This window comes from Pseudoxanthomonas sp. USHLN014 (assembly GCF_037153335.1).
GTDB lineage: Bacteria > Pseudomonadota > Gammaproteobacteria > Xanthomonadales > Xanthomonadaceae > Pseudoxanthomonas_A > Pseudoxanthomonas_A winnipegensis.
Window position 1 is genome coordinate 1 of record NZ_JBBCKO010000006.1, and the last position, 108,103, is coordinate 108,103.

At 65.5% G+C, this 108,103-nt stretch carries 133 protein-coding genes and 1 tRNA gene (1 of these 134 cut by a window edge); 44 read left to right on the plus strand and 90 right to left on the minus strand.

The genetic code is table 11. From position 1 onward, the window contains the following. Positions 1-360: 360 nt before the first annotated feature. Positions 361-756 (minus strand): carboxymuconolactone decarboxylase family protein, encoded by a 396-nt coding sequence (locus tag WFQ05_RS11785; RefSeq protein WP_130523499.1) that lies wholly within the window; start codon positions 754-756, stop codon positions 361-363. Further along, on the minus strand, positions 753-1,022 hold the full coding sequence (gene grxC, locus WFQ05_RS11790; protein WP_130519979.1) for a glutaredoxin 3: 270 nt from the start codon (positions 1,020-1,022) through the stop codon (positions 753-755). Before grxC ends, WFQ05_RS11785 begins: the two co-directional genes overlap by 4 nt. A gap of 147 nt (positions 1,023-1,169) precedes the next feature. Between grxC and WFQ05_RS11795 the strand changes: the two genes are divergently transcribed. From WFQ05_RS11795 to WFQ05_RS11830, 8 genes are all read left to right on the plus strand, one after another. Continuing rightward, positions 1,170-2,834, plus strand: a complete 1,665-nt coding sequence (locus WFQ05_RS11795; protein WP_337053961.1) for a M48 family metalloprotease — start codon at positions 1,170-1,172, stop codon at positions 2,832-2,834. 95 nt (positions 2,835-2,929) lie between these two features. Beyond that, entirely contained in the window at positions 2,930-3,619 is a 690-nt protein-coding gene (gene phoB / locus WFQ05_RS11800; RefSeq protein WP_130519977.1) for a phosphate regulon transcriptional regulator PhoB, read from the plus strand. A 139-nt stretch (positions 3,620-3,758) separates the two neighbouring features. Further along, a complete protein-coding gene (gene phoR, locus WFQ05_RS11805; RefSeq protein WP_130519974.1) occupies positions 3,759-5,093 on the plus strand; it encodes a phosphate regulon sensor histidine kinase PhoR in 1,335 nt (444 codons plus the stop codon). Further along, entirely contained in the window at positions 5,090-7,171 is a 2,082-nt protein-coding gene (gene ppk1 / locus WFQ05_RS11810) for a polyphosphate kinase 1 (RefSeq protein WP_337053962.1), read from the plus strand. The genes phoR and ppk1 overlap by 4 nt, the downstream gene beginning before the upstream one ends. Before the next feature lie 58 nt (positions 7,172-7,229). Then, positions 7,230-8,762, plus strand: a complete 1,533-nt coding sequence (gene ppx, locus WFQ05_RS11815) for an exopolyphosphatase (RefSeq protein WP_130523497.1) — start codon at positions 7,230-7,232, stop codon at positions 8,760-8,762. 182 nt (positions 8,763-8,944) lie between these two features. Continuing rightward, on the plus strand, positions 8,945-10,195 hold the full coding sequence (locus tag WFQ05_RS11820) for an EAL domain-containing protein (protein WP_337053963.1): 1,251 nt from the start codon (positions 8,945-8,947) through the stop codon (positions 10,193-10,195). Between the two features lie 634 nt (positions 10,196-10,829). Then, positions 10,830-11,975 carry a glycosyltransferase family 1 protein gene (locus tag WFQ05_RS11825; RefSeq protein ID WP_306992971.1) on the plus strand — a complete coding sequence of 382 codons (1,146 nt, stop codon included), beginning with the start codon at positions 10,830-10,832 and terminating at the stop codon, positions 11,973-11,975. Beyond that, on the plus strand, positions 11,959-12,504 hold the full coding sequence (locus WFQ05_RS11830; protein ID WP_306992973.1) for a phosphatase PAP2 family protein: 546 nt from the start codon (positions 11,959-11,961) through the stop codon (positions 12,502-12,504). The genes WFQ05_RS11825 and WFQ05_RS11830 overlap by 17 nt, the downstream gene beginning before the upstream one ends. A gap of 16 nt (positions 12,505-12,520) precedes the next feature. On the opposite strand, the gene hflX is transcribed toward WFQ05_RS11830, so the two are convergent. From hflX to acnD, 6 genes are all read right to left on the minus strand, one after another. Beyond that, complete coding sequence (gene hflX, locus WFQ05_RS11835) at positions 12,521-13,879, minus strand: ribosome rescue GTPase HflX (protein ID WP_130529128.1); 1,359 nt, start codon at positions 13,877-13,879, stop codon at positions 12,521-12,523. Positions 13,880-14,019: 140 nt separating this feature from the next. Further along, positions 14,020-14,304 (minus strand): RNA chaperone Hfq, encoded by a 285-nt coding sequence (hfq, locus tag WFQ05_RS11840; protein WP_130533796.1) that lies wholly within the window; start codon positions 14,302-14,304, stop codon positions 14,020-14,022. Positions 14,305-14,453: 149 nt separating this feature from the next. After that, positions 14,454-15,410: a tRNA (adenosine(37)-N6)-dimethylallyltransferase MiaA gene (gene miaA / locus WFQ05_RS11845; protein ID WP_306992978.1), complete on the minus strand. Its 957-nt coding sequence runs from the start codon at positions 15,408-15,410 to the stop codon at positions 14,454-14,456. A gap of 306 nt (positions 15,411-15,716) precedes the next feature. Beyond that, the gene (gene prpF / locus WFQ05_RS11850) at positions 15,717-16,904 is read right to left on the minus strand and encodes a 2-methylaconitate cis-trans isomerase PrpF (protein ID WP_337053964.1); all 1,188 of its coding nucleotides are present in this window, start codon (positions 16,902-16,904) and stop codon (positions 15,717-15,719) included. A 38-nt stretch (positions 16,905-16,942) separates the two neighbouring features. Beyond that, the gene (locus tag WFQ05_RS11855) at positions 16,943-17,584 is read right to left on the minus strand and encodes a 2'-5' RNA ligase family protein (RefSeq protein WP_337053966.1); all 642 of its coding nucleotides are present in this window, start codon (positions 17,582-17,584) and stop codon (positions 16,943-16,945) included. Between the two features lie 16 nt (positions 17,585-17,600). Further along, positions 17,601-20,210: a Fe/S-dependent 2-methylisocitrate dehydratase AcnD gene (acnD, locus tag WFQ05_RS11860; protein WP_337053967.1), complete on the minus strand. Its 2,610-nt coding sequence runs from the start codon at positions 20,208-20,210 to the stop codon at positions 17,601-17,603. A 207-nt stretch (positions 20,211-20,417) separates the two neighbouring features. Between acnD and WFQ05_RS11865 the strand changes: the two genes are divergently transcribed. From WFQ05_RS11865 to WFQ05_RS11875, 3 genes are all read left to right on the plus strand, one after another. Next, a complete protein-coding gene (locus WFQ05_RS11865) occupies positions 20,418-22,103 on the plus strand; it encodes an electron transfer flavoprotein-ubiquinone oxidoreductase (protein WP_337053968.1) in 1,686 nt (561 codons plus the stop codon). Positions 22,104-22,264: 161 nt separating this feature from the next. Next, entirely contained in the window at positions 22,265-22,987 is a 723-nt protein-coding gene (locus tag WFQ05_RS11870; protein ID WP_130523487.1) for a glycosyltransferase family 2 protein, read from the plus strand. Between the two features lie 3 nt (positions 22,988-22,990). Next, positions 22,991-23,332: a lipid-A-disaccharide synthase N-terminal domain-containing protein gene (locus WFQ05_RS11875; RefSeq protein WP_130519944.1), complete on the plus strand. Its 342-nt coding sequence runs from the start codon at positions 22,991-22,993 to the stop codon at positions 23,330-23,332. Between the two features lie 13 nt (positions 23,333-23,345). Here the strand turns inward: WFQ05_RS11875 and WFQ05_RS11880 are convergent, their stop codons facing one another. The 39 genes from WFQ05_RS11880 to WFQ05_RS12070 form a co-directional block, all read right to left on the minus strand. Further along, a complete protein-coding gene (locus WFQ05_RS11880; protein WP_165402905.1) occupies positions 23,346-23,696 on the minus strand; it encodes a DUF4189 domain-containing protein in 351 nt (116 codons plus the stop codon). Between the two features lie 160 nt (positions 23,697-23,856). Beyond that, positions 23,857-24,369 carry a DUF4189 domain-containing protein gene (locus tag WFQ05_RS11885; protein ID WP_286577058.1) on the minus strand — a complete coding sequence of 171 codons (513 nt, stop codon included), beginning with the start codon at positions 24,367-24,369 and terminating at the stop codon, positions 23,857-23,859. A 104-nt stretch (positions 24,370-24,473) separates the two neighbouring features. Then, the gene (locus tag WFQ05_RS11890) at positions 24,474-25,580 is read right to left on the minus strand and encodes a type IV secretion system protein (RefSeq protein WP_286577057.1); all 1,107 of its coding nucleotides are present in this window, start codon (positions 25,578-25,580) and stop codon (positions 24,474-24,476) included. A gap of 57 nt (positions 25,581-25,637) precedes the next feature. Further along, positions 25,638-26,384, minus strand: coding sequence for a hypothetical protein (locus WFQ05_RS11895; protein WP_286577056.1), 747 nt, complete (start codon positions 26,382-26,384; stop codon positions 25,638-25,640). A 40-nt stretch (positions 26,385-26,424) separates the two neighbouring features. Beyond that, on the minus strand, positions 26,425-28,884 hold the full coding sequence (locus WFQ05_RS11900; protein ID WP_337053971.1) for a VirB4 family type IV secretion/conjugal transfer ATPase: 2,460 nt from the start codon (positions 28,882-28,884) through the stop codon (positions 26,425-26,427). A gap of 64 nt (positions 28,885-28,948) precedes the next feature. Further along, positions 28,949-29,260 carry a VirB3 family type IV secretion system protein gene (locus WFQ05_RS11905; RefSeq protein ID WP_130519931.1) on the minus strand — a complete coding sequence of 104 codons (312 nt, stop codon included), beginning with the start codon at positions 29,258-29,260 and terminating at the stop codon, positions 28,949-28,951. A 3-nt stretch (positions 29,261-29,263) separates the two neighbouring features. After that, entirely contained in the window at positions 29,264-29,674 is a 411-nt protein-coding gene (locus WFQ05_RS11910) for a TrbC/VirB2 family protein (protein WP_337053972.1), read from the minus strand. A gap of 80 nt (positions 29,675-29,754) precedes the next feature. Beyond that, the gene (locus WFQ05_RS11915; protein WP_337054183.1) at positions 29,755-30,588 is read right to left on the minus strand and encodes a lytic transglycosylase domain-containing protein; all 834 of its coding nucleotides are present in this window, start codon (positions 30,586-30,588) and stop codon (positions 29,755-29,757) included. 202 nt (positions 30,589-30,790) lie between these two features. Beyond that, positions 30,791-31,852 carry a P-type DNA transfer ATPase VirB11 gene (gene virB11, locus WFQ05_RS11920; protein ID WP_337053973.1) on the minus strand — a complete coding sequence of 354 codons (1,062 nt, stop codon included), beginning with the start codon at positions 31,850-31,852 and terminating at the stop codon, positions 30,791-30,793. Next, positions 31,852-33,075 carry a TrbI/VirB10 family protein gene (locus WFQ05_RS11925; protein ID WP_337053975.1) on the minus strand — a complete coding sequence of 408 codons (1,224 nt, stop codon included), beginning with the start codon at positions 33,073-33,075 and terminating at the stop codon, positions 31,852-31,854. Before WFQ05_RS11925 ends, virB11 begins: the two co-directional genes overlap by 1 nt. After that, positions 33,072-33,857, minus strand: coding sequence for a TrbG/VirB9 family P-type conjugative transfer protein (locus WFQ05_RS11930; RefSeq protein ID WP_337053976.1), 786 nt, complete (start codon positions 33,855-33,857; stop codon positions 33,072-33,074). Before WFQ05_RS11930 ends, WFQ05_RS11925 begins: the two co-directional genes overlap by 4 nt. Further along, a complete protein-coding gene (locus tag WFQ05_RS11935) occupies positions 33,854-34,741 on the minus strand; it encodes a type IV secretion system protein (RefSeq protein ID WP_337053978.1) in 888 nt (295 codons plus the stop codon). The genes WFQ05_RS11930 and WFQ05_RS11935 overlap by 4 nt, the downstream gene beginning before the upstream one ends. A gap of 67 nt (positions 34,742-34,808) precedes the next feature. Then, positions 34,809-35,231: a hypothetical protein gene (locus WFQ05_RS11940; RefSeq protein WP_337054184.1), complete on the minus strand. Its 423-nt coding sequence runs from the start codon at positions 35,229-35,231 to the stop codon at positions 34,809-34,811. A 433-nt stretch (positions 35,232-35,664) separates the two neighbouring features. Then, positions 35,665-37,335, minus strand: coding sequence for a type IV secretory system conjugative DNA transfer family protein (locus tag WFQ05_RS11945; RefSeq protein WP_337053980.1), 1,671 nt, complete (start codon positions 37,333-37,335; stop codon positions 35,665-35,667). Between the two features lie 43 nt (positions 37,336-37,378). After that, a complete protein-coding gene (locus tag WFQ05_RS11950) occupies positions 37,379-37,648 on the minus strand; it encodes a hypothetical protein (RefSeq protein ID WP_234852596.1) in 270 nt (89 codons plus the stop codon). A gap of 763 nt (positions 37,649-38,411) precedes the next feature. Then, positions 38,412-38,834, minus strand: coding sequence for a hypothetical protein (locus tag WFQ05_RS11955; protein WP_337053981.1), 423 nt, complete (start codon positions 38,832-38,834; stop codon positions 38,412-38,414). After that, positions 38,831-39,946 (minus strand): hypothetical protein, encoded by a 1,116-nt coding sequence (locus WFQ05_RS11960; protein ID WP_337053982.1) that lies wholly within the window; start codon positions 39,944-39,946, stop codon positions 38,831-38,833. Before WFQ05_RS11960 ends, WFQ05_RS11955 begins: the two co-directional genes overlap by 4 nt. A 3-nt stretch (positions 39,947-39,949) precedes the next feature. Further along, complete coding sequence (locus WFQ05_RS11965) at positions 39,950-40,879, minus strand: hypothetical protein (RefSeq protein WP_337053984.1); 930 nt, start codon at positions 40,877-40,879, stop codon at positions 39,950-39,952. Positions 40,880-40,881: 2 nt separating this feature from the next. After that, on the minus strand, positions 40,882-41,658 hold the full coding sequence (locus WFQ05_RS11970) for a hypothetical protein (RefSeq protein WP_337053985.1): 777 nt from the start codon (positions 41,656-41,658) through the stop codon (positions 40,882-40,884). Positions 41,659-41,861: 203 nt separating this feature from the next. After that, complete coding sequence (locus WFQ05_RS11975) at positions 41,862-43,673, minus strand: hypothetical protein (protein ID WP_337053987.1); 1,812 nt, start codon at positions 43,671-43,673, stop codon at positions 41,862-41,864. 146 nt (positions 43,674-43,819) lie between these two features. Further along, positions 43,820-45,310: a hypothetical protein gene (locus WFQ05_RS11980; RefSeq protein ID WP_337053988.1), complete on the minus strand. Its 1,491-nt coding sequence runs from the start codon at positions 45,308-45,310 to the stop codon at positions 43,820-43,822. After that, the gene (locus WFQ05_RS11985) at positions 45,310-45,924 is read right to left on the minus strand and encodes a hypothetical protein (protein WP_337053991.1); all 615 of its coding nucleotides are present in this window, start codon (positions 45,922-45,924) and stop codon (positions 45,310-45,312) included. Before WFQ05_RS11985 ends, WFQ05_RS11980 begins: the two co-directional genes overlap by 1 nt. 32 nt (positions 45,925-45,956) lie before the next feature. Beyond that, positions 45,957-46,436 (minus strand): hypothetical protein, encoded by a 480-nt coding sequence (locus WFQ05_RS11990; protein ID WP_337053992.1) that lies wholly within the window; start codon positions 46,434-46,436, stop codon positions 45,957-45,959. A gap of 236 nt (positions 46,437-46,672) precedes the next feature. Beyond that, positions 46,673-48,421, minus strand: a complete 1,749-nt coding sequence (locus WFQ05_RS11995; protein ID WP_337053993.1) for a packaged DNA stabilization protein — start codon at positions 48,419-48,421, stop codon at positions 46,673-46,675. Next, positions 48,421-48,828 carry a hypothetical protein gene (locus tag WFQ05_RS12000; protein WP_337053994.1) on the minus strand — a complete coding sequence of 136 codons (408 nt, stop codon included), beginning with the start codon at positions 48,826-48,828 and terminating at the stop codon, positions 48,421-48,423. Before WFQ05_RS12000 ends, WFQ05_RS11995 begins: the two co-directional genes overlap by 1 nt. A gap of 63 nt (positions 48,829-48,891) precedes the next feature. Next, entirely contained in the window at positions 48,892-49,176 is a 285-nt protein-coding gene (locus tag WFQ05_RS12005; RefSeq protein ID WP_337053995.1) for a hypothetical protein, read from the minus strand. Positions 49,177-49,186: 10 nt separating this feature from the next. After that, a complete protein-coding gene (locus tag WFQ05_RS12010; RefSeq protein ID WP_337053996.1) occupies positions 49,187-49,390 on the minus strand; it encodes a hypothetical protein in 204 nt (67 codons plus the stop codon). A gap of 12 nt (positions 49,391-49,402) precedes the next feature. Continuing rightward, positions 49,403-50,593: a P22 phage major capsid protein family protein gene (locus tag WFQ05_RS12015; protein WP_337053997.1), complete on the minus strand. Its 1,191-nt coding sequence runs from the start codon at positions 50,591-50,593 to the stop codon at positions 49,403-49,405. A 12-nt stretch (positions 50,594-50,605) separates the two neighbouring features. Further along, positions 50,606-51,493, minus strand: coding sequence for a hypothetical protein (locus WFQ05_RS12020; RefSeq protein ID WP_337053998.1), 888 nt, complete (start codon positions 51,491-51,493; stop codon positions 50,606-50,608). 18 nt (positions 51,494-51,511) lie between these two features. Beyond that, positions 51,512-53,569: a portal protein gene (locus WFQ05_RS12025; protein WP_337053999.1), complete on the minus strand. Its 2,058-nt coding sequence runs from the start codon at positions 53,567-53,569 to the stop codon at positions 51,512-51,514. Further along, positions 53,569-54,876, minus strand: a complete 1,308-nt coding sequence (locus WFQ05_RS12030; protein WP_337054000.1) for a phage terminase large subunit — start codon at positions 54,874-54,876, stop codon at positions 53,569-53,571. The genes WFQ05_RS12025 and WFQ05_RS12030 overlap by 1 nt, the downstream gene beginning before the upstream one ends. Next, positions 54,873-55,310, minus strand: a complete 438-nt coding sequence (locus WFQ05_RS12035; RefSeq protein ID WP_337054002.1) for a terminase small subunit protein — start codon at positions 55,308-55,310, stop codon at positions 54,873-54,875. The genes WFQ05_RS12030 and WFQ05_RS12035 overlap by 4 nt, the downstream gene beginning before the upstream one ends. Before the next feature lie 35 nt (positions 55,311-55,345). Continuing rightward, positions 55,346-55,699, minus strand: coding sequence for a hypothetical protein (locus WFQ05_RS12040; RefSeq protein WP_337054003.1), 354 nt, complete (start codon positions 55,697-55,699; stop codon positions 55,346-55,348). Between the two features lie 280 nt (positions 55,700-55,979). Continuing rightward, a complete protein-coding gene (locus WFQ05_RS12045) occupies positions 55,980-56,495 on the minus strand; it encodes an endopeptidase (RefSeq protein ID WP_337054004.1) in 516 nt (171 codons plus the stop codon). After that, complete coding sequence (locus tag WFQ05_RS12050) at positions 56,492-56,818, minus strand: holin (protein ID WP_337054005.1); 327 nt, start codon at positions 56,816-56,818, stop codon at positions 56,492-56,494. The genes WFQ05_RS12045 and WFQ05_RS12050 overlap by 4 nt, the downstream gene beginning before the upstream one ends. After that, positions 56,815-57,255: a hypothetical protein gene (locus tag WFQ05_RS12055; protein ID WP_337054006.1), complete on the minus strand. Its 441-nt coding sequence runs from the start codon at positions 57,253-57,255 to the stop codon at positions 56,815-56,817. Before WFQ05_RS12055 ends, WFQ05_RS12050 begins: the two co-directional genes overlap by 4 nt. Beyond that, complete coding sequence (locus tag WFQ05_RS12060; RefSeq protein WP_337054007.1) at positions 57,252-57,875, minus strand: glycoside hydrolase family 19 protein; 624 nt, start codon at positions 57,873-57,875, stop codon at positions 57,252-57,254. The genes WFQ05_RS12055 and WFQ05_RS12060 overlap by 4 nt, the downstream gene beginning before the upstream one ends. Before the next feature lie 151 nt (positions 57,876-58,026). Further along, positions 58,027-58,422, minus strand: a complete 396-nt coding sequence (locus tag WFQ05_RS12065) for a hypothetical protein (protein WP_337054008.1) — start codon at positions 58,420-58,422, stop codon at positions 58,027-58,029. A 639-nt stretch (positions 58,423-59,061) separates the two neighbouring features. Next, positions 59,062-59,433: a hypothetical protein gene (locus tag WFQ05_RS12070; RefSeq protein WP_337054009.1), complete on the minus strand. Its 372-nt coding sequence runs from the start codon at positions 59,431-59,433 to the stop codon at positions 59,062-59,064. Between the two features lie 107 nt (positions 59,434-59,540). Between WFQ05_RS12070 and WFQ05_RS12075 the strand changes: the two genes are divergently transcribed. Further along, positions 59,541-59,954, plus strand: a complete 414-nt coding sequence (locus tag WFQ05_RS12075) for a hypothetical protein (protein ID WP_337054010.1) — start codon at positions 59,541-59,543, stop codon at positions 59,952-59,954. Continuing rightward, positions 59,951-60,157, plus strand: coding sequence for a hypothetical protein (locus WFQ05_RS12080; RefSeq protein ID WP_337054011.1), 207 nt, complete (start codon positions 59,951-59,953; stop codon positions 60,155-60,157). The genes WFQ05_RS12075 and WFQ05_RS12080 overlap by 4 nt, the downstream gene beginning before the upstream one ends. Here WFQ05_RS12080 and WFQ05_RS12085 read toward each other — a convergent pair whose 3' ends face one another. From WFQ05_RS12085 to WFQ05_RS12130, 10 genes are all read right to left on the minus strand, one after another. Further along, entirely contained in the window at positions 60,158-60,400 is a 243-nt protein-coding gene (locus WFQ05_RS12085; RefSeq protein WP_337054012.1) for a hypothetical protein, read from the minus strand. A 468-nt stretch (positions 60,401-60,868) separates the two neighbouring features. Next, entirely contained in the window at positions 60,869-61,303 is a 435-nt protein-coding gene (locus WFQ05_RS12090) for a hypothetical protein (RefSeq protein ID WP_337054013.1), read from the minus strand. A 163-nt stretch (positions 61,304-61,466) separates the two neighbouring features. Next, positions 61,467-62,243, minus strand: coding sequence for a hypothetical protein (locus WFQ05_RS12095; RefSeq protein WP_337054014.1), 777 nt, complete (start codon positions 62,241-62,243; stop codon positions 61,467-61,469). Then, positions 62,240-63,529: a DnaB-like helicase C-terminal domain-containing protein gene (locus WFQ05_RS12100; protein WP_337054015.1), complete on the minus strand. Its 1,290-nt coding sequence runs from the start codon at positions 63,527-63,529 to the stop codon at positions 62,240-62,242. The genes WFQ05_RS12095 and WFQ05_RS12100 overlap by 4 nt, the downstream gene beginning before the upstream one ends. After that, positions 63,526-64,233: a hypothetical protein gene (locus tag WFQ05_RS12105; RefSeq protein WP_337054016.1), complete on the minus strand. Its 708-nt coding sequence runs from the start codon at positions 64,231-64,233 to the stop codon at positions 63,526-63,528. Before WFQ05_RS12105 ends, WFQ05_RS12100 begins: the two co-directional genes overlap by 4 nt. A gap of 1 nt (position 64,234) precedes the next feature. Then, a complete protein-coding gene (locus WFQ05_RS12110) occupies positions 64,235-64,399 on the minus strand; it encodes a hypothetical protein (RefSeq protein ID WP_337054017.1) in 165 nt (54 codons plus the stop codon). Then, positions 64,396-64,536, minus strand: coding sequence for a hypothetical protein (locus tag WFQ05_RS12115; protein ID WP_337054018.1), 141 nt, complete (start codon positions 64,534-64,536; stop codon positions 64,396-64,398). The genes WFQ05_RS12110 and WFQ05_RS12115 overlap by 4 nt, the downstream gene beginning before the upstream one ends. Positions 64,537-64,559: 23 nt before the next feature. After that, positions 64,560-64,916 (minus strand): helix-turn-helix transcriptional regulator, encoded by a 357-nt coding sequence (locus WFQ05_RS12120; protein ID WP_337054019.1) that lies wholly within the window; start codon positions 64,914-64,916, stop codon positions 64,560-64,562. Positions 64,917-65,003: 87 nt separating this feature from the next. After that, positions 65,004-65,678: a hypothetical protein gene (locus WFQ05_RS12125; RefSeq protein ID WP_337054020.1), complete on the minus strand. Its 675-nt coding sequence runs from the start codon at positions 65,676-65,678 to the stop codon at positions 65,004-65,006. After that, the gene (locus WFQ05_RS12130; RefSeq protein ID WP_337054021.1) at positions 65,679-65,879 is read right to left on the minus strand and encodes a hypothetical protein; all 201 of its coding nucleotides are present in this window, start codon (positions 65,877-65,879) and stop codon (positions 65,679-65,681) included. It abuts the gene before it with no gap. Positions 65,880-65,961: 82 nt separating this feature from the next. Here WFQ05_RS12130 and WFQ05_RS12135 point away from each other — a divergent pair, with 82 nt between their 5' ends. The 18 genes from WFQ05_RS12135 to WFQ05_RS12220 all read left to right on the plus strand — a co-directional run bounded on the left by WFQ05_RS12135 (position 65,962) and on the right by WFQ05_RS12220 (position 76,693). Then, on the plus strand, positions 65,962-66,414 hold the full coding sequence (locus WFQ05_RS12135) for a hypothetical protein (protein WP_337054022.1): 453 nt from the start codon (positions 65,962-65,964) through the stop codon (positions 66,412-66,414). Positions 66,415-66,419: 5 nt separating this feature from the next. Continuing rightward, positions 66,420-66,728: a hypothetical protein gene (locus tag WFQ05_RS12140; protein WP_337054023.1), complete on the plus strand. Its 309-nt coding sequence runs from the start codon at positions 66,420-66,422 to the stop codon at positions 66,726-66,728. Positions 66,729-66,763: 35 nt separating this feature from the next. Next, positions 66,764-67,255, plus strand: coding sequence for an SHOCT domain-containing protein (locus tag WFQ05_RS12145; RefSeq protein WP_337054024.1), 492 nt, complete (start codon positions 66,764-66,766; stop codon positions 67,253-67,255). 142 nt (positions 67,256-67,397) lie between these two features. Then, positions 67,398-68,300, plus strand: coding sequence for a hypothetical protein (locus tag WFQ05_RS12150; protein WP_337054025.1), 903 nt, complete (start codon positions 67,398-67,400; stop codon positions 68,298-68,300). A gap of 111 nt (positions 68,301-68,411) precedes the next feature. After that, positions 68,412-68,735, plus strand: a complete 324-nt coding sequence (locus WFQ05_RS12155; RefSeq protein WP_337054026.1) for a hypothetical protein — start codon at positions 68,412-68,414, stop codon at positions 68,733-68,735. Then, positions 68,732-69,073 carry a hypothetical protein gene (locus WFQ05_RS12160; protein ID WP_337054027.1) on the plus strand — a complete coding sequence of 114 codons (342 nt, stop codon included), beginning with the start codon at positions 68,732-68,734 and terminating at the stop codon, positions 69,071-69,073. Before WFQ05_RS12155 ends, WFQ05_RS12160 begins: the two co-directional genes overlap by 4 nt. Beyond that, positions 69,070-69,294: a hypothetical protein gene (locus WFQ05_RS12165; RefSeq protein ID WP_337054028.1), complete on the plus strand. Its 225-nt coding sequence runs from the start codon at positions 69,070-69,072 to the stop codon at positions 69,292-69,294. Before WFQ05_RS12160 ends, WFQ05_RS12165 begins: the two co-directional genes overlap by 4 nt. A gap of 245 nt (positions 69,295-69,539) precedes the next feature. Continuing rightward, positions 69,540-69,767 (plus strand): hypothetical protein, encoded by a 228-nt coding sequence (locus WFQ05_RS12170; RefSeq protein WP_337054030.1) that lies wholly within the window; start codon positions 69,540-69,542, stop codon positions 69,765-69,767. A 429-nt stretch (positions 69,768-70,196) separates the two neighbouring features. Next, complete coding sequence (locus WFQ05_RS12175) at positions 70,197-71,039, plus strand: hypothetical protein (protein ID WP_337054031.1); 843 nt, start codon at positions 70,197-70,199, stop codon at positions 71,037-71,039. Then, positions 71,036-71,683, plus strand: a complete 648-nt coding sequence (locus WFQ05_RS12180) for a lambda exonuclease family protein (protein WP_337054032.1) — start codon at positions 71,036-71,038, stop codon at positions 71,681-71,683. The genes WFQ05_RS12175 and WFQ05_RS12180 overlap by 4 nt, the downstream gene beginning before the upstream one ends. 1 nt (position 71,684) lies before the next feature. After that, a complete protein-coding gene (locus tag WFQ05_RS12185; RefSeq protein WP_337054033.1) occupies positions 71,685-71,849 on the plus strand; it encodes a hypothetical protein in 165 nt (54 codons plus the stop codon). Continuing rightward, a complete protein-coding gene (ssb, locus tag WFQ05_RS12190; RefSeq protein WP_337054034.1) occupies positions 71,846-72,286 on the plus strand; it encodes a single-stranded DNA-binding protein in 441 nt (146 codons plus the stop codon). Before WFQ05_RS12185 ends, ssb begins: the two co-directional genes overlap by 4 nt. A gap of 1 nt (position 72,287) precedes the next feature. Continuing rightward, complete coding sequence (locus WFQ05_RS12195) at positions 72,288-72,860, plus strand: hypothetical protein (RefSeq protein WP_337054036.1); 573 nt, start codon at positions 72,288-72,290, stop codon at positions 72,858-72,860. Continuing rightward, complete coding sequence (locus WFQ05_RS12200) at positions 72,857-73,162, plus strand: hypothetical protein (RefSeq protein ID WP_337054037.1); 306 nt, start codon at positions 72,857-72,859, stop codon at positions 73,160-73,162. Before WFQ05_RS12195 ends, WFQ05_RS12200 begins: the two co-directional genes overlap by 4 nt. Position 73,163: 1 nt before the next feature. Further along, positions 73,164-74,312: a hypothetical protein gene (locus tag WFQ05_RS12205; RefSeq protein WP_337054038.1), complete on the plus strand. Its 1,149-nt coding sequence runs from the start codon at positions 73,164-73,166 to the stop codon at positions 74,310-74,312. 213 nt (positions 74,313-74,525) lie between these two features. Beyond that, a complete protein-coding gene (locus WFQ05_RS12210; RefSeq protein ID WP_337054039.1) occupies positions 74,526-74,801 on the plus strand; it encodes a hypothetical protein in 276 nt (91 codons plus the stop codon). A gap of 519 nt (positions 74,802-75,320) precedes the next feature. Next, positions 75,321-75,647 carry a helix-turn-helix domain-containing protein gene (locus WFQ05_RS12215; protein ID WP_337054040.1) on the plus strand — a complete coding sequence of 109 codons (327 nt, stop codon included), beginning with the start codon at positions 75,321-75,323 and terminating at the stop codon, positions 75,645-75,647. An 80-nt stretch (positions 75,648-75,727) separates the two neighbouring features. After that, positions 75,728-76,693, plus strand: a complete 966-nt coding sequence (locus tag WFQ05_RS12220) for a tyrosine-type recombinase/integrase (protein ID WP_337054185.1) — start codon at positions 75,728-75,730, stop codon at positions 76,691-76,693. Here WFQ05_RS12220 and WFQ05_RS12225 read toward each other — a convergent pair. Next, positions 76,644-76,718: transfer RNA gene (locus WFQ05_RS12225), tRNA-Val, on the minus strand. The genes WFQ05_RS12220 and WFQ05_RS12225 overlap by 50 nt on opposite strands. Positions 76,719-76,844: 126 nt before the next feature. After that, on the minus strand, positions 76,845-78,866 hold the full coding sequence (gene uvrB / locus WFQ05_RS12230; protein WP_286577039.1) for an excinuclease ABC subunit UvrB: 2,022 nt from the start codon (positions 78,864-78,866) through the stop codon (positions 76,845-76,847). Between the two features lie 157 nt (positions 78,867-79,023). On the opposite strand from uvrB, the gene WFQ05_RS12235 reads away from it, so the two are divergent. Continuing rightward, positions 79,024-79,575 (plus strand): GspH/FimT family pseudopilin, encoded by a 552-nt coding sequence (locus WFQ05_RS12235; protein ID WP_337054041.1) that lies wholly within the window; start codon positions 79,024-79,026, stop codon positions 79,573-79,575. Positions 79,576-79,895: 320 nt separating this feature from the next. On the opposite strand, the gene WFQ05_RS12240 is transcribed toward WFQ05_RS12235, so the two are convergent. From WFQ05_RS12240 to WFQ05_RS12370, 27 genes are all read right to left on the minus strand, one after another. Continuing rightward, complete coding sequence (locus WFQ05_RS12240) at positions 79,896-81,125, minus strand: integrase (protein ID WP_337054042.1); 1,230 nt, start codon at positions 81,123-81,125, stop codon at positions 79,896-79,898. Further along, positions 81,122-81,346, minus strand: a complete 225-nt coding sequence (locus WFQ05_RS12245; protein ID WP_337054043.1) for a hypothetical protein — start codon at positions 81,344-81,346, stop codon at positions 81,122-81,124. Before WFQ05_RS12245 ends, WFQ05_RS12240 begins: the two co-directional genes overlap by 4 nt. Next, complete coding sequence (locus WFQ05_RS12250) at positions 81,346-81,585, minus strand: hypothetical protein (protein ID WP_337054187.1); 240 nt, start codon at positions 81,583-81,585, stop codon at positions 81,346-81,348. Before WFQ05_RS12250 ends, WFQ05_RS12245 begins: the two co-directional genes overlap by 1 nt. After that, positions 81,585-83,471: an excisionase family DNA-binding protein gene (locus tag WFQ05_RS12255; RefSeq protein WP_337054044.1), complete on the minus strand. Its 1,887-nt coding sequence runs from the start codon at positions 83,469-83,471 to the stop codon at positions 81,585-81,587. The genes WFQ05_RS12250 and WFQ05_RS12255 overlap by 1 nt, the downstream gene beginning before the upstream one ends. Then, positions 83,462-84,430 carry an ATP-binding protein gene (locus WFQ05_RS12260; RefSeq protein WP_337054045.1) on the minus strand — a complete coding sequence of 323 codons (969 nt, stop codon included), beginning with the start codon at positions 84,428-84,430 and terminating at the stop codon, positions 83,462-83,464. The genes WFQ05_RS12255 and WFQ05_RS12260 overlap by 10 nt, the downstream gene beginning before the upstream one ends. After that, positions 84,420-84,941, minus strand: coding sequence for a hypothetical protein (locus tag WFQ05_RS12265; protein WP_337054046.1), 522 nt, complete (start codon positions 84,939-84,941; stop codon positions 84,420-84,422). Before WFQ05_RS12265 ends, WFQ05_RS12260 begins: the two co-directional genes overlap by 11 nt. Further along, entirely contained in the window at positions 84,934-85,095 is a 162-nt protein-coding gene (locus WFQ05_RS12270) for a hypothetical protein (protein ID WP_337054047.1), read from the minus strand. Before WFQ05_RS12270 ends, WFQ05_RS12265 begins: the two co-directional genes overlap by 8 nt. Next, positions 85,092-85,337 (minus strand): hypothetical protein, encoded by a 246-nt coding sequence (locus WFQ05_RS12275; RefSeq protein ID WP_337054048.1) that lies wholly within the window; start codon positions 85,335-85,337, stop codon positions 85,092-85,094. The genes WFQ05_RS12270 and WFQ05_RS12275 overlap by 4 nt, the downstream gene beginning before the upstream one ends. Before the next feature lie 4 nt (positions 85,338-85,341). Then, the gene (locus WFQ05_RS12280; protein WP_337054049.1) at positions 85,342-85,698 is read right to left on the minus strand and encodes a hypothetical protein; all 357 of its coding nucleotides are present in this window, start codon (positions 85,696-85,698) and stop codon (positions 85,342-85,344) included. Further along, positions 85,698-86,432 carry a hypothetical protein gene (locus WFQ05_RS12285; RefSeq protein WP_337054050.1) on the minus strand — a complete coding sequence of 245 codons (735 nt, stop codon included), beginning with the start codon at positions 86,430-86,432 and terminating at the stop codon, positions 85,698-85,700. Before WFQ05_RS12285 ends, WFQ05_RS12280 begins: the two co-directional genes overlap by 1 nt. Positions 86,433-86,448: 16 nt before the next feature. Next, a complete protein-coding gene (locus WFQ05_RS12290) occupies positions 86,449-87,735 on the minus strand; it encodes an RNA-directed DNA polymerase (RefSeq protein ID WP_337054051.1) in 1,287 nt (428 codons plus the stop codon). Continuing rightward, positions 87,732-88,145 carry a four helix bundle protein gene (locus tag WFQ05_RS12295; RefSeq protein ID WP_337054052.1) on the minus strand — a complete coding sequence of 138 codons (414 nt, stop codon included), beginning with the start codon at positions 88,143-88,145 and terminating at the stop codon, positions 87,732-87,734. The genes WFQ05_RS12290 and WFQ05_RS12295 overlap by 4 nt, the downstream gene beginning before the upstream one ends. Positions 88,146-88,198: 53 nt before the next feature. Continuing rightward, a complete protein-coding gene (locus tag WFQ05_RS12300) occupies positions 88,199-88,624 on the minus strand; it encodes a DUF1566 domain-containing protein (RefSeq protein WP_337054053.1) in 426 nt (141 codons plus the stop codon). A gap of 33 nt (positions 88,625-88,657) precedes the next feature. Further along, entirely contained in the window at positions 88,658-89,206 is a 549-nt protein-coding gene (locus WFQ05_RS12305) for a DUF1566 domain-containing protein (protein WP_337054054.1), read from the minus strand. After that, positions 89,203-91,245 (minus strand): ParB/RepB/Spo0J family partition protein, encoded by a 2,043-nt coding sequence (locus WFQ05_RS12310; RefSeq protein ID WP_337054055.1) that lies wholly within the window; start codon positions 91,243-91,245, stop codon positions 89,203-89,205. Before WFQ05_RS12310 ends, WFQ05_RS12305 begins: the two co-directional genes overlap by 4 nt. Positions 91,246-91,253: 8 nt before the next feature. Continuing rightward, positions 91,254-91,508 carry a hypothetical protein gene (locus WFQ05_RS12315; protein ID WP_337054056.1) on the minus strand — a complete coding sequence of 85 codons (255 nt, stop codon included), beginning with the start codon at positions 91,506-91,508 and terminating at the stop codon, positions 91,254-91,256. Beyond that, entirely contained in the window at positions 91,505-91,696 is a 192-nt protein-coding gene (locus WFQ05_RS12320) for a hypothetical protein (RefSeq protein ID WP_337054057.1), read from the minus strand. Before WFQ05_RS12320 ends, WFQ05_RS12315 begins: the two co-directional genes overlap by 4 nt. Positions 91,697-91,764: 68 nt before the next feature. Then, positions 91,765-91,956 carry a hypothetical protein gene (locus WFQ05_RS12325; RefSeq protein WP_337054058.1) on the minus strand — a complete coding sequence of 64 codons (192 nt, stop codon included), beginning with the start codon at positions 91,954-91,956 and terminating at the stop codon, positions 91,765-91,767. Next, entirely contained in the window at positions 91,953-92,264 is a 312-nt protein-coding gene (locus tag WFQ05_RS12330; RefSeq protein WP_337054059.1) for a hypothetical protein, read from the minus strand. The genes WFQ05_RS12325 and WFQ05_RS12330 overlap by 4 nt, the downstream gene beginning before the upstream one ends. Continuing rightward, entirely contained in the window at positions 92,261-92,890 is a 630-nt protein-coding gene (locus tag WFQ05_RS12335) for a DUF6378 domain-containing protein (protein WP_337054060.1), read from the minus strand. The genes WFQ05_RS12330 and WFQ05_RS12335 overlap by 4 nt, the downstream gene beginning before the upstream one ends. After that, positions 92,887-93,159 carry a hypothetical protein gene (locus WFQ05_RS12340; RefSeq protein ID WP_337054061.1) on the minus strand — a complete coding sequence of 91 codons (273 nt, stop codon included), beginning with the start codon at positions 93,157-93,159 and terminating at the stop codon, positions 92,887-92,889. The genes WFQ05_RS12335 and WFQ05_RS12340 overlap by 4 nt, the downstream gene beginning before the upstream one ends. Continuing rightward, positions 93,159-93,443: a hypothetical protein gene (locus WFQ05_RS12345; RefSeq protein WP_337054062.1), complete on the minus strand. Its 285-nt coding sequence runs from the start codon at positions 93,441-93,443 to the stop codon at positions 93,159-93,161. Before WFQ05_RS12345 ends, WFQ05_RS12340 begins: the two co-directional genes overlap by 1 nt. Positions 93,444-93,478: 35 nt before the next feature. Further along, positions 93,479-93,751, minus strand: a complete 273-nt coding sequence (locus tag WFQ05_RS12350; protein ID WP_337054063.1) for a hypothetical protein — start codon at positions 93,749-93,751, stop codon at positions 93,479-93,481. After that, on the minus strand, positions 93,748-94,095 hold the full coding sequence (locus WFQ05_RS12355; RefSeq protein ID WP_337054064.1) for a hypothetical protein: 348 nt from the start codon (positions 94,093-94,095) through the stop codon (positions 93,748-93,750). The genes WFQ05_RS12350 and WFQ05_RS12355 overlap by 4 nt, the downstream gene beginning before the upstream one ends. Continuing rightward, the gene (locus WFQ05_RS12360; RefSeq protein WP_337054065.1) at positions 94,092-94,289 is read right to left on the minus strand and encodes a hypothetical protein; all 198 of its coding nucleotides are present in this window, start codon (positions 94,287-94,289) and stop codon (positions 94,092-94,094) included. Before WFQ05_RS12360 ends, WFQ05_RS12355 begins: the two co-directional genes overlap by 4 nt. A gap of 248 nt (positions 94,290-94,537) precedes the next feature. Beyond that, positions 94,538-94,900, minus strand: coding sequence for a hypothetical protein (locus tag WFQ05_RS12365; protein ID WP_337054066.1), 363 nt, complete (start codon positions 94,898-94,900; stop codon positions 94,538-94,540). Positions 94,901-94,919: 19 nt separating this feature from the next. Beyond that, positions 94,920-95,366, minus strand: a complete 447-nt coding sequence (locus WFQ05_RS12370; RefSeq protein ID WP_337054067.1) for a helix-turn-helix transcriptional regulator — start codon at positions 95,364-95,366, stop codon at positions 94,920-94,922. A 72-nt stretch (positions 95,367-95,438) separates the two neighbouring features. Between WFQ05_RS12370 and WFQ05_RS12375 the strand changes: the two genes are divergently transcribed. Beyond that, complete coding sequence (locus WFQ05_RS12375; RefSeq protein ID WP_337054068.1) at positions 95,439-95,642, plus strand: Cro/CI family transcriptional regulator; 204 nt, start codon at positions 95,439-95,441, stop codon at positions 95,640-95,642. A 22-nt stretch (positions 95,643-95,664) separates the two neighbouring features. Here the strand turns inward: WFQ05_RS12375 and WFQ05_RS12380 are convergent, their stop codons facing one another. After that, positions 95,665-95,961 (minus strand): hypothetical protein, encoded by a 297-nt coding sequence (locus WFQ05_RS12380; RefSeq protein WP_337054069.1) that lies wholly within the window; start codon positions 95,959-95,961, stop codon positions 95,665-95,667. Between the two features lie 68 nt (positions 95,962-96,029). Here WFQ05_RS12380 and WFQ05_RS12385 point away from each other — a divergent pair, with 68 nt between their 5' ends. The 11 genes from WFQ05_RS12385 (at position 96,030) to WFQ05_RS12435 (ending at position 106,362) form a co-directional block, all read left to right on the plus strand. Next, a complete protein-coding gene (locus WFQ05_RS12385) occupies positions 96,030-96,557 on the plus strand; it encodes a hypothetical protein (RefSeq protein ID WP_337054070.1) in 528 nt (175 codons plus the stop codon). Between the two features lie 213 nt (positions 96,558-96,770). Continuing rightward, positions 96,771-97,115, plus strand: a complete 345-nt coding sequence (locus tag WFQ05_RS12390) for a hypothetical protein (protein ID WP_337054071.1) — start codon at positions 96,771-96,773, stop codon at positions 97,113-97,115. A 221-nt stretch (positions 97,116-97,336) separates the two neighbouring features. After that, the gene (locus WFQ05_RS12395) at positions 97,337-99,721 is read left to right on the plus strand and encodes a DUF5906 domain-containing protein (protein WP_337054072.1); all 2,385 of its coding nucleotides are present in this window, start codon (positions 97,337-97,339) and stop codon (positions 99,719-99,721) included. 357 nt (positions 99,722-100,078) lie between these two features. Continuing rightward, on the plus strand, positions 100,079-100,705 hold the full coding sequence (locus WFQ05_RS12400; protein WP_337054073.1) for a hypothetical protein: 627 nt from the start codon (positions 100,079-100,081) through the stop codon (positions 100,703-100,705). After that, the gene (locus WFQ05_RS12405; protein ID WP_337054074.1) at positions 100,702-100,941 is read left to right on the plus strand and encodes a hypothetical protein; all 240 of its coding nucleotides are present in this window, start codon (positions 100,702-100,704) and stop codon (positions 100,939-100,941) included. The genes WFQ05_RS12400 and WFQ05_RS12405 overlap by 4 nt, the downstream gene beginning before the upstream one ends. Beyond that, a complete protein-coding gene (locus tag WFQ05_RS12410) occupies positions 100,938-103,181 on the plus strand; it encodes a phage terminase large subunit family protein (protein ID WP_337054075.1) in 2,244 nt (747 codons plus the stop codon). The genes WFQ05_RS12405 and WFQ05_RS12410 overlap by 4 nt, the downstream gene beginning before the upstream one ends. Before the next feature lie 11 nt (positions 103,182-103,192). After that, positions 103,193-103,546 (plus strand): hypothetical protein, encoded by a 354-nt coding sequence (locus WFQ05_RS12415; protein WP_337054076.1) that lies wholly within the window; start codon positions 103,193-103,195, stop codon positions 103,544-103,546. Further along, complete coding sequence (locus WFQ05_RS12420; protein WP_337054077.1) at positions 103,543-103,701, plus strand: hypothetical protein; 159 nt, start codon at positions 103,543-103,545, stop codon at positions 103,699-103,701. The genes WFQ05_RS12415 and WFQ05_RS12420 overlap by 4 nt, the downstream gene beginning before the upstream one ends. A 94-nt stretch (positions 103,702-103,795) precedes the next feature. After that, entirely contained in the window at positions 103,796-104,122 is a 327-nt protein-coding gene (locus WFQ05_RS12425) for a hypothetical protein (RefSeq protein ID WP_337054078.1), read from the plus strand. Between the two features lie 119 nt (positions 104,123-104,241). Next, on the plus strand, positions 104,242-105,849 hold the full coding sequence (locus tag WFQ05_RS12430) for a DEAD/DEAH box helicase (protein WP_337054079.1): 1,608 nt from the start codon (positions 104,242-104,244) through the stop codon (positions 105,847-105,849). 252 nt (positions 105,850-106,101) lie between these two features. Then, positions 106,102-106,362 carry a hypothetical protein gene (locus WFQ05_RS12435; RefSeq protein ID WP_337054080.1) on the plus strand — a complete coding sequence of 87 codons (261 nt, stop codon included), beginning with the start codon at positions 106,102-106,104 and terminating at the stop codon, positions 106,360-106,362. 98 nt (positions 106,363-106,460) lie between these two features. Here the strand turns inward: WFQ05_RS12435 and WFQ05_RS12440 are convergent, their stop codons facing one another. The 3 genes from WFQ05_RS12440 to WFQ05_RS12450 form a co-directional block, all read right to left on the minus strand. After that, a complete protein-coding gene (locus tag WFQ05_RS12440) occupies positions 106,461-107,057 on the minus strand; it encodes a hypothetical protein (RefSeq protein ID WP_337054081.1) in 597 nt (198 codons plus the stop codon). A gap of 126 nt (positions 107,058-107,183) precedes the next feature. Then, entirely contained in the window at positions 107,184-107,915 is a 732-nt protein-coding gene (locus tag WFQ05_RS12445) for a hypothetical protein (protein ID WP_337054082.1), read from the minus strand. Positions 107,916-107,930: 15 nt separating this feature from the next. Beyond that, positions 107,931-108,103, minus strand: partial view of a superinfection immunity protein gene (locus tag WFQ05_RS12450; RefSeq protein WP_337054083.1) — the 3' portion only. 262 nt of this gene lie beyond the right edge of the window; 173 of the gene's 435 nt are visible here — the last part of the coding sequence; the start codon falls outside the window, past its right edge; the stop codon is at positions 107,931-107,933.

Below are 108,103 nucleotides of genomic sequence, written 5' to 3' on the forward strand. Positions count from 1 at the left end.
CGGGCGGGGGCCGCGCCTAGCGAGGCAGGACGCCGAGCGCCCGAATCAGGGCAGGATGCCCTGATTGAGGGATAAGCGGCCCCCGCCCGCCGGACCGCTGCCCCTCCGAAGCCAGACGCTCAACGGAAACGCGATCCCACTACTGCGAGAAGAACTCTGATCTTGATACTCCGAGCGAAAGCCCCGGGTTCCCGCGCTCGCTGGAACGACGATAGGGGGATGTAACGCGGGGCAGATGACCCGACCGAGAGAAAGGCGGACACCGCCCGACCGGCCGTTGCCTCGTCGAAGCCGAACCGCAGCCCTTGCAAGCGGCAAGGCGCTCGCGCCGAGCGCCCCGACCAGCAAAAGAACCGCCCGTCAGCCGTGATCGTGCGCGGCAGGCGCCGGTGCGCCGCCTTCGAGCTGGTCGAGGAAATCCACGGCGCGGCGCAGGTGCGGGATCACGATCGAACCGCCCACCACCAGCCCGACCGAAAAGGTCTCGAAGAACTCCTCGCGGGTCACGCCGACCTCCTTGCACTGGGCCACGTGATAGCTGATGCAGTCGTCGCAGCGCAGCACCATCGAGGCCACCAGACCGAGCAGCTCCTTGGTCTTAACGTCCAGCGCGCCGGCCTGGTAGGTCTGCGTATCGAGCGCGAAGAACCGGCGCACGACCTGGTTGGGCTCGGCCAGGATGCGCTGATTCATGCGCTGGCGGAACTCGGTGAAGGCCTGGACGCGGTCGGCCTCGGTCTCCCCGCCCTGGCTCATGCCGCGTCTCCGGCCAGCAGCGGCTCGAGCTTGCCGGCGCGGTGCAGCGCCATCATGTCGTCGTAGCCGCCGACGTGGGTCTCGCCGATGAAGATCTGCGGCACGCTGGTGCGCCGGGTGCGCGCCATCATCTTCTCGCGCTCGGCCGGATCGGTGTCGATGCGCACCTCCGTCCAGGTCTGGCCCTTGGACTTGAGGAAATTCTTGGCGGCCACGCAGTACGGGCACACGGCGGTGGAATACAAAGTGATCTGGGGTGCGCTCATGGGGAATTCTCGGCACGTGGGAAGGTCTGAAGACGCATCATGGTGGCATGTCACCGGCGGATCAGAGGGCGCAATGCAACGCTGCGGATTAACGACGGATTCACCCCGGGGCACAGGCGCACCGCCATGCTGCGCGGATTTCCGCCGATGCATCGAGGGATCGACCGCGTGCGCCTGACCCTGCTGGCCACTGCCCTGACCACGCTGATCGCCGCACCACTGGCGTTCGCCCAGGCCGACAGGCTGCCCGATATCGGCTCATCGGCCGGTGAACTGCTCACCCCCGCCCGCCAGCAGCAGTACGGCGCCATGACCCTGCGCGAACTGCGCAACTACGGCTATCTGCTGGACGACCCGCTGATCGACGACTGGCTGGACCGCGTGGGCGGCAAGCTGGCGGCCAACAGCGACCGCCCCTCGCAGCCCTTCACCTTCTTCATGCTGCGCGACCGGCAGATCAACGCGTTCGCCACGCTGGGCGGCTACATCGCGGTCAATTCCGGCCTGGTGCTGACCGCCGAGCGCGAGGACGAAGTGGCGGCGGTCCTGTCGCACGAGATCGCCCACGTCACCCAGCAGCACGTGCTGCGCAGCGTCGAGCGCGCCCAGCGCGACCAGATCCCGATCCTGCTGGGCATGCTGGGCGCGATCATCGCCGCGCAGGCGGCCGGCGGCCATTCCAGCGGCGATGCGACCCAGGCCGCGGTGATCAGCGGCATGGGGCTGATGCAGCAGCGCCAGATCGACTACACCCGCTCCAACGAGTCCGAGGCCGACCGCATCGGCATCCAGACCCTGGCCCGCGCCGGCTACGACCCCGATGCCATGGCCGGCTTCTTCAGCCGCATGGACCAGGCCATGCGCGCCAACAAGGGCGGCGAACGCGAGCGCACGCCCGACTATCTGCAGACCCACCCGGTCACCAGTTCGCGCATCAGCGAGGCGCACGACCGCGCCGAGCGGATCAAGCGCGAGAAGAACGTCATCACCACCGTCAGCACCCCGGGCGGCAAGATCGTCGAATCCAGTCCGCGTGAGGGCGACTACGCCGCCGGCGCGCGCAGCAACAACCCGCTGCTGCCCTTCCAGGTGACCCTGCCGCCGGCCAGCTTCGACAACGGCGCGACCGGGCTGTTCCAGTGGGCCAAGGAGCGCCTGCGCGTGCTCAGCGCCAACACGCCCGACCAGGCCATCCGCGAGTACGAGAGCATCCGCCGCAGCACCGGCGAACTGAGCGAGGCCCAGCAGTACGGCCTGGCCCTGGCGCAACTGCGCAACAACCAGCCCGGCGCCGCCGTGGCCGCCCTGACCCAGCTGCTGCAGCGCGCGCCCGGCAACCAGTGGCTGGGCATCGGCCTGGCCGAGGCCCAGGCCCGGGCCGGCGACGTGCCCGGGGCCAAGGCGCGCTTTAAGGACCTGATGGCGCGCACGCCCAACAGCCGCGCCGTGGCCCTGGGCTACGCCCAGGTGCTCAACGGCCAGGGCGACCGCGCCGGCGGCCAGCAGGCCCAGGCCGTGCTGCAGCCGCTGCTGGACGCCAGCGCGCAGGACCCGATCTTCCAGCAGGCCTACGCCCGCGCCTGCGAGCTGGCCGGCGACAGCGTCCGGGCCGGCGAGGCCTACGCCCAGGTCGCCTACCTCAACGGCCGCCCCGAGCAGGCCCTGACACAGCTCAGCAATCTGAAGAAGCGCGAGGCGCTGGACTATTACGCCCGCGCCCGCATCGACGCCCGCATCGCGGCCATCACCCCGGAGGTGCTGGCCCTGCGCGATGCCGGGGTCAAGGATCCGGACCTGGACCGCAACCGCTGAGGCCTCGGGCGCACCGGTCCGCGGCGGGTGTCACAATCGAGTCACAAAATTGTCGTCTACTGCCGCACGTCCCCAATCCGTCCGGCTCCCGTCCCGTGCAGAAGCGCATCCTGATCGTCGATGATGAACCCGCCATCCGTGACATGGTGGCCTTCGCCCTGCGCAAGGGCGAATTCGAGCCGGTGCATGCCGGCGACGCCCGCGAGGCGCAGGGCGCCATCGCCGACAAGGTGCCCGACCTGATCCTGCTGGACTGGATGCTGCCCGGCACCAGCGGCCTGGAGCTGGCCCGTCGCTGGCGCAAGGACGCCCTGACCCGCGAGGTGCCGATCATCATGCTCACCGCGCGCGGCGAGGAGAACGACCGCGTCGGCGGCCTGGAGGCCGGCGTGGACGACTACGTGGTCAAGCCCTTCTCGGCGCGCGAACTGCTGGCCCGCATCCGCGCGGTCATGCGCCGCTCGCGCGAGGACGAGGAGGACGGCAGCATCGCCCTGGGCGCGCTGCGCATCGACGGCGCCGCCCACCGCGTGTTCGCCGAGGACACGCCGGTGCCGATCGGCCCGACCGAGTACCGTCTGCTGCACTTCTTCATGACCCACCCCGAGCGCGTCTATACCCGCACCCAGCTGCTCGACCACGTCTGGGGCGGCAGCGTCTATGTGGAGGAGCGCACCGTGGACGTGCATATCCGCCGCCTGCGCAAGACCCTCGAACCGCACGGCGTGGACAACATGGTGCAGACCGTGCGCGGCTCGGGCTACCGCTTCTCGGTGTCCACTTAAGGCCCGTAACGAGGGAAATAGGTAACGAGTGGGCCGCCCCGCGACTGGGGCGTCCGCCCCGCTCGTGCCACGTTCCCCCACACGCGTGCCTCGCCTTGCGCTGCTCGCCCTGTCACATGTTCTGACTCACAATCCCCACATGCCTCAGCACCTGCGCTCGGCCTGGAACCGCACCCTGTTCCGCCTCGCCACCCTGCTCCTGATCGTTGCGGTCGCCGGCTGGCTGGCGGGCGCGTTCTGGCCGGTGCTGGCGGTGGGCGCGCTGTGCGTGGTGGCCTGGCAGTTCCTGCGCCTGCGGGCGGTGCTGCGCCGGCTGACGGCGCGCGCGCGGATCAAGCCGGCCGAAGGCGACGGAGTGTGGAACGAGCTGGACCGCCTGCTGCACCGGGGCCAGGTCGAGATGCGCACCCGCAAGCGACGCCTGCTGGCGATGCTGCGCGCCTATCGCGCCGCCGCGGCGGCCCTGCCGGACGCAGTGGTCGTCATCGACCGCAACAGCCAGCGCGTGCAGTGGTTCAACAAGGCCGGCACCACGCTGCTGGGCCTGCGCCATCCCGCCGACCTGCATGCGCCGGTGGTCGATCGCCTGCAGCCGCTGCCGATGGCGCACTGGCTCAGCGCCGGGCGCAACGCCGAGCCGATGCTCGACGCGGCCTCGCCGATCAACCCAGACCTGCGCCTGAACCTGCGCCTGATCCCCTACTCGGACCAGTACTGGCTGCTGGTGGCCCGCGATGTCAGCAAGCTCAACCGGCTGGAGGAAATGCGCCGCGACTTCGTGGCCAACGTCAGCCACGAGCTGCGTACGCCGCTGACCGTGGTGCACGGCTACCTGGACATGCTCGACGCCGACGAGATGCCCGAGTGGAAGCCGATCCTGGACGAGATGCAGAAGCAGTCCGCGCGCATGACCCAGCTGGTCGAGGACCTGCTGACGCTCTCGCGCCTGGAAGTGCAGGACAGCCTGGCCGACGAGGCCATCGCCATGGCGCCGATGCTGGCCACGCTGCGCCGCGAGGCCGAGGCGCTCAGCCGCGGCCGCCAGACCATCGTGGTGGAAGACAGCGGCGACATCGACCTGCGCGGCTCCAACAAGGAGCTGCACAGCGCCTTCTCCAACCTGGTCAGCAACGCGGTGCGCTACACCCCGGCCGGCGGCACGATCACCATCGGCCTGGCCCACGAGGGCGCCGGCGCGGTGCTGAGCGTGCGCGACACCGGCTACGGCATCCCGGCCGCGCACCTGCCGCGCATCACCGAGCGCTTCTACCGCGTCTCGACCAGCCGCTCGCGCGAGAGCGGCGGCACCGGCCTGGGCCTGTCCATCGTCAAGCATGTGCTGAACCTGCACCAGGCGCGGCTGGAGATCGAGAGCGCCGTCGGCCAGGGCAGCACCTTCTCGGTCCACTTCGGCCCGGCGCGCGTGCAGCCCCGTGAGTCCGCCTTCCCCTTCCCCCAGAGCCTTCCCGCATGATCGCCGCCGTCGAGCCGACCCTTGAAGCTGCAGATCCGCTGCGCGATCCTTCGCTGTACTTCAACCGCGAGCTGTCGCAGCTGGATTTCAACTTCCGCGTGCTGGCCCAGGCGCTGGATGGCAGCGTGCCGCTGCTGGAGCGGCTGCGCTTCCTGTGCATCAGCTGCACCAACCTGGACGAGTTCTTCGAGATCCGCGCCGCGACCGTGCGCCACGCGCAGGACTTCGGCCTGCCGCCGGGCCCGGACGGGCTGACGCCGGCCACGGTGCTGACGCGCATCCACGACCGCGCCGCCGAGCTGGTCGATGCGCAGTACAAGTGCTGGAACCAGGTGCTGCGCCCGGCGCTGAACGAGGCCGGCGTGCGCGTGCTCAGCCAGTCGGTGTGGAACGCGCGCCAGAAGCGCTGGCTGCGCGCCTACTTCCGCAACGAGATCATGCCGGTGCTCTCGCCGCTGGGCCTGGACCCCTCGCACCCGTTCCCGCGCATCCTCAACAAGTCGCTCAACATCGTGGTGGTGCTCAAGGGCAAGGACGCGTTCGGCCGCGCCGGCCACATGGCGATCGTGCGTGCGCCGCGCTCGCTGTCGCGCATCATCCACCTGCCCCAGCGCGTGTCCGGCGGCGAGCACGACTTCGTGCTGCTCTCCAGCGTGCTGTCGGCGTTCGTGGACGACCTGTTCCCGGGCATGGAGGTCAAGGGCGCCTACCAGTTCCGCGTCACCCGCAACTCCGAGCTGGTGGTGGACGAGGAGGACGTGGAGAACCTGGCCCTGGCCCTGCGCGATGAGCTGGCCGGCCGCGGCTACCGCCCGGCGGTGCGCCTGGAGATCGCCCACGACTGCCCCAAGGCCATCGTCAACACGCTGCTGGAGAACTTCAGCCTGACCGAGAACGCGGTCTACCGCATCGACGGCGCGGTCAACCTCAACCGCGTGATCCAGGTCTACGACCTGGTGCAGCGCCCGGAGCTGAAGTACCCGCCCTTCACCCCGCGCCAGCTGCGCGATGGCGATGCGATGTTCGAGACGGTGGCCGACGGCGACGTGCTGCTGAGCCATCCCTTCGATGCCTTCACCCCGGTGCTGGAGCTGCTCAAGCAGGCCGCCACCGACCCCAACGTGCTGGCGATCAAGCAGACGCTGTACCGCACCGGCAAGGACTCGGCCATCGTCGATGCGCTGGTGCTGGCCGCGCGCAACGGCAAGGACGTCACCGTGGTGGTCGAACTGCGCGCGCGCTTCGACGAGGAGGCCAACCTGGGCCAGGCCGACCGCCTGCAGGCCGCCGGCGTGCAGGTGGTGTACGGCGTGGTCGGCTTCAAGACCCACGCCAAGATGCTGCTGATCGTGCGCCGCGAGGGCCGCAAGCTGCGCCGCTACGTGCACCTGGGCACCGGCAACTACCACGCCGGCACCGCGCGCGCCTACACCGACCTGGGGCTGATCACCGCCAACCAAGACATAGGCAACGACGTGCACCTGCTGTTCCAGCAGCTCTCCGGGCTGGCGCCGACCACCAAGCTCAAGCTGATGCTGCAGTCGCCCTTCACCCTGCACCCGGGGATGATCAAGAAGATCGAGCGCGAGGCGCGCTTCGCCCGCGCCGGGCGGCCGGCGCGGATCATCATCAAGGTCAACGCGATCAACGAGCCGCGCGTGATCCGCGCGCTGTACGCCGCCTCGCAGGCCGGCGTGCAGATCGACCTGATCGTGCGCGGCGCCTGCACCGTGCGCCCGGGCGTGCCGGGCGTGTCGGAGAACATCCGGGTGCGCTCGATCGTCGGACGCTTCCTGGAGCACAGCCGCGTGTACTGGTTCGGCAACGACGGCGATCCGGAGCTGTACTGCGCCAGTGCCGACTGGCTGGAGCGCAACCTGCTCAACCGGGTCGAGGCCTGCTTCCCGATCCTGGACGAGAAGCTGTCCGCGCGCGTGTTCCGCGACCATCTGCAGAACTACCTGGACGACAACACCAACGCTTGGGAGCTGGATACCAACGGGGTCTACCACAAGCTCTCGCCCGGCCCGGACCAGGCGCCGCATTCGGCCCAGGGCACGCTGCTGGCCAAGCTCTGAGGCCGTGCCTGCCGGTCGAGGCACGGACGAGGGAGCGGCTTCGGCTACCATGCGCGCCATGCCTTTCACGCTCCTCGAGACCCTTTCCAGCCCGCTGCAGGACAACGACCAGCTGGCCGCTGTGGACTTAGGGTCCAACAGCTTCCACATGGTCGTGGCCCGCTATACCCAGGGTCAGCTGCGCGTGATCGATCGGCTGCGCGAGACCGTGCGCATGGCCGACGGCCTGGACGCCCGCGGCGGCCTGTCGCAGGAAGCCCACCAGCGCGCGATCGATTGCCTGTCGCGCTTCGGCCAGCGCATCCGCGAGCTGCCCGCCTCGCGCGTGCGCGCGCTGGCCACCAACACGGTGCGCCGGCTGGCGCTGCCGCAGAGCTTCCTGGTGCCGGCCGAGGCCGCGCTCGGCCATGCCATCGAGGTGGTGTCCGGCCGCGAGGAGGCGCGTCTGATCTACCTGGGCGTGGCCCAGGCGCAGCCGCCCAAGCCGGGCACGCGCCGGCTGGTGATCGACATCGGCGGCGGCTCGACCGAGTTCATCATCGGCAGCGGCCTGCAGACCCTGGAGCGCGAGAGCATCCAGGTCGGCTGCATCGCCAGCACGCGGCGCTTCTTTCCCGGCGGCAAGCTCTCGCGCAAGCGCTGGATGTCGGCGCTGACCGAGATCACCGCCGAGCTGCAGCAGTTCGCCCAGCAGTACCGGGCGCTGGGCTGGCAGGAGGCGATCGGCTCATCGGGCACGGCCAAGGCCATCGGCGACATCTGCGCGGCGATGAAGCTCACCAAGGGCGCGATCACCGCCGAGGCGCTGCCGCAGGTGCGCGAGCGCCTGCTGCAGGCCGAGCGCGTGGACGCGATCGACCTGCCGAGCCTGAGCAAGGACCGCCAGCCGATCATTGCCGGCGGCGTGCTGGTGATGGAGGCCGCGTTCCAGGCGCTGGGCATCGACCGGATGATGGTCAGCAAGGCCGCCATGCGCGAAGGCATCCTGTACGACATGCTCGGCCGCCGCGGCAGCGACGATCCGCGCGAACTGTCGGTGGCCACTATGATGCAGCGCTATGGCGTGGACATCGATCAGGCCGATCGCGTGGACGCCACCGCGCAGCGGCTGTTCGAACAGGTCGCCAAGGCCTGGGACCTGGGCGAGGACGATGCCCGCCTGCTGCACTGGGCCGCGCGCCTGCACGAGATCGGCCAGGCCGTTGCGCACAGCCAGTACCACGTGCACGGCGCCTATCTGCTCGAGCATTCGGACATCGCCGGCTTCTCGCGCCAGGAGCAGCTGATGCTGGCGGCCCTGGTGCGCACGCATCGCCGCGGCATCCCCAAGGCGGCGTTCGACGCCCTGCCGGACCGCCGCATCCCGGCGATCCGGCGCCTGGCCGCGCTGCTGCGCCTGGCCGTGCTGCTGCACCGCGCGCACGACGCCGCGCCGATCCCGACCCTGGAGCTGACGGCCGAAGGCGACACGCTGCGTCTGCTGCTGGACAAGCAGTGGATCGACGCGCGCCCGCTGCTGCGTGCGGACCTAATCGGCGAATCGGACGACATGCCCGGCCTCGGCGTGGCATTCAAGCCCTTCGTCACCTGAATTCAGCGACCGGCGTCACGCCGGTTTGCGCACGTGCACGCATTCTTGCCGTGTCCAACACGCCGCGTTCATCTTCAATCGAATACGGATGCTACTTTCGAGGAACCTGAACAGGCGAAGTGCGGCAGTGCCGTAATCCCGCTCGCACCTTGCCTTGGGCAACGTCCAAGAGGGCATGCATCGTGCACAACAACTCGGAAGACCTTATCCAGCGTGTGCTGACGCAGATCGCGTCGGCGTCGGTTTCGATCGACCGCAACATCGAGCAGATCCTGGGCGTCATGCGCGAACACCTGCAGATGGACGTGGCGTTCGTGTCCGAGTTCGGGTCGCGCGACCGCGTGTTCCGCCACGTCATCAACCCCACTGGGCGTGTGGTGCTCAGCCGCGGCGATTCCATGCCGATGGAGGCTGGCTACTGTCCGCGGGTGGTCGATGGTCGCCTGCCATCGCTGATCCCCGACACCTCCCGCCTGCCCGAGGCCATGGGGCTGCCGGAAACCATGAGCGTGCCGATCGGCTCGCACATCAGCGTGCCGATCCGGCTTTCCGACGGCAGCGTGTACGGCACGTTCTGCTGCTTCAGTTTCGAGGCAAAGCCGGGGCTGGACGAGCGCGACCTGCACGTGATGCGCGCCCTGGCCCAACTGGTCTCCCTGCAGGTCCAGGGCGACATCGATGCGGTGCGGCTGCACAACGAGAAGCTGCGACGCATCAGCAGCGTGCTGGAGATGGGCCAGCCGCGCACGGTGTACCAGCCCATCTACCGTCTGCACGACCGCGCCCTGATCGGCGTGGAATGCCTGTCGCGCTTCGACATGGAGCCCAAGCGCCCGCCCGACGTCTGGTTCAACGAGGCCAACGAGATCGGCCTGGGCATGCGCCTGGAGATCAACGCCATGCTGACCGCGCTGCAGGGCCTGCGCGGCATGCCGGGCGACTTCTATGTCTCGGTCAACATCTCGCCGCAGACCCTGGTCACGCAGAACATCCTGGGCCATCTGGATGTGATCGATGCCGGCCGGCTGGTGCTGGAGCTGACCGAGCATGCGCTGGTGGAGGACTATCCGGCGCTGCAGACGACCATCAAGCATCTGCGCGCGGCCGGCGTGCGCTTCGCGGTGGACGATGCGGGCGCCGGTTACTCCAGTATGCGCCACATCCTCACACTGCACCCCGAGATCATCAAGATGGACATCAGCCTGACGCGCGATATCGACCACGATCGCGCGCGCCAGGCGATGGCCGCGGCGCTGGTCGGCTTCGGCCGCCAGACCGGCAGTCACGTCACCGCCGAAGGCATCGAGACGCGCGAGGAGCTCGAGGCGCTGCAATCGCTCGGCGTCGGCCAGGGCCAGGGCTACTACCTGTCCCATCCGCTCAAGCACGACGATCTGCGCGCACTGCTGCAGGCCGACGCCGTGTTCGGCTAAAGGCCACCGACGCTCGCCAGGCGGCTGCGCGCCTGCACCCGCGACGGGGCGATTTCGGGTTCCGCTTCGCTGCGCGAAAGGGAAGAGGTCGGGGGGCAACTGTCTCCTCAAATCTCGCGGCGGTCTGCCTGTAGAGCGGAGCTTGCTCCGCTGGGGCCTTTCCCACGAACTGAACGAGGAGCAGCGGAGCAAGCTCCGCTCTACAGGTGGGGGCCGCCCGTGGCGGCGACGGGCTTTCCCCGCTTTCTCGGCCCTCCCAGCTGCACCCAGGAGTCAAACTTTCCTTCCTGAGGAAACCCACACCCGTCGTTCCCGCGAACGTGGGAACCCAGCACCTCGATCCAACGCGCGAAAGTCCCTGGATTCCCGCCTTCGCGGGAATGAGGGTAGGAAGTGGCTGGCGTCTGTCAGTCACCGCCCTTGTGGGAGCCGCCCTTGTGGCCTTTTCGGCCAATGGCGGCGAAGGCTTTACTGGTAAAGCCCCGTCGCCGCCATGGCGGCTCCCACGGATCCCACAGATCCCATAGGCCCCACAGGGTCACGGCGACCGTGGCGGCTTTCATGCAACTGACATCGCGCTGACATCGACGCTGCATCCGCGCCTCCCACCCTATGTCAAACCCGGGAGGCGCCCATGCGCTATGTCATCGTCACCGAGACCTATCCGCCGGAAGTCAACGGCGTCGCCTTGACCGTGCAGGGCCTGGAGGAAGGCCTGCGCCAGCGGGGCCACCACGTCAGCGTGGTGCGCCCGCGCCAGGACGGCGCGGCGCAGACCGCGCAGGACACCGTGCTGGTACGCGGAGCGGGCCTGCCGCGCTATCCCGGCCTGCGCTTCGGCCTGCCGGCCCCCCTGCAGCTGAAGGAACACTTCCGCGCCTTCGCGCCCGACGCGATCTACGTGGCCACCGAGGGCCCGCTGGGCTGGTCGGCGCTGCGCGCGGCCCAGCGCCTGGGCATTCCGGTGGCGACCGGCTTCCACACGCGCTTCGACCACTACATGGGCGATTACGGCCTGCCCTGGCTGCAGCCGGTCGCGCTGGGCTGGATGCGCCGTTTCCACAACCGCGGCAACGCCACGCTGGTGCCGACCCACGAGCTGGCGCAGTGGCTGCAAGGCCAGGGCTTCGGCAAGGTCAAGCGGCTGGCGCGCGCGGTGGATACCGGCCAGTTCCACCCGGGCTTCCGCAGCGACGCGCTGCGCGCGCTATGGGGCGCCGGCGAGGCCACGCCGGTGCTGCTGTCGGTGGGTCGCATCGCGGCCGAAAAAAACCTTGGCCTGGCGGTCCAGGCCTTCCGTGCGCTGCAGGCCCGCGTGCCGCGAGCCCGCATGGTCTGGGTCGGCGATGGCCCGGAGCGGGCGGCGCTGCAGCAGGCCAATCCGGACTTCGTATTCTGCGGCGTACAGCGCGGCGCCGAGCTGGCGCGGCACTACGCCAGCGCCGACCTGTTCGTGTTCCCCAGCCGCAGCGAGACCTTCGGCAACGTGACCCTGGAGGCGATGGCCAGCGGCCTGGCCACGGTGGCCTTCGACTCGGGCGCCGCGCACGAGCATCTGCGCAATGGCCTGCACGGGGCGGCGGTCGGCGACGACGCGCAGTTCGTCGCGGCGGTGCTGGAACTGGGCGGCGACGCGCAGCGCCTGCGCGCGATGGGCGCCGCGGCGCACCAGGCGGTCCAGGCGCTGCAGCCGGCCCAGGTGGCCGCGGATTTCGATGCCCTGCTCGCCGGGCTCGCCCATTCCCGCAAGGAGGAGTCCGCCGATGCGCTCGCCGTCTGAACTCTCGCTGCCGCGCGAAGCGCGCGTGTGCCTGCTGGCCAATCGCCTGGGTCGCCGCAGCGATGTGCGGCGCTTCTTCTCCATCGTCAGCCGCCTGGGCGATGGCGTGTTCTGGTACGCGCTGATGGGCGCGCTGATCGTGTTCGACGGCTGGCATGGCCTGGCCGCGGCGGCGCACCTGGCGGCGACCGGCGCGATTGCGCTGGTGCTGTACAAGGGCCTCAAGCGCTGGACCCGGCGGCCGCGGCCGTTCGCCTCGGACGTGCGCATCCAGGCCTGGGTGGCGCCGCTGGACGAGTTCTCCTTCCCCTCGGGTCACACGCTGCATGCGGTGGCCTTCACCGTGGTGGCGCTGGCGCACTACCCGGCGCTGGCGCCGCTGCTGCTGCCTTTCACCGCCTGCGTGGCGACCTCACGCGTGGTGCTGGGCCTGCACTATCCCAGCGACGTGCTGGCCGCCACGGTGATCGGCATCGGCCTGGCCGCGCTGGCGCTGTGGGTGGTGCCGGGCGTCAGCCTGTTCGTCTGAGCGCGTCTAGCGTCGCTCAGGCTTCCCACTGCTCCACTTCCACCGCCGGCAGCAGCGGGCGCAGGGCCTCGCCGCCGGGCTGGGAGAGCAGCTTCTGCGCGTCGCTGCGCGCCATGTCCAGGGTCAGGCGCCAGCCGGCTTCTTCGTGGGCTTCGCCGCGCACGGCTTCCAGGTCGAACAGGCGCGCGCGCAGCCGACCGGCGCTGGACGGCAGCAGCACCTCGCCACGGATGCGCTCCAGGCCCAGGCGCTGGGCCAGCGCGTCCTGCAGCAGTTCCAGACCCACGCCATCGCGCGCCGAGATCCACACCCGCTCGCGCGCCAGACCCAGCGTGCCCGGTTCGGTGGTCTCGTCCAGCGCGCCCTCGGGCGCGTCGTGGCGCGGCTGTGCGCCCTCGATGCGGTCGATCTTGTTGAACACCAGCAGCTGCGGGATGTCGCCAGCGCCGATCTCGTTCAACACCAGGTCGACCTGGGCCATGCGCTCCTCGCGCAGCGGATCGGCCGCGTCGACCACGTGCAGCAGCAGGTCGGCCTCGCGCGCCTCGGACAGGGTGGAGCGGAACGCGGCGACCAACTCGTGCGGCAGATCGCGCACGAAGCCGACCGTGTCGGCCAGCACCACCGCGCCGCCGGCCAGATTCACCCGGCGCACGGTCGGATCCAGCGTGGCGAACAGCTGGTCGGCGGCATACGCCTCCGCGCCGGTCAGCGCGTTGAACAGGGTCGACTTGCCGGCGTTGGTGTAGCCGACCAGCGCCACGCGCGGCAGCTCGCTGCGCACGCGCGCACGGCGCATCTGGGTGTGCTGCACCTCGACCTTTTCCAGCCGCTTCTGCAGCTGGTCCACGCGCTTCTGCAGCAGGCGGCGGTCGGTTTCCAGCTGGGTCTCACCCGGGCCGCGCAGGCCGATGGAGCCGCCGCGCTGGCGCTCAAGGTGGGTCCAGCCACGCACCAGACGCGTGGCGATGTGCTTGAGCTGGGCCAGTTCGACCTGCAGCTTGCCCTCGTGGCTGCGCGCGCGCTGGGCGAAGATGTCCAGGATCAGTCCGGTGCGGTCCAGCACGCGGCGCTCCAGGGCCTTTTCCAGGTTGCGCTCCTGACCCGGCGTCAGGGCATGGTTGACCAGGATCAGGTCGGCGCCGGTGGCATCGGCCGCGGCCTTGACCTCGTCCAGCTTGCCGCTGCCGATGAAGGTGGACGGGCTGGGCCGGTCGGCACGGGCGGTGACCAGGGCGGCGATGGTGGCGCCGGCCGAGCGCGCCAGCTCGGTGAACTCCTCGGCGGCATCCTCGTCGCTGGAGGCGGCGGCGGTTCCGCCGCGCACCGGCTGGATCAGCAGGGCATGCTCGCCCCGGCGGGAACGTTCGAACAACTCAGTCGGCATCGGTCACGGCAATCACGGGCTAAGGCCACAGGATGGTGGCGACTATCCTCCGCTTCAACCGCGGGCGGACGCGATGCGGTGCGCATCCGACCAATGGACGCCCGGCCTGAACCGGGCGACTCTGGCGACTACTCGTCCTCGGCCTCGTCAGACGAGGGCTCGGCGCCGTCGGCACCTGGCTGCACATAGCCGCCGCCAGGCCCCACGCGCACGTTGCGCGCCGGCACCACGGTGGAGATGGCGTGCTTGTAGACCATCTGGCTCACGGTATTGCGCAGCAGCACCACGAACTGATCGAAGGACTCGATCGTCCCCTGCAGCTTGATGCCGTTGACCAGATAGACCGACACCGGAACCCGCTCGCGGCGCAGCGCGTTGAGGAAAGGATCCTGCAGGGATTGCCCCTTGGACATGCGAATGCTCCCGCCCATTCTTTCGATGGGACTGTTCTTGTAATGGGCCGGCGCGGTGACTGCTCCCCGAACCGCGGCCGGTCACGGGATATTACACAAGGCCGGCGGATTGACCAGACGCCATGTCGCGGTTTTCGCGGCAAGGCGGCTCAGCGGCCCAGGAACAGCGCCAGCGCGTCCTCCAGCCCGGCGCGCTGGGTCGCCGGGTCGAACCAGCGCAGGTCGTGGCGCGCCCGCAGCCAGGTGGACTGGCGCTTGGCCAGCTGGCGGGTGGCGGCGATGGCGCGTTCGCGGAAGTCCTCCGCGCTGCCCTGCCCGTCCAGGAACTCCCAGGCCTGGCGATAGCCGACCGCGCGCACCGCCGGCAGGTCCAGCGGCGCCGGGGCAGCCTGCATCTGCGGCAGGGCCCGCAGCGCACGCACTTCATCGAGGAATCCGGCCGCGAGCATGGTGTCGAAGCGCTGCGCGATGCGCGCGTGCAGCAGCGCGCGGTCGGCCGGCGCCAGGGCCAGCTTGAGCAGGCGCACGGGCAGCCGCGCGTCGCCGCGACCCTTGGCCTGCCAGGCGCTGATCGGCTTGCCGCTGAGGCGGTAGACCTCCAGCGCGCGCTGGATGCGCTGCGGATCGGTGGGCTTGATCCGGGCCGCCGCCAAGGGGTCGACCTGCGCCAGTTGCGCATGCAGCGCGGGCCAGCCCTGCGCGGCGGCCTCGGCGGCAAGCGTGGCGCGCAGCCCGGGATCGGCCTGCGGCATGGCCGCCAGGCCTTCGGTCAGCGCCTGGAAGTACAGGCCGGTGCCGCCGGCCAGGATCGGGATGCGGCCGCGCGCGAGGATGGCCTCGAGCGCGGCGCGCGCCTCGAGCGCGAAGTCCGCCGCCGAGTACGTCTGCCAGGGATCGCGCATGTCGACCAGGTGATGCGGCACCTGCGCCCGCTCCTCGGCGCTGGGCTTGGCCGCGCCGATGTCCAGGCCGCGATAGACCAGCGCCGAATCGACGCTGACGATCTCCCCACCCAGCCGCTGCGCCCAGTCCAGGGCCAGCGCGGACTTGCCCGAGGCGGTGGGCCCGAGCAGGGCGATGGCAGGCGGCAGCAGCAGGTTCGACATGCGCGACAGTCTGCGGGGTGTCGAGCGAGGGGTCCATTGCGCCGGCGATGACTCGCTTCCTGAAGCCGATGGTTGCGAGACTGAAGTTTTCCGGGGAAAGCCCTTCGCCGCCATTGGCCAAAGAGCCATAAGGGCGCCTTCCACCTGTAGGGCGGAGCTTGTGGCAACCCCGTCTTGGGGACTCCGCTGGGGCTTCCCGATGATCCGGCCGAAATGCAGCGGAGCAAGCTCCGCTCTACAGGAAGGCCGCGACATGATTCGAAGGGGCGGTTGCGCCGGCAAAAAGGAAGCGCCGGTGCCCAGGCCTCAGAAGCTGTCACCGGGGACGCGTATCCAGCCTTCCATCAGCACGCGTGCGCTGCGGCTCATGAGGGCCTTGGTGACCTGCCACTGGCCCTCGACCTGTTGCGCCTGGGCGCCCACGCGCAGGGTGCCGGAAGGGTGGCCGAAGCGCACCGCGCTGCGTGCCCCGCCGCCGGCGGCGAGGTTGACCAGCGTGCCGGGAATCGCCGCCGCCGTGCCGATAGCCACCGCGGCGGTGCCCATCATCGCGTGGTGCAGCTTGCCCATCGACATCGCGCGCACGCGCAGGTCGATCTCGCCGGCCTCGACGGTCCTGCCGCTGGAGGCGACGTAGCTGTCGGCCGGCGCGACGAAGGCCAGCTTGGGCGTGTGCTGGCGCCGGGCCGCCTCGTCCAGCGTCCGGATCAGGCCCATGCGCAGCGCGCCGTGGGCGCGGATGATCTCCAGCCGCGCCAGGGCCGCGGCGTCCTCGTTGATCGCGCCCTGCAGCTCACTGCCGGTGTAGCCCAGCGCCGCGGCGTCGAGGAAGATCGTCGGGATGCCGGCATTGATCAGCGTGGCCTGGAAGCTGCCCACGCCGGGCACCTTCAGGGTGTCGACCACATGCCCGGTGGGGAACATCGCGCCGCCGTCCTCGCCGTCGTCGGCCGGGTCGAGGAACTCCAACTGCACCTCGGCCGCCGGGAAAGTCACGCCGTCGAGTTCGAAGTCGCCGGTCTCCTGCACCTGCCCGTCGGTGATGGGCACGTGGGCGACGATGGTCTTGCCGATGTTGGCCTGCCAGATGCGCACCGTGCACAGGCCATCGCGCGGCACCTTCGCCGGATCGATCAGGCCGGAGGCGATGGCGAACGGCCCCACCGCCGCCGACAGGTTGCCGCAGTTGCCCGACCAGTCCACGAAGGCGCTGTCGATGGACACCTGGCCGAACAGATAGTCCACGTCGTGGTCGGCGCGCGCGCTGCGCGAGACGATCACCGCCTTGCTGGTGCTGGACGTCGCGCCGCCCATGCCGTCGATCTGCTTGCCGTACGGATCGGGGCTGCCGATCACCCGCAGCAGCAGCGCATCGCGCGCCGCGCCGGGCATCTGCGCGCGCTCGGGCAGGTCCTGCAGGCGGAAGAACACGCCCTTGGAGGTGCCACCGCGCAGGTAGGTGGCGGGGATCCTGATCTGCGGCACATGCGACATGAGGACATCCTTTCAGCGTGCGCGCGGCACGCGTTGCATCAGAGGGAAAAGGCCGCCTGCACGGGCTGCGTCGCGGCGGGCGCCAGCGTCCAGCGCGACAGGGTCCGGTAGCGGTAGGGATCGCCGCTGCCGATGGCCAGCTCGAAACTCTCGATCGGCCAGTCGATCGCGCGGATCGGCTTGATGCGCTGGCGCCGGGCCTCGACGTCGTAGCGATAGCTCAGCGTCACGTGCGGGCGGTGGCCCTTGCGACTGGTCAACAGGCCCTGGTCGGCGATGGCCAGCTTCAGCGCGAGCAGCAGTTCCTTCAGCGCGTCGACCGGCTGCGAACAGCACAGCTCGATATTGGCGCTGGCGCGCGCGTTGGGGCTCACCCGCAGCTGGTCCAGCGACAGCAGGAAGCCGCGCGCCTGCACGGCCTGACCGGCCTGCAGCAGCAGCGCGCGTGTCTGCGGTGAATCGATGAAGCGGTCCGACAGCGTCTGGTGCCAGTTGACCAGCGGGAACATCGCCAGCCCCGTGGCCGCCTGGATGCCCTGCTCGCGCGTGGCGACATCGAAGACCTCGCGCATCGCCGCCTCGGGGCGGGCGATGAATAGCAGGCGGTCGCCGCCCATTTCCTTGCTCCACAGCCGATCGAGCAGCTGACCTGGCGGCGGCGTGGGAGGCTGCGGTCGCATGGTGGTCAGCACGCGCTCAGGCCGCCTTGGACGACTCGAGGAAGTCCTGGGCGAAGCGCTGCAGCACGCCACCGGCTTCGTAGATGGACACCTCTTCGTCCGAGTCCAGCCGGCAGCGCACCGGCACCTGTTCCATACTGCCGTCCTTGCGGTGGACCACCAGCGTCAGCGTGGCGCGCGGCGCGCGCTGGCCCAGGACATCGTAGGTCTCGGTGCCGTCCAGGCGCAGCGTGCGCCGGTCGGTGCCGGGCAGGAACTCCAGCGGCAATACGCCCATGCCGATCAGGTTGGTGCGGTGGATGCGCTCGAAGCCCTCGGCCACGATCGCCTCCACCCCCGCCAGACGCACGCCCTTGGCGGCCCAGTCGCGCGAACTGCCCTGGCCGTAGTCGGCGCCGGCGATGATGATCAGCGGCTGGCCGCGCTGCATGTAGGTCTCGATGGCCTCCCACATGCGCACGACCTGGCCATCGGGTTCGATCCGCGCCAGCGAGCCCTGCGTCTCCACCCCGTCGATCACCGCCATCTCGTTGAGCAGCTTGGGGTTGGCGAAAGTCGCGCGCTGCGCGGTGAGATGGTCGCCGCGATGGGTGGCGTAGGAGTTGAAGTCCTCCTCCGGCACGCCCATGCGCGCCAGGTATTCCCCGGCCGCGCTGCTGGCCAGGATGGCGTTGGACGGCGAGAGATGGTCGGTGGTGATGTTGTCGCCCAGCAGCGCCAGCGGACGCATGCCGCGCAGCGTGCGCGCGCCGGCCAGCGCGCCCTCCCAATACGGCGGGCGACGGATATAGGTGCTCATCGGCCGCCAGTCGTAGAGCGGGCTGATCTTCTGCCCGTGTTCGACGCGCACGTCGAACATCGGCCCATAGACCTTGCGGAACTGCTCGGGCTTGACGCTGGCCTTGACCACCGCGTCCACCTCCGCGTCCGAAGGCCACAGGTCCTTGAGCGTGATCGGCTGGCCGTCGGCGTCGACGCCCAGCGCGTCCTTCTCGATGTCGAAGCGCACCGTACCGGCGATGGCATAGGCGATCACCAGTGCCGGCGAGGCCAGGAAGGCCTGCTTGGCATAAGGATGGATGCGGCCGTCGAAGTTGCGGTTACCGCTGAGCACCGCGGTGGCGTAGAGGTCGCGCTCGATGATCTCCTGCTGGATCTTCGGGTCCAGCGCGCCGCTCATGCCGTTGCAGGTGGTGCAGGCGAAGGCGACGATGCCGAAGCCCAGCCGCTCCAGCTCGGGCAGCAGTCCCGATTCCTCCAGATACAGCTGCACCGCCTTGGAACCGGGCGCCAGCGAGGTCTTGACCCACGGCTTGCGCGTGAGCCCGCGCGCGTTGGCGTTGCGCGCCAGCAGCGCGGCGGCGATGACGTTGCGCGGATTGGAGGTGTTGGTGCAGCTGGTGATCGCCGCGATGACCACCGCGCCGTCGGGCATCAGGCCGTTGGCCTCCTCCTCGCGCGCCTTGTCCAGGTCCACCGCGATGCCGCGCTCGGCCAGCGCGCGGGTGGGCAGGCGCCGGTGCGGGTTGGACGGGCCGGCCAGGGTGCGATCGACCGTGGACAGATCGAACTGCAGCACGCGCTCGTACTGCGCGCCGGCCAGGTCGTCGACCCAGATGCCGGCGGTGCGCGCGTAGGTCTCCACCAGCTGCACCTGCGCCTCTTCGCGGCCGGTCAGGCGCAGGTAGTCCAGGGTCTGGTCGTCGATGTGGAACAGCGCAGCGGTGGCGCCGTACTCGGGGCACATGTTGGAGATGGTCGCGCGGTCGCCGATGCTCAGCGTCGCCGCGCCCGCGCCGTAGAACTCCAGGTAGGCGCCGACCACCTTCTGCTTGCGCAGGAACTCGGTCAGGGCCAGCACGATGTCGGTGCAAGTGATGCCCTCGCCCGGGCGGCCGGTCAGCTCGACCCCGACGATATCGGGCAGGCGCATCCACGAGGCGCGGCCCAGCATCACGTTCTCCGCCTCCAGCCCGCCCACGCCGACGGCGATCACGCCCAGCGCGTCCACGTGCGGGGTATGGCTATCGGTGCCCACGCAGGTATCGGGGAAGGCCACGCCGTCGCGGGTGTAGATCACCGGCGACATCTTCTCCAGGTTGATCTGATGCATGATCCCGTTGCCTGGGCCAATCACCTCGATGTTGCGGAACGCCTTGGCCGTCCAGTCGATGAAGTCGAAGCGGTCGGCATTGCGGCGGTCCTCGATGGCGCGGTTCTTGTCGAACGCCTGCGGATCGGTCCCGCCGCATTCCACCGCCAGCGAGTGGTCCACGATCAGCTGCACCGGCACCACCGGATTGACCTGGGCCGGGTCGCCGCCCTGCTCGGCGATGGCATCGCGCAGGCCGGCCAGATCCACCAGCGCCGTCTGGCCCAGGATGTCGTGGCAGACCACGCGCACCGGGAACCACGGGAAGTCCAGGTCGCGCCGGCGCTCGATCAGCTGGCCCAGGTAGGCCGGCAGCTGCGCCGGATCGGCGCAGCGCACCAGGTTCTCCGCATGGACCCGCGCGGTGTAAGGCAGCCCTGCCCAGGCGCCCGGCGCGAGCGCTTCCACCGCGGCGCGGGCGTCGAGGTAGTCCAGCGCGGTGCCGGGGAGCGATGTGCGGTAAGCGGTGTTCATGGCGGGATCCTGCGATCAGATCTGGCGGACGACGTCGGATACGGACGTGGCCCGTACCGGGGCGCAATCTGGCACCGCACGATGCATTGATCAATCTTGAGCGGCAGAATCAACCTGTCTACGGCGCCCGGGCGTGAATTCAAACGCGCGTTTGGCTTCGCTATGATGACGCCCCTTTCGCCATGCCCCGCCGATGGAGCACAGCCGATGACCCCCGACGCGCTACTCGCCCAGTACGGGCCCCGCGAATCGATGGAATACGACGTGGTGGTGGTCGGCGCCGGCCCGGGCGGCCTGGCCACCGCGATCCGGCTCAAGCAACTGGCCACGGAGGCCGGTCGCGACGTGTCGGTGTGCGTGCTGGAGAAGGGCTCCGAGCCCGGCGCCCACATCCTGTCCGGCGCGATCATGGACCCGCGCGCGCTGACCGAGCTGTTCCCCGACTGGAAGGAAAAGGGCGCCCCGCTTAAGCAGCCGGTGACCGAGGACCAGTTCCTGTTCCTCAGCGACACCGGCGCCAAGGCGACCCCGCATGCGCTGCTGCCCGAGTGCTTCCACAACCAGGGCAACTACATCATCAGCCTCGGCGCCCTGACGCGCTGGCTCAGCACCCAGGCCGAGGGGTTGGGCGTGGAGATCTTCCCGGGCTTCGCCGCCACCGAGATCCTCTACACCGACGCCGGCGCGGTGAAGGGCGTGGCCACCGGCAACATGGGCCTGGGCAAGGACGGCGAGCCGACGGCCGAGTTCCAGCTGGGCATGGAGCTGCACGCCAAGTACACGATCTTCGCCGAGGGCTCGCGCGGCCAGCTCGGCCGCCAGCTGCTGGCCAAGTTCTCGCTGGACGCCGGCAAGGATCCGCAGGCCTATGGGCTGGGCATCAAGGAGCTCTGGCAGATCGACCCGGCCAAGCACACGCCAGGCCTGGTGGTCCACACCGCCGGCTGGCCGCTGGATGCGGACACCTATGGCGGCTCGTTCCTGTACCACGCCGAGGACGGCAAGGTCGCCATCGGCCTGGTGGTGGGCCTGGACTACAGGAACCCGTGGCTGAGCCCGTTCGAGGAGTTCCAGCGCTTCAAGACCCATCCGGCGATCCGCAAGCACCTGGAAGGCGGCAAGCGCATCGGCTACGGCGCCCGTTCGATCACCGCCGGCGGCCTGATGTCGCTGCCCAAGCTGGTCTTCCCCGGCGGCGCGCTGGTCGGCTGCGAGGCCGGCACGCTCAACGCCAGCCGCATCAAGGGCAGCCACGCGGCGATCAAGACCGGCATGCTGGCCGCCGAGGCCGCGTTTGCGGCGCTGGGCGAAGGCCGCAGCGGCGATGAACTGAGCGCCTACCCGGCGGCCTTCGAGGCCAGCTGGCTGTACGCCGAGCTGCAGCAGTCCAAGAACTTCAAGCAGTGGTTCAAGAAGGGCCGCACGCTGGCCACGCTGATGACAGGCATCGAGCAGTGGCTGCTGCCCAAGCTGGGCATCCGCAACCCGCCGTGGACGCTGCGCCACAGCACGCCGGACCATGCGTGCCTGGAGCCGGCCAACCAGCACCAGAAGATCGCCTACCCCAAGCCCGACGGCCAGCTGACCTTCGACCGGCTGTCCTCGGTGTTCCTGTCCAGCACCAACCACGACGAGGACCAGCCGGCGCATCTGACGCTGAAGGACCCGGCCGTGCCGGTGGAGATCAACCTGGCGACCTATGCGGGCCCCGAGGCGCGCTATTGCCCGGCCGGCGTCTACGAGTTCGTCGCCGCCGACGGCGGCGGCCAGCGCCTGCAGATCAACGCCCAGAACTGCGTGCACTGCAAGACCTGCGACATCAAGGATCCGACCCAGAACATCGTCTGGGTCGCCCCGCAGGGCGGCGGTGGCCCCAACTATGCGGGCATGTAGACCGGAAGGTTAGCGCCGCGACCTCGCGCCGCCGCCGGCGGCGCCTTCGACCGAATTCCGACAGGGCTACACGGCCTACTGCGCCCGGCCCGGCCTGCGGGTGACACGCGCAGGCGGCGTTCCAGTCGTCCCCCGCCGGCAAAAACCGGATAATGCGCCCCATGCAGAACCCCGCCCTGTCCGTCGTCGTGCCCGTCTTCAACGAGCGGGACAACACCGCTCCCCTGGTCCACGAGATCGTCGCCGCCCTGCGCGGCGTGGTGCCGTTCGAGATCCTCTACGTCGACGACCATTCGCGCGACGACACGCTTGCCACGCTGCAGGCGCTCAAGGCGCAGGTGCCCGAACTGCGCGTGCTGCAGCACCAGACGCAGAGCGGCCAGAGCACGGCCATCCGCACCGGCGTCAAGGCCGCGCGCGCGCCGTGGATCGCCACGCTCGATGGCGATGGCCAGAACGACCCGGCCGATCTGCCCAAGCTGCTGCGCGCGCGTGACGCCGGCGATTCGCAGGTGAAGCTTTATGCCGGCTGGCGCGTGGATCGCAAGGACAGCGGCAGCAAGCGATGGGCCTCGCGCTATGCCAACGCCATCCGCGCGCGCATGCTGCATGACGACACGCCGGACACCGGCTGCGGCACCAAGCTGTTCGAGCGCGACGCCTTCCTCGACCTGCCCTACTTCGACCACATGCACCGCTACCTGCCGGCGCTGATGCAGCGCGCCGGCTGGAAGACCATCAGCGTGCCGGTCAACCATCGTCCGCGCGGCGCCGGCGTGTCCAAATACAACAACCTGCAGCGCGCCCTGGTCGGCATCCGCGACCTGCGCGGCGTCGCGTGGCTGATCGCCCGCAGCAAGCGCACCGCGGTGAAGGAACTCTAAGGAATGGAAATCCACTGGCTGGACCAGCCGATCCAGGCCCTGTTCTGGACCGGCATCCACATCACCGGCTGGAAGCTCATCGGCTACACCGGCGCCCTGATGTTCGGCGGCCGCTGGCTGGTGCAGTTCATCGCCTCCAAGCGCGCCGGCAAACCGGTGATCCCGCGCCTGTTCTGGTACATGAGCGTCGTCGGCAGCCTGATGACCCTGGCCTACTTCATCTTCTCGGCCAAACAGGACTCGGTCGGCGTCCTGCAGAACCTCTTCCCCGCCTTCACCGCGCTCTACAGCCTGCACCTGGACATCAAGCATCGCGGCTGGAAGCGCGATCGCGCGACGCATTAGGCGCGGGAGATGCCTATTCCCTGTACTTGGGCATGGTGCAGTCGGAGTACACCACCTTGCACGACGCACCTGGGCCGGCTTTCTCTCTGCAATATTTGAGGCCGAGTTCACTGGCGAGCTCGATCGAGCCAGCAGTCTGAGCAAAATTGCTAGTGCCTAGAATCTGAGGATCAATCAATGCCATGCATTGGTTGAAATAAGTGAAAGACACCACGCATGAACGCCCACCGCGCTCCTCGCATGCTTCAAGTGCACGTTTTTCAGCGGCCCGCTTTGAAAGTTCGCCTGTCGATACGCCACCAATCAAATTGGGGCTGTCGGCAATCGCGCCCCACGTCTTGTCCCAGTGACCGACGATCTTCACGATGGTCCTTCCCGAACCAGAGCCGGCTTGGGGGAGATCGGGCTGGCACAACACTGAGCCGGCCGCGACTCCGCCAGGACAGCGCGTCTGTGCATCTGCGCCTGCCGCAATGAGCGTTGGTGCCGCAATCAGGCCCAATCGCGCCATAAATCTTGCACCTTTAGTAGCGCTGGAAGATCGGATCGGTGCAGTCCGTATAAAGTATCTTGCAATCAGAGCTCTTCTCGGCACAACCTTTTAGGGCCTCGCTGCTAGCAATCTCAATGTTCTTAGCACTCGACTGCACTTCCCACGCCCTGCCGCTGGCCTGCAAACCCGTCGCGTAGGCGACGCACTGGTTTTGATACGCAAATAGCGCCTTACAACTGCTGCCGCCGCCCTGTGCGCACGCGGTGAGCGCTGCCTGCTCCGCTTCGCCCCTACTTAACTTGCCTACAGATGCTCCAACCTCAGTTCCAACAGTATCCTTGGCAATCGCACCCCAAGTCTTGATCCATTTACCTGCAGGCCGTGGCGGCAACGCAATCTCGTTGCCTTGCTGGTTGTAGTACCCGAGTCGATTCTGTTCGGCCTGGAACTGCTGTTGCTGCTGCTGTTGCACAGCATCCTGGCCAAAAGCATGCGAACAATAGAAAAGTCCGCAATTTATTATCAAGACTCCAAAGATCTTCACTACGCCCTCCTCCGATCAAATCACCTCGAATGACCGAGAGAAATACACTTATGCCATCCCACCTGAATCCCCACTGGCCGTAATGTACCGCTTGACACATAAATCTATGTGGGACCAGAACCCTGCGGATCCGGGTGCGCACCTTTCGAACCAGAGGACGCCGTTAACGTTGAGTTTCCTGACCCAAGAACATTAACGTTACGCCCTTGTTGCATTTGTTCATTCTTGATGGTATCGAGCTGAGAACTCCTTCCCATCTGCGCCGGCATGTAACTCCCCGCCGGCTGCCCGTTCGGGCCCGGCTGCCCACTCTGCGGGGCATTGGCATTGATCGCCGAGTACGGGCTGAAGCTGGCCAGCATGCCCTGGAAGAACGAGGCCGCCATTGGCGGACAGGTGATCAGCATTGTCGTGAGGATCAATCCCAGTCCAGCTGTCTGCATCGCTGCTTCTCGAAGCCCAGCCGGATTGGCTAGCTGGAACTGCGTCGTCGCCCACTGCACGCCCGCCACCGTGATCATCAGCTTCATCGCGATGTTCGACAACACGTACAGCGTCGCCAGCGAGAACATCATCCCCGCACCGTACATGAGCCAACGAGAGAACAACTGTTTGGTCGCATCGAACATCAGGCAAATAATGAACAGCGGCCCCAACCCGACGAACAGCGCCATTCCCACTTCGTACATCAGCACCATCGCGCCACCCGTGATCGCAGGCCCCCCGATACCCAACATCACCATGACCCGCAGCATCCCCGACTCGCCTTCCAGCGCACCATCGCCGCCGGTCTGGGCTGAACTGACCGCCGTCAGCGCATTCATCGCAAGCGAGGTCGCATCCAGGCTCGCGTTGATGCTCTCGAACATGTCCTTATTACTCTGATCGGCGTTGTTGGTCACCATGCCGTAGATGGCCTCGCCCAACCCCGAGGTCAGGCTCTTGTACAAGGCCGACGAATTGCCCGCGAAGCCCGTCGCGATGCCGATCACGAGCATGGCCTTCAGCGTGTCCCCCACCAGAGCCATCATCGGCTCACGAGAACGCCCGGTCATCACCCGCCAGCCCTGAATGAAGATCCAGATGGTCAGCAGGCTGAGCGCCAGCATCCCGAACAGCGCGGCGAACCGGCTGAGGAGACTGGACTGGAAGCCATTGATCTCCTCCTGCAGGAACTCGAAGATAAGAGGAAAGAAAAGAAAGTCGGGCATGGCTAAGAGATGTCCTTGTCTACTTCGTCGAGCGCGCGATCGCCAAGATGACTTGCATCATTCCTGCGCATTTGACTGATATAGGTGCGCGCCGGCCAAAGCCGCTGTCAAGAGCGCGCTTCTGACTGCGCCATCGACAAAGGACGACCCTTTACCGCGCTGAAGGTCTCGCGTCAGATCAGCCAACTTGGCGTTCTGATCGGTGAAATAGCGACTGTAGCTGTCCATGGTCAGCCTCAGATTCATCTGATCGATCTGGATCTGCGTCTGCAGCGCCAGGAGCTTATTGGTGTTGGACTCGAGGGAGCCGAACTCGGTCTCCGCCCCGGTATCGATTTGCTTGCGCTCCTGAAGAATCGCGTTGAGCTCCTCTTGCCGCTTCTTGGTCAGCTCGAGCATTTTCACCAAGTAGTTGTTGAGCTTCACTTCCTTGGTGACCATGTCCGTACAGATCTTATTTTGATCCGTACTGACCGCGTTATCGGGCTGTACACGGCAGCGCGACGACTGCACATCGGAAGCGTCGTTTCGCTCCGACATCTTGCTGTCGTTATCATCCTGAAGGCTGAGCGTCTTGTTCTTACTTGTATCGTAAGCATCGCTTTTCACATGGCTTTGCTTGTAAATCTTATCCAGCCGCTCATTGACGTCCTGTTTCAGGTTGTCAATCTTGGTCTGTGTTGTTTCATCGGTGACATGCCATTGCGCGAACGCCGGCGCACAGGCTGCCAAGAGGCCGAGGCAGACGCACGCCCGAAGCGCCTGCTGGGATCGGCGGCGGAGAGGGATAGCGGTCGTGCTCATGGGAACTCCTTGGATCGAGATACGATTCATCGAATTGTCGTTATGCCAATGCGCTGCGGCCTGCGCGGTGAGCGACACGCCCGCCCTTGCCAGACCCTTTGCGGTTTTCATAGAACAGCTCAAGCCACTCTTCTGGCGCCAGATCGGCCGCCGGCTTCTCCAGCTGCATCGAACGCTGCGCCAGCACCTGATGCATGATCTCGATGTTGTCGGTGGAGGCCGAGATCACCGAGAGTGCATCATCGAGCCCGCGCAGGTTCAGCTGGCACACCACCGAGCCATGGCCCTGCTTGACCAGGAAACAGCGTGAGCGCTCGTCGAGGCTGACGACGACCTGATACTCGGCCTCGGTGAGCTTGAGCCCCTCGATGTAATCCTCGCGACTGGCGTTCGGATTCGGCAGCAGGATCAGGGTCGCGGTCTGCTCGATCAGCGCGGCGGAAATATCGCTCGCCAGCGCGTCCTCGGGGCTCTGCGTGGCGAAGATGCCCAGGCCATTCTGCTTTCGGATGGTCTTCTGCTTGTTCTTTGCAAACTCCTTCAGCCCACCCTTTCCGTCCAGGATCTTCCAGAACTCGTCCATGACATAGATCAGGGGACGGCCGTCGATCAACTCCTCCAGGCGGTGCAGGAGATAGTTGATGACCGGCGCGCGGACCTCCGGATTGTCGATGATGTCGGTGTAGTCGAAGCCGATGATGTTGGCTTTCTGCAGATCGATGGTGTCCACCGGATTGTCGAACACCCAGCCGAGCGAATTGCCCGCCGTCCACTTGCGGATGCGTGCGTACAATCCGTCGTCGCCCATGTTGGGCAGACTCTTCTGGAAGTTGGTCATCGTCCGCAGGTGCGGCGGCGTATCCAGAATGTTCTCGACCGCGCGGAAGATGTCCTCCTCCTCGCGCGCGGTGTAGGCGATCTTGCCGGCCAGCACCTTGACCAGATCGGCCAGGAACTGGACGTTGGCCTCGTTACGCTCGCACTGGAAGGGGTTGAATCCGGTCGGCCGGCCGTTCTCCAGCGCCAGATAGTTGCCGCCGCACGCGCGAACGAAGATCTCCGCGCCGCGATCCTTGTCGAAGAAGAAGATCGTCGGCGACGGCGTGTACTTCTGCACCTGGCTCAACAGGAAGTTGATCAGGGCCGTCTTGCCGGTACCCGACTTGCCGATCACCATCGTATTGGCGATGGCCTTCTCGCCGAACGAATTCTCCGCCGGATGCGTGGCGTGGAAATTGAAGTAGTACGGCTGCCCGTTGGTGGTCTGCAGCGTCGTGATGCACTCGCCCCAGGGATTGTTGTCCTTCTTGCCCGTGGCGAAGTTGTGCAGCGGCGAGAGCCCAAGGAAGTTCAGCGAACTGATGTTGGCCGGCCGTGTCCGATACTTCCAGTTGGCCGGCAGCTGCGAGTAGAACGAGGCGGTCACCGCCAGGTCCTCCTTGGCCGAAACGAAGCCCGCATTGGACAGCTCGGCCCGCGCGGTAGCCACGTTCTGCTGCAGCTGCGCCTGGCTATCGGCATACAGCGCCATCACGAAGTGGTACTCGCCCAGCACGAAGTTGCCCGAGGACAGCTGATCCATCGCATGGTCGAGCTCGGCGATCTGGCTGACCGCCTTGTCGCCGGAGGAAATCATCATGCCCTTGGTCCGGTCGAGCACCTTTAGCGCATCGTGCCTTCCCATCGGGCTGAAGGAATGGCTGATGACGTACTCGAAGTCCAGATACTTCAAGCCATTGAGGATGCCCGGGAAGGTGCCGTCGGGATACTCCTTTACGTTGAGGATCGCGCCGTAGTGCTTCTCGCCGTTGGGTGTGGCGATGATGTAATCACCGGTCTTGGCCGAGAACAGATGCTTGCTGACCGGCAGATAGTCCTTGATGGACGCGCCCAGCACCGGCACCGGCTCGGTCACGCGATTCAGGATGTAGCCCAAGAACTCCAGCGTCTCGGAGAACACAATGCCGTTGCGCGCTTCGTAGATGCCCAGGCGATACGGCGAATAATCCTTGAGCACCGCTTCCACGTTGCCCGCCAGCTCCAGGACCTTGGCCACGGCCTGTTCTTCCATCGCCCTCAACCGATCCAGATCGCCACTCTTCTCCACGAAGGCCTTGCCGGCGACGATGGGGCGATACAGCAACGTCAGATACATCTCGTTGCGCATCACCTTCTGGCTGGACAGGCTCTCGAAGTAATCGTCCGAAAGCTGCTGGTTGAACTTCTGCGCGAAGGTGCTGCGCTGGCGGATGCTGCCGCGGCGGCGCACGTCGTGGACCCAGAACGCCACGTTCACGAAGTCCGGCGCACGCAGGGTCTGCAGCATCCGGTTGAACGTATTGTGCCGGTGCTCCAGCTCCCACTCCTCGCGGCCGACGAAGGGCAGACCGCCCAGGTGCCAGGTCAGCAGATAGTCCCCGCCCGTGGTCTTGACCACGGACTGCGCCACATGGCTCGAATAGGGAATGAACTCGCTGACGGGCGAATCGGGGTTGAACATAGGACCTTCCTGGTTTACTGCAACTGCCAGGCGCCGATCGGCGCCTGGCACAAACTCGAACTGCCTACTCGCGCTCGGCAGGCTTCTTCCGGTACGGGTTGGGCGAAAACACCCAAAGCCCGTCGTTGTGACGGATGTTGCGAGTCCGCATACGGAACTGCAGACGCAGCCCCATCAAGCGGAAAATCATCTCGTCGCGCTTGGCCATCTGCCGCATCACGAAGATCACCACCGGCAAGGCCAGCAGCCAGAGCAGGTTGCCGCTGTACATCGCGAAAAGCAGCGTGCCGCCTGCCCCGATGAAGAACGGGACATACGGCACGCCCATGAACATCGCCGGGCGCGTGCAGCCGCGGAACATGATGTTCTTTTGCATGGATCAGCGGATATGGTCGATCGGGAGCACGATCATCGACGCGGTGTCGCCGGTCTTCATGCACTTATCGGAGTTCGTGTTGCTCGGCATGACCATGGCGGCGATCTGACCTGCTGCACCAATCAACAGACCACCGATCAGAATGGGGGCGACATCGCCGATGCGCTTATGGGCGAACGCGATCTGATAGCCGGCGAAGATGACGGCGATGGTCACCACCGCGATCGAGGCGATCGTCAGGATGTTGTTCACGCTACCGAAGAAGCCGCAAACGCTGTTGGCGGTATCGTCGTAACCGCTGTTATCGGCCAAAGCCGGAAGTGCAAGTACCACGCCAAACAGAATCGCCGCCTTCAGCAGCCCTTTGCACGTTGCGGTCATCCGGGTCGAGACCAACTTGCCTTGCTTTTCCATGTGACTCTCCTTGCTTCGAGGGTGGGATGGGGGAATGCCTCCCCGGTATCGACGCCGTTCCCTAGAACGGCGCCAGGAACTCAGAACACGAATGCGTTGTCGCCGGCCTGTCCCTGCGCCTTGCCAGCCGCGTCGGCCACTTGAGGCGCGGCCGCCTGGGCGGGCGCGGCCTCCGGCTTCTGGCCTTGCAGGGGCGTGGGAAAGACGGGCCCGTTGCGGGTCAATCGCACCACGCCGCTGGCCGACGGCGCCGCCTGCGCAGGCCCAGGCGCGGCCGCACCAGCAGACGCGGCGACATCGCGGGCCGCGCTCACAACAGGAGCAGCGACATCCTGCGAGGCGGACCTGGAAAGCGTCTCCTGCCCGTCGTCCTGGCCCACGACCCGGCGCGAGAGCGGCGCTTGCGCGTCCGCCACCGAACCGGCGCGAGAGGCCGACGGCGATACATTCGCCACCACCGGGATGGCGTTGCCGGGATCTGTCCCGGCGCGCTGACCGGCGATGGACGCGAAGATCTTCTGGACGTAGCCGTGCTGGTATCCGGTCGTGAAGTTGCCCGAGTAGTAACAGCTGAACGCGCTACCCCAGTCTCCCTGCGCGCGCGCATGGCACTCGGAAAGGATCCGCGCGCCTGCTCGCAAATTCACGCAACCATCGAATGCCTGCGCGTACGAGGCGACCCCGTACTTGCGCAGGTTGTAGCGATTGACCTGGGCCAACCCGACAGAAAAATTGTAGCCACGGCTTTCGAGCATCTCGGCGGTCGCAACCGCTTCGGCGAGATTACGTGGCTGGCGCACCAGACGCCCGCCCACTACGCCGATGGCATAGGGGTTGGCCGAGGACTCGACCTGCACCACGTGATGCATGACGTCCATGGGCACCGCGAGGTTTTGGCACTGCATCATGTCCACGAAGGGAAGCATGCGCACCTCCTTTGCCTGTAGGCACCATCTGTCCGCTTCCCACGGGGCCGGGCGCGCGATCCATGGCGCGACATCTGCGATACCGCATCTTCTGCCAGCCGCGAAGGCGATGTCAATTCGTTCATCCCTCCTCCTTCGTGATGGAGCGCACGCTAAATTTGGCTTGAAACATGGTCCGTCGCCCGCGTCGTCAGTCAGTGAAAACACGGTCCGGCGTGAAATCGATCCCAGTGATATGCCGCCCACCCGCGTGGGCCTTGATATGCACCACGATATCGATCGTCATCATCAGCAACCGCTTGATGACGCTGAATTCGAGGCCCGCGCCCTCCGACGAGGCCTTCACCATCAGCGCGAGCTGGTCCCAGGTCTGACCGATGCTGCCCGCGTGGCAGCTGGTGATCGAACCGGGATGGCCTGAGGCGCAGTTGCGGATGAAGTAGAACGACTCGTCGCCGCGCAGCTCGGCCAGGATGATGCGGTCCGGCTTCATGCGCAGGCAGGCCTCCATGCAGCTCTTGGCGGTCACGTTGCTGGTGCTCTGCCCGCCCTTGGAGTACAGCAGATGCACGACATTGGGCTGCTCGATGAAGAGTTCGCGCGCGTCCTCGATGGTCACCAGACGCTCATCGCGCGGGATGTGATGGACCAGCGCCTTCATGAAGGTCGTCTTGCCGCTGCCGGTGGCGCCGGACACCACGATGTTCTTTTTGTAGAGCACGGCCTTGCGGAAGAACTCGGCGTAATCGCGGCGCCGGCGCAGCTCGAGCAGTTCCTCGTCGTGCGCACTGAGCCCGGCATTGCCTTCCAGAATCTGGTCGAAAAAGCCTTCCTGCTGATACTGATCGAGCGTGCGCGTCTGATGCGAAGGGAGGCGGATCGTGATCGAGACCTTGCCCGGATCGCATGCCGGCGGAATCACGAACTGCGCACGCTGGCCGGTCGGGAAAGTCAGCGACACCACCGGATCGGCATCGGTGATGCGCTGGCCGGTGTTGCTCTCGTTGACCACGGCGGTGCAGAACTGCCGGGCACGCTCGAAGTTCAGCGACGGCACCTCGACCCGACGCCAGCCGTCGCGCCCTTCCAGATACAGCTCGCCTGGCCGATTGACGCAGATCTCGGTCACGTCGTGGGACGACATGTACTCACGGATGCCGAGCACCTCGTACTGATAGTCGAGGAACTCGTTGGACACCTGGGCGACCGGCCCTTCGGTGACACCGCCTTCCATGAGTCGTCCCTCCAGCATCACTGGTAGCTTGGGAGCACACCCGAGAAGTCCACGTCCTTGGCGACGTAGACATTCAGGACCGTGCCCTGGTTAATGGTGACCGTCGGCGACCGCGCCATCTGCTGGCTGATCATCTGTTCGGACAAGCGCTGCATGGCCTGCGCGGTTTCGCTCTCGTACGGCTCGATGTAGGTGGTGCCGTTCTCGGTGATCGTGGTCCGCTGCGGGCCATGCTTCTGGCCTTCGTATTTGAAGGCATCGGCGATCAGGCTGATCATCAGCGCCGAGGTGATCTTGCTGGCCCAGTGGTTATTCAGATCGCCCGGATGCCCGGCGCCGCCGAGGTTGTCCACACCGGGGCTCGACATCATCACGTCGATCCCGGTGGGCGTGGTGATGCGATCCCACACGACGGCCACGCGATTGGTGCGTCCGCCGCCGCCCGAGTAGGTGCCGCTGACCTTCGACCCCTTCGGCAGCAGCAGACTCTTGCCGTTCACCGAATAGACCGGCTCGGTCACGATGCAGCTGGTGAAGCCGGACACGTCGGTGACGATATGCGTCTCCAGCACGCAGCGGATGTAGGTGCCGCGCAGCAGCAGGGTGTCGGGCTTCTGCAGGTAGCTCGCCGCGGACACATCGCCAAGCTGGGCCTGGATGGGCGGCTGCGTCCCGGGCTCGCCGTTCCGGGGCGTCGGCGCGGTGCCGAGGCCATCGGGACCGCCCATCGGCCCACCACCAGCATTACCGCCCACGCTTGCGCCGCTGTCGGCGATCCGGCGCTCCACCAGCGAAGGACCCGCCGGGCGCTGCTCGCGCCGGGCACCGGCCAGGTTCTCGCGGCCGAACTCCTGCGGCTCTTCCAACGGCAGCGGGGCCACAGGCGTCGCCGGCTCCGCGCTTGCCGCTGGCAGCGCGGGCTCGACCTGCGGCGCGTCCGGCACCAGCGGCCGCTCGACACGCGCCTGCCGGGTGGGCTCGGGCTTGTCTTGGCCGGAGTTGAACATCTTCAGGAACATCGCCGCCATCACCAGAATCAGCAGCAGCGTCGCGCCCATGAACAGCAGCGCACGCCGATTGAGGCGCTGGCCTTCCTCGGAACGCAGGCTCGGCGCGGCGCTATCGAGATCCTCGACCTCTGGCTGCCTGCCCGAGGAAAAATACGGATTGCCCCGGTCCTCCGGCGGCTCCCCTGCGCCGGGAGGGTCGCGATGCTCGGGCGGAATGTTGTTCTGGCTCATTTCTGCTGATTCCTCCGCAGCCCAACGACGTTCAGTCCATGACGGATCACCAGATAGGGATAGGTGCCATGGACGACGATCGTGTTCTTGTCGACGGTGGTATTCACCACGAAATCCTCGCCGTGCTCCTCCTGCCGGCCATAGACGCTGGGAAAGTTTCCGCTGGGAAAGCTCACACCATCATTCATCTTGACGTAGGTGAAGCGCCCATCGTCGTAGACCGTCGTGGGAATCAGCCACTGCGCCTTGCTGCGGGTCGCGTAGGAATAGTCGTAGTAGTAGCGCCGGGACTTGTCGATCCCCAGATCGATCTGCGCCGGGGGCTCGCTCGGTGCCGTCGTCCCGGCCACCGGCGTGGTCGCGAACTGCGTGTCCGGCGAGTAGACGAAGCTGATCTTGTACTGCACGCCGGCGGCGCGCGCCTGGTCGAGCGCCTTCCAGTCCGTGGCGACGACCTTGAGCTCGAAGATGTAGGAATGGGTGGCCGTGCGCACCATCATGTTGGTGTCCACGTCCGTGTTCTTCGGCTTGAGGTAGAACACGTTTTCGCGGCGCGACAGCTCCCAGCCGCTGCTGAAGCCGGTGCTGTAATCGAGGATCTTTTCGTTGGGGCTCAGCTCGATCTGGGTCGTGATGCCCAGCCCGGTCCTGACCTGGTAGATCGCGTCCGGCTTGTACTCGTAGCGATCGATGACCTGCGCCCCGACGGACGCCGACGCACACAGGCCCGACAGCAGCAGGAAGAAGACCGGCAGCGCGCCGGCGCGACGTGGCGCACTCATTGCGAGGTAGCTCCGTTCTGCTCAATGGTGGAGGGTTGTGCCGGTGTCGGCTGACCATTGGCCGGCGTCGACTCGACGGGAGGATAAGCAACCTGGCCAGGCGCCGCCGCCGCACTGCCAGCGGCAGGCACCGGCGTTTCGGCGGGCGGGAGACTGGCGGCGTCGTTGTCGACGCGATAGCTGGTGACCTGGAACCCCAACGGGTTGATCACGCGATCCTGATCCTCGAACTTGAGGTTCTTGTTGTAGCTGTAATCGATCGTGGCCAGCTTGTTGTCCAGCGGCTGGGTCTGGCCAGTCTTCTTGTCGTACTTGAAGCGCTGGAACCGCACTGTCGCTCCGCGGAAACCCTGCCCGTCCGGCGAGCGCACCAGCACCGTGCTCAGAATCTTGACGCGGATGCTGGCGAAGCGGCCGTAGGTCTCGATGAGATTGACCGGATTGCTCCGGCTGTAGAGCGCGCGGTACTCGTTGGCCACGGGCGTGGAGGACATCACGTTCACCTGACGCCAACCGCCTAGCTGTGTGAAAGTCTGGTCCGCATCGTAAGACTCACGGGCCAGCACATAGCGCTCGACGTTGGCGCGGTTGATCGCCTCGTTGGATGTGATGGTCTTGTCCATCACATCCGGCACCAGGCGGCTGGCCTGCACATTGCCGGTGTAGGGATCGGCCATCACGATGAACGGCGTGCGCTCTTTCAGCGGCAGCAGCATGAAATAGCCGCCGGCCAGCACCAGCGACAGGACGATCGCACCCGTGGCGACCTGCCAGGCGCGCTTTTCGCTGCGCTTGGCCATGTCGGCGATGGTGAGCTCGTAGTTCACCGCCTTCTGGATGGCCGCCTTGACCTTGGGCGTTTCTTCTTTCTTTCGGGAAATCATGCAGGAACGCTGTGCCTGTCGGGGATAGAGGATGCCGGCGCCGAATGGGACACCGCCGCTGAAAACGTCATGGCTTGGAGGAAGCCGGCGCGGCCGCCGGTGCGGTCGTCGCAGCGGGCGCGGCGGAAGCCGACGTCACCGTGATCCTGTTGCCTACGACCGACACCGCGATCCCGCGTGGACCGTATGCACTGGTCAGCTGCGCGGCCGCATCGCGGATATCGGTGGTGTCGATCTGCGAGACCGGGCCATACAGGGTGAAATCCGAGCCGAAGCGATAGTCCAGCTGCATGCCGCTGTCCTTGGCCCAACGGGTGAGCATGGTCTTCAGGGTGCCGTCCATCGGCGAGGCCTGGAAGATGTAGGTACTCGACAGCGGGATCTCGATCGGCGTCTCGGAGTAGTTGTTGATCGGACGCCACTTGCCACTGAAGTCAGGCGCCGGCGTTGTGCCGCATCCGACGAGCAGCGCGCTCGACACGACCAGCATCGAAGAAAGTTTGACGATGTTCCGCTGCAACACGGCAACTCCTGTAAAGGGCAATCCGGACAAGGCGCACAAGAAACGACGCGCCATCCGCACTCTGGAATGACGATCGATCGTTTCTAGTATCTGAAGATGACAGTGCGTCGCGCCTGACCGATACGATCAACGCGACGCCATTGTTCGACTGGCCTGTCGATGCGACTGTGCGCACAACCTGCGCGTTGCGCTCTTAGCGCTGAAGAATCTCCTGACATCCCTTGTCCGCCCCCTTGTTCGACAACCGCCGCGGCAAGCAACACCGCGGCCACCACCACCTGGAAGGACTCCGCTCCAGGTGCCCCGTGCAGTAAAGCTAACGTGCACCTGACGGGTGCGTCAAGGATTCAGCACAGCTTCATCTGTCCTTCACAAGCCATAACGGAACGCGATGCGCGCATCAAACTGTGATGCGCTCCACATCCACTTTGTCCATCACGCGCGCAGTGAAGTAGCGCTCCTTGTAGTACTTGATCTTCTCGCACTTGACCGGATGCGCGATGCCTTCGTACAGGAAGACCTCCTGATCGAATCCCATCGCCTTGAGTTCCTGCGGCAGCATCAGCGCGCGCCGCTCCTCCGAAACGCTGCGCGTCACTTCACGCCCGCGGGTGATGTTGCGCCGCTTGAAGGTGGTGTAGCCCAGCATCTCCGAGTAATCGTTGGCGTCCTGCTGCTCGCGCGGCGCGTAGATGATCTGCAACGCATGGTTGGTGATGATGGTGCGCGAGACGTCCTTGCCATAGGCCGCATCCAGCTGCGCCATCGACTGGATGATCGGCAGCAGGCGGATGTTGTAGCCGGCCATGTACGACACGGCGGAGGCGATGATGTCGACCTTGCCGATCGCCGTGAACTCGTCCATCAGCAGCAGGCACTGGTACTTGAGCTCGGGGTTGTTCTGCGGCAACTCGCGGGTGTTGAGATTGATGATCTGGCTGAAGAACAGATTCACGATCAGTCGGCTCTCGGCCAGCTTGTTGGGCTGGATGCCGACATAGATGCTCATCTTCTTCTTACGCAGGTCGGTGAGCAGGAAGTCGTCCCCGGACGTGGCTGCATCCAGCACCGGATTGATCCAGGCATTCAACGGCTCCTTCAGCGTGCCCATGATCGAGGCGAAGGTCTCATCCGCCTGCGACAGCAGGTTGGAGAAAGCCGAGCGCGCGTTGTCGCTGAGGAACTTGCGCGAGGCCAGGCCGCGCAGATAGGCCTTCAGATCCGTGCCATCGCCCGAGGACAGGCGATAGATGCGCCCCAGCGTCGGCGGGCCGGAAGAGAACGGGAAGCCTGTGGCGACTTCGTCGTCATGATTCTCGAACAGGAACAGCGCGAAGGCCATGAAGGCGTTGCGTGCCTGGCTGACCCAGAACTTCTGCTCGTCCGCGCCATCGGGATACAGCATGGCCGCGATGCTCATCAGATCGGACACGCGGAAGGCCGGGTCGCGCGAGACGTAGGTCAGCGGATTCCAGCGATGGGTGCGGCGATCTTCGGCGAAGGGGTTGAATAGGTAGACCTCGTGCCCCTGCGACCTGCGCCAGCCGCTGGTCAGCTCGAAGTTCTCCTGTTTGATGTCCAGCACCACGACCGACTCGGCGTAATCGAGCAGGTTGGGAATCACGATGCCCACGCCCTTGCCCGAACGCGTGGGCGCGGCCAGGATCACGAACTGCTGCCCCGGCAAGCGCACCAGCTTGCCGCCGAACTTGCCGACGATGATGCCGGTGTTCGAGGGCTGCAGCATCTTGTGCTTGTTCAGGTCGCCGGCATTGGCGAAGCGCGCATCGCCATGCAGCGACTGCCGCTTTCCCTTGAACAGCAGCGCCAGGATCAGGACATACACGATCAGCACCGCGCCGAAACCGATCCAGCCGGCCGCCTTGATCTTGCCCGCGTAAGGCCGATAGCGCGCATCACCCAGCGCCTGGATGTACTCGACATACGTGTTCCAGTGCAGCGGCGCATGCACCTTGAGCAGCGCCATCGTCACATAGCCGGACAGGTACAGCCCCGCCGCCGCGGCCAGCACCGTCAACACGACGGCCAACCCAAGTTTCCCCTTGCTCAAGCGCACTCCTCCTTGAAGCCGCGCCCGCGCGCGGCGCGAATCATCAACGGATCAATCGGGCCGTCTTGGGCCGCACCGACTTGCGCCGGCGCGGACGCGCATCGTCGGCGCGGATCGGCTGCTCGTCCTCGATAAGTTGTTCCATGTACAGGCGTGCCTGCTCCAGCGAGGTCTCCTCGCGCAGCTTGGCGCCCGAGTCGGTCACCACCGCGTAACCGATCACCTCGTCCGGCGCATAGGCCGGGTCCGCATCGCGCGTGATGGCGACGACCTGATAGCCGTGCTTCTGCAGGAGGGTGTGGCGGTATTCCATCCCTGGCGCTCCTCGAAGGTCCGAGAGCGCGATCCTAAGCGATCCCGGCGTGACGAGGCCACCTTCGCCCCCCAGGGCCTTAGGTCGCGGCAGGCTGCGCATCGCCCAGGCGGACGCCCCAGGATCGGCATACCTTCATCTGGCAACCTGGCGCCAGACATGAAAAAACCGGGCGCTGCCCGGTCCGTTTCATCTTCACCAGCCTGCCCCTGGCAGGAGGTGGTGGGCGGTACAGGGTTCGAACCTGTGACCCCTACCATGTCAAGGTCACGGAAGATCAAGAAGATCAATGACTAAGGTGATCCAGCGCGATCAATCGTGGTCTTGCTGGCTCAACGACTTAGCGCGTCTGTGGGGTCAGTTTGGGGTCACCCTTCTCACCCCCTGCGACCGCCCCGCGTACCCTGCCCCGCATGGGCCGAAGATCCAGACCAGACCAGCCACCGTGGATCAAGGGCGCGCCCGCCGTGTGCGACGCCTGCGGCCGCCGGTGTATCACGCTGGACCAAGCCGGCATCCCCTGCTACCACTGCCGCGAGGGCGTCTTCCTGCCCCGCGAGGCCTGGGACTTCTGGGCCTGCCCGGGGTGCAACCTGCAGGACCCGTTCTGCCCGGAGTGCCACGGTCATGGCTGGGTCGCCGTCCCGCGCGAGATGCTGGCGTCCGAGGCCGAGGCGATCCTGCGCCGGCTGCCAGATCGCTATGTCAGGCGCGGGGAGCCGGTGCCGGCAGTGATCGCTGAGCGGGCTATAGCTTGGATCGATCAGCCATCCGGCCAGCCGAACTCGGCTGCCTGCGGCAGCAGCGCTAGCACCTGATCCACAGTCGTGACGCCTGCGGGTGGATCAGCAAGCAGCTCATAGCCACGGGTGTACACGGCATCGCGCCAGTCGCTCGCGGCGCGCGCCTCGGCGGCGAAGGTTTCATTGCTACTGCCGATGTAGCTCACGCAGGACACGATGTTGGTATAGCGACGCGCTTGGACTGTTTTGTCGAGCAACTGGTCGATGGCCTTTTCAACCTGTTGCTCCAGCGTCGGCCCGGTGTCGATCGCCGGCTCGGGCGTGTTGCCCGCAGCCAGCCACTCCTCGTAGTCGTCCCACCAGTGGTGGCCGCGGGGGATAGAGGTGCCATCCTCCAGGCGGATAACGGTGTCGGGATCTTCTGTTAATCGATACATGCTCATAGCTCCGCGTCTGCTGTCCAATTGAAGGCGGCCAACAAGGATTGGTTCGCAGCGCCTGTCCATGCCAAAGCTGGATCGCAAAAGAATCCATCATGGCGAGCACCGCTTACGCTAGTTGCAGAATTAGCGGCCTGCCACGCGCCTGCGCCTACGTTAAATAGGTTGGCTGCCGAGGCGCTACCGGTTGAGCTCGTGGAATCCCTGTAGATAGTGACAGCTGCCGGGGCCCGTTTTGTCACCTTGTAGGGGACCCACAGGCGAGAAACCGTACTTGAAAAGGCGCTCGAAATGTATTGAGGAGAATTAACGTTAGCGGCTGGGGCCGTTTCGGCCAAAAAGCTCTTCTCGTAGTATCGCTGGCACAGCAACAGCTCAAGAGCGTGCGGGCGGAAATCGAAATCGGTAGCCGCCTGCCCGCCTTCTACTTGCAACCCGGTGAAATTGAACGTGCCGCTCTGGAAGCCGATAGCCCCTGAGTTGGCGTTGTAGTTGCTACCCGCCGAAAGATAGAAAACCACCTGTAGGCGGCTGGTACTGTCGAAAGATGCCGTCACCAACGGCACATCGAAGACCAGCGTGTACCGCGTGGGCACAGTTGTGAGAGAGATAACCTGGGGTGTAAGGTAGTTGGGGGACGCGCCACCGCCGAATCCTTGATATAGCTGCACACCAACGTTCTTTGGGGCGTCGGCCCACATCAGAATGCTCAGTGCAGCTTTACCGCCAGATAATGTCTTAACTCCTTCGATGGGGTAGGAGACAACCTGCCGCGTTGCCGCACCAGAGCCAGCACTAACTTGCGCCGAGAAATAAGACTTGAAGGGACTTAACGCGGCGTTGGCGTTGGTTGGAACGTCCACTCGCGATATCGCAATCGAGCCTGAATCGTCAGATCGGGCGAAGAAGCGGTCAGCTGTATAGCCACGCTGATTTGCGCCGAAATTGAAATTAGTTCCCCGCTGCCAAATATCCAATGTACCGTTGATGATGCGATTTCTGCCCATCAGCGATGCGATCAGGTCCTGCGTGATCTGATCGCCTGGCTCGAACTCCTGGAAGCCCGTTGCTGCGCCGCCCGACTTGGTGAATTTCAGCGGGTACTGGATGGTCATCGCTTAGACCTGCACTGGAATGTTGGAAGCGTTTCCGTTGCGCAGCTTTGCCGGCACGGTGTTGTCGCTGTTGAGGGGGATCGGTGATGCAGTGCCCGCGCGCAGGTAGGCCGGCACCTTACGTGGGATGTTGAGTTGGGAGGCGGGCACCTTGCCGTCCGCGCCGAGCGTAGCTAGGCCATTGGGCTGGCCCTTCTGTAGCGCGATGCGCGCATCGGCGCGCGCGTTGGTGAACCACTGGTTCGTTGGAGAACCGCTCTCTGGCAGGTCGTCAGTGACCGCAGCGACCTGCCCGCTTGTGCGTCCCTTCGCGTCGCGCGTCGTCTTGTAGATCGCAGTCCCGGTGCCGCTGTTTGCGAGGTCGGCTAGTGAAATCGTGGGGAGCCCCGCAGCTGCCGTGCCGTTCGCCACGTCGATCTGTCCGGTGGTGCCGGTGATGGTTGCGGACCGTGTGCCGAGGACTCGACCCTTGGCGTCGCGCGTGATCGCCAACAAGGCGCCCGCGCCGCTATTGGCTAGGTCGGCTAGACCGTAGGTGGTTACTCCCGTTGTGCCGTCAACCGCTTTCGTCAGGTCGGCGGTAACGGAGAAGCCGTCTGCGAGCGAGTACCACGCCCGCGTGCCATCTGGTCCGGTTCCGTAGTACCACGTATTACCTGGGGCGTCGCTGTCACCTTCCAAGGTGATCTGGATGATTCCTGGAGGCGCGCCATAAGTGATGATCGAGCCGACGCCCTGGATCGTGCCGCCACTCCCTCCATTACCCTCGAGCGCCTCAACCCGCGCTGCCAGGTCGTCCAACTGCTGTTGCTGCGCGGGTGTCAGTCCGGCGCTGTCACGCAACTCGAGGAAGTAGGTGTACCACTCGCGCGTTGGCCGGCCAGACTGGTCGGCGATGGCGGATTGCGCCCTGGGGAGCGCCGCACTGGGCACGATTACGCCTTGCGTCCGAACGCAACCCAATCGAAGGGCAGCGCATTGATGAAGCTCGCGTTGGACTGTCCGAAGTCATCTGAGTCGAATTGCACGGTAAAGCCGGTGGCGCTCTTGGCCGTAATCGCCGGCACGCCGATCTGGCCGCCAGAGGTGTGGCTTGCGTTGCGCGGGACGACCTCGACGATGAAGGGCGCTGAGTCGTAAGGCGTCGTAAAGGTCACGTTCGCTGATGTTTGACGGAAGCCGGATGATGGAGCGCTGGCGTTTCCGTACTGGATCAGTAGGGTCCCGATCTTGTCAGAGCTGGAGCTGTTGACGATTGGCAGCGCCGGGATCGTTGGCAGCGTCTGCCAGATCAGGTTGCTGCCGTCAGTGCCTAGAACCTTGCCGGCCGAACCGGTCGGATCCGGGGGCTGCAAGACGCTCTGCCAGAGCAGGTTGGCGCCGTCATTGGTCAGGAACTTGCCGTTGTCCAGGGCCGGGATAGCCGCGCCAGAACCCTGCCCTGAGTCGAAGTCCCGCGTCCAGATCGAGGTGCCGTCAGCGTCCTTGAGCACCACCGTATAGGCGCCATCACACCAGATATTGGTATTCGTCCGGCCAGAGCTGTCCAGTAGCACTGGATTGGTGTTCGCGACCGCCAGGTCCGAGTCGGACCACGTGCCCTTCGGCGTCGTAGTGCCTTGCGCGTAGAACGTCAGGCTGCCGCCGGCCGCCGGTTGCAGGCCTAAAAGGTCGAAGAAGACCGGCGCGGGGTTATAGAACCTGAAGGACATGGGATCTCCAGAAAAAGCAAACCCCGCCGGAGCGGGGTAGGATGGGCGAATCTGAGGGAGGCGCTATGGAACTTGGCTATGCCATTGCCGCTGTTTTGACGCCAATCGCGGCAGCGGGATGGGTAAAACTACGACTGCGCGGGATCGCGAAAGCTGAGGCGAAGCACCAAGCTGCCTACGAGCGCGCGCTTGGCAAGCACCTGCTACGGCACCTTTTCCCTTTGGGAGGCGGCAGCGGCGACGGGAGCGGCTCCAGCGGCAGCAGGGGCGGCAAGCCGAGCTAGCGCGTTAAGCGCAGGCACTGGGCTCGTAGTCGCCGCCAGGCGCGCGAGCGCATTGCTGTTCAATGCCCGGCCGACCGTGGCCCCACCCAGCAGCAGTCCAGCGAGACCGGGAAGGCCACCCGCAGTTGCCCCGCCCAACCCAAGAAGATTGGTGGCGACCAGCCTCCCGGCAGTCCCGCTATCCGGCACGGGGTTCTTCATGACAGTCTGACCAAGGCGCGCCAGATCGCGCATTTCCGCTGTGCTGCCATTCCGCACTAGCGGCCACAGGGCCGAGGGCTTCACGTCGCCCCCAGCGCCGGCAACCTGCCTCAGGGCCTTCTCGACCGTCCTGAAGTTCGCCCACTGACTGCGCAGCTGCTTCAGGGCGGCAGAATCGTTCGGCCCGACCGCCTCGGCGGCGATGTCGTCCAGCTGCCGCCGCAGTTCGCCAACGGCCTGGCCGACCTTATCCGGCCCCTCTGCCTTCATGATCTGGGTGCGGAGCGCTTGGTACTTTTGGCCGGTCAGAACGCCTGACTGATTCAGCTCCTGAAGGATGTCGTCGAACTGGTTGGCTACAACGCTGGCCTCGTCCTTCGTTAGACGGCGTCCGGTGGTGTTCACCACGTCGGCGAGCTTGGTGATGGCCTCAGGGCCGAGAGGAATGTCATTCCGTCCGTAGATGTCCTCGAACCGCTGGCTCAAACGCTGGCGAGCGCCCCGCATGACCTCGTCGCCAAGTTGGTCAGCCTCGGCCCCAAAGGTGCGCCCTGCCGCCCGGTTGAAAGCAGCCTGCTGGCTCTGTGCCGCTTTCCCGGCGCCCGAGAACGGGAGATATTGCGCCATGCTCGCCATCGCCTTGACCGGCGCCGATTCCGAGATCTGCGATAGGTGCAGCGGGATTCCCTGCTCCTGCGCGACCTGGATGGCCCGTTGTCGGATGGGATCGACAGATGCAAGTGCCCGCTGCCCCATGGCGCCCAGGGCGCTACCGACAGCCTGTCCTGCGCCGCCAAGAGCAGCCCCGATGAGCGCGTTCTGGCCTCGGCTATCGCCGGTTGCCACGGGCTGCATAGCTGACAACGCCCCGCCTGTGGCAGCTGAGGCGCCGATCCTGCCGGCAGTTCCAAGGCTGCGTGCAGCGACGCCGGCCTCACCCGCCGGTAGCAAGGTGAGTGCAACGTTCCCCGCCATGTTGCCTGTCAGGCCCGCACCCGTTCGCATCAACGGCGCATCAAGCCGCTTCGCCTCATCGATGTCGGACTGCACGCGCTGGCCGTACTGAACAGCGGGAACGAGGACGCTCTGACCAACCGTGTCGGCTAGGCCATCTAGGCCGATGGAGCGCAGAGAGTCCGAAAGCGAGGAAGCGCCAGAGGTGGCGCCCATCGCGCCAAGCTGCCTGATGCCATTGAACGTGTCGTTGAATGCCTTGCCAGCGCCGGCACGGACGCGTTCACTCGTGGTCATCGAGTCAGTGGGGTTCGGCACCGGCTCAGTGGCCGAATCGCCACCAGGCCGCGCGTACCTCTCCCACGGCTTGGGCGTATCCTCGGCGGGGACATACTGGGCGGCCTGGGCGTTGTGCAGCTCCTTGGCGTAAGCCGTCGCGTGTTCTGGCGTGTCGAACACGCCCAGATTCCGGCCGGTGCGCCGGTACAGGTCGATGGCCTCCTCATTGCTGAGGATTCGGCCATCTTCGCTCACGGTGGGCAGCAACACCTCGCGTCCGTCGAAGTTGGCGGACATGGAGCGAACTGTGGAAATTGTGCCATCTGCGTTGTGCACGACTGGACGCGCGTTGAGGTCGATGTTTCCCGCCTCAAGCAGCCCGGGGACAGACGCAGGGCCTTGCGGCGCCGCCTGCTGCTGGTACTTCTCCCACGGCCCAGGCATCAAAGCTTCTCCCAGCTGCGCGCGTCGGCGGGGTCGCCGCCCTTAAAGCGGTAGCCACCTTCTACTTGACCGGGTTGTGGGGCGGTTGGTACGCCTCGGCTAACCGGATCTACTCGCTGTTGGCCGCTACCGGCGTACTTTTGGTTTAGCTGCCTAATCGTCCTCAGTGCGGCTTGACGCGTGGCTACAGGAACCTGAGGATTGGCCAGGTCGCCCGCCATCTGCTGATAAAGCTGCACATCGCGGTCAGACTGCGGGCCTTGCATGCGTGGCATCTTTGAGGTGAGCTGGCCGGCGATTGTCTGGAGTTGAGCTGTTGCCTGCGCGCCAGGCGTCGAAACACCGAACATCGCTGCGGCAGCGTCGCCCAATTGACCAGCACGGCCGCCAGTGGCGCCTGGCAGAAGCTGTTCCGCCTGATCGAGCAACGAGAGCGTGTCGCGCGCGTCGCGAGCGCGCGTCTGCTGCTGCTCCTGCTGCTCGGCTGCAAGCTTCGTCGCTGCCTGGGCCTGCGCAGTTCCGCCGGCCTGGCGGATAGCTGCATCGGTCCGCATGCCAAGCTCTTGGGGTAGGTACTGGAGTTGCACCGACTGCTTAGCGGCTTCGGTCGCCGCGGCCTGTTGTTCTTGCGGGCGCCCGGCGAACGGATTGTTGCCCATGCTCTGGGCGCCGCGCGCAGCGGCCATCTGCAGCACAGAGTCGATAGCGCTCTGAGGCAGGTTCGCTGCTTGCATTGCAGAAATCGTGTTCGCAAGCTCTTGCTGCGTCTCCGGCGGCAGTCCGTCGATGCTGATCTTGACCGCCGATTCACCCTGACCGGCTGTAGCAGGCTTGTTGAACGTGCCATAGCTGGTGCCGCTGCCGACTATCTGAGACCCGATTCCCCTAGGGTCGGTAGCCACGAGCACTTCTCGACCGTCGATGTTCATCTTCTGATAGCCGATGGCGGCGGACGATTGCCGTGCCTCCTGACCAAGCGCGATCTTGGCTGCGTTCTGGTACTCCGGCGTGCCCGGCTGCAGTCCGGCGGCTGCTGCCTTCATCTGGAACTCGCGGAATCCGGTAGGCGCTCCCGCCTTGAACGTGGGGTCCAGCTGCTCGGTCTGCGCCAGAAACGCCTGGACGCCGGCCATCTCCTGCTGTGGGTCCATGTCCAGCGGGTAGGACGTGCCCGGCTTTAGCGTGTCCATGAAGGGCTTGATGGTCTGGCGGGCAGCGTTGATCTGGGTTGGGTTGCCGGACTGCAAGGCCTGCTGCAGGTACTTGGCCGCGCCGCGCGCCTTGAGTGCCAAGTTGTCCCCCGCGCCGGCGTAGGACTGGGCGGCCTGGGGGTCTACAGCAGCGGCCTGCGCGTAGGCTGCAGGGTCGCCCGCAATGACCTGCGGCGCCAACTGCGTCAACATGTTCTGGTTGCGCTGCTGCCGCTGCTGAGAGGTGATCGCATCGCCTGCCTGAAAACCGCCGATGAAGTCGGAAAGGGCGTTTGCCATCAGGAGTAACCTCCGAAGTTGTAGAGGCGTCCGCTATTCCAGCCGGCGACATTGGGGTTGAATGAGCCGTAATTGCCAGTAGAGGCGGCTGTTGCGGGCGCGTCGTAGCTGCTGGTCCGGGTGTTCCCGTAGCTGCTCAGCAGGTTGGAGCCAACACCAGAAAGCAGGCCGACGAGGGCATTGCTGTTTGACGCGTTGTTCTGGGCAGTTGCAGCCGTCTGGTTGGCATAGGTGTTGTTGACCCCCGCCAGGGCGCTAGCGGCGGACTGCCCTAGCCCGGCCAGCCCAGCGATCTTGTTGTAATAGTTGTTGTACTGCTGGGAGGCCAGGCCCTGGGAGTACTTCAGCACGTCGGCCGTCTGGCCGCCCGAGTAGAGAGAGCCACGGGCAGCCGCGCTGCGGTCAAGAGCCTGCAATCCCTGCTGCTGGGTCCACTGGTAGTCCGGCGATTCCCGGAAGCTGCTGTAGTTGCCCGAATTAAGCTGCCCAAGCTGGGTCAGTGCATTGGTGCCCGCATCCATGTAGGGCTGCAGGTTCTGCGAATTGGAAATGTAGGCTTGATCGTAGGCGCCCTGGGACTTGCTGTTCGCCTTCTTGTTGTTCTTGCTGGACATGTAGCCACCAACCGCGGTGATGGCCGCCCCCGCTACTGCGCCCCAAGACATGGCTTTTCTCCTGCGGTAAGTGCCGGGTCTTCCGGCTCGATGAACTTGGATTCGATAGACGCCACGTCCGTGAGCCTTGTTGGATGGACGTTGAGCCAGATGACATCGGTGTGCGCAAAGCCGGCCTTCTTGCAGCCAGGCGGCGAAGTGAAAATCGCGGGCGCACTCAAGCGCTGCATCCCGGTCGGCGTGGTAACCGTGATCTCGCCCTGGACGAGGACGTTTAGGGTAGAGAAGCGATGCACTTTCCCCGTCAGAACAGTTCCCGCTGGGATGTGCATGGCTCGGCCGTAGATGCCGTCTGCGAAGTGGTGATCAACCGGGCACTCTTGGGCCGGCAGCAAGCGGAGCGCATCCTCTAGCTGCTGCAATTCCTCTCGGCTTGGCTGCTTATCGGACGCGCGCGCTACCGCCTGCCCCGGCTCGGTCAGAGCGGGCAGAAAATCCGCAAGTTCAATCATTCAGCCGCCCGTAGGCTCGATGTAGGCCACAGCGCCGTAAAGGTCTCGCTTCACAGGGCTAGCAATGCGGATGCGGAACACCCAGTTACGCCCTGATCCAAAGCGGTTAGCGCGGATCCGGTGCTGATACTCACCTAGCTCGCCCAAGCTGTAGGCACGCCAGTTCGACCAGTTATGGCCTCCATCCTTGGAGTAGCAGATTTCAACTTTGCGGTTGCTCACAAGGCAGCTACCTTTCAGTTGTCAGAGTCGAGCGGCTTGTATCCTGCAATCGGATACTGGATCTGGCTTGCCAAGGTTCGGATCGGGCATGGGATGTCGCTTTGGGAATTCCCCCCGGCGATGTGCCAGACCAGCCCGCTCTCATCGACCGCGACTTGCCCGCGCAGTGCGCCGTTGCAGTAATAGGTCAGCGTCATCGCATCCAGATCAAGGCAGATTCCGACGACATCGCCAGCCAAGAACCACTCCCCAGCGCCGTGGAGGTCCGGGTATGAGGCGCTACCGTTCTTCCAAAACTGAGTACTCTCGGTGCGGCCGGCGTAACTGTTGGCGGATGACTCAATGGCGAGACGGCCATTCACCATGGGCACGGCCGAATCGACGATTCCGTAGAGTAGTGATAGATCAGTCGCGGGCACGACGATTTCCACCTGCCATTTGCCGAAAGATTTCCCCGATACGCTTCTGGCCATGCAGACGTCTTCGAAATCCGCGCTCAGTAGGAGCGATCCATCAGCGTCGAAGGTTGCGTGACTGCTCGCTGTAAGGCGCTCCCATCCCAGGTAGGTTTCAGCCGGGGCTACTGTTTCCTCGGTGCCCATGCCCATGAGAAGTTCGAGGTAGTTGACGTTGATGCGGTTCTGGTTGTCGTGAACTACGCCCGAGACGCGCTCGGAGACCAGAGGCTGGTCGCCTTCGAGCATGTAGTCCCAATCCACGGCCCAGAGGCGGCCGTCCTGGAAGTCGCCGCCGATCCACATGTTGTTCCAGCGGACCAAGGTGTTCAGACGCCAGCGGCGAAGTCCGTAGGACTCGCGGCGGTGCCAGAGCTTGGTCACCACGTCGTACCCCCACGTGTGCCCGTCAGGGAAGGTGATGTAGTAGACCTTGTGTTTGCCGTCTTCCCACTTGAAGGCGAAGGCCTGAGACCAGTTGTTGCCCTTGATCGCGGTCTGGATGACGCCCGTGGAGATCGGGATGGCGTTATAGCCGTCCAGGCGGTAGATCACGCCATCGTCGCCCAGCCACATGATGCTGTTGTCCAGCTTCACGACGGTTTGACCGCTTGCGCAGCCGCGCTCCACGAGGATGCGCTTGTTCTGGAAGGTGCCGGTCTCCGCACCGACGTTGCTGAAGAACTCGATGGTCGTCTGGTTGAAAACGACCACTTCGAACTGGCTCACCGTCAGCGTGACGATCTTATCCGGCGATGCCTCCGATTCCATTCGGTCCAGGGAGCTGTAGGACAGTGCGTCGGCCAGATCGCTGAAGAACCAATAGCGCCCGAACGGCTCCACCTGCAGTAGGTAGCTGTCCAGATACGCCGCAGCCTTGGCGCCTGGGTACGCATCGTCAGAAATGACGCTGAACGTGCCCGTCGCCGTGTTGTAGACGTAGCCGCTCGACTGTCCGGTGACGATGAGCAGCTGATTGCCGTTGGTGATTTGGTTGTACGCCATCGACACCCGGCCTACACCCGGGACGGTGCCACACAACGTGCTGGTGCCATCGGCCTTGACCTGGCGTAGCTCGTTCCCAGCCACAACGAACAGCGCGCCCTCGACGTTGATCGCTCCGCGGACTGGGTTGCTCCCGAGCTTCGCGAACTGCCTCAGCCCGGGCGGCGACGCCAGCTTGAACGGCGTGCGCGTTCCGGCAGCCTCGGGCAGTTCCGGCAGCCAGTTGACCGTATCCTGCGTGGAATACGGCAGGCTGCTGTCTTTGTAGTAGCCGCCTAGCAGGTCAATCGGCTTGAACTGCATTAGAAGTCGTACCCGTCGCTACGGATGTTGTAACGCGAGCGCCAACCCGGAATACCGCGCGGCATCTCCATGGGGTTGGCTGCGAACACAGCCGCGAGGACGTCAGCCTTCAGCCTTCGTGCTTGATCCACCACGTCAGGCTCAAGCGCCTGGCCATAGCGAGGGCGAAGCTTGACCGCCAGGTTGTAGATCAATGCCTCGTCCGCCTCGGGGGCTGACGCGAGGTCATCGTCCGGGTTGGCAACCGGCGTCCATCCGATCGTGTAGCCGCCTGCCTCCCAGGTCTTGGCCATCATGTTGAGCACAGAGATGCCGGTCGCCATGTCTTCGGCCTCAGGGGCTTCCGATGCGTCCGTGACGCGCAGAAGCGCAAGGGCGCTGCCGACGATTTCCGCAACCTTGGTCATCTCTGACTCCAAAAAGTAAGGGGCGACCCGAAGGCCGCCCCTGTTCCACTTCCGCGCTGTCGATCACTTCTTCTGCTTGTCGGCCTTGGCCTGCTCAGACGCCACCGTCTTCGCATCCTTGGCATCAAGCTTCTCCTGCCTGGCTCGGTTGGCCTTGAGGACTTCGGCAGCGGCATCAGCGGCCGACACCTCGTCGTCTGGAACTTCGGGGTTCCATTCCTCACCGTTGGAACGGGGGAACTTCGGGAACTCCCAGCCATCAGCCAGTGCATCCTCGACCTCATCGCCCGGGAACAGGCGGACCTCGTCGTCCTTGTGGAGGTACTTCGCATGCTTGTACTCAGCCATGTCGTCCTCCTTATGCCGTGGTCTTGATCAGACCGATGGAAGCCAGGGCGGTCGCAAGCTGAGCCGCGGTCACGGAAGCAAGACTCAGAGCGGCCGGCTGCACGGCCGGGGTCGCGCCGTAGAACCCGATCTTGGAGTCCGAGTTCCGACCCACGAGCGTGCCGTCAGGGGTCTCGGTTGCCGCGGCGGCGACGGTGTCGGTAGAAAGTGCCATGGTGTTACCTCCTTAGAAGTTGGTCGGATCGTTCGGGATGACGACGCCGAACTCAGGACGAAGGACCGCCGAACCCCACAGGATGTCAACGCGGTTCAGGAACTGATCGTTGATGGTGTCGAAGTCGCGGATCATGCGCAGGCTCAGACCGTCGAAGTTCATCCGGCTGGCATCCTTATTCTCCGGCAGCGGCAGATCCACCGTTGCGACGGTAACGAAGTCACGGGCAAAGCCCAGGTTGACGCCCGTCTGCGCGGTTGCGCCCAGCACTGCCACAGCCGCCGCCGAAGCCGGAGAAGCAGTCACGTTCTGCTCGGGGCCGCTCGTGACAATGGCCGGGGCGATCTGCAGGTTGCCGGCGCCTCCTGCGTAGTTAGCGGTGACCACAAAGGTCTGCAGAACGCCGGTCGAGACCTTAGTGGCCGGGTTCACCGCGTACACGCCAGCGAAGGTGACGTGCTGACCCGCAACCAAGGTGCCGGTGCCGGTGTTCACAGCGATTGAGTTGCCGGTCTGGTTCGCGCCGTTGACCTGATAGGTCCCCGGGATCGCCGAGGTGCCGTAGGCCTGTGCCGGCATGTTGGTGGTCTCGAACCAGTCGAAACCCGCCGCACGCGCCATGAGGCCATCTTCGTACTGATCGGCCAGTCGGTCCTGGGCGTTGAAGAAGCCCTTGAGCTGATCAACCACCTGGACCGTACCGCTGGTGTTGGTCACCATGTAGCGGCGGGTTGGGGCCAGGTTGTCGGTCAGAACCTTGTTAGCGCGCAGAGCTTCCGAGAAGTCCAGTTTGCCATCAGCGTTGCTGACGAAGTTGGCTGCATACGGCAGCGCTCGCTGCAACACAGTCTGCTCGATACGCGATGCCAGGTCGGCAATCGGCTGGTCCAGATAGCGAGCACTGAAGTCGTCGATCTTCAGCGCCATGTCCGAGCTGTTCCACACCAGATCGATACCGGTCTGGTCGGAGATGGTCAGCGGGACGGTCTTGTCCACCATGTTCGACGCATCCATGATCCGCCCGTTGCGGATCTTGGCGTGCGTCGGCACGCGGATATTGACGGTGTCACCGATCTTGGCACCGGTGACGGCGAACTCGCTCTTGTATTCCATGTTGATCTTGCGCAGAAAGGTCAACTTCTGGCGCAGGACCGACAGGATCTCGCGAGTGATCTGCTGGGTAGTGAGAAACTGATTTGCCACGATTTGGGTTCCTTATCGAAGCCCTCGCGACAAGCGCTCTTTGCGTCGTGCTGCGTCGTACTCGGCCATGGACATGTCATCCAGCGACTTCACAACCGCAGGCGACCCGGAGAGCGTTGTCACCGGGGGCGGGGCTTTGGTCACGGTTTTGGGAGTTGGCTGACGCGGCGCTTCGGGCGCTGGCGTGGACAGGCTTGCTTCAATGCGGCCAATGGCCCGGCCGATGCCGGCGGGGCTCATCTCCGCGATGCGCTGGGCCTCTTGCGGGTTCTTGCCGAGGTAGTAGGCAACGGCGGCCGGGTTGTCCGCCTCGCTGATGACTTCGGCCATTTCGACCGAGATCGGCAGCAGTGGGTTGCTGATGACTTCGTGGAAGTCAGGGTTGGACTCAACGAAGGCGACCGCGCTTTCCTGAAACTTGCGCTGCCGCTCGCGCTCGGCCTCTTGCTTCTTGGCCGCTGCGCTCGCCTTATCGTCCTGCCCCTTTCTCCACTCGTACCAAGCCCGGTTGTACTTGCCTAAGTCGAACTCGAAATCCTCCGGCTTAGGCTCGTCGTCTACGGCCTGCTCGTCTCGCTGCTGGGTGGGTGCAGGCTGCTGATTGCGCAGTGCCTGTTCCCGCCAGTAGTCCCGCTCACGCTTCGCGTCTTCACGCGCCTTGGTCAACTCGTCGATGCGCTTTCCAACGCCTTTGTTCTTGCGCTGGGCGGTCGCGTCATCCGCTTCCGAAGCTGCCGATCCTTCGGGTTCGTTCTGCTCTTCGTGCTCTTCGTCGGGCTGCTGCTCGGCGGCTTCCTTCTCCGCCTGCTTTTGCTCTTCGGCCTTCACGTTTCGCGCGGCAATTCCCGCATCGAGGTGGCTGTTATCCACCGGCTGCGGCTTCTCTTTCTGCTCAGTCATTTGCGCCTCTTGGCGGTTTTAGCCCGGCATGCCGGCCGGTGCGGTTGGGCCCAAGCCCTGGTCGCCGCCCACAAAAAAGCCGCCTTGCGGCGGCTGGTCTGTGGGCATTGGAATTTGGTCTGGCGGTGGAGCTGGAGGCGGCATGTTGAGCAACATGTGTTGTGCCATAAGCTGCTGCTGAAGCTGCATGTTCTCCAGCTCCTTGCCCTGCGCCTGCGCGCCATACAGCGCGGCGTGCGCATCGTTCTTCTTCGCGTCAGTGATGTCCTTCGGATTGGGCTGCGGCGGAGCGGGCGGTTGGTCACCGTCCTCAGGCTCAAGCAGGCCGGCCTGGACGAGCACCTTGCGAGACGCCTTCCTGACCTCATCCAGTCCCGGGGCATCAAGTGCCTTGAGATATCCGTACTTGGCAATCATCCCGATGGGCGACGGGTCGTTGGACAGCTGCATGAGCGCGTCCGCCGCTTCCATACGCTGTGTGGTGTAGCTGGGCCCCACATCCACGGCGATATCGAATCGGCCGCGCGACATGTCGTACAGCGTGACCTGTCGGCCCGTCTGCTGGTCGATCACAGCGTGGTTGACGCGGATGACCTTCTCAGCGCCATCCTCGCCAAGGATGCGGATCTGACGCTCGGTGTCATAGATCTTGCCCAGCAGGTCGTTGACGATCTCGAAGTCGTACTTCTTCGCGTAGGCCAGGTTGTCCATGTAGTCGAAGTTGGCGACATCGCCCTCTCGCTGCCGGGCCACGATGGCCTTGCCGCTCGTCTCGTTCGATCGCTGCCCCAAACTGGCGTCGTAGATTCCGGTCGCCGCCTTGATGTCGTCGCTGCTGATCGCGGCGGCCTGGGCCAGTGCCACCGGGAACTGCGCCGTTGGCTCCCGGGAGGGCTTGCCTCCGCCCGGCAGAGCGGGATCGGCCTTGTACAGGAGCACAGGCGGCCTGGAGGTCTTGAGGTTGTTCCACTGGGGTTCGTAGCCTGCCACCGATTCAGCCGCGGCCATGAACGGGCTGTAGGGCTGGTCTGCCAGGACCTCGATGAACGTAGAGCGCTCGTAGTTGTACATGCGCTGCGGGTCCTTGCCGAAGCGGACCGCGCCGAAGAACTTCTCCTTGCCCTTGATCTCCAGGATCTCACCCCACACCGGCACCAGCGGGATGAACCGGCCAGCCCATTCGGTTGGGCCTTCCAGGATCTCAGCCCCCGAGACGACGCACTGCCACACCTTGATCCGCTCGGCGTTGCGCTTGCGCTGGACCACGATGCCCTGCTGGGCCAGCTCGTCCTGCACGCCCATAAGTTCAGCCTCGTCGTAGGACGAGCCGTCCGACATCAGCACGAGCGTGTAGGTCTCCTTGGTCTTGTACCAATACTCGGAGACGGTGACCTCCTGCTCGCCGAACCACTGGCGCTGCGTGTCGTCGCACTCCTCGACCGACACCAGTTCTGCATCCGGCCACTTCTCGCGGAACGCGGAACGCGCCCACTGGCAGTCCACGAAGGCATAGCGAGCGTCCCGGCGGTCCTTGGCCTTGGCCGAAGGGTCGAACACGACCGAAAAGGGATTGGCGATCTCCTCCCGCTTGATGACCATGTCGAAGCCGCCGTCATCCTCGTAGCTGTAGTTGACGCGCCACACCCCGTATCCGCCACCCACCGCGAACTGGAAGGCTGTGTCACAGGCCCGCTCAGCCTCGCTGACTTGATCGATGCTGCGGATCAAGCCCTGGCGGATCTCGGCCAGATCAGAATCGCTATCCTCCACCGCCCTCACCTTCGCCTGCGGCCTGTTCTGGCGCTGGTCGTTGGTAATCTGCTTCATGGCCTGGCGAAGCTTGTTGACCGTGTACATGGGCCGGCCCGTGCGAGTGCTGGCCATCCACTGATCCCACTGCGTATCAGGCGCGAAGGCGAACTCCATGTCCTCTTCAGCCAACTGGTACTGCTCGCGCCAGTAGTCGCGGGCATGCTGGTGCCGTGCCAGCATCTCCTTGTGCAGCTCGTCCTTGTCTACGCCAGAACGCTTAGTGGCATACCCCGGATCGTCAGGGGTGTTCGTGTAGTCAGCCATCAAGCAAATTCCGAGGAGAAGTTGAGGCGGACAGGTTTGGGTGCATTCCGGTCACCTGCCGCGTGGTCCACGGCCATCAGGCCGAAGGCATCCGCCGCATGGCTTGCCCAGTCATGGTTGGGGCCGAAGCCGATGTTCCGCTGGTCGTCGCGCTTCTCGTGATACCAGCCCAGCGCATCGCGCCCGGATTCGGTGGTCTTCTCGTTGAACCAGATCGAAGGGAACAGCCGGCGTGTCGCCTCAATGCGGTTCATCGCAGCGCCTGCGCCCATGTTCGGCACCACGCGCACCTGGAAGCCCGCGGCCTTCAGCGAGGACTCGTAGCTGACCTTAAACACCTTGTCGTGGTTGGCGCCGTCGTGCGGGAGGATGCATGCCGCCGCCTCATAACCGCTCCTGCGCAGCCATTCGACGTGGACTGCCAGTTCCTGGCCGATTGCCTCGTAGTAGTCCAGCACCCGCACCACCTGGCCGACGAACTGGACGATCCAGATAGCGCAGGCGTCGGCCTTGGCGCCGGTTCCACCGATGTCCCAGTAAGCGCGGGTCGTCATCAGCGGGTCACGGGCCAGGTCACCGATGCGAGCGCCCTTCTTGGCATCCGAAAGCGCCTTGGCGTAGTACGCGCCGGAGACCGCCGTCAGATATTCGCCGTCCCAAATGTGCGGGTACTGGTCCGGGCGCTCTTCCTGATCGCTCAGGCGCTTGCGCTCCAGAAGCGCCGGGAACCTCGGGTTGTCCCGATAGTTGAGTTCGACCACCTTGACCAGCGGATTGCCCGTCTGACGGAACCGCTCGACCGGGGCGGACTTACGAGCCGGGTTCCACGTAACCCACGTCTCCGCGTTCCAGTCGTCGCCCTCTTCGCGCAGGGTCGGGATGAGCGTGTCCCACGCATAGGCTGTGACCGGCTCGGCCTCATCCACCCAGCACAGCAGAATGCGGCCCTTGGACTTCACCGACCCGATGTTGCGGTCCAGGCCAGCAAAGGAGAACCACACGTTGCCGTCACGGCTCTTGACGAACTTTTCGCCGACGGACCAGTAGGCCGATAGCGCCGGCTCGTCCTCAATCGCCCGCTTGACCTCTTCCAGCGATGAATCGTCCAGCGAGTTCATGAACTGGCGGGCGCAGAGGATCTGGCCCTTGATACCGGCCTGTCCGAAGCGCATGCCTTGCACAGCGGCCATCTTGGCGAACGATCGCGTCTTGCCCGAGCCACGACCGCCGTAAGCGCCGCGCACGTCAGCCCGCCCCTGGAAGACTGGAATCAGCTTCGGGGGAAGGGCAATCTGCAGCTGGCTCATTCGAGCGGGACGAGCTTGATCGAGGTGATGGTTTCGACGGGACCCCCGTTGGGGCCAGTCAGCTCGGTGGTGCTCTTGTCGCCGTACTTCTTGGGCTTCAGCTTGGAGGCGACCCACTTTCGGGTATCGACGCGCAGCCGGTTGCGGGCAACGGCGGTGGCGTCAAAGATCACCTCCGTGTTGCCATCATCGTCATCGGCCTTGGTTCCATGCTTGTCGGCCCGCACCATCGTGACCTGTTCATCTGCGATGGCGACCATTTCGTCGGCGAACGACTCAGCCTGCTCTTCCCTCGCGCGCGCATATTGGTCGCTGAACTCCTGGTGCTTTCCAAGCCAGCGGAAGACAGTGGCCTTGTTAGGCATGTCTTCGCCAGCACAGATATCCCTCAAGGACTCACCGTCCGCGATGCGCTCGCAGATGGCGTCTGCCACCTCTTGGCTGTAGTCGCTGGGGCGTCCGCCTGGCATTACACGCTCACCGTCAGAATGCTAGGTCCAGTCACCCAGCCAGGATTGACCAGATAAGGCGCCGGCTGGACCCGGATGACGTGCCAAGCTGAATAGACCTCGCCGTTGTCCAGGGTGGCGTCCACGCGGATGCGGCAGCGGCCGGAGTACTGAGCGGTAATCGTCACCTGCACCTCGCGCCCATTGATCTGGGGCTGCGCCAGGTAGCAGTTGATCGTGTCCCAGGTCTGCCAGGTAGCCGACACGATCGAGCGGCCCACAGGGATGGCGCTATTGAAGTTGGTGACCAAGCAGCGCTTCTCGGCTGCGTACAGGTTCGACCGGAACACCCGGTCGCGCTGGTGCGCTGACACGTAATTCCGGGTTGCGCGGCCGATCTCTTCGCAGGTACTCACCTGTTAGCCTCGCTCAACCTGGGGGCCTGTAACCTCTGCATCGCGCAACCAAGCAAGTAGTGGGTGGTCGGGCCGTCCGCATGACCAAACCCAAAAACCTCGAATGAGTCGCCGGAGGTCAGCACGACAGATTCAACAACCTCCCCGTACTTCCCGGCCTCGATGTCATTCGCCAACCGACGGAGCATCTCCGGGATGTCCTGCAACTGGGCGGACGGTAGGACGTGAAGTTGGGCACTCATTGCCGATCCGACCTCACCAAGGCCTGCAGCCCTTTCACCTGGGCATCGCACTCGGCGGCGGCGCGAACAATTCGAGACGCACTCGCTGCTCGGTCGTCGGCGATTGCATCAGGCTGGCTGGCGGAGCTGGCAGCACCGGACAGACTGGCGGTGGCGGCGCAGGACGCCCAGCGCTGCTGCAGGCGGAGATTGCCCCCGCGCAGGTCAGCAACAACACGATCAGCAGCAGCCTGGGCTGCCGCCTTCCCTTCTTCGTAGGCATTGGCGATCTCGTTTTGACGGTTGGCTGCCGCCTGCTCGGCGGCACGGGCTTTCTGCTGGGCGGCAATCACGTCGTTGGCCTGCTCAAGCGTCTGCTTGGCCCACGCGGCTCGCTCATCGGACAGTGTCTCGCGGGCCTCGGCCAACGCGCAGGACCGTTGCCCAAGGCAGATCAGCGCGACAGCCAGCAGGCCGGCCCACACCGCGGCACGGACCCCGCCGATAAGCTGGATCGCCGCAGCCAAGCTCATGGCAACTCTCGGATGTCACGGCGCAACCAGCGGCGCCAAGGCGCGAACGTGCCAAACGTCCCGAAGATGCCCGCGATGCTCCACATGAGAACGCAGCCGCGCCAGCTCAGGACGTTGCCGCCCAGAAGGCACACTGCGGCGATGTTCAGGCTGATAAGCGCTGTCGCAAGGAAGCAAACCCCCAGCACCATTTCGATGATGGCTCCGCGCCTAGGGAGCGAGCGGAGGTCGCGCACCTGGACATCGTTGATACCAGCCACGGCTGTCACGAAGATCACGGTGAGCGCAGGAACGGACAGCAAGGACCACAGTGATATGTTCATTGTGGGTCGTTTCCCTTCTGAGGCAGAAAACGGCGCAGGTACTGCTTGACTCCTGGCCCGACTGCCCGGATTAGCTCAGGCCCCCAATTCTGAGCGGTGAATGCCAGCGCCATGCCAGCGGTCGATTGAATCCCCGTGCTACTCCACTGGTAATGCGCCAGTTCCGGCACCAGCACGACGGCCGACAGGGCCATCACAGTGGAGGTGAGAAACGTGATTGCCAAGTTGCTACGCTTGTCGTGGTAGCTGTTCCAGGCTCCAACCAGTGCGCCAGCCACAACCATCAGCAGCACTGGCAGCGAGAAACCGAAGTTCTCGGCCATGTGCTGGATCGACAGGTATTCCCATGTCTGCGGAGCCTGTACGAGCTGTGGCGAGGCTGGAGCCTCGGTAACAGCCACGGCCGCCATAGCCAGCAGAATGGAGTGCCGGATCACGCTAGCGCCTTCAAAGCCCTGGCGTAGCGCGCATTGCGGTCTGCCGCGCCGATGTTGCCTCCGTTGACGCGCTTGGTGATGCCGGCGAAGTCGCCACGGTCTGCCAAGGTGTTCAGGTCGTGATCGTTCCAATACGCCCCAGCGCTCATGGCAGCCCACTGGGTGGATTCCAGCAACTCCGGGTGTGCAACGAAGTCTGGAGCTGTCGGGATCTTCTCCCTCACCAGCTCCGTGATTGCCTCGTAGTTCGCCAATCCAGTGACTTGGATCCAGCCCCGGCCGATGTACCGCCAGCCGTCGCCGGGGTTGCGGTTCCCCAACCTGCCGCCATAGACCGAATTGGCGATAAGCTCAGGTTTCCTCGCCAGCTGCTGGGCCAGCGCCGGGGTGAAGCGCTTGGGCCAGGTCGCCATCAACCCTTCGGCCGAGTAGTTCAGGTTCTCACGCGTTCTGGAGAAGCTGGCCGACTCATGTCCGCACTGGGCGATAAAGGCAGCCAGTCGCTCCCGGGTGTCGATCGAGTAGATCCGGCACACATCGCGCATCGGGCCTTCCAGCTTCTGCGCGAGGTCGGGCGCCACTCCGGCCGCCAGCTGGATTGTCTTGGCGGTCGGGAGCATTGGCGACTCGTGAAGGTGCCCCAGCCGGGCCACGGCCGGGGCGGGCTCACTGACGAGGGGAGGTGACAGCGGGCCGGAAACGAAAAGACCCCGGCTTTTGGCCGAGGTCAGAATGGGAGCCTGCCTAGAATTTCAGGTAATCAGTCTAGACTCAAGCGGCTTCGGCTGACTTCAGCGCGCCTGCTACGTACGCCTTCGCCTGCGCCAGGTGATCGTAGTAGCTCGCCCGGCTCAGGGTGATTCCGATGGCGCGTAGGTTCCGGAACCTAACCTCGAGCGGCGCGTTGGGCAGGAAGTAGTCGCAGCGCAGCACCCTGCCCTGCTTGAACCAGCCTTCGGCCTCCATCCGATTGACCACCTGCTCAATCTCGTCGGCCGCAGACCGAATGGGAACCGGGACATATCCCCGGCTGTCAGGGATGAATCCCTGATGCTCGATGATGGTCTGGAGCATATTCCGGCTGTGCCATCCAACGTGCTCATACTTACCGCCGCCGTACTCGTCGGCCCAACCCTTCAGCCTCGCCTCAAGCTCTGATCGCTGCATCTTTGCTCCCCTTCTGTTAAATTTCGACGAATACACCCTGGCGCCCCGGGTATCTCCAAACCGACACAGCGTGCCCGTTCCGCCGCATGCGCTCAGCGCACGCAAGCGCCAAGTCCAAGTCACACCACAGCAGGCCGCCCTCGACCTCGATGGCGCCGGGCCGGGCCTCGCACAAGCTCTCTCTCGGCCAGGTCTCAATGACCATTGGGGCACCCGCTCTCGTTTCCTGCGTTTGATTTCCCGCCGCATGAGCGCGGCCTCGCGTTGCAATTGCGATGCACGGACCCGGCCGGGGTGACCGCGCTGGTTGTGGCTGTACCGCTGCTGGGTGGCGTCGGCTTCCATCTGGGTGAGCTTGGCCATCATCAGCAGGCGGTCGTGGTCCATGGAGCTAAGTCCCATTGCCGTACCTCAGCTCTAAGAGAAGCTGCAGCTCATGGATTGCCTTCTCGATGTCCTGGCGCCCCTTCCCGGTGGGCCTGGCATGCCTGGTAACCCGCTTCACAACACAGCCCTCAAGGAACCCGAGCTTGTTTGCCTCGATGTATTCCACCGGCTGAATCTGACCCTCTCGGTAATGGCTTCCGCCTACCTGAGTTGTGAGCGCCGAGATGGTTTGAGCGTGCATTCCCGCCGTGCTCACAAGTCGCCCCCCGGTCCACCCGTGATCCTCACGACCACCTGGCCGCCCTTGCGGGCCTCGGTCTTCACGTAGGGGTGGCTGACGAATCGCTTGTCGTCGATCAGCAGGGCGTCGGCGATCCCATCCCGGTACGCCTTACACCGCGACAGCATGTTGTCGTCGTCTGGCAGGCGCTTGGTCGGTGGGTAGAAGTCGATCCAGAGGTGTAGTCGCCCCTGCGGCAGCTCCAGCGCCGGCCAGCCTGCAGCCTTGGCCAGGCAGTAGGCCTGCTCTCGGGAAGATTTGACGGCCCTGGCTTTCCTTGCCCAGTGGACTCTGGCATTTGGGGAAAGATCCTTGCTCGGCCAGGGGAGGATCAGCTCCTTCATGCCGCCCTCCCGGGGCTTCCCGATGGAAGGTAGTTGACAACTAGGCAACTGTTGCCTATATTGACCCCACACCGCACAGGCCGACTTGGCTTACTAGGGAAAGAAACATGGAACTTTTCCACGGCAGCTCTGACGCGATCACTGAGATTCGGGCCGACGGCTTGTTCGGAGGGATCTTCGGCTCCTCCGAGGCCTCGGCTCGCAGCCATGGCGAAGTGCTTCACATCATTGAGTCTCCGAAGCCGCTGACCGACTTCGAGTTGAACTATGTGGTTGAAGGTGCGTATGAGATCGCCCTGGAACTTGCTGATGGAGATGAGCAGGTCGCGGACGCGATCATGTCTAAGGGTTGCGAGTCGCTGGAAGACTGCGATGCCGAAGATGCGGCCGAACAGGGCTGGGAGTTCCAGCGCCTTCGCGGCGTCCTCGCTTCTCGTTTGGGCTACACGAGCGTCGAAATGCTCGATGAGCATGGCACCACCTGGCTTTGCCTGCCGGGCTGCACCGTGAGGACTGCATGAGCCCGGATGCAAGGCTGCACGACCCGCGGCCCGCCTACCTTCGGGGGCTACTGGATAAAGCTGGCGTGTCGCAGCGCGAGGCTGCGCGCCGGCTCGGGATTTCCGAACGCATGATGCGCTATTACCTGGCCGACGAAACGTCGGACGGCCATCGCGCTGCGCCGTATGTCGTGCAATTCGCGATTGAGCAGCTTGCATTGTAGTCATCCGTACACGCGCCTCAGGGTCTCGTTGAGCGCCTTGATCTCGTTCAGCTTGTGGATGCGCCACAGGGTCTTGTCACCGTGGATGCCGTTCGGGCCGGTATGACAGTCGGGGCACAAACCGATGGAGGTCCACCACAGGCCCTGCTCGATCTCGTGGGCATGCACGAAGCCGGCCGCACCGCAGCAGGCGCAGCCCGACTCCTTGACAAGCTCCACGTGCCGGCGCTCTGCCTGGGACATGGCCCGCTTATTTGGGCTCCACATCGGTCCTCCAGGCATTGCCATTGATGATCCGACACACAACGCTCTGACTAAGCCCCACAAGATCAGCGATATCTCTTTGTCGGTAGCCTTTGCGGCTCAGAAATCTGATCTGCTCGGCCGTTTTGATTGAGCATTTGACAAAGCTGCGGTTACGCTGCTGATCGAGGATGTGGGCCCATCTACAGTTGGTGGGTTCGTAATCCCCGTTCGAGTCAATCCGATCAAGGGTCAGTCCTTCGGGGCGCAATCCCATGTCTGCTACGAAATTCTCGATCCTTAACCACCTATCGCACACGCTTATGCCTTTGCCACCATAGGTTCTGAACGAGATATTTCTGGGGTTGATGCATCGGTCTATCATCGAGTACCACGTGCGATAGGTGGGCGTTCCCCCAAGCCCATGAGCCACTCTCCGATTTCTTGATGTTGGCCTTTGCATATTCATCAGCTGGCCCTCCGGTGCGCTTCTTCCTCGACCCACGGCTCGGCGATGAACACCCCGGCGTGCGCGGCAATGCGGTGAACGGTCTCTACGAACTTGGCGAACTCGGCCTTGCTCAGCACCGCCCGCTTGCCGTGCTCGTCGGTCGTTGTAGTCCGGAATGGCTTGGACTCGATGCCATCCTGGTTGCGCGGGGTCTTTGGCACCTTCACGTCCACCCACCCGAAGTGGCGCCCGAGCATGTACTCGTGGATGTCCTCAACGGTGTAGCCCATCGCCTCGGCCACCGGCGGGTAGCAGGCGCCGAATAGATACCGGTTCTGTTGGCTGGTCCGGCCGCTCTTGAGCGGGCCGCAGCTCAGGTCCAGGGGCAGCTTCTGGCCTCGGACAAAGGCGATCCAGCGCTGTAGCTCCATCTCGTTGCGGATGGCGGTCACGCCCCTCTCCCCTCAGCACGTTGCATGGCGCTCTCTGCGCTCGGGCAGATCGCGATTAGTCGGTTTCGGTTGAACAGCCGGTAGCACGTCCCAGCGATGAACCAGCCCTTGTGGATCGACCAAGGCGGGCTCTCCAGCGTGTCGGCGGTTGGGCGGGTCCAGGTCATGCGGCCTCCTTCGCGGAAATCTCGGCGAGCGCAGCGGCATACTCGGCCGGGTGCTGGTCGATCAGCCGGAACGGCGTCTTCTCGGTAGGGAGCCAGAATCCGGCTTCTGGAGCCCGGACAAGCCACTGCTGCGTCCACGTGCTCGGGCTGATGCCTTGGGTGGCGATCTGCTTCGAGGTGATACGGCCGTGGAGCTTCAGCAGGGCCAGCACGCGGAGCGCCCCGGCTTTCCATGGTGTCCACCGCACAGGCGCAGGCACGCCAGCGGGAACGTTCGGCACAAGATCGGGCAATGCGCAACGCTGAGTGGGGTTCCAGTCGTACAACACATGCCCCAAGGCAACCTCCCGCCATTGGCGGCCGTGCTCGGATGCCGACGCCTCGTAGTGCAACTCGTCGGCGACGTTGAAGTGAGGCTCCTCTCCTCCGTGCGCGCGCGGCGCCCAAACCGTCACGCCCAGCATCTTCAACATGCGCGCGATTCCGGCGCTGGCGTCAGTGATGCAGGCCACGATCACCACCCGATGATCTGGCCCCTCTTGACCATAGACGGCCGCGTAATCGCTCGGCAGGATCTGGTCAGCTACCTTGGCGTTGAGCTGCAGCTTGGCCTCGACGCCGATCTGCCGGCCGTTCGTATGCGCGACCAGGATGTCGAAGCCGGCGGTCTCCGGGTAGCACGTCCACCCGCCGATGGCATGCATGTCTCGCATGAACAGGTCGCAGAGAGATGCCTCCGTGGGGAAGCGCGCCTTGGCATCAGATGGCTTCACGCCGCCAACTCCCTCAGCGCCTCGCGCCCATTGCCCATGTCCTCGAACGCCATCGTCTCGGCGACGAAGCGCACTTTCTTGTAGCCAGTCGGCCCGTGCCGGTTCTTCTCGATCAGGATTTCGGCGATGCCGGTTTCCTGCGAGTCGCGGTTGTAGACCTCATCCCGATAGAGCATCAGGATCTGGTCGGCCTCGCGGGTTAGCTCATCGCTGTTGGCTAGATCGCCTGCGTTTGGACGCTTGTCCACGCGCGTATCCACGCCCTTCACCACCTGGGCCAGCGCGACGACGGGCACCTGCAGGTCCCGCGCGAGGTTCTTGAGCCCACGCGCGACCTGAGATACTTCCGTGATGCGGTCAGCCCGCGGCACCGTGATGCGCTGTGCGTAGTCGATGAACAGGATCTCGACGCCATGCGCGTGCTTCCACTTGCGCGCCACGCCGACGAGCTCGTCCAAGGTCACGGCGGAACGGTCGTAGATCCACATCTGGCGTCCCATGGCGCCACCGATGCCAGCCGACAGCTTCGCCCAGTCCTCGTCCTGCACCCGCCCGGAGCGCATGGCCGTGGCCGACACGCGCGAGGCCAGGGCGGCACGGCGCAAGCCGATCTGAGCCGCCGGCTGTTCGGCGCTGAACACCCCGACCCGCTTGCCGGCAGCTGCTGCAGCCTCAGCCAGGCCGAGCATGAAGGCCGTCTTCCCCATCGCTGGACGGCCACCGACGATGGTCAGGTCGGAGTCGTGCCAGCCGCCCAGGATCTCGTCCAGCTCGCGCAGACCCGTCGTAATGCCCGGCAGCACCCCGCCGTTGCGGAACGCGTTGTCGGTGATCTGGAAGGCCATGTTGAGGATCTGCTTGCCGGTGAACTCGTGCTCGGTCACCTCGGCGTTGAGCGACAACAGCGCGGAGATGGCGGCGTTCACCGACTCCGGGTCGCGCTCCTTCGCCCCCATCAGCAGGCGCTGCCCGATCCCTGCCGCCTCGCGCATCCGCCAGTTCTCGCGCACCAGCTCGGCGTAGGCCGTCACGGACGATCCGGTCGTCGCGTTGGTCGCCAGGGCCAGCACGAAGTCGGCATCGTCCGGGATCGCGTCCATCAGCGTCACCGGGTCCGCCGGCTCACCGGCCAGCACCGCGTCCCGGATCGCGGACCACAGGCGCTGACGCTGCGGGCTGGTGAACTGCTCGGCGGTCAGCAGGGCGGCGATGTCGTGGAAGGCTTCGTTGCGGGCCATCACGCCAGCCAGGACCGCCTCTTCGGCGTGGGCAGGGTTCTGGCTCACAGGGCGCGCCTCCCGCCGCCTGGGCGCTGCTCCATCGGCACGACGTTGCCCGTGTCCGGCGGCAGCTTCGCCCAGTTCTCCCGGATGGCCTCCATGAAGGCCGAGTCCCAGTCGGCGTAGGTGTAGCCCTTCGCCGTGGCCTTGGCCCGGAAGGACTCCAGGTGCTGCTCAAGCCGCGCGTGCCCCTTCTCGGCTGCCCAAGACCGGACCCGATCCGAGATCGTGAACCCCTGGGGCAAAGCCGTTTTCGAGGGTGCGCGCTTGCGCGTCGCGTCACCTGACGCGTCTTCCCTTCCTTCCCTTCCTTTCCCTTCCTTTCCTACCTGCGTGTCAGAGACAGTGGATTCACCGTCAGTGACGCGTGCTCGACGCGTGCTCGACGCGTCAGATTTGGGCTCAGGCAGTTCGGATTTCGCCTCCCTGGGGTTTACATGCTGGTGCGAGGTGAAGCTGGGGATGTACGCGAGGCCATCCCCGTACAGGACGACAAGGCCCGACTGCAGCAGCTCGCCAGCAAGGGCTGAGATGTCGCAGTCGTCCGCGGGCAGATAGCGCATCTTGAAGGTCCGGGGCTTCCAGGACAGGCGACCCTCCCTGTCCGCTTCGCACCACAGGCCGATGTAGAGAAGGCGCGCGAACGGCGACAGAGAGACGATGTCCTCGCTGGTGAAGAACTCGGGCTTGATAGTGCGGATGCGGGCCACCTCAGCCCTCCAGGTCCAGTTGCGGCGTCGGCGCCCTACGCGCTTCGGCGCGGGCCATCTCGTCAGCGCGCAGGCGGTCGTACTCGCGTAGCTCGTCCTCGCTCAGCGGCGGGGCATAGAGCGCCGCAAGGGCCTTGACGCACTGCTCGGCTTGCCCGGGCTTCATGCAGCCCTCCCCGGCCCATTCGGGCGCGTCGGCTGGGGGTTGGGCAGGCGCCTGGCGCGCGGGAACTGGATCACGTTGGAGCGTGGCAACTGGAGGCGCTTCGCGGCCTCGAACGCCTCGTCGCGCATGATCTTCATGGCCTGCTCGTACTCGGATTGGTTCACGCCACGGCTCCCATCGCGATGGCCGCGATCTCATTGATCCGGTCGTTCTCGCAGCGGATGCCGGACGCCTCACGCATGGCCCGGCGCATGGCGATGTACTGCTGCACCAGTTGCGTGCCCGTCGCGTTGCAGAAGGCCCGCACGCGGCCGCCTGGGATGCCTTCCCGGACCCACTTAGAGATGGCCTGCTTGCTCACGCCCATCCGGGACGCGATCTCCTTCTGGCTCAGCTTCGACATGCGGATCGAGACCAGCACCGCGTCCCTCTCGCTGTTGCACAAGCGCAGCACGTCGAACGGCGCCAGCTTGGGCGTCGGAACCCCTTCGATGCGGGCCGGCAAAAGGCCGGTCAACTGCGGTCTACCTGCGTCCACTACGGTCAACCTTCTTGAAAGTGCGAAAAAAAGGACCTCGCCCCGAAGGACAGGCCCATGGATTGCTTACGGTTTGAAACGCCCGCGAACGTCACCACGCTCGTGTGGCTGTGCGGGCAGGTGTTCGCGATCAGATGGATCGACGGCGTGTGCTGCTACCGAAGGGTTGGGCGCTGAGTGGCCTCCCCACTGGTCAGCCATGGCCTCGGCGATGCCTCGATACGTGGCGCTGCGCTCACGGGCACGGTTTTCACCTGGCGGCATCCTGTGAACGCGCGCCTCCCGTCCTGCGACAAACTCGGTCGGGACCAGCTTCGGCAGGCGCTGCAACCACAGGCATGTGGCCTTGGTTTCGCCATGGCCGAACTGCCACGGCTGAATGATCTGGTCCGGCTTGCGGAACAGGTTCGACAGGATGCCAATCGGCTGTTCCGCGGCCATCTTGTCAACGTGCCGTTCGCCGTGGCGCCACAACTCCATGAAGAAGCTGATGCCGGCCTGCTGGCGACCATCCAGCCGTTTGGCGGCGAAATGCTTCGCCCCGCTGACGCACACATGGGTGCATGGCGCATGGAAGATCAGCAGATCCCAGCAGGCGTGGAGCACGTCGCGCACGTCGCCTTGGTAGTGAGGGCCGGGACGGCGGGTGGGCAGGAGGTCGCAGGACATCGCGTCATGCCCGCGGGCGATGAACGCGTCGCGCACCTCGCCAGATTCTTCGCAGGCGACAAGGACGCGCATCTACGCCGCCTCCCCCTTCGGGGCCGGGGCGGGGCCGAAGACGTCCTGCCGGCGCAAGCGGATGACCTCGGGGATCCCCCGGGTTGTCCAGTTGTGCACTCGCTGGAGAGATCCCTTACCCTCGAAACCCAGCAGCTTGGCCACGGCGGCGGGGCCGCCCAGGCGCTGAATCAGTTCGGCGTCGTCGTGGTTGGCGTTCATGGCCGCGAGTAAACTTTATGTTGACCCTGAAGTCAACCTTCTGTTTATTGCCCCCGACGAACGGTCAACTCAGCATGTCGGGATGGCTGACATCACCGCCCTCGAAGCGTTCCAGGCCCGCATGGATGAGGCAGTTCAGGCGGTGGCCGACGGCAACCGCACCCGTTTCGCTGAACTCATCGGCGCGACAGAGAACCCGAAGCAGGTTGGAAAGCAGTGGCACAGCCGCGGCACGATTCCGGCGAAGTACGCGCGCGCGCTCCAGGCGCTCGGCCTGTCGATCGACTACATCAACCACGGCGAAGGAAAATTGCTTAGCGACGCTTCCCCGGCGTCTCAACCTGGGGGACTGGATGTCCCCAGACTCACCCTCATGATCGAATGCCTGGAAGGTGCATTGCTCGACGCCAAGCGCGAGCTGGACCCGGCCCGCAAAGCGAGGATCGTCTCGCTGATCTATGCGGACCCAGGCATCGGCAACACGCGAGAGGCGGTGCAATCCGCTCTGCGCGTCGCTTTCATGGCCATGGGATGAGAGAGATGAATGAGTTCTTGCGTGAGGAAATTGCCGCCATCCTGGCGGAGGCGCCCGTGCCAGTTGTGGGCGTCGATCCTGGCCTATCTCCTCTGGACACGTCGCCGCGGGCGAGGAAGATCCGAACCATCATGCGTATCGCCGTCCAATACGGGTGGCCTGACGCCGTGCCACATTTTTTGGATACCAAGCGCGTGGGATCGATCTTGGATCTGACGCCGCCGCAGCTCGACGATTTGATGGCGAGGATGGAGGGATACGTGGACGCGGCCGAAACGGGCTGCAGCCTTCCGGACTGCCTGTCGGCCTGCTAGCCGATCACCCACCAAGCAAGCATTAGGAATAGCCCATGAAACGGATTTTGATTTGCGGAGCACTGCTCGCCATCGCCCCAGAGGTGACTGCGGGTAAGCCTCAGATCACCCCCATCTCGCGCGATACCTACATGGCCGTGGTCGAGAATCACGCCGGCATCTTCGGAAGCGAATCGACCACGAAGCGGAAGGCGTTGGAGGCGGCCAACGCGTTTGCGCAGTCCAAGGGCATGGAGATTCAGCCGGTGGCGATGGAGTACCGCGGCGCCGGCGGCCCAGGCCAGTGGCCAGCTGCCGAATACCAGTTCCGGCTGGTCCCGCCTGGCGCTGGCTCCCCGGTGGGCCTCAAGCGACGCGCCGATGTCGAGGTCTCTGCGCAAGGGAGCGCGCCTGCTCCTCAGCCTTCTGCTGCAGAGAAGCCGGACCTCTATACGGAACTCATGAAGCTGGACGACCTGCGCAAGCGCGGAATCTTGAGCGATGCGGAGTTCGAACAGCAGAAGGCGATCCTCCTCGCGCACCCCTGAGGCCCCTCCTTCGCTCCACGTCCATTGTGGATAACTACCGTTCGTCGGCTTGTTGACCTATTGGTAAACTTCATGTTGACCAGTTGGTCAACTTGATGTTTACTGACTCCCGTCAGCCCACCAGGGCCTATCGGACGGGAACATGGACATCCAGCTCAGCTACAAGAACGATCCGGCACTGAAGGCGCTGCACGTCGCCCAGGCCGAGAGCCACGCCGCGCAGGACATGTTGCTGGCGGGAACCTACGGTGAAATGGACGGCGGTCAGTTCCGGGGCTGCTCGGTCGGCTGTTTCGCTCACGAGATCGATCCGGAATGCGATGAAGACTTCCATGAAGTCGTAGCCGACGCTCGCGGCCTGCCGGAGTGGCTGGTCCGGTTGCAGGACTCGATATTCGAGGGCCTACCCGCTGACGAGCGCCCCTCGTTCCACGTCGAGCTGGCAAGGCGCATCCCGGTCGGCGTTAACCCCGCCCCCCTCCCTCATCTGATCGCCATTTCCCGGATTGATCGGATGCTTGTGACCCAGCGTGCGGCGCTTGAGGCCAAGCACCCGGAGCAGGTCCACGATTCCATCGTACAAGTCGTAACGGCCCTGGAAATCGGTCGTCGTGCTCACGAAGCGGCGGCCGGCGGCAACAGTTGCGAGCTGTCGGCGGCGGAGTCGGCGGAGTCGGCGGAGTCGGCGGCGTCGGCGGCGTGGGCGGCGGGGTCGGCGGCGAGGGCGGCGAGGGCGGCGGCGGAGTCGGCGTGGGCGGCGAGGGCGGCGGCGGAGTCGGCGTGGGCGGCGAGGGCGGCGGCGAGGGCGGCGGCGGAGTCGGCGGAGTCGGCGGCGTGGGCGGCGGGGTCGGCGGCGAGGGCGGCGGCGGAGTCGGCGGCGGAGTCGGCGGCGGAGTCGGCGGCGGAGTCGGCGGCGTGGGCGGCGAGGGCGGCGGGGTCGGCGGGGTCGGCGGGGTCGGCGGCGTGGGCGGCGTGGGCGGCGGCGTGGATCGCTGAACGCGACGCCCTGTTCGCATGCCTGGACAAGCTCGGCGGTGCCCTGTGACCGCCCTGCGCACCTCCCGTGCCGAATGGGCTGCGGCTGCGGTGATCTTCTGCGGCGGCCTGGTCGTCGGCGCCGTGCTGATGCTGGTCTACCTGCTGTGGGGGGTGTGAGATGGCCCTCAACTACGCGCGCATGCCGGGGTTTGGCGACCTGTCTGGCGACAGCCGGCATCCGAATAGCCCGGACTACGTAGAGCCTGCGTTCGGCCTCGATGACGCCGCCGAGAACGTAGCTGGCGAGCTGTACGCCAACGATGAAGCTGGGCGGCTGGTGGATGAGGTAGCCGACGCTGCCGGCCTCCTGCGATGGATTAGCCACAACACCGAAGTACCGCCGGAGTTCCGCATGGAGTTCCGCTTCCTGATCGAACAGGCCGAACGCTTGGAGCGGATGCGCGATGCCGAGTACGCGGCGCTCAACGGAGAGCCGGCATGAACGCGCATACGCCTGGGCCTTGGTTCGCGGATGCCAAGGGCTATATCTGGCGCCGGGATCCGGCCGAGCTTTATCAGAACGGCGGGAGTGTCGCTGGTGACAAGCCGCTGGCAGAGGCATTCAAGGGTTGGCATGGCGCTGACCAGCAGGGCTACCCGGTCGAAGCCAACGCCCACCTGATCGCCGCCGCGCCGAAATTCTTCGCGGGCGCGGAAGAATTTATTGCCTACGAATCCTCCGTGAAGTCAGGCGACGACACGATGGCGATGGTCCACTTCGCTCTGGCATCGAAGCTGCTCCGTGAAGCTTATGACGCCGCCACCGGAGCCCAGCCATGACCGCGCCTGTCGCTGTCCTGGCCCTGATTGATCGCGAGATCGCCCGAGCAGGTGGTCACTACTACTCCGATGGGCGAGACCTGATTGCGGCACGCGCTGCCATGGCCGAGCTGATCAAAATCGGGCGGGAAGTCGAGCAAGCCGACTCGGATGGAACGACCACTGACGAGCTGATGGATCGGTTTCGCGCCGCCCTCGCCCGCGTCGGAGCCACCCCATGAAGAACGACGACATCGAATCGTACCTGTACGAACAGGAGTGCGAGGTGTGGATCGGCCTGCTGTTCGGCGCGGTGCTGGGCTTCATCGCGGGGGTGATCTGTGTCTGACCGATCCCTCCGCCGCGCAACCCGCATCTGCTGGGTGGTGCTGATCGCATTCGGCGGCTACGCGATCCCGCACCGTTTCCACGAAATCTACACCTGCGGCTGGGAGTGCCCGGCCCCTCTGATTGCAAAGGAATTGAGATGAGCGTCGAAGACGAATTGAAGCGATACGCGAGCGGGAAGATCGTTCAGTACGCAACCTATGAAAGCGAGGATGAGTCCGTTTCACTGGTGACAACCATCGAGCTGACGGACTTCCTGGATGGATTAATCGAACTCGCATTCGATATGGCGCCCGGCCGCAAACGCACCTACGTGAGCATGCGCGCCGAGGACCTTCGCCGATTCTTGAAGCAGTGCCAGCCATGACCCCCGACCCCGACGCCTACCTGTTCGACGAGCTGGACTTTGATCGCGTGTTCGGCGACATCCCGATGCCGGAGCCGCTGGCAGAACCTGAGGAAATGGAATGAACAAGTACCTGATTCGATGCTCCACATGGAGTTCATGGCCGGGTGGCGCACCTCGTCTCCGCTTCTACTTCAAGACAAAGAAGGAAGCGCTCCAGTGGAAGCGTGAGCACCCCTTCGTCAAAGCCGGAATCCACAAGCTATAACGACTACGGAGAGGAATGCGCAGGTGGTGACTGCGCAGGGATCGCAGTTCGGCGGACAACCACTAATGAGGCCCGCAAGCAGGAGATTCACCGCCTGCCCTCTCCACCCATCCCACGCCAGCCGACGGCGCCTGTGCCGGCACCTATACCCATACGCCGGCATCGCCGGCAGGAGTTCTTAGATGAATGCCAACGTTGTGCCATTCCAGCCTGCGGTCGAAGCCTACGGCGCCCGCTCGCTGACGGCCGCCGATGTGCGCGCGCAGGTCAACCTGATGCAGGACGTGATGGCCGAGGTGATGAAAGATGGCACCCACTACGGGACCATCCCCGGCACCAAGTCCAAGAGCCTGTACAAGGCCGGCGCCGAGAAGCTGATGGCGACCTTCCGCCTGGCGGCGAAGCCTGAGGTTGAGGACCTCTCGGCCCACGGCGAGATTGCCTACCGCGTGACTGTCAACCTGCTGTCGGCTAATGGCAACTTCATCGGCGCCGGGATCGGCGAGTGCAGCAGCGCGGAAGACAAGTACAGCTGGCGCGCAGCCGTGTGCGACGAGGAGTTCGACGAGACGCCCGAGAACAGGCGCCGAGTCAAGTTCAGTAAGTACCAAGGCAAGGTCGAGAAGAAGAAACAGGTCCGCACCAACCCCGCCGACGTTGCCAACACCATCCTCAAGATGGCCAAGAAGCGCGCCCAGGTGGATGCGGTGATCACGGCCACGGCGGCCTCCGACATCTTCACACAGGACATTGAGGACCTGCCGGATGAGGTGGTCGCGGAGATCGTCGGTAAGACGCCTGCGCGCGCTCAGGTGGTCACCTCGAATCAGCCGCCGCCGGTCGTGGAGAGCCCCGAGCGGGACGCGCTCTACGCCAGCCTGCAGGACATCGCGGAGGGCGGCCTCGAGGCTTACGCGCAGGCGTGGGGCAAGCTCAACAAGGAGCAGCGCGCCATGATCGGCCAGGCGGCCCACGAAGGTCTCAAGGCCAAGGCCGAGAGGGCTAGTGCGGAGGTGGTCAAGTGATCGTCATCCAGTGCGAGCAAGGCAGCCCCGAATGGCATCGCGCCAGGGCCGGGGTCATCACCGCTAGCATGTTCAGCACGGCTCGCCAGCGGCTCAAGTCCGGCCCCAACAAGGGCGAACTGTCTGAGGCCGCCAAGAACTACGCGTTCCGCCTTGCCGTGGAGCGCATCAACGGCGAGCCGTTGGACGAGGGTTTTGAGACCTACGCGATGCGCCGCGGCCACGAGCTGGAGCCAATGGCTCGAGCAGAACATGAGGTCCAGTCCGGCCTGATCGTTCAGCGAGCCGGCTTCATCACCAGCGATGACGGCGTGTTCGGCGCTTCTGCTGACGGCCTGATCGGAGAAAACAGCGGCTCGGAGTACAAGTGCTTCATCAACCCCGAGAAGCTGCGCGCCTTTCACATCGACAACGATGCCAGCGACGTGGCCGAACAGGTTCAGGGCTGCATGTGGCTTGCTGAGCGCGAGGAATGGCATGTCGGGCTGTACTGCCCTGCCCTTGTCCACTGCGGCCGGCACCTCTGGTGGAAGGTGTTCAAGCGCGACGACGAGTTCATCGCCGCGATGGAGAAGGATCTGCTGGACTTCGCCGAGGTGGTGAACGACTTCCACCACAAGCTGACCCTGCCGATGGCCGCCTGACATGCGCCACGACCAGCAGACCGACCTTTTCCGAGATGACCCGGCGCGCAAGGCCAAAGAGTGGCGCGACGCGGCCGAGACATCGCTCAAGCAGTTCCCGGAAGACCAGAGGCGATACGACTACTACGCCAGCAACGCAGAGCGCTGGGAGGCGCTAACACGATGAACTGTTTCAACGCCATTGGCCGTATCGGCCGAGACGCACAGACTCGATACACCCAAGGCGGCAAGGCCGTGACCGGCTGGTCGCTGGCTGTGGATCGCGGCTTCGGCGAGAACAAGCAGACGGTCTGGATCGACTGCACGATCTGGGGTGAGCGCGGGGAGAAGGTTGGCCCGCTGATCCTCAAGGGCGACCGCCTGGGCGTGACCGGGGAGCTTGGTACGCGCGAACACGATGGCAAGACCTACGTGACCCTCGACGTGCGCGATGTGACGCTGCTGGGGGAGAAGCGCGACGGCCAGCAGCAGGGCCGCACCAGCTCCACCGGCAGCCGAGGCGGCGCACCGCAGCGTGAGAGGCCGCAGCGGGCCACTGATCAGCCGCCCATGGACGATTTCTCGGATGACATCCCGTTCATCTCCAACCGTGGGAGCTGGTGACATGCACATCCCAGACGAAGCGGTGGAGGCGGCTTGTATCAGCTGGATGGGAGCCGATTACGAGCTGCACCCGAAGCCGCACATCTTTCACGACGCCATGCGCGCCGCGCTCGAGGCAGCGCTGCCGGTCACTCTCAGTTACTCCAAAGGAGGCGAACTGTCCATGCTTGATCAGGTCGAGCTAGGGCGCCAGCTTTTAAAGAATGCCTCTGCCGTATTCTTAAATGGCTCAGACTACAACCCCCCAGTTTCTGATCGGCAGCCAAGCGCCGATGACTTGTGCTACTTGGTTGCCGGGATGTCGAAGCCTGACGTGGCTGGTAGCTGGACCTGCGGCCTCGCCGCCGAAACGCTGCTCTGGCTCATGCGCTGCGCGCGACTGTCCCCGCTGCTGATGCACGGGGAGGTCAACGGCGTCGGTCACTGCTGGGTCGAGTGCGACGGCCGCTACTTCGACCCGACCATAGAACAGTTCGGTCCACTTCCTGTAATCGGCCTAATTCCTCACCCACTTGGAATTGCAACAACCGTATCTCAGGCCAAGAGCTACGCCCTCAAGGAGCCGCAGCCGTGACGAAGGATGAGGTTTTCACCTCGCTGGTGCAGAAGTTCTGCAGCGGAAATTCAGTGCCGGTGACGCAGGCGGTCATCACGCGCGATGAGTTCAACGCGCTGTTCTTGGCCCTGCGCGACGCCAAGCACGACGAGTTCCGCCTCGTCCTTATAGACAGGCTCGTTTCGAGGATTGAAGGGGTATCCGATGAATGGGAGGCGGAAGGTCTATCCGGAGGGAAGCGAGGCGCTTACGCAGATGGCAGGGCTGAGTCGTTCCGTCAAGCCGCCAATTTGATCCGTTCAGCCCTCAAGGGAGAGTGACATGAGCAACGACATCGACACGATCGCGCTGGACGTGGCACGGCGCTTCACCCTGGACACAGAGCCGCAGCGACGCGCATCGCTGCAGGTGGCGATCATCGAGGCTATCAAGTTGGCCGCGACTATCCCGGCCTCAAGTGTGGGGTATATACAGTTCAATGCTGATGCAGTTGGCATCGTGGCAGACCATTTGACATCCCTTGGGTGGGCAACGGGCGGTGATTCGGAAGAGTTCTTCATGGATGTGAAAGGCGCAATGGAGCATGCCATGCTAGCCGCCGCCCCCGCGCCGCCCGCCGACGCTGCTACCCTGCCCGCCGCCTATGTGAGCGACGAACGTGGCCGCTGGACCCTCAATGGCAAGGCCGAGCCTGTCATTGGCTGGGGGCGTGGGTGGAATGCGTGCAGGGACGCAATACTGGCCGCCAAGGCCGCCGCCCCTGCGCCTGTCGCTCTGCCTGGATCGCTGGACGACTTGATGAAGCAGGTGGCCGAGACCTTCCCGATTGCTGCCATCGTGCGTTCGCTCGACAAGGCTGCGCCTGGATTCCGAGGCGTGCTGGAGCCGATGAAGGCCGCCCCTGCGCCGGCTCTTAAATGCGCATGGATCGACGCTGTAGATCACGAACTCGTCAACGCTCACATCGGCGTGGCCGATGCGGCCGATACGTTCGAGGTCGCATCGCGAAAGCTGGACGAACTGATCCGGTGGCATGTCGCTGTGGCGACAGACCCCGCAGTGAATGGCGGACTCAAACTGACGCCAGTCGCTACCCCTGCACCGGGTGTGGGTGGCGCGGTGACGCCGCACCGAGAATGGCGGTCGGCCCTGACTCTCGCCGTCGAGGTCATGGAGTCAGAAGCGGCCATGCAGGTTGAAGGTGGTCACGATGCCTACGCGGCGAGGATGAAGCGCGCCATGGCGGTCATGCGCTCCATGATCACCGCCCCACCCGCACCGCAGGGTTATGCGAGGGATGAGCGGGCTGAATTTGAGACGTACATGCGTAGTACCGGCACGGTATGGGACGACAGCCTAGAACTCGATGTAGATGGCGACGAGCAGTACGCCGATGTCGAAACCCGATTCAATTACGGCGTGTGGCTCGCCGCCATCGCCGCCCAGGCAGGGAATGGAGGTGGGGCGTGAGCGGCCCTCCAATTGGACGCTGGCAATGGTGGGCTGTGCTGCCAGTTGTGCTCTTGATCGAGCTCCCTCTCGCCTTGCTAGCGCTCACCCTATTCCTGTTCGCCGCAGTCGCTGAGGGCGCGGCGGAGTGGATCAATTACGGGCCGCCAACCAGGCTGTCGAGCGCAACTCGACGATTCGCATTGGGGCCACAACAACAGGAGTCCAGCAGCGATGAGTGACAACATCATGGAGCGCGTAGCGCGCCGACAGGCCGTTCTGCTCGACACGGCGCAGATGAAGACCCAGTTCCCGGAATGGCTGCTCAGAGAACTGGAGGAAGCCGCCACCGACCTGCAAGACGCGATGGCCTACGCACAGCAGTGGCGGGAGGATGCGGAAAGGCTTGACTTCCTCATCCGCCATCGCGCGCGGATCGCATTCGGCGACAGCGATGATCCTCGTGAGGTGATCGACGCGGCGAGGGCCGCGCGGGAGGGTGGCGCCTGATGCAAATTGACCCAGTCTCAATATTTCTTCGCGGGATATTCGGCCCAGGCTTCCCTCTCTGGGTTGATTTGTGTGGCTCCTACTGCACTCAGAAGACTTCAATTCCCATGCTTACGGAAGATATCGAGCGGCTGAAATACGCTCAGGATGCGGCGTCGGCTTGTCCCATTGTCTACGACTACAAGGCATGTGCTCGGGAGGTGCCCAGTGGGAGCGGCTGAAGACCTGCGACTCGACGGCGAAGGGAAGGTGGATCGAATGCGAAACTATGAGGGCGAAGAGAGGACGTGACATGACCGATAGCAGCTTTATCAGACCCATGGAAAGCGCTTCAACTAGCGGAGTAATTCGTCTAGTAGTTGAGAGCTCAAGCGGTGAGCGCAGGGTTTTTGCCGCTGAAGCGTCTTTCGAAGACGGCCAAATGTACTGGGAGGTGACTATGGGCTGGATTGGTTGGACACGCCTGCACCCAGGTTGGAAGCCCATCGGCTGGATGCCACTCGACACCCTAGGGGATGTATGAGCGCAGCAGAACGCCTTCCTGAGTTAATGACCGAGGCCGAAGCCGCCTCCTACCTGGGCGTGGCCGAGGTCACCCTGCGTCGCATCCGCAAGCGCGAGAAGATCGGCTATATCCGCATCGGCTCCAAGCCGAAGTACACCGAATCCCACCTGTTGAAGTTCCTGGAGCAGCAGACGTGTCAACCCGCTTCCGCCTCGGCGACTACTGGCTCGAACTCCGAAAAGGATCGAGCGTCTGGCAGCGGGCGTGGCGCGACGCGTCAGGATGCAAGCAGCGCGCTTCGCTTGGCACAAGAGACTTTGACGAGGCAAAAGTCGCACTAGCCCAGTGGTACGTCGAGAACGCGGCCATGGAGAACCAGGCGCCGCAGGACGTGCTGCTGGACACCGCACTGACCCGCTACATGGCCCAGCATGGCAGCGAGCTGCCGAGCAAGGACAGCGCCAAGCGTGGCGTGGCCCTGTGGCGCCAGTGGTGGCCGGCCGAGACGACGGTCGCCGACGTGTCGATCGGCAGGCAGGAGGAGTTCCTGGCGTGGCTGCGCGCGCGTGGCTACAGTGAGGGCTACGCGAGAAGGATCTTGGGGGTTGGGAAGTCGGCCCTGAACCGGGCCTGGAAGCGCGGAGAGATCGCGCAGGTGCCATTCGTGGATCTGCCGCCCATTGGCGAGGCATACCCCCACTATGGGACGCGGGAGCAGGTCGTGCGGCTGCTCAACGCTGACATGGCGGACCACATCTGGGCTTACCTGCTGGTGCGCCTGTGCACCGGCTGCCGCGGCGATGCGGCGCTTGACCTACAGGTGTTCCAGATCGACCGCGCGGCTAGGCTCATCAGGCTCAACCCGGCGGGACGGCGGCAGACCAAGAAGTTCCGGCCGACCGTCCCGCTGCTGCCGGCACTGGCCGCCCATCTGGACCAAGCCAAGCCGGCCGGCTACGTCGTGCACTGGCATGGCCGCAAGATCGGCTCCATCAAGACCACGTGGCGCAAGCTACGCGTGGCAGCCGCCCTGCCCCCGTGGTGGATCCCCAAGACCCTGCGCCACACGGTGGCCACCTGGCTGCGCCAGCGCGGCGTGCCGGCATGGGAGGTGTCTGGACTGCTGGGCCACCACGCAGGCGGCACCACGGACGCCTATGCGAAGTTCGACCCGACCTACCTTGGCGAGGCCAGGAAGGCGCTGTCGGCCATCGTCGAGGATCTGGCGCGCGACGTGCCACGACTGCAGACCCTGCTTGGGGTCAGTGTGGGGTCAGTCGATGCTGATGGCCGATTGGCCGAATCCACTGAAACCCTTGTGCCATCTAGGTTTCAAGTGGTGGGCGGTACAGGGTTCGAACCTGTGACCCCTACCATGTCAAGGTAGTGCTCTACCGCTGAGCTAACCGCCCGTTGCGACATCGTGTCGCCGCGCCCTCGGTGCGAGGGGCGCGCATCATAACATCACCTGCGCGCGGCGTGAACAGCCCTGCGCGGCTTTTTCTCTGCCCCTGCCCCTGCCCGGCCAGCCGCCCGCCTCACACGGTCAGGCTGACGGACTTGAGCTTCTGGATCTCGTCGCGCAGGCGGGCGGCGTCCTCGAACTCCAGATCCCGCGCGTGCTGGTACATGCGTGTCTCCAGCGTCTTCAGGCGCGCCGAGATCTGCTGCGGGCTGAGCGCGCCGTAGTCCTCGGTCGGCTCGGCGACCTTGCGGCCCTTGCCACGCTTGGGTGCATCCTCGTTGGCGGCCTCGCGCGCGCCCTCCAGGATGTCCACGATCGGCCGCGCCACCGACTTGGGCACGATGCCATGCTCGGCGTTGTACTCCTCCTGCTTGGCGCGGCGGCGGTCGGTCTCGTCGATGGCCGCCTTCATCGAGGGCGTGATCCGGTCGGCGTACAGGATCGCCTTGCCGCGCAGGTTGCGCGCGGCGCGACCGATGGTCTGGATCAGCGAACCGGTGGAGCGCAGGAAGCCCTCCTTGTCCGCGTCCAGGATCGCCACCAGCGACACCTCGGGCATGTCCAGGCCCTCGCGCAGCAGGTTGATGCCGACCAGCACGTCGAACTTGCCAAGGCGCAGGTCGCGGATGATCTCGACCCGCTCGACCGTGTCCACGTCCGAGTGCAGATAGCGCACCTTGATGCCGTGCTCGCCCAGGTACTCGGTCAGGTTCTCGGCCATGCGCTTGGTCAGCGTCGTCACCAGCACGCGGTCGCCCATCGCGATGCGATCGTTGATCTGCGAGAGCAGGTCGTCGACCTGCGTGCCGACCGGGCGGATCTCAACTTCCGGATCGGTCAAGCCGGTCGGGCGCACCACCAGTTCGGTGATCTCACCGTCGGATTCGCGCAGCTCGTAAGGCCCGGGCGTTGCCGAGACATAGATGCTGCGCGGCGAACGCGCCTCCCACTCCTCGAAGCGCAGCGGGCGGTTGTCCAGCGCCGAGGGCAGCCGGAAGCCGAACTCCACCAGCGTCTCCTTGCGAGAACGGTCGCCCTTGTACATCGCACCGATCTGCGGAATGGTCACGTGCGATTCGTCGATGACCAGCAGCGCATCGGCCGGCAGGTAGTCGAACAAGGTCGGCGGCGGCTCGCCCGGCGCCTTGCCGGTCAGGTGGCGCGAGTAGTTCTCGATGCCACTGCAGAAGCCCACCTCGGCCATCATTTCCAGGTCGAACTGGGTGCGCTGCGCCAGGCGCTGCGCCTCGACCAGCTTGTTCTGCTGATACAGCTGCTCCAGCCGCTCCTTCAGCTCGATCTTGATCGTGTCGACCGCGCTGAGCGTGCGCTCGCGCGTGGTGGCGTAGTGCGTCTTCGGGTAGACGGTGTAACGCGGCACCTTGCGGATGGTCTCGCCGGTGAGCGGGTCGAACAACGTCAGCCCCTCGATCTCGCCGTCGAACAGCTCGATGCGCAGCGCCTCGACGTCGTTCTCCGCCGGATGCACGTCGATCACCTCGCCACGCACGCGGAAGGCGCCGCGCTGCAGCTCGTATTCGTTGCGTGTGTACTGCAGGTCGGTCAGGTGACGGATCAGCTGGCGCTGGTCGATGTGCTCGCCGCGCGAGAGGATCAAGCGCAGCGACAGATAGTCCTCGGGTGCACCCAGGCCGTAGATCGCCGAGACCGTGGCCACCACCAGCGCATCGCGCCGCGACAGCAGCGTCTTGGTCGCGGCCAGGCGCATCTGCTCGATGTGCTCGTTGATCGAGCTGTCCTTCTCGATGAAGGTGTCCGAGGACGGCACATAGGCCTCGGGCTGGTAGTAGTCGTAGTAGCTGACGAAATACTCCACCGCGTTGTGCGGGAAGAACGACTTGAACTCGCCGTACAGCTGCGCCGCCAGCGTCTTGTTGGGCGCCATCACCAGCGTGGGCTTCTGGATGCGCTCGATCACATTGGCGATCGTGTAGGTCTTGCCCGAGCCGGTCACACCCAGCAGCGTCTGCTTGGCCAGGCCCGCCTCGAAGTTCTCGGTCAGCCTGTCGATCGCCTGTGGCTGGTCGCCGGAAGGCGAATAAGGGGAAACGAGCTGGAAGCGGTCTTCGCTCATGGTCACGCCTTCGAAGTCGAAAAAAAGTATAGCGCCGGGGTTGGTGAGCTCCGGATGCAGACATTTCCTACCGATCGGTGCGCCCAGCGCCGATGTCGGCGGCCGGCCGCAGGAGCGAGGCTGACCCTCCCCTCCCAACTCGGACAAGGAATGCCCGATGAACATCCGCCCGTCCCGCAAGGACCGACGACATGCCCGTGGCTTCACCCTGGTCGAATCGCTCGTGGTCCTGTCCGTGGCCAGCATCGGCCTGGCCATTGGCGTGCCGTCCTACAACGCCTTGCTGCGTCACCAGCGCGAAGCGGCCACGACCAACCTGCTCAGCTCCTTCCTGGCGTCCGCACGCAGCACCGCGATCAGCTACCGCATCCCGACGGTGGTCTGCCCGTCGCTGGACAAGAAGGAATGTCGGGACGACAGCGACTGGACACAAGGCTGGATCATGTTTTTCGACGCCGACGGCAACCGTCGCCCGGACCTGAGCGAGGACCTGCTGCGCGTCGAATCGGCCCCGCGCGATCCTGACCTGCGGATCCTCTCCACTGGGGGGCGTCCCAAGGTCACCTTCCTGGCCAACGGCAGCGCCGCCGGCACCAACCTGACCATCCGGCTATGCCGCGGCACCACCTCCCACGCGGCGGTGATCGTCAACCAGAGTGGGCGCACGCGGGTGGAGAAGCCGCGCACGTCAAAGGGGTGCGAAAGCTGAACAGGGCGAGCAGCGCGGTGCTGCGGCATCAGCCAGGGCGACCCGTCACTGGTCGCGGACTGACCCGCTTGAATCTGAAACGCCGCCTCGAAGCACTCGCTGCGTGGGCCGGCAACGTAGCCCGGAGCACACAAACGCCACGGGCCTGCATCGCTGCAGGCCCGTGGCTTGAATCTTGGCGCCCGAAGTTGGACTCGAACCAACGACCCCCTGATTAACAGCCAATTCTGAATCCCTTTACAATCAATAACCTAAGCTTCCGAAATTTACGTCCCGTGGGGTTGTAATTGATTGGCCCAGCAGGGGCCTGACTGCCAATTTTACGTCCCGTCTCCGGCCGGCTTTACGATTGGGATGCTGTAGTCGTATACGTCCAGCATGGCCTCCTGGCGGTGACCGCTGGCCAGCTGCTTCTCGCCGCGGGTGCCGGCGGTGTCCGTGATGCCCCGGCGCTTGAGGTCGTGGGCGCCGAAGACCTGGTCTTCGGCCAGGATGCCGGCGTCCACTGCGGCAGCCATAAGCCTGCGCCAGGCCGAGTTGAAGGTGCTCTTGCCCACCGGCTCGCCCACGTGGTTGACGATGATCGGGCGATCCTCGGCGCGGATGGGCCAAGGGCGTGGCGGCCGCGCGGCCTTTCCCTTCCTTCGGTCCTCCTCGCTGGTCCCGGCCCAGACCGCCTTTCGCCGCTCGGCCAGGTCGTCCCAGGCTGCGCGCAGCTCGGGCGACCACTGGGTGATGTTGTCGCGACTGCCCTTGCGGCGATTGGTGCGCAGACCCTGCTCGCTGCAGCTGGCATCGGTCAGCGTGATGACCTCGATCGGACGCAGGCGGCAGCGGTAACCGATCACGATCGCGGCCCACAGGTAAGGCGCGACGCTGCCCAGCTTGCCGCGCCCGCCCGCCTGGGCGCGAGCGAAATCGATCACCCGCGTCAGCGCGTCGCTGTCCGGCAAGCGCCGGCGCTTGCGCTCGTCGGGCATCTCGATGCCGGTGGCCGGGTTAAAGTCGTTGAAGCCCCGGTTGAGTCCCCAGCGAAACACGCGGCGCAGGTAGCGCTGGGCGTGGGCGGCCTTGCTGGGCGTGGGGATTAGCGAGCCGCTGGCATCGCGCTCGGACCCGCTGGCCAGCGCATCGATGAGGCCCTGCACGATGGGCTGGGTGATGCGCTTGGTCACCAGGTCGCCAAAGCGCTGGCCGTTGGCCAGCTTGTAGTCGCACACCACCGCTTGGCAGTAGGCGTAGTCGGCCTGGGTGGCCGCTGCGCGGCCCTTGTACTGGTCGCTCTCGGCGAAAGCCACGCACAGGCCGCGCAGGACTTTACTGCTGGTCTTGCCGGCGCGCGCCTCGGCGATGGCATGCAGATCCGCCAGCGTGGCCATGTGCCCTGCCACGTTGCGGCGCTTGGCTCGCTCGCCCGGCTTGCGGTCAAGCGCGTACCAGGTGCCGTTGCCTTTGCGTCCGTCCCAGTAGATGCCGCCCGGCAGCTTGGCCTGGTCGATGTGCCGCGGGATCGTGGGGTCTGGCTTGCGTGGGCGGCCTGGTGGTGTCACGTCGCGATTCCAGCGACTGCATCAGTGGCATGGGACAAGTTTCGCTCAAGCTCATCGCCGAGCGCGCGCAGCGCGTTGGGTAGGTCCATCGCGCTTACCGGTGGAACGATGTCCACTTCAGAGTGGTACCACGCGCCAAGCGGGCCGTGGCGCAGCTCTGCCACCAGGGTTTGCCTCGCTCCTTCGGTCCTGATTTCCACTCGAAATTCCAAGGCACTCATCACTTCCTCCCGAACAGCTCGCCGGCGTCGTAAGGCTGAACCGCGGCACCAGCGTTGGCCGCGCTCACGCTGAGCGCGGCGTCAAGCGCCGCGAGGGTGGTCCAAATGCCGCCGTTGGCGTCGTATTTGTACCTGATCCCGTTCTCTTCCGCCCAGCGCACGACCGTAGACAGGCGCGGCCGCTCTCCGGGACGGCAGAGCTCCTGCAGGTCGCTGAACTGAAGAACGCGCTCGCCGATCACGGGACCGCCTTGGCCGCCAGTTCGGCCTGCAGCCACTCCGGCGGGGTGGCGCGGTGGAAACGGCAGGTTGGCCAGTAGCGGCGCGCGCGGGCCATCACGGACACGCGAGCGAAGCGATGGCCGGCGGGCTCGAAGCGCACACGCAGCTCGCCTGCCAGGCGCCAGTTATTGATCGTCGCGTTCGAGACTCCGGCCAAGCGAGCCGCGGCGCCCAGGCTGATCCACGCGTCGGACAGGGCTGGCAGCGGCGCAGCCCGGCGCTGCGCGGCGCGCAGGCGGTCCATCATGGGCGTGGTGAGGTACAGCCGCCTGGCATTCCAGGGCGCGGTCGTCACGCGCACGCTGCCGTCCTTGATGCGATCGCGGATCCACTGCTCGGTTTCGCACAGCTCCATCGCCGCCTGCGTCACGGTGAGGCCATTGGAGGAGTCCAAGCGCTTGCGCACTGCGGCCACCGTATCCTTGGGGATCAGGCCCTCCTGCCGCCAGTGCACCCCGGCAAGCAGTGTGCGCAACTGGGCGACGGAGATCCGCAGCTTGGCCGCCGCCTGCGTTTCGGTATAACCGATGGCGTCGCGGAGCTCCGCGATCTGCTGGCGCATGTAGAGGCGCGCCAGCCCCGCCCCTCGGGCCTTGAGGCGGCCAACCGCCACGAACCCATCAAGGCTGTCCGCTTTAAACCCATACCACTGCAGCGCGGTCTCGGCCGAGATCCAGGACGCCCCGCCTTGTCCCGAGGGCAAGCGCCTGGCGATCCAGCGAGCCGCGTCGGTGCGCGTGATCCGCACGTTGCGTCCGGTACGGCTGGCCCGCAGCGCCCCAGCCTTGATCGCGGCCGTGACCGTTCCCAGAGAGCAGCCGGCGCGTTGGGCGACCTCGGCGATCAACAAGCCTGGGTGCAATTTCATTGTCAGATGACGCTTGGCGCCATGCGCAAGCGGTGGATACCGGCGCGCATAGTCGTCAAAGTTCGCCGGAGCGCCTGCGGCGCCCCAGATGCTGCGACAGGTCGAGCAGTCGGCTGGGTGCTTGCGCTGCTGCCAGAGCTTCCACGTGGCGTTGAGGTTGTCGCGCAGCGGCTTGCCGTGCCAGGGCATGGGCCGTCCGGCGTGACGGTCCGCGACCAGCTGGCGGGCCACCGCAGGGTCCACGTACCAGGTGCCGTTCTTGCTGCTGTGCTCTCCAGGCTTGGAGGGATTGGCGCGCACTGCAGTGGGGATGTAGCCGGCTGCGGCGAACTCCGGCAGCTTCGAGTCGCTACGGATACCCAGCGGCTCGCGCAGCGTGGCCAGCCTGATGTAGCCGGGCGGCGCGATCGTGCGGGTGGCTTTCCAACGAGTCCACTCCGCGTGGGCGATCACGATGTTGCGACCGAGCCGAAAGTGCTTGAGCGAGCCGCGCTCGATCGCATCACGCACGATCTCGATCGAGCCGATCTCGGCGCCGGCCTCCGGCACGCGGATCCCGCCCACAATATCCGTACTGGCCAGGCCCAGGCGATTCATCCGCTGCTGGACGTCAAGCTCCGTTCGCCTGGCTGATCCATCGCCGGTGGCCACCTGCAGGCGTGTAGTCAGTGCCTGCGCGATCGAGGGCTTATCGGTCGTGCCCACCAAACTGATCAGCAGCTCGTCCTCTGGCGGCAGCCAGTGGTAGCCCGCGCCAGACCGCCCTGGCACGGGCCAGTCGCCGGCGGCTGGTGCTCGGCCGCGCCACCGGGCGAACAGCTCGGCGAACCGCTGCACATGGCTGGCCGCACCAGCGGGCCTGGGCCCAGAGTACCGCGCCAGCGCGGCCAGGGGCTGCTGGACGATCGCCGCAACGTAGGCGCGAGGAAGGCCGCCGCACTCGGCCACCACGAACTGCTGCCAGGTCATCGGCATTGCAGCTCGTCCTCGAGCGCCCGGCGCCCGGCAAGCATCTGCTGCGGGGTCAGCCCGGCCACTGCACCCAGCAGCTGCTGCACCGGCTCGGTCAGCGCCTGCAGCCGCACGTGCGGGATCTCGCGCATAGCGCGGTCCCACTGGCTGAAGGTCGACGGAAGCGCCGGCCGCACACGCGGCGCCTTCAACGCGACCTTCTGCATAGCCGCGGCCATGGGCATGCGCACCTTATCCACGCCCCGCCGGGTGAAGCAATAGAACTCGCCCGGGCCCAGCGCGGCGAGGTCGCCAAACTCGATCCGGGAGGCGCGGAACTGCGGCGCCAGTGCTGCCCAGGCAGCCGGATCCTCCTGGCAACCGATGAGGCTCAGGTTCTTGTTGGCAAAAATGTGCCGATGCAGCGAGCCAGTGAAGCTGGTCGCGGTCATGAACAAATCCAGCGCCCGCTTGCGGCCGCGCTGAGCGAACTCGTTGACCAAGTCACTGGCGATGCCGATGTCGTTCTTTCGCTTGCGGCTAGCGCTGAAGACCTGCCCTTCGTCGAGCATGACGAACAGCGGCTGGCGGTGCTTGTCCGCCGCATCGAGGATGGCTTGGCCATAGGGAATGAAGTCGGTGGCATCCTTGGCGGCCACGACGACGATGCTGCGCTCGCGCGTCCGCAGCAACCTAGCCAACTCGTCGGCGTCCACCGCCTGGCCGTACATGGATTCGATCTCGCCCTCCGGGTCGACCAGCACACTCACCCAGCCCTGCTCGGCCAACTGCTCGGCGATGGACAGGCCCGCGTTGGTCTTGCCCACACCGCTAGGACCCACGGCCACGATGCGCAGGCCGATAGTCGCGTAGTCCTCCAGATCGACCAGCGAGCCACCAAGGTCAAGGTAGGCCTCGGCCAGCTCGGTGCGGCGGATCACGCCACGGCCCGCCTCTGCGGCCGCTGTCTCGTCAACGGCCATGGCCGTCCTCCTGTGCGTTGAGCACGACGTCCTTCAGCCGCAGCACCTGGGCCGAGGACAGCGCGTAGACCACAGCGAAGTCGTCGATGGTCTGGAGGGTGATACGGTTCAAGACGCCTTCGCGCCGCGCCTGCGCCAGCAACTTGCGCATCGATGACCAGTCAGTGTTGCCCGCCGGCGTTGGCGTCGACTGCATCTCGGCCTGGAGCTGTTCGGCGGTGTGCAAGCCGGCATCGGGCGTGCCGTCCGCCTGCAGCCGCTCGTTGAGCAGCGCCAGTAGCTGCGCCGATGGCATTAGCGCGCCGACACGCTTGATCAACGAGCGCTCGGCCGGCGTGAAGTCTGGCGGTGCGCCATCGGTCCTCGGCGGCGGCGTGGCCACCGCGCCCAGCCGCTTCGCCGCCGGGTGTTGCCTGCAGTCGCCGCAGATCTGGCGCGCGAAATCGTCGAGGTGGTTGCCGCGGTGCAGCCGGACGGTGCAAAGACGGCACCTCGCTATCGGCTCACTCATCGCCGCTGGCCTCCTGTTGGGCGGGGCGCTCTTTCTCGACGGGCAGATCGTTCTCGGCCCACCGCTTGATGCCGTCGCGCCTGTCGATGTACCAGCTGCGCATGCGGCCGGTCTCGAAGTCGAATTGCATGCCGAATCCTCCGGTGAGGCTCACGCCCCACCTCCCTTCCCGGCCCGAGTCGCGATCACCGCCAATGCGAAGCGCCTGGCGGCGTAATCGGCGAGGTTGCCAAAGCGGATCGAGGTCCGGAGCATTTCCAGTTGGTCTGCGGGCTTGGCGATCTTCACCAGCTCTCCGAGAAGGCCGGCGACATCCACGATCAGCTCGATGGCTTCTTCGTCGGTCATGGAGTCGTCCATCGCCTTGCGGACAATCTCTCGCTCCGCAGCGGTCATGGGCTTAGCCATTCCCCACCTCCCCGACTTGGGCCGCCTTGTGTTCGCCCAGCGTCGAGGGTTCACGGCGCGCCTGCAGCTTCTGCCGTAGATACTCGAACCCGCGCCTCGTGATCTCGAAGGTGTGCAGGATGTCTCCGTCCACATCGAGGACATCGACGAAGGTGTCGCCGGCGAGATGCCCGCCATGCTCCTTGAGCACCATCCCGAACGCGTCCATCCGTCGGATCGTGATCTCGCAACCCTGGTAGGGGTCGGCAAATAGCGCGCCCGTGAAATGCACTGCGCGCCCGTCTTTGATGCGCCAGGGCCGCAGGGCCGCGGCGTTTGGCGGGACGGCCTTAGAAGCTTCGCGGCCCATCAGCGCACCTCCCCGGCCTGGGCGGCGATGGCGGCGTCGATGGCTAAGTCCAGCTGATTGCCGGTCATCCAGGTGAGTTGCTTGGACTCGGAGCTGAGTACATCGAGGCGACGCACGCTGAGCGACCCATTGGACCAATCACGCAGCCACCGATACCGCTCCGCATCCTGCGCATCCCCATGGGGCGCGGGCGGGGCGGTATGCATCTCACTCACACCCGGCGCAGGGGCGGCGGCCTTGGCTGGGATCATTTCGAGAGCGTGCTGATACGCAGACGCGCTGGCCTGATGCCAGATCGTGGCCTGCTGGGGATCAAGGCCAAAGGGTGCGTCCGATGGATCGGCCTTCACTGCCTTCGCCAGCGCCCTCTCGATCACGGAATGCCAGTCCGCATCCTGCTTGGCGGCTGGCTGCTGGTCGGGCAGTGCGGCCGTGCGTTCGCCGTGGTACCACAAGAACGCGCAGTACGCCGCCACGTCGCGCGGATCGCCCTTAGAGATGTGCTCGACCAGGTGCTGGCGGCACTGATCCATCCAGTCCGGACGTGCCCAGCCGTCCGAGTACCCGTACTTCAGCTCGGCAGCTGCCAACTTCTCGGCCAAGGCCGTCGCGAACCGGGCAACAAGATTGAACGTTGCTGGATGAATGTCCTTCGGCGCTTGGAAGAACTCCATGCCAGAGTCGGCGGTTGGCGCGGTGGTGGAGGAAGAGTGTTCGGTGCTGAGATTGGCCATGGCGGGCGGTTCCTCTTTAATCGCTGGTCGCGCACCAAGGAAAACGGCGCGCGATCTGCTGGGTTAAGTGGTAGGCGTTGGCGTGGCGGAAGTGGCCGCGATAGCTGGCGAGCACCGCCCGCGCGCGTTGAGTGGCGTCAGCGCCGCAGTGCAACTGCCCGCCGCGGACATGATTGGCCTCGATCTGCTGCAGAGCTGCCTTGGCATGCGCGACCACGCGCGGGCGCACGAGCGTGTGTGTGGGCCGGATGACGTAGCCGAGGAAGTCCAGGCCGTCCTCCAGGCGCCGCAGACGGATCTCGGCCTTAAGGCCCAGGTGCAGATGCTGCCCAACGAACTCAGTGATCTGCCGCTGCCAGGCTTGCAGCTGAGCGCGATCGTGGTGGAACAGCACAAAGTCATCGACGTAGCGCAAGTAGCGTTTGGCCTTGAGCTGGTGCTTGACGAACTGATCCAACGCGTCCAGGTAGACGTTGGCGAAGAATTGCGAGGAGAGGTTGCCGATGGGCAGACCACAGCCAGGCGCCGCGTTGCACAGGCGCTTGTGGGCTGGCACCTGCGCCAGCTCGGCCTCGGTCGCGCGCGTCTGCGCGCCTGGGTGCAGCGGATCGCGCCGCAGCAGTGCGTGGGTGGCCTGCAGGGCGTGCGGGTGCAATCCGGCGCGCACAAGGCGTGGCTTGAGCATCGACCACAGCGTCGGGCGATGAATGCTGTTGAAGTAGTTGGCGATGTCTAGCTGCAGATACCAGCCGCTGCCCTGGCCGCTGGCCAACTGGCGGCAGAAGGCCTGCGCGCGGCGCACTGCGGCATGGCTGCCCTTTCCCTTGCGATTGGCATAGCTGTCGAAGATGAAGCCGGGCTCATAGACCGTCTCCAACTGCGGCACCAGCCAGTGGTGCACGACGCGGTCAGCGAAGTCCGGCGCATGGATCTCGCGCGCCTTGGGCCGGGTGGCGATGAAGCAGGTAGAGGGCCGCGGCGACCAGGTGCCGCTGGCGAGCTCCTCCTGTAGCTGGATCAGGTTGTCCATCCAACGCGTGTCGAAGCGCAACTGGTTGTGGCTAGGCACTTTCTGCCGTCGCGCATACTTCCATGCGCGATGCAATCCCTGCAGTGTCACTTCCCCTTGAAACTCACCGGCACGGCGCACGGCCAACGCGAACCCGTTGTTGTTGCGGTGGTTGTTGTTGACGTTGCCGTTGTTGAAATTGACGTTCCACGCGGACGACGCAGACCACGCCGCCGCATCCCAGCGCACTTGGGACACCGCTGACCATCCGAATGGGTAGGACAGGTTCGTCATCGCTTGGCCCCCGCGGAGGCGGCGCAGGTACTCAGTTTCTGGCCACGCTGCGACACGGCTCCAACGCCGGCCGCATTCTGGGCTTGAGGGGTTGCTTGGTGCCGGCGCCATCCGCCGGCCTGGGCGCCAAGCTGATGCGCCGCGCGCGCCAGGGCTTCAAACTGTCTGAAGCTGGCGAAGGCATGCAGCAGCTTGGCCACCTGCAGGTGTTGCTTGAGCTCGTCGATGTCCCACACCAGCTGCGCCACGCGCTCGGCTTGGTGCTGGCGGTCCCGCCACGCCCGGTCGGCGTTGCGATAGACAGCCATGGCCTGGCGCCGAAGGTCGGCGCCGATCTGGTAGCGGTGGTAGCGCGGGAAGCGTCGCACGGCCTGCTCGATGTCGACGAGCAGCCGTTCGGCGGTCTTCACGATTGGTGGGAGCTGGAAGCGTGAGGGCATGGACGGATCAACAGAAAGTCAAATCACTGACCGGCACGGCGCACGGCCAACGCGAACCCGTCGTAGTGCCGGGGGAGGCCGTAGACGTAGCCGAGGCTGAAAAGGACGAACCACGCGGACGACGCAGACCACGCCGCCGGCGTGCTGGTCCAGTACCAGTCGTTATGAATGTCCTGGAAGAAGGCGGTGTCGATCGCCGGCTCGTAACGGCCGCGGTCGATCAGCAGCTGCAGCTCGTCGATGGTCGGCAGGTCCCAGTCGCTGTGGCCGGCCAGCGTCAGCGACTTGCACGCTTCCGCGCATTTTTCCTGCGGCACGTCGCTGTCCACCACGCTGGTGGCGCTGAAGGTGAGGCCGTGAGCGGGCAGGAAGACTGCGACCCACTCGGTTGCGTCGTCCGGCAGCTGCTGACCATCGGCGCCGATCTTGATGTACTTGGGCTGTTCCATGTTGGTGCTCCTAGAGATGATCAAAAAGACCAATTACTGACCGGCACGGCGCACGGCCAACGCGAACCCGTCGTAGGCGCGGCGGCCGCCGTGGACGAAGCCGAGGTCGAAACTGACGAACCACGCGGACGACGCAGACCACGCCGCCGCGGTGCTGGTCCAGTGCCAGCGCGGCTTCACGCGCGGGAAGAGCGCGGTGTCGATCGCCGGTTCGTGGCGGGTCACGTCCACCAGCGCGGCCAGCTCGGCGCGGGTGGGCAGGCGCCAGTCGCCGTGACCGAGCAGGCGCAGCTCAGTGCAGCGCTTCTCGCACTCCGCCTGGCTGATGCCGTCATCGGCGTCCTTCGGATCGCCCATCGATTCCACTGCCCACATCAGGCCTGTGGCGTGGTCGATCACGGCGACATGATCGGTACGCGGATCCTCGCCGGCGACGTGCGTGCCGTCTGCAAGTACTTTCGTGTGCCCCGGCGCGCTCTTGCTGATTGTCTCCAAGTGACCGGGCAACGTGAAGCCATCGGCGAGTTTGGCCGGCAGATGGAGGTGCATCTCCAGGCGGCGGATGTTGACCAGGGTGCTCATGCGGCGGACTTCCTTTTGGCGACGGCGGGGCTCTTTCGATTGCCCGCCTTGGTGGTAGCGCGCTTTGGCGCCGGAGTGGTGGTCTTGGCGGCTTTCGCCGGGCCCTTCTTGGCTGCCTTCTTCGCCGCGGGCCGTTTCTTACTGGGCGATGGGCTCTTGGCCGCAGGCGTGGCCTTGCTCCCGGCGGCTTGGTCGCCTCCGTCGGTGCGCAGGGCGTAGCCTTGGCCACGCAGCGGCTTGGGCAACCAGCCGCGGTTGGCCAGGTGCTTGCCGGCCTCGGCGATGGCGGCGTCCTTCTTGAGCGTCAGCAGGACTTCGCCGGCGGCCTTGCCAGCCACGTCGGTAACGGCTTCGGCCAGCAGCGACTTGGGTACGATGCTGAGATAGGTCTCGGGCGTGGCCTGCCATGCCGCGGCTATGTCCACGCCCAAGCGCTGGGCCAGCACGGGGCCAGTGGACTGCGAGACGGGGATGGTGCAGGCCACCAGCGCGGCAAGCAGCTGGAGCCGCTGTTCGGCCGACATGCCGACGAGCCAAGCGTGAACCTCCGCCACCTTGCCGGGAACCGTCTCGCCCCAGGCATCCAGATGCGCCTGCAGGCGTTGGCGTGCGACACAGCTGCCCACGTCCCCAAACTTGCCGCGGATGGCGATGGCGTCGGCGTTATGCTGGTTGCTGGGGTGCATCGCGAGCCCGGCGCCGCCGCGCGGCAGCAGCACCTCGAGCACCATCTGTTCCAGCAGAAGCACCAGTGCCTGTTCCGGGGCGGTGGCCACGGCGAGGCGCACAGCGGCGGCGCGATGCATCTCCAGGCGGGTGAGCATGTCGGCGCTGAGCGTCGCCTTCTTGGGACCGCTAGCCTTGTCGGCAACGTTGCCGCTCGACGACAGCTTTTGCCCAGGCTTCAGGCGGCCACGCTCCACCTGCAGCCCGTTGTACTTGTCGAGATAGATCAGGACGCCTGTCTTGGCCTTGGCCTCGTCGGACCATTGATCCAGCGCGTTACGGATCCCTGCGCGCTCTCTGCGCAGTTCATCCGCAAACGCCTGCTGGAGCTCGCTCATCTCGTCGACGCCGTCCTCCAGTGCGTCCAACTGCGCACTGATCTCCTCCAGGCGCTTCTTCTCTTTGGCGTTAGGAGATCGGCGCGTGGCGTCAAAGGGTCCCCTGCCATAGCGGGCTTGGCCTGCGTAATCGAGGTATGTCTGCGCCTCGGCCCACGACCAGCCCGCCTGACGCTCCTGCTCGGCGAGCGCCTCCAGCTGATTCTGGGCGATGGTCTGCAGCAACTTGGCGTCGGCGAAGTAGACCGCGTCGCTGAAGAGATCCTTCCTGATCGCTCCGCCGGCAGCCTGGTAGGCCGTGACGTTGACAAACTTGGCCATGGGGTTGTCGGGCCCCACCTCGCGCGCGGTAATGCGCTCGCGAATCGCGTGGGGCTGCCGCTGCCAGTCGTGCTCCACTTTCGAGCCCTTCTGGCCGAACCACGCCCTATGCTGGGCGCTGTGATCGTCGGTCAGCGCCAGCGCCTGCAACTGTTCCAGGTTCATCGCGCCCTGCTCGTACAGCGCGAACAGCTCAGGCTGGACGTTCGCCAGCTTCAGGCGCTGGGCGACGACCGACTCGGCCACGCTGAAGTGCGCCGCGACCTCGGCCGTCGACTTGCCGCTCTCCACCATGGCGCGAAACGCACGGAACTGATCGGCCGGATGCATGGCCTCGCGGATGGTGTTCTCGGCGGTGCTGGCCTCGAGCGCGGCGGTGTCGGCGATAGGCTTACAAAGCACGGGATGGTCGTCGCCGATCTCGCCGCGCTCCAGTCCCAGCTGGAAGGCGAGCAGGCGCGTGCCGCCCGCGTCGACCAGCCAGCGGCCCGGCTCTTGGGCGGGGCCCACGACCAGGTTCTGCAGCTGGCCGTGGACCTTCAGTGACTCCCACGTGGCAGCCACGTGAGTCGCAGAGCGGTGCTTGCGCGAGTTGGTCGGTGAGATGCTCAGGTGGCTGAGCGGCACTGCGATGATGTCGGTGGTGAGCTGCATCGTCTTTCCTAGTTGAGGTGGTTGTTGACGCCTGCGGCGCGCGCGGCGGCGGCATAGGCCACGACATCGCAGTGCGCGTGCTCGCGGACGTTGCCCAGCTGGTGGTTGGTCAGAATCAGGCAGCCCACTGAGACGCCGACCGGCAGTCGATACGGATCCTGGTCGTCGAGGATCTGGGACAAGCCGAAGTGCCGCGCCAGCGCGACGGCATTGCGGGTCTTGCCGCACCCCTGGGGCCCATGCACGATGACGGAACGGTTCATGCGCGCGCCCTGTGCTCAATCAGGCGCTTGGCATGGACGTAGTTGCCGAATCCGTGCTGCTGGGCGGCGAGGTCCAACGCCTTGGCGTGTTGCACGCCCTGCTCTCTCTTGATGCGCTTGGCCGTGCGCTTCAAGCCTTCGACTGTGGCGCCCAGCTGTGCGCAGGCGCTGCAGCGATCCTGCTCCACCCAGTGGCAGCCTCCTGGGCAGGCCTGGATGTCGGTGCAGCCGCATTCGCGGCAGCGGCGAACTTGATTCACGGCATGTCTCCTTTGGCGCTGTTGAAGCGCCGGATGGCGTCTAGCAGGGCAACGGGGCACTGCCGGTCGGGAAGGTCGTGGAGGAAGCGTTCGGTCTGTTCAAGCAGCTGCGTCGCGGTGCGCAGGCGGCGCTTCGATGCGCGCAACTCGGCTGCGGCGCCCTCGCGCGCGGTCGGGCACTGAGTCATTCCTCCTCGTCCTGCTGCCGGGCCTTGGCCTGCGCTCGACGGCCCTTGACACGCTTGGCCAGGTGCTCCTGCAGGGCAGCGCTCTGCGGCACCTCCCGCGCAGGTGTGGTGGGCAACACCTGGATGCGCCCTTTGCGCTTGAGGAACGCGTCCATGTGGGCCTGCAGCTGGGCGCGCTCGCGGTCCTTGTGGGATAGCGCGGTGGCGGTGCTGATCGGGAGCTTCTGTTCGCGCCAGCGTGCGGCCTCGGCGCGCTCCTCGGCTGGCATGCTGTAGACCATGCCCGGGCTGGTGATGCCGCGGCTCATGCTGCACGCTCCGCACACTCGCCGGCCAGGGCGAAATAGGCCGCGCCGTCGGTGTAATCGTCGAGCTGATGGGCGCCGGCGGTCGCGCGGGCGGCCTTCAGCACGGCCATGAAGAGCCAGCCGTCGCGCTCGCTCAGGGCGCCCCCGGTCAACGCGTTGAAGGCAGCAACCGTCCGCGCCATGCTGCGCTCACCATCCTGCAGGTCGCGCTGAGCGGCGCGCTGCTCGATTGCGGCCGCCGCGTTGCGCAGGATGGTCTCGGCGGGGGACGGCAGAATGGCCCATCGGCGTTCTGGGTCGGTGAGCGGCTCTGTCTCCCCGGAGGTGAAGTACAGGACGGCGTTCGGTTCAGCGTCCTTCTCCGCCACCGGCTTGCCGCCCAGCACCCGGATCATCTTGGCGCTGTAGGCCGCGTCGATGCACGCGATACCCAAGCCTCGGGCCATCTCCTCGGCGCGCTGCTGGTCGGTGGTGAGGCCCAGCTCGCCGGCCTCGTTGAAGAAGCGCGCGCGCGCAGAGTCCAGGTTGACGGCGGTAGCCAGGCCGAAGTGTTCGGTCAGCAACTCGAGCACCACCGCGTCCTGGATGACGTCCAACGGCCCGAAGGCAACGACAGAAGGCTTCATGCGATAGCCCTCCCGTGGACGTAGTACATCAGGTCGAGAAGCTCACGCGGGACGGATGCCATGCTGCGCACCGAGCGCTCAGCTGCGTCCACGATTCCGCGCAGGCGCGCTGGATCGCCATCGCCGAAGCCAAGGCCAACACTGAGCGGCACGCCCTTCAGGTGGGTCAGGTGCTGGATGTCTGCGACTTCTAGGTCCTGGGCAAGGTCATCCAGGCTGAGGTCGACATCGACCTCCATCCATGTCGAAGTGGAGATGTGCTTGGCCATCAGCGCACCACCTTGGAGGTGGGCTCCATCAGCCGGCGCGCTTCAGCCAAGCCGCGCTCGTTGAGCGTGACGCAGCTGGGGAACTCGGGATCGTCGAACGTCACCAAGCCGGCGTTGTCCAGCCAGTTGACGGCGCGACGGGTGAATGCCGGCATCTCCAGCGGGCCGCTGGTGCGCACCTTCGCGGGCGCGCCGACGAAGCCGCCGGCCGCGCGGCGCAGGCGATGTCCGGGTGAATTGAAGGCCGCCAGCAGTGCGCGCTGGGCGACGGGTTGCAGTGCCATGGTCAGCTCCAAGGGTGGGATCGGGTGGGCGTGCATCAGCCGCGCTCCGCGGCCTGGCGGCCCTGGCGCAGTTGTTCGGCGCTGAGTTCGACCAGGTCGGCGTTGCCCTTGAGTAGCGCGCCTGGCGGGGGCGATGGCAGCACGTGGCCACGGGCCATTTCGGCGGACATGGCGGCTTCGAGCTCGTCGACGGCGCTATCGAGCGTGCGGGTGGCGGCGGCATCGAACATCAGATAGGCGCCGGCCGTGGTCGGCGTGCGCTGGCCGGCCCGCAACGCGGCCAGCAGGGCGATGAGCGCGGTGGTCATGCCGGGGCGCCCTCCCCCGCTTCGGCTGTCAGCGCGGCCAGGTCAGCGGCGTGCGGGCTATTCGCATCAACATCGACCGTAACGCCGTTGCGACGCAGCCACCGCACGATTCGCGCCATCTGCCCGCGCGCGATCTTCACGTGCATACCGATGCAGATGGATTCGCTGTGGACCTGAACGTGCAGCGGACGGTGGCTGCCAGTCGTACTGGCGAACGCCAATGTCTGGTCGGCACTGCTCACCCCGGCCCAGACGCTCGGTGCGAACGGTCCTTCATTGATGCCCACCTGCAGGACAGGTGCGCCCTTGCCTTTCCTCACAGGGAAGCTAGGCGACCACTTCACGACAGCACCGCCTGTCCCAGTGCGACACGGATGCGGCCGCCGGGGCTGTTGTCGGTGCCAGTCGCGATGGCCAGGGCAGCGCCCAGCAGCGCCAACAGCGCGCAGGCGATGAAGGTGCGGGATTCAGCCTGGTGATCGACCGTCGGCGTGGCCAGGTCTTCGGCTTGCTCCGGGGTCTCGGTCGTGCTCTGCATGTTCGCGCGCTCCGGTGAGGGAGGCGCCGGCGGGTCGCCGTGCGGGCCTGGGCAGGGGGTGCCAGGTTTCCGCATCCGGGCTCAGCCCGGCGGGGTGGCGACCCGCCGGTCGCCGTGGCGACGAATTAAGCACGCTTAATTTTCTGGTGTCAAGCACTCTTAGCAAACGACTTTGAGGTCGGCTGCCGGCCCCATCGTGCCGAAACCGCGGCGCGCGATTGAGGTGCCGCGCCGAAGCGCGGCGGCAGTCATTCCGCTGCAGGCGCGTACGGGGATCCGTAGCCCAATTGCATGCAATCTTCGAGGTTGCGCATATGCGCGTGGAGCTCGTTCACCTGATCGTCGGTGAGCTGAGAGATGCCTGCCGCGCCCGCGCGGTCGAGCCACTGGATTAGGGCAGAGCTTGCTCCCATGCCGTACCAGGTCGCGATGCGATTGATCGCCCTTACCGCCTTGGCACGCGCGCTATCATCTAGGGCGGCGCCCCCGGAATCGTTGGCGACGAAGTGCTGATACGCGGTCCACGCGTCTTCTTCAGACTTGGACTTTGGCACGGGGCGTGGCACCGCTTCGGCCATCAGGGCCCGCAGTCGGGAAACCTTGTCGTGCATGGCGTTTTCCTTGCGGCAGCTACGCCGCGGCGGCACGGACGAATCGCAGCACCTTCGCCCTGGGCATCCCTTCCGTCAGCAGCTCGTGGGTCAACAGCGTGACTTCGGCGTGTTTGGAAGGTGGCAGCTCGAGTTCCTCACCAAGCGCTTCGGCTACCAGCTGGAAAGCGATCTTCCAGTCCTCCAGTTGCACCGGCTGAGATTCATAGGTGGCGGCCGTCTCGGCAACGCCACGCGGCTCCATATAGCTGCTGCTGCCGGTTAGGAGCTCGTATCCGGAAAGGCCAACTGCGTGAGCGATCCGGAACAGCTGTTCAGCTTTGACGTGCTCCGGCTCGACGTTGTCCTTCAGCCAGTTGCTTATCGTCGCCGACGTGCTGCGGGACAGGCGCGCCACCTCGGCGGCCTTGAGGCCGCGTGCGTCCATGGCGGCCTGAAGCCGCGCCCCGATGGTCTCTTTTGCCATAAAGCCAGCTTAACAACGGGCCGCTTCAGAGGGCTTTACACGAGAGTTAAGCGCGCTTAAAGTCGTGCACCTATGGACACCCCATTCTCCAAGCGCACCGCAAAAGCCGCCCTCGGGCTCGAAACTGACGCCGCGCTCGCCGAGTTCTTCGGCGTTTCGCGCGCCGCAGTCTCCCAGTGGCCCGAGGACGAGGCCCTGCCCGATCTCCGCCAGTTGCAACTCGAGCGCCACCTGACGCGCGGCGCTGCCCCGGTCGGAGTTGCTGCCAATGGATGAGGCCACTCGGTTCATGGAGGCGTCACTTGAGCCAGTTGACCGGGGCATCCGGTACGGCTTGCTGGCCATTGACGGCGCCCTGGACAACGACCCCAGCGCCCTGATCGACCTGCCCCTGTTCGACCGGGACCCCGGCGCTGACGTCGCCCTGACCGCCGACCAGTGGGCGGACCTGCGCGCAGCGCGGCGGGCGGCCGGGCAACCGCTCGCGATCGCCGGGCCGGATGGGGCGGAAGAACATGCCCACCAGCCGTGTGGGGCCGATGCCCACCTGGTAGGCGAGCAGAGGAACGAGGATCAGGCGGGAGGTGATGTCCATGGCTGCCATGCTGCGACAGGGAACCACGCTCGCACCACGATGACCGGCGCGTCATTTCAGGGTGCGCCATGACCTGCCCCCGCACCGACCTGCACTGGCGCGATGCGCTGTACAACGCGGTGACGCAGGTGCCTGGCGGCGTGCGCGCCGCCGCTGCGTTCCTCACCGAGCGGCGGGGCCGTTCGATCACCGGCGAATCCCTGCGCAAGAAGCTGCGCGGTTTGGAAGGAGAGTCGATATCGGTCGAGATGGCCGAGATGCTGACCGAGTGGATGGAAGAGCACGTAGCCGGCCAGGCGCTGGCCAAGACATGGATCCAGTCGCTTGGCGCGCAGTTTGGCCTGGCGATGGATTTCATCCCGGCAGGTGACGGCGGGCTGGTGGACGAGGTCGCGGTTATCCAGACCAAGTTGCTGCACATCTGCCGTCACGCTGGGTCGCTGTCGGGCCTAGGCCTGGAGGCGATCGCCGATGGCGACGTGTCTCGGAGCGAGGCCGATGCCCTGGTGCGCGAGGCGCGTGCGGCGCGCACGATGCTGCACCGCCTGGAGCGCAGCGTGCTGCGCGCTCACCGCAAGTCCCGGGGCATCGCTTGACGTGCGCCGCACCCACGCGCCCCGGCCGGGTAGTCCGCACGCCAGGCAGCCAGGGCCGGCCGCGCGCGCCGCGATACTCGAGGCGCATGCCCTGCTCTACGACGGCAAGCCGGGCCTGCTCGGCGACGACGCGCTGGCAGAGCGAGAGCGGTTGCGGCAGGAGTGCGATGCAGCACTGCATCGCCAAAGGCTGCTGCCGCTGCGGAGCGGCGGTTGAGCGCGAGCTGGTGCCTGAGCAACGCGCTGACGCAGCTGGCCAAGTTACCCGAGGCGGAGCGCGATGCGTACATCGCCACGCTGCCCGAGGCCTGCTCCCGACCGAGTTGTACATCTGGCCAGGGCTGCCGTGCCTACGTAGCCAGCGTGGCCGGGTCTACCGCCCAGTTGCACCGGCGGATGTGCGAGGCGCGGCACTGGCTGCGCCTGGGCTACACCACGGCTCCGAAGGTGCACCAGTTGATCGAGTCGATCGCTTCGAAGCGTGGCCACGAGGCCGCCGACCTGCTGCGGCAGGACATGCGGGCCGAGTGGGCCAGGCGCAGCCAATGGATGCGCTGACGCGATGGCTGCGCCCGCGACCCCGCACCCCGGGTGTGCGCGAAGCGAAGCGCGCGATGACAGCACGCGAACGCCTGCCCCTGAGCGTGATCGACACGTTCAGGTTGGGCCGGAACGGGTCCTCCCTGGCGACCCCCGCCTGCGGGTATTTCGGACCCCATTCGAAGGGTAGTCAGTGCCCTCCTGAGTTACTGAAATCGATCATGGGGAGCGACTGATCCATGGTCGCATCCAACTACAGCGACGTCCTCGGCCAGCTGGTCGACGCCGGCCTGATCATCCCGAGCGATGGCCTGCGCATCGGCACGCACAAGCCCGTCCGCGTCCTGGTTCAGGACGGTGGCCGCGAGTACCGCGGCTGGTACCTGCTCAAGGAATGGTCGCCGAGCTACGACCGGGTGCTGATCGTCGGCTCCTACGGCATTTGGCGCGGCAACAGCAACGGCGCACAGAAGGTCGCGCTGCCGAAGGACGAGACCGGTCGCGTCACGCCGGAGCAGCGCGAAGCGATGAAGCGCGTGTGGGCGGAAGCCGCCAAGGCCGCCGAACTACAGCGCAAGCAAGAGGCCGAAGCCGCGGCGGCACGCGCACTCAAGGCCTGGTCGCGGCTTCTCCCCGATGGCGCCTCGCCCTACCTGCAGCGCAAGGGCGTGCTGGGGTACGGCCTCAAGTTCACCGAGCGCGGCACCGCGGTGGTGCCGCTGACCGACACCACCGGCAAGATCCACGGGCTGCAGTTCCTGCGCAGTGCCGCCCAGGCGCAGGAGGCCAAGCGCCATGCCAAGGAGTTCTGGCCGGCCGGCGTCGCGAAGAAGGGCCACTTCCACCTGCTCGGCCACACCCCGCACTGGATCGTCCTGGTGGCCGAGGGCTACGCCACGGCCGCCTCGCTGCATGCCGCCACTGGCTACCCGGTTGCCTGCGCGTTCGACGCCGGCAACCTGCAGCCGGTGGCCGAGGCCCTGCGCAAGCGGTACAAGCGGGCGAAGATCTTGGTCTGCGCGGACGACGACTGCTGGACCGAGGGCAACCCCGGTATCGCCGCAGCGAGCACGGCCGCCATGGCCGTCGCCGGCGAATGGATCCGCCCGGTGTTCGCCGACGAAGAGGGGCGCCAGGCACGGCACGCGGCCAATGGCGCCAAGGCGACCGACTTCAACGACCTGCACGCGCTGGAGGGCCTGCCCGCCGTCGGCGCGCAGGTGGCCGCCCGCCTCTCGGATCTGAAGTGGTCGCCACCGGCCCTGCGCGCCGTGCCTTCCTCCGAACCGGGGGGCGGGGGCGGCAAGCTGCGGCCCATCCAGCAGCTCGACGAACTGCTCGAGCGGTACTCGCTGATCTACGGCGGCGGCGGCGCGGTGTTCGATCGCCGCGAGCACTGCCTGCTGCCGCTGACCGACATGAAGAACGCCTGCATCCGGCCCGAGCTGCACAAGGCCTGGATGGAGCACGTCGACCGCGACATCGTCCGCCCCGCCGAAGTTGGCTTCGACCCAGCCGGCGAGGATCCCGCCGTGACCTGCAACCTATGGGGCGGCTGGCCCACGGCGCCGCGCCCAGGCAAGTGCGATCGCATCATCGAGCTGCTGCACTACCTGTGCAGCGAGGAGCGCAACAGCCGCGAGTTATTCGATTGGGTGCTGCGATGGTGCGCTTACCCGGTCCAGCATCCGGGCGCGAAGATGAAGTCCTGCGTGGTGGTGCACGGCGGCCAGGGCGCGGGCAAGAACCTGTTCTTCGAAGCGATCATGGCCATCTACGGCCAGTACGGCAGCATCCTCGACCAGAACGCCCTGGTCGACAAACACAACGACTGGGCCAGCCGCAAGCTGTTCCTGATCGCCGACGAGGTGGTCGCCCAGGCCCACCGCTTCGAGCAGAAGAACCTGCTGAAGGTCCTCGTCACCGGCGCCAAGATCCGCATCAACCCCAAGCACATCGCGGCCTACGACGAGGTCAACCACTGCAACCTGGTGTTCCTCTCCAACGAGAAGATGCCGGTGGTGCTGGAAAAGGATGACCGCCGGCACTGCGTCATCTGGACGCCACCGAAGAAGGACCCGGCCTACTACCGGGCCATCATGGCCGAGCTGGCCAACGGCGGCATCGCCGCCCTCCACGACTACCTGCTCAACGTCGACCTGGGCGACTTCGACCCCGGCACGCTGCCGCCAACGACCAAGGCCAAGAGCGACCTGATCGCGCTGGCCAAGGACAGCCCTGAGGACTTCGTCGAGGCGTTGGCCAACTGGAACATCCCGCCCCTGCGCCCAATGCCAGGCCTCACCGAGGACTGGTACCAGGTCTACCAGCGATGGTGCGCCAACACCGGCGTCAAGCCCGCCTCCATGAAGCGCTTCGTCAGCTCCCTGGAAAAGGACTGCGGGATCCGCACGAGCCGCAAGGGGCACCTGCAGGGCCAGAACATCACCAACCCGCTGTCCACCCTGCTGTTCGGATTCAGCGCCCCGGAGGGCAAGGTCGAATCGACATGGCTGGGCGAACAGATCATCGCCATGCGCCATCGCAAGTCGGACTACTTCGCTGGGCACCGGCAGGACGCTGACGCTTGGGAAGACCGGCATGGCTTCGGGAGTGACGAATGACCGCGTATAGCCAGCGCTGGTCGAGTTTGCCGGCAAACTTGCCGCCTAGTTTGCCGGGAGAAATCCCGTCACTGCGGCCTCTCTGGGGCATTGCGGGGTTTCGCGCGCCCGCCCGCGCGGGGGGTAGCTCCCTCAGTCTGCGCCCACTCGCGCGCGCACATGCGCGCACACGGGCCGCGTCCCGGCAGAGGCGGCAATGCCGCAGAGAAGCAGGCGTGGCGCGGGTTTGCGCATTTTCGCTCCCGGCAGACGTGCCGGCAGACGCGCTCGGTCCCGGCAGACACCCTGTGCTCGCGCGCTCGCGCGCAGGGAGATCACCTTTCGAACCTCGAAAAAAACTGGAAGAGGGCCTTCTGCATGGCTGACCTGGCCCTACCTGAGGCCGAAGGCTTCCGTGCGTTCGCCGACCGCCTGGGGACCAAGCCCAGCTACGTGACCGAGCTGCGCAAGGCCGGCCGGCTGGTGCTGACCGACGACGGCCGGGGCGTGCGCGTGGCCGCCTCGCTCGAGCGGATCCAAGCCACCCGCAACCCCGCGCACGAAGGCGTCAGGGCGCGCCACGCAGCTGGGCGTGAGGCGGCCACGGCCGACGCCGCGCCCATGGTCACGGGCGAGCCCAGCGAGGCCGCCCAGTCGCCCGCTGGCGGCGTCAGCGACGCCGACGACCTCCCCTTCAACTCCCCGCACCAGATGCGCCGCGCCAAGGCGCTGGCGGACAAGGAGGAGGCCTTGGCGCGCAAGGCCCTACGCGATGAGCAGCTCGAGATGGGCCAACTGCTGGTTCTGGAAGAGGTCGTGAAGGTGGTGGTCGACGCCGGGATGACTTTGCGGCGCCGGCTGGAACTGCTTCCCGACACGCTGGCTTCGCGTGTAACCGCGATGGACGACGAAAGCCAGGCGCGGATGCTGATGCGCGACGAAATCGAACAGGCTCTCGAAGAATTGGATCGCAAGCTGCGCGTCCTTGGCAAGGGCACCGCATGAACCTGTTGACTGATGACCCCGCTGATATCGCCGAGCGCCTATCCGACAGGATCCGGCACCGCGGTACGAGCTACGTCTATGCCAAACCCTCTGGCCAGGTCACTTCGCATCCGGTCAACGACCGCCGCAACAACGCGATGCCTGCGCTCTGGTTAATCGGCGCCTACCGCAACCCGGTCGACGTGGCCGCGCTATTGCAGGACCTGCTGGCGCGCCGTGCGGAGCTCGAGCCATGAGCACAGCGGCCAACCCCTCCTACGGCGCGTACGCCAGCGCCGCGCACGAAATCAGCAAGGCGCTCGCGCGCGCGATCGCGCCGCGCAAGCCGATGCGCGTGAGCGAGTGGGCCGCGCGCCATCGCCGCTTGTCTCAGAAGGGCAGCGCGATCCCGGGCGAATGGCGCAACGAGCGCAACCCGCTGCTGGTCGAGATCATGGATTGCTTTAGTGCGCGCAGCCCCGTCCACGAAGCCGTCGCGATGCTGTGTATCCAGTTCGGCAAGTCCGAGATGGAAGCCAACATCCTCGGCTACACCATGTGCGAGAACCCGCAGCCGATCATGGTGGTGCTGCCGGGCGAAGTGTCGATGAACAAGTGGATCGACCAGAAGCTCAACCCCCTGATCGAGGAAACGCCGGCCATCCAGGCCGTGCTCACCAGCACCAACAGCCGCGAGTCCTCCAACCGTCGCGCCTTCAAGGACTTCCAGGGGGGGCAGCTCTACTTCGAGCACGCAGGCAACCCCGTGCGACTCAAGTCGACTTCTGCGGGTCTCACGCTATGCGACGAGTTCTCCAGCTTCGCCAGCCAGCTCAAGACGGGCGACGATCCTGGCGAGCTGGTGGACGGCCGCAACTCCGCCTTCCCTTCGACCTACAAGCGGCTGAAGGTCGGCACGCCCGAGATCGAAGGCCTGTGCCGCATTTCCGAGCTGTACGCGATCTCCGACAAGCGCCGCTGGCACTGGCCCTGCCCGGACTGCGGCCACGAGCAGCCGTTCGAATGGGCCGGTCTGCAGTGGACGCCAGACGCGCGTCGCTGCTGGTACGTCTGCCGCGAGTGCGGCGTGGTCATCGAGGAGCACCAGAAGCCCCAACTGATCGCGGCCGGTCGCTGGATCCCCGAGAACCCTGGCGCACGCATCCGCGGCTACCACGCCAACGCGCTCTACTACCCCATGGGCCTCGGCCCGCGCTGGCTGGATCTGGTCCACATGTGGCTGGCCGCGCAGAACGACCCCGCCAAGCTCAAGACCTTCGTCAATGACCGCCTGGCCGAGCCCTGGCGCGACAAGACCGCAGCCAAGGCCGCGCCCAACGTCATCAAGGACCGGCGCGAGCCCTACCGCCTGCGCGTCGCGCCCTTGGGCGTGCTGGCCGTCACCGCCGGCGTGGATACCCAGGACGATCGCCTGGCCGTGCAGATCATCGGCTGGGGGCGCGGCATGGTCGCCTGGGTGCTGGACTACATCGAGCTCTCCGGCGACCCGGGCGAGGACGAGGTGTGGGCGCGCCTGACCGACCTGCTCAACCGGCCCATCCCGCATGCCCGCGGCGGCTTCGTCCAGGTGGAGGCCACCGCCATCGATGCCGGCGGCCACCGCACCGAGTCGGTCAAGCACTTCTGCCGCCAGCGCCGGATCCGCCGCGCGACCTGCATCTTCGGTGCGCGGCCCAACAACGCCCCAATCCTCAGCCGGCCCAAGCTCGAGGACGTCAACTACAAGGGCAAGCTGGACAAGAAGGGCGTCAACATCCACCACGTCGGCACCGTGGCAGTGAAGCAATGGCTGTTCCAGCGCCTGGCGGCCGATGCCGACAAGCCGGTGGACGCACGGCTGGTCCACATCACCGAAGACCTCGACGACTTCTACGTCGACGGCTTGGTCAGCGAGCGCTACAACCCGCGCACCAACCGCTACGACAAGGTGCGCGGCGGCGTGCGCAATGAGCCGCTGGACACTTTCGTCTACGCCTACGCGGTGACCCACCACCAGGACCTGCGGCTGCACCGCGCCAGCAGCGCCGACTGGGACGCGCGCGAGCAGCGGATCATCGAGCTGGCCCGTAGCGAATGGGACCGTGTGGATTCCCGTGGAACACCGCTCGCGGTCGAGCCGCTTCCGCCGCCGGCCTCGGATTCCCGTGAAACACGGGCGGCGCCCGCCGTCGTGCCCCCCATGCACACTCGCGCCGCGTTGGACGCCATCGTCACGCGCCTCGAGCGCGATGCGATGGCGGCGGTCGCTGAAGACGACCGCGCGGCCTGGGCCTCCGCCACGGGGGGCACCGCCGAGGAATCGGCCGCCCTCGCCGCCCTGGTTGAGCGTCTGACCGACAGCGCCACCCCCATCGGCGCGCTGTTGCCGCAGGACATCGCCGCACCGGCCCGCGCCGTCCTGCGCGGCCCCATCGCCCCCACCACCCCGCCCCCGCGCCGCTTCGTCCGCGGCACCCGCAATTCCGGCCTGCGCTAGGAGAGACCACCATGCCCGACCCACACCCCCTCAAGCAGCGCCTGCAGACCTGGGCCGTCGCCTATGGCGGCGAGCAGTTCGCCCGCTTCGGCTACTCGCCCGACGATCGCCTGGCTGCCACGCACGCCACAAGCGGCGATGAAGAAGCCGACCGCATCGAGCACATCGTGCAGCGGCTGGAGCGCATCGGCCGCTGGAAGGAGGCTCGCGTGTTGCGCGCCGAAGTCTTCCTCACCGACCTGCCGGAGGCCGAGCGCCTGCAGCGCCTCAAGCGTATCGGCCTGACCATCAGCCGCGCCGGCTACTACATCTACCTCAACGCCGCCTGCGCCTACGTGGAAGGCGCCCTAGGAGAACAGCCATGAGCACCCACCCCAGCGACACCCTTGCCGCCCTGCAATGGGCCATCGAGCAGGCGCGCAAGGCGCCAGCCGACGATCACCTGGTTCGTCTGGTCTACCTGCCCGCGCTACGGGAGGCGCAGTCGAACCTGCTTCGCGAAGTGCGCGGCAATGGGTGAGTCAACGGTGGCACAAACCCCAATGGCCGGGCTGGCAGCCGTGGACACGCCCACCCTCATCACAGTCAGCCGGCTAGCGCGACACATAGGCGCGATGCGCTATCGCTACGGCAACGAGGTCCAGTTGCACGAGGTGCTTGGGACGGTGCTGACAGACGCCGGCATCGTCTTCGAGCGCGAGTACAGACTGGACGCACATAACCGCGCGGACTTCTGGCTCGATGGCATCGTCATTGAGGTCAAGATCGCCGGCTCAGCTGGCGCCGCGTTGCGCCAGGTAGATCGCTACATCGGTCTGCCGCAGGTCCGGGGCGTCCTCTTGGCCGCGACGCCGGCCTGGGCAGATCTCCCGCTGCAGAAGCGTCCCACATGGGCGGACAAGCCATTCGCAATCGCGCGCCTGCAGAGGCAAGCACTATGAGCTATGGCAAAGTCGAGTACTCCCAAGGCACGTGGTTCGTCTGGTGCGAACCGCAAGTGCGTGCCCGTCTCAAGCGTGTCTTCCCGCGAGCGCCCCAGCACGCTTCAGACCGAATCCCATTGAAGGCATCACCAGAGAACAGCCGCGAGCTGAAGTGGTTCCTCGGCCGCTATCCCATGGCGCTTGCGGATGAAGCATCGTCCCTTCTGGACAGCCTTGCAGCCGAGCACGTCCGCATGGAGGTCGACCTGCAAGAGCTGGCTGCCGGCAGGCGGGTGATCCCACCCTTCGCGTTGGCTAAGCCGCCGCGCGACTACCAGCGCGTGGCCGCGGCCCAGACATCCGTCCGCGGCGGCTTGCTCGTCGCCGATGACCTGGGCCTTGGCAAGACGGTCACCGGCATGTGTCCCATGGCCGAGCCTGGCAACTTGCCTGCCGTCGTGGTGTACCCGGCCGCGCTGCCCAACCACTGGCCCGAAAAACTGGCCGAATTTGCGCCGAACCTGCGCGTGCATCGCATTCGCAAGAGCAAGCCCTACCCGCTGACCCGACAGCCGAGACAGCGCCTGCCCGATCTGTGGGACACCTTGCCCGACGTGATCTTGGTCAGCTACCACATGCTGCGCGGTTGGGCGGAGACGCTGGCCGAATTGGCGCGTTACGTGGTGTTCGAGGAGTGCCAGCAACTGCGCACGCCCGGCACGGATCTTTACACGGCGGCTGAATACCTCGCCCACCGCGCCCCCTTACGCATGGGTCTGACCGCAACGCCGATCTACAACTACGGAACCGAGTTCTTCCACGTCGTCAATGCGCTGCTCCCGGACTGCCTTGGCGGCTACGACGAGTTTGTGCGCGAGTGGTGCATCAGCGCCCCTGGAGAGAAGTCACGGCTCAAGGATGCAGAGCAGTTCGGCGCTTACCTGCGCCGTGAGGGGATCATGCTGCGCCGGACGCGCAAGGAGGTTGGCCGGGAGTTGCCCGAGCTGTCGAAGATCCCGCACGAGATCGAGGCAGACGAGCGTGCGCTGGACAGCATTGCCGGCGACGCCACCGCGCTGGCGCGGGTGATCTTGGGCGCGAACGAACGCTGGCGCGGCGAGAAGATGCAGGCCGGCGGCGAGTTCGACCGCCTCGTGCGGCAGGCGACCGGCCTGGCCAAAGCGCCCTATGTGGCCGAGTTCGTGCGGCTGCTGGTGGAAAGCGGGCAGCACGTGCTGCTATTCGGCTGGCACCGGGAGGTCTACAGCATCTGGCAGGAGAAGCTGGCCGCGTTCAACCCGGTCATGTACACGGGCAGCGAGTCACCTAGCCAGAAGCAGGCGGCAAAGGATGCGTTCATCGCAGGCGAGTCCAAGGTGATGCTGATCAGCCTGCGCGCCGGCGCGGGAATCGACGGCCTGCAGCATGTCTGCAGCACAGTGGTCTTCGGTGAACTGGACTGGAGTCCGGGCGTACACGAGCAATGCATCGGTCGCGTACATCGGGATGGCCAGGTCGAGCCGGTGATGGCTTATTTCCTGATCAGCGACACGGGTAGCGACCCGATCGTCTCCGATGTACTCGGCGTCAAGCGGGAGCAGATCGAAGGTGTCCGCAATCCGGGAGAGCACCTGGTCGAGCGCATCGACAACGGCGAGAACCAACTGCGGCGTCTGGCGCAGCAGTTCTTGGCCAGCCACGGGCTGATAGGTGCCGACATGTTCGATGGGGCGGCCGCCCCATGAAAATCTGCACCCGCTGCGGCGGCTACAAACCCGACCGCATGTTCTACACCAACGGCCCGGGCAGGCGCATGAGCGAGTGCGCCGCCTGCAACGTCCAGCGCAAGCGCGATGCGCACGTGCCGCGCCCGCGCCTCAACATGCACCTGGGCCGCGACAGCGCCGGCCGGTTCGCGCGGTGCGACCACACCCACCCGATCCGCCATCGCAACGCCATGGCGCAACAGCCCGCTGCATCACCCACCGGAGAAACGCATGAAAACCACGACCATCTACAAAGTGCTCGATGCACGTCGCACGCCAGGCCAGCGCCTGGCCACGGCCATGAGTACCTACGCGATGCTGGCCTTCTGCATCTGGCTCAGCCAGGGCTCGCGCTTCTGGACGCTGGTCTGCGGCCTGATCTTCCTGATCGGCTTTATCGCGCAGCTCAACACTTGGACCAAGCAGCGCATCAATGAGTTCGACTCGGTGAAGGAACTCCAGAAGTGGGCCAACTCGCTTGACCCGGAGTGAGCCGCCAGGGATGTTGGGTGCTCTCAAGACCGCCTATGGCAACGTGCCAATCAAGCCCGCGGTCCGAGAGCCCCATGTTCAGGCGGTCTCTCGCGGCTCTAACTTCCCGCGACTGTTTTGTCATCCGTGGTCACGCTGCACAGTGTTTCCAGCCCGAACTTCGCGCCGCGCGCTTCCCCCTTGAGCCCTGCTTTGAACTGCTCGCACGTGACCCACGGCTTGCCGTACAGCACGGATTCCACGCGCGCCCAAAACAAGTCGTAACTCGCCCGGGCTTGGACCGGCTGCCCCGGCGTGCTGTAAGAGTCTGCTCCCCAGGAGGTGGTGCCGCCTGGCCCGAACGAGGGACTGATTGTGGTGGCGCCGGTCTGCTGCGTGATCTGCACCATGCCTTGGGTTTGGCCGTCCACCGTCCGCGTTTCCAGCGTCCAATAGTCAGTACCTCCCGCGATGGTCAGCACCGCATAGACAGTCCAGCGGCGATACGCGACCAGCTTGTCTGGTGGATAGTCGAACTTGAAATCATGGTCAGCGGCGGCCAGCACCTTCTCCGCAGCATCCAGGACCTCGCGCTGGCTTTTGCCCGGAAAGGTACGCATATGCACCTGCTCCCACTCGCTGCGCGATTTGGGGGTAGGGATGGTGGCGCAGCCGACGAGCAGTGCCAACGCCAGCGTGAGAGTGGTGTAGCGCATCTGGTTGCTCCTGTCGGTGATCTAAGGATCGCGGCCATACTTCTGGCGGCAATCCGCTTCCATCTCGTCGCATGCGCGAGTGATGAGGTGCTTGGCGCTTGTGTCGAGCAACTTCCGCAGGCGGCATCAGTCTTCCGGCTGCTCCAGCTTCGCGCCATCAGCGAAGACGATCTGGCTCGGCTCCCAGACGACGGTGTACTTAGAATCATCCAGTGCGGCCAGCTTGCGATCCTTGTTGTCACTTCCGCCTGCGTACTTCACCGAGCGTGTGCCCTGCCATTCGATGCTTCCTCCTGCAGGAATAGTGTCGTCGTTGCTAATGGCAAACGCCGAGAGCTTGTCACCAAAAAGGTCATTCACCGTCAGCATGCCCTTGACCCCGGCGATGTCCTTGGCTGTGTTGTTGTGATAGCCGATCCTGATTTCCAGGTTTTCATCCATCAGCATGCCGCTGAACCCATATTCCGGCTCGATCTTCTTGTCGACCAGCGTGACGGTGACCGCGTCGCGCATCTGCTTGATGGCGGCATCGCGCTTGGCCTGCAGCTCAGCCTTCAGTGCGGCCTGCTTGGCTTCTTCGATCTTTTGATTGCTCAAGAATTCGCGCTGCTCGTCGATGGCCTTGCCCAAGGTGGTGCCCGCGGGGATGCCGTCTTTTTCTCCTCGCAAGGCTGCGGCGACGGTGTGGCGCAGGACATACCCCGCCAGCAGATCACGCTCCTCTGGCTTGAGCTTTTCTACTTGAGGCTTGATCGAGTCCATCTTGCCGACTTCCGTCGGCAACTGGGTGTCTTTGGCGCCTGTGCATGCGGCCATAGCCACGAGCAGTGCCGATGAGGCGATGAGTCTGATTTTCACTGGATTATCCCCTGTCTATGCTTCGACGGTTAATGCACTTCCGCAGTGCTTGCACTTCACTGCTGCGGCCAAGACTTCCTCGGCGCAGAAGGGGCATGTCTTGGTCTCCCGCACCTGCGGGTACTGGGTGGCCTCCCCAGTTTGTCCAGCATCTGCTGGCTTATCATTCGTCGGTGTACCGTCGGGAT

Bases quoted from the DNA above. Each gene is read 5' to 3' on its own strand.
- WFQ05_RS11785 (WP_130523499.1), bottom strand. From the start codon at position 756: ATGAGCCAGGGCGGGGAGACCGAGGCCGACCGCGTCCAGGCCTTCACC.
- grxC (WP_130519979.1), bottom strand. From the start codon at position 1,022: ATGAGCGCACCCCAGATCACTTTGTATTCCACCGCCGTGTGCCCGTAC.
- WFQ05_RS11795 (WP_337053961.1), top strand. From the start codon at position 1,170: ATGCATCGAGGGATCGACCGCGTGCGCCTGACCCTGCTGGCCACTGCC.
- phoR (WP_130519974.1), top strand. From the start codon at position 3,759: ATGCCTCAGCACCTGCGCTCGGCCTGGAACCGCACCCTGTTCCGCCTC.
- ppk1 (WP_337053962.1), top strand. From the start codon at position 5,090: ATGATCGCCGCCGTCGAGCCGACCCTTGAAGCTGCAGATCCGCTGCGC.
- ppx (WP_130523497.1), top strand. From the start codon at position 7,230: ATGCCTTTCACGCTCCTCGAGACCCTTTCCAGCCCGCTGCAGGACAAC.
- WFQ05_RS11825 (WP_306992971.1), top strand. From the start codon at position 10,830: ATGCGCTATGTCATCGTCACCGAGACCTATCCGCCGGAAGTCAACGGC.
- WFQ05_RS11830 (WP_306992973.1), top strand. From the start codon at position 11,959: ATGCGCTCGCCGTCTGAACTCTCGCTGCCGCGCGAAGCGCGCGTGTGC.
- hfq (WP_130533796.1), bottom strand. From the start codon at position 14,304: ATGTCCAAGGGGCAATCCCTGCAGGATCCTTTCCTCAACGCGCTGCGC.
- miaA (WP_306992978.1), bottom strand. From the start codon at position 15,410: ATGTCGAACCTGCTGCTGCCGCCTGCCATCGCCCTGCTCGGGCCCACC.
- prpF (WP_337053964.1), bottom strand. From the start codon at position 16,904: ATGTCGCATGTGCCGCAGATCAGGATCCCCGCCACCTACCTGCGCGGT.
- WFQ05_RS11855 (WP_337053966.1), bottom strand. From the start codon at position 17,584: ATGCGACCGCAGCCTCCCACGCCGCCGCCAGGTCAGCTGCTCGATCGG.
- acnD (WP_337053967.1), bottom strand. From the start codon at position 20,210: ATGAACACCGCTTACCGCACATCGCTCCCCGGCACCGCGCTGGACTAC.
- WFQ05_RS11865 (WP_337053968.1), top strand. From the start codon at position 20,418: ATGACCCCCGACGCGCTACTCGCCCAGTACGGGCCCCGCGAATCGATG.
- WFQ05_RS11870 (WP_130523487.1), top strand. From the start codon at position 22,265: ATGCAGAACCCCGCCCTGTCCGTCGTCGTGCCCGTCTTCAACGAGCGG.
- WFQ05_RS11875 (WP_130519944.1), top strand. From the start codon at position 22,991: ATGGAAATCCACTGGCTGGACCAGCCGATCCAGGCCCTGTTCTGGACC.
- WFQ05_RS11890 (WP_286577057.1), bottom strand. From the start codon at position 25,580: ATGCCCGACTTTCTTTTCTTTCCTCTTATCTTCGAGTTCCTGCAGGAG.
- WFQ05_RS11895 (WP_286577056.1), bottom strand. From the start codon at position 26,384: ATGAGCACGACCGCTATCCCTCTCCGCCGCCGATCCCAGCAGGCGCTT.
- WFQ05_RS11900 (WP_337053971.1), bottom strand. From the start codon at position 28,884: ATGTTCAACCCCGATTCGCCCGTCAGCGAGTTCATTCCCTATTCGAGC.
- WFQ05_RS11905 (WP_130519931.1), bottom strand. From the start codon at position 29,260: ATGCAAAAGAACATCATGTTCCGCGGCTGCACGCGCCCGGCGATGTTC.
- WFQ05_RS11910 (WP_337053972.1), bottom strand. From the start codon at position 29,674: ATGGAAAAGCAAGGCAAGTTGGTCTCGACCCGGATGACCGCAACGTGC.
- virB11 (WP_337053973.1), bottom strand. From the start codon at position 31,852: ATGCTGGAGGGACGACTCATGGAAGGCGGTGTCACCGAAGGGCCGGTC.
- WFQ05_RS11925 (WP_337053975.1), bottom strand. From the start codon at position 33,075: ATGAGCCAGAACAACATTCCGCCCGAGCATCGCGACCCTCCCGGCGCA.
- WFQ05_RS11930 (WP_337053976.1), bottom strand. From the start codon at position 33,857: ATGAGTGCGCCACGTCGCGCCGGCGCGCTGCCGGTCTTCTTCCTGCTG.
- WFQ05_RS11935 (WP_337053978.1), bottom strand. From the start codon at position 34,741: ATGATTTCCCGAAAGAAAGAAGAAACGCCCAAGGTCAAGGCGGCCATC.
- WFQ05_RS11940 (WP_337054184.1), bottom strand. From the start codon at position 35,231: ATGCTGGTCGTGTCGAGCGCGCTGCTCGTCGGATGCGGCACAACGCCG.
- WFQ05_RS11950 (WP_234852596.1), bottom strand. From the start codon at position 37,648: ATGGAATACCGCCACACCCTCCTGCAGAAGCACGGCTATCAGGTCGTC.
- WFQ05_RS11955 (WP_337053981.1), bottom strand. From the start codon at position 38,834: ATGAGCATGTATCGATTAACAGAAGATCCCGACACCGTTATCCGCCTG.
- WFQ05_RS11960 (WP_337053982.1), bottom strand. From the start codon at position 39,946: ATGACCATCCAGTACCCGCTGAAATTCACCAAGTCGGGCGGCGCAGCA.
- WFQ05_RS11970 (WP_337053985.1), bottom strand. From the start codon at position 41,658: ATGTCCTTCAGGTTCTATAACCCCGCGCCGGTCTTCTTCGACCTTTTA.
- WFQ05_RS11975 (WP_337053987.1), bottom strand. From the start codon at position 43,673: ATGTCCGCCAACTTCGACGGACGCGAGGTGTTGCTGCCCACCGTGAGC.
- WFQ05_RS11980 (WP_337053988.1), bottom strand. From the start codon at position 45,310: ATGGCAAACGCCCTTTCCGACTTCATCGGCGGTTTTCAGGCAGGCGAT.
- WFQ05_RS11985 (WP_337053991.1), bottom strand. From the start codon at position 45,924: ATGTCCAGCAAGAACAACAAGAAGGCGAACAGCAAGTCCCAGGGCGCC.
- WFQ05_RS11990 (WP_337053992.1), bottom strand. From the start codon at position 46,436: ATGATTGAACTTGCGGATTTTCTGCCCGCTCTGACCGAGCCGGGGCAG.
- WFQ05_RS11995 (WP_337053993.1), bottom strand. From the start codon at position 48,421: ATGCAGTTCAAGCCGATTGACCTGCTAGGCGGCTACTACAAAGACAGC.
- WFQ05_RS12000 (WP_337053994.1), bottom strand. From the start codon at position 48,828: ATGACCAAGGTTGCGGAAATCGTCGGCAGCGCCCTTGCGCTTCTGCGC.
- WFQ05_RS12005 (WP_337053995.1), bottom strand. From the start codon at position 49,176: ATGGCTGAGTACAAGCATGCGAAGTACCTCCACAAGGACGACGAGGTC.
- WFQ05_RS12010 (WP_337053996.1), bottom strand. From the start codon at position 49,390: ATGGCACTTTCTACCGACACCGTCGCCGCCGCGGCAACCGAGACCCCT.
- WFQ05_RS12020 (WP_337053998.1), bottom strand. From the start codon at position 51,493: ATGACTGAGCAGAAAGAGAAGCCGCAGCCGGTGGATAACAGCCACCTC.
- WFQ05_RS12025 (WP_337053999.1), bottom strand. From the start codon at position 53,569: ATGGCTGACTACACGAACACCCCTGACGATCCGGGGTATGCCACTAAG.
- WFQ05_RS12030 (WP_337054000.1), bottom strand. From the start codon at position 54,876: ATGAGCCAGCTGCAGATTGCCCTTCCCCCGAAGCTGATTCCAGTCTTC.
- WFQ05_RS12045 (WP_337054004.1), bottom strand. From the start codon at position 56,495: ATGAGCTTGGCTGCGGCGATCCAGCTTATCGGCGGGGTCCGTGCCGCG.
- WFQ05_RS12050 (WP_337054005.1), bottom strand. From the start codon at position 56,818: ATGAACATATCACTGTGGTCCTTGCTGTCCGTTCCTGCGCTCACCGTG.
- WFQ05_RS12060 (WP_337054007.1), bottom strand. From the start codon at position 57,875: ATGCTCCCGACCGCCAAGACAATCCAGCTGGCGGCCGGAGTGGCGCCC.
- WFQ05_RS12065 (WP_337054008.1), bottom strand. From the start codon at position 58,422: ATGCAGCGATCAGAGCTTGAGGCGAGGCTGAAGGGTTGGGCCGACGAG.
- WFQ05_RS12070 (WP_337054009.1), bottom strand. From the start codon at position 59,433: ATGAAGGAGCTGATCCTCCCCTGGCCGAGCAAGGATCTTTCCCCAAAT.
- WFQ05_RS12075 (WP_337054010.1), top strand. From the start codon at position 59,541: ATGGAACTTTTCCACGGCAGCTCTGACGCGATCACTGAGATTCGGGCC.
- WFQ05_RS12080 (WP_337054011.1), top strand. From the start codon at position 59,951: ATGAGCCCGGATGCAAGGCTGCACGACCCGCGGCCCGCCTACCTTCGG.
- WFQ05_RS12085 (WP_337054012.1), bottom strand. From the start codon at position 60,400: ATGTCCCAGGCAGAGCGCCGGCACGTGGAGCTTGTCAAGGAGTCGGGC.
- WFQ05_RS12110 (WP_337054017.1), bottom strand. From the start codon at position 64,399: ATGAAGCCCGGGCAAGCCGAGCAGTGCGTCAAGGCCCTTGCGGCGCTC.
- WFQ05_RS12115 (WP_337054018.1), bottom strand. From the start codon at position 64,536: ATGAAGATCATGCGCGACGAGGCGTTCGAGGCCGCGAAGCGCCTCCAG.
- WFQ05_RS12125 (WP_337054020.1), bottom strand. From the start codon at position 65,678: ATGCGCGTCCTTGTCGCCTGCGAAGAATCTGGCGAGGTGCGCGACGCG.
- WFQ05_RS12130 (WP_337054021.1), bottom strand. From the start codon at position 65,879: ATGAACGCCAACCACGACGACGCCGAACTGATTCAGCGCCTGGGCGGC.
- WFQ05_RS12135 (WP_337054022.1), top strand. From the start codon at position 65,962: ATGGCTGACATCACCGCCCTCGAAGCGTTCCAGGCCCGCATGGATGAG.
- WFQ05_RS12140 (WP_337054023.1), top strand. From the start codon at position 66,420: ATGAATGAGTTCTTGCGTGAGGAAATTGCCGCCATCCTGGCGGAGGCG.
- WFQ05_RS12145 (WP_337054024.1), top strand. From the start codon at position 66,764: ATGAAACGGATTTTGATTTGCGGAGCACTGCTCGCCATCGCCCCAGAG.
- WFQ05_RS12150 (WP_337054025.1), top strand. From the start codon at position 67,398: ATGGACATCCAGCTCAGCTACAAGAACGATCCGGCACTGAAGGCGCTG.
- WFQ05_RS12155 (WP_337054026.1), top strand. From the start codon at position 68,412: ATGGCCCTCAACTACGCGCGCATGCCGGGGTTTGGCGACCTGTCTGGC.
- WFQ05_RS12160 (WP_337054027.1), top strand. From the start codon at position 68,732: ATGAACGCGCATACGCCTGGGCCTTGGTTCGCGGATGCCAAGGGCTAT.
- WFQ05_RS12165 (WP_337054028.1), top strand. From the start codon at position 69,070: ATGACCGCGCCTGTCGCTGTCCTGGCCCTGATTGATCGCGAGATCGCC.
- WFQ05_RS12170 (WP_337054030.1), top strand. From the start codon at position 69,540: ATGAGCGTCGAAGACGAATTGAAGCGATACGCGAGCGGGAAGATCGTT.
- WFQ05_RS12175 (WP_337054031.1), top strand. From the start codon at position 70,197: ATGAATGCCAACGTTGTGCCATTCCAGCCTGCGGTCGAAGCCTACGGC.
- WFQ05_RS12185 (WP_337054033.1), top strand. From the start codon at position 71,685: ATGCGCCACGACCAGCAGACCGACCTTTTCCGAGATGACCCGGCGCGC.
- ssb (WP_337054034.1), top strand. From the start codon at position 71,846: ATGAACTGTTTCAACGCCATTGGCCGTATCGGCCGAGACGCACAGACT.
- WFQ05_RS12195 (WP_337054036.1), top strand. From the start codon at position 72,288: ATGCACATCCCAGACGAAGCGGTGGAGGCGGCTTGTATCAGCTGGATG.
- WFQ05_RS12205 (WP_337054038.1), top strand. From the start codon at position 73,164: ATGAGCAACGACATCGACACGATCGCGCTGGACGTGGCACGGCGCTTC.
- WFQ05_RS12210 (WP_337054039.1), top strand. From the start codon at position 74,526: ATGAGTGACAACATCATGGAGCGCGTAGCGCGCCGACAGGCCGTTCTG.
- WFQ05_RS12215 (WP_337054040.1), top strand. From the start codon at position 75,321: ATGAGCGCAGCAGAACGCCTTCCTGAGTTAATGACCGAGGCCGAAGCC.
- WFQ05_RS12220 (WP_337054185.1), top strand. From the start codon at position 75,728: ATGGCCCAGCATGGCAGCGAGCTGCCGAGCAAGGACAGCGCCAAGCGT.
- uvrB (WP_286577039.1), bottom strand. From the start codon at position 78,866: ATGAGCGAAGACCGCTTCCAGCTCGTTTCCCCTTATTCGCCTTCCGGC.
- WFQ05_RS12235 (WP_337054041.1), top strand. From the start codon at position 79,024: ATGAACATCCGCCCGTCCCGCAAGGACCGACGACATGCCCGTGGCTTC.
- WFQ05_RS12245 (WP_337054043.1), bottom strand. From the start codon at position 81,346: ATGAGTGCCTTGGAATTTCGAGTGGAAATCAGGACCGAAGGAGCGAGG.
- WFQ05_RS12255 (WP_337054044.1), bottom strand. From the start codon at position 83,471: ATGCCGATGACCTGGCAGCAGTTCGTGGTGGCCGAGTGCGGCGGCCTT.
- WFQ05_RS12260 (WP_337054045.1), bottom strand. From the start codon at position 84,430: ATGGCCGTTGACGAGACAGCGGCCGCAGAGGCGGGCCGTGGCGTGATC.
- WFQ05_RS12265 (WP_337054046.1), bottom strand. From the start codon at position 84,941: ATGAGTGAGCCGATAGCGAGGTGCCGTCTTTGCACCGTCCGGCTGCAC.
- WFQ05_RS12275 (WP_337054048.1), bottom strand. From the start codon at position 85,337: ATGACCGCTGCGGAGCGAGAGATTGTCCGCAAGGCGATGGACGACTCC.
- WFQ05_RS12280 (WP_337054049.1), bottom strand. From the start codon at position 85,698: ATGGGCCGCGAAGCTTCTAAGGCCGTCCCGCCAAACGCCGCGGCCCTG.
- WFQ05_RS12285 (WP_337054050.1), bottom strand. From the start codon at position 86,432: ATGGCCAATCTCAGCACCGAACACTCTTCCTCCACCACCGCGCCAACC.
- WFQ05_RS12290 (WP_337054051.1), bottom strand. From the start codon at position 87,735: ATGACGAACCTGTCCTACCCATTCGGATGGTCAGCGGTGTCCCAAGTG.
- WFQ05_RS12300 (WP_337054053.1), bottom strand. From the start codon at position 88,624: ATGGAACAGCCCAAGTACATCAAGATCGGCGCCGATGGTCAGCAGCTG.
- WFQ05_RS12305 (WP_337054054.1), bottom strand. From the start codon at position 89,206: ATGAGCACCCTGGTCAACATCCGCCGCCTGGAGATGCACCTCCATCTG.
- WFQ05_RS12310 (WP_337054055.1), bottom strand. From the start codon at position 91,245: ATGCAGCTCACCACCGACATCATCGCAGTGCCGCTCAGCCACCTGAGC.
- WFQ05_RS12315 (WP_337054056.1), bottom strand. From the start codon at position 91,508: ATGAACCGTTCCGTCATCGTGCATGGGCCCCAGGGGTGCGGCAAGACC.
- WFQ05_RS12325 (WP_337054058.1), bottom strand. From the start codon at position 91,956: ATGACTCAGTGCCCGACCGCGCGCGAGGGCGCCGCAGCCGAGTTGCGC.
- WFQ05_RS12330 (WP_337054059.1), bottom strand. From the start codon at position 92,264: ATGAGCCGCGGCATCACCAGCCCGGGCATGGTCTACAGCATGCCAGCC.
- WFQ05_RS12335 (WP_337054060.1), bottom strand. From the start codon at position 92,890: ATGAAGCCTTCTGTCGTTGCCTTCGGGCCGTTGGACGTCATCCAGGAC.
- WFQ05_RS12340 (WP_337054061.1), bottom strand. From the start codon at position 93,159: ATGGCCAAGCACATCTCCACTTCGACATGGATGGAGGTCGATGTCGAC.
- WFQ05_RS12345 (WP_337054062.1), bottom strand. From the start codon at position 93,443: ATGGCACTGCAACCCGTCGCCCAGCGCGCACTGCTGGCGGCCTTCAAT.
- WFQ05_RS12350 (WP_337054063.1), bottom strand. From the start codon at position 93,751: ATGACCACCGCGCTCATCGCCCTGCTGGCCGCGTTGCGGGCCGGCCAG.
- WFQ05_RS12360 (WP_337054065.1), bottom strand. From the start codon at position 94,289: ATGCAGAGCACGACCGAGACCCCGGAGCAAGCCGAAGACCTGGCCACG.
- WFQ05_RS12365 (WP_337054066.1), bottom strand. From the start codon at position 94,900: ATGCACGACAAGGTTTCCCGACTGCGGGCCCTGATGGCCGAAGCGGTG.
- WFQ05_RS12370 (WP_337054067.1), bottom strand. From the start codon at position 95,366: ATGGCAAAAGAGACCATCGGGGCGCGGCTTCAGGCCGCCATGGACGCA.
- WFQ05_RS12375 (WP_337054068.1), top strand. From the start codon at position 95,439: ATGGACACCCCATTCTCCAAGCGCACCGCAAAAGCCGCCCTCGGGCTC.
- WFQ05_RS12380 (WP_337054069.1), bottom strand. From the start codon at position 95,961: ATGGACATCACCTCCCGCCTGATCCTCGTTCCTCTGCTCGCCTACCAG.
- WFQ05_RS12385 (WP_337054070.1), top strand. From the start codon at position 96,030: ATGACCTGCCCCCGCACCGACCTGCACTGGCGCGATGCGCTGTACAAC.
- WFQ05_RS12395 (WP_337054072.1), top strand. From the start codon at position 97,337: ATGGTCGCATCCAACTACAGCGACGTCCTCGGCCAGCTGGTCGACGCC.
- WFQ05_RS12400 (WP_337054073.1), top strand. From the start codon at position 100,079: ATGGCTGACCTGGCCCTACCTGAGGCCGAAGGCTTCCGTGCGTTCGCC.
- WFQ05_RS12405 (WP_337054074.1), top strand. From the start codon at position 100,702: ATGAACCTGTTGACTGATGACCCCGCTGATATCGCCGAGCGCCTATCC.
- WFQ05_RS12410 (WP_337054075.1), top strand. From the start codon at position 100,938: ATGAGCACAGCGGCCAACCCCTCCTACGGCGCGTACGCCAGCGCCGCG.
- WFQ05_RS12415 (WP_337054076.1), top strand. From the start codon at position 103,193: ATGCCCGACCCACACCCCCTCAAGCAGCGCCTGCAGACCTGGGCCGTC.
- WFQ05_RS12420 (WP_337054077.1), top strand. From the start codon at position 103,543: ATGAGCACCCACCCCAGCGACACCCTTGCCGCCCTGCAATGGGCCATC.
- WFQ05_RS12425 (WP_337054078.1), top strand. From the start codon at position 103,796: ATGCGCTATCGCTACGGCAACGAGGTCCAGTTGCACGAGGTGCTTGGG.
- WFQ05_RS12435 (WP_337054080.1), top strand. From the start codon at position 106,102: ATGAAAACCACGACCATCTACAAAGTGCTCGATGCACGTCGCACGCCA.
- WFQ05_RS12440 (WP_337054081.1), bottom strand. From the start codon at position 107,057: ATGCGCTACACCACTCTCACGCTGGCGTTGGCACTGCTCGTCGGCTGC.